Genomic DNA, 112,041 nt, shown 5'->3' on the forward strand with positions numbered 1-112,041 from the left:
TCCCCGAGGTGGAGCTGGTCATGATCAGCGGCGCGCGCTGGATGCGCGCCCAGACCCCGGCCCTGCGCGCGCTGTTTCCGCGCGCACGCATCATCGAGTTCTACGGCGCCTCGGAGGCCAGCTTCATCGCCTGGATGGAGGCCGACGAACAGGCCCCGCCCCAGGCCGTGGGCCGGCCCTTCAGCAATGTGCAGTTGCAGATCCGCCCCGCCACGCAGCAGACCGGCGACCACACCCTGCAGCCGGGCGAGGACGGCCTGATCTACATGCGCAGCCCCATGCTGTTCATGGACTATGTGGGCGAGGCGCGCGATGGCACGGCCGCGCTGCGCGATGGCGAGTGGCTGTCCGTGCGCGACATGGGCCATATCGATGCCGGCGGCCAGCTGTGCCTGGCCGGGCGCCAGAGCCGCATGCTCGTCACCCAGGGCAAGAACCTGTTCCCCGAGGAAGTCGAGACCCTGCTGGCCGCGCACCCGGGCGTCGCCCAGGTCTCCATCCAAGGACTGCCCGACGCCCTGCGCGGCATGCAGGTGCACGCCGTCGTGCAATGGCACGGCGCCGCGCCCGCAGGCTCCGCACAGGCGCTGGCAGCCTGGCTGCGCGAGCGGCTGGAAAGCTACAAGCTGCCGCGCCAATGGTGGAGCTGCACCGACTGGCCGCAGACCGCCAGCGGCAAGACCGACCACGGCCGGCTGGCGCGCGCGCTGGCGGCCACTGCCACCGCCACGGACACGGACACTGGCCAGCCACTGCCCGGCGAACCCGCGCTGCTGCCCCTGCCATGAACCCGCAAGACGCCCCCGTCATCCTGGCCTGGGCGCGCAGCCCCGTCGCCCCCGTGGGCGGTGCGCTGCGCGAGCTTGCGGCGCACGAACTGGGCGCGCCCGTGCTCCAGGCCCTGCTGGCCCAGGCCGGCCTGCCTGCCCGGGCCGTGGATGCCGTGGATGCCGTGGTCTTAGGCAACGCCCTGGGCGCAGGCGGCAACCCGGCCCGCATGCTGGCCCTGGCTGCGGACTTGCCCGAGCGCTGCGCGGCCCACAGCGTGGATACCCAGTGCTGCTCGGGCCTGGACAGCGTGGCCCTGGCTGCAGGCCTGCTGCTGTCGGGCCAGGCCGATATCGTGGTGGCCGGTGGTGCCGAGGCCTGGAGCCGCGCCCCCATCCGCCAGACACGCCCGCGCCATGCAGACGAGTTGCCCGTGCCCTATGAACGCCCCGCGTTCGCCCCCGACCCCGCACGTGACCCGGACCTGCTGCAATCGGCCGCCGACCACGCGCTGGCCCATGGCATCACCCGCGCCGTTCAGGAGGCCCATGCCATCCACAGCCACGCGCTGGCGCTCGCGCACCGCGACCGGCTGGCCCAAGAGATCGTGCCCATGGCGGGGCTGGACCACGACGCCTATCCACGCGCCTTGAACCCGGCCCGCGTTGCGCGCATGCCCGTGGTGGCCGAAGCGGCTGGCGCCGTTTACGCCCATGCACGCCAGCGCCATGCGCTGAGCACGCCCACCATCTCGCCCAAGGCCGATGGCGCAGCCCTGGTGCTGCTGGCCACGCCGCAGGCCTGCGCACGCCTGGGCCTGCAGCCACGCGCCCGCTGGGTGGCCAGTGCCTCGCTGGGCCATGCGCCCGAAACACCGCTGGTCGCCGCCGCACTGGCGGCCCAGCAGGTGCTGGAGCGTGGAGCCGCAGCGCTGCAGCTTCCTCGCCTGACTGCGGCAGAGCTCCAGGCTGTGGAGCTGCACGATGCCTTCGCCGTGCAGGCCCTGGCCTTTGCCGAAACCCTGGGCCTGCCGCTGCACCAGCTCAACACCGGCGGCGGTGGCCTGGCGCGCGGCCATCCCATTGGCGCATCGGGCGCGGTTGCGCTGGTGCGCATGCTCTCAGACCTGCACCGCACGCCAGCAGCCCACAGGCCGGCCCTGGGCCTGGCCGCCATTGCAGGGGCTGGCGGCATAGGCGCGGCCTGCCTGGTGCAGGCGCTTTGAATCCATGGACTCCGCATTTCCCATGTCCGCCAAACCACCGTTCGACACCCTTCCCTTTGGCGATGCGCATGAGGCCCTGGTGCACGCGCGCCGCTCCGTGCGCGCCTACCGGCCCGATCCCGTGCCGGATGCGCTGCTGCACCAGTTGCTGCAATCGGCCCGCCGGGCGCCCAGCGGCGGCAACCTGCAGCCCGGCCAGTTCATCCAGGTGCGCGGCAGCCTGCGCGACGCACTCACACAGGCGCTGCTGGCCGACTGGCAAGGCGGAGCACCTGAGCGCGAGGACTACGGCTACTTCCCCCGCCCCATGCCCATGGCGCTGCGCAAGCGCCAGGTGGCGTCGGCCCAGGCCCTGTACAGCGCCCTGGGCGTGGCCCGCGAGGACCGCGCAGGGCGCGACGCGCAGTTCGGCCGCAACTACCGCTTCTTCGATGCGCCCGTGGCCCTGGTCGTGAGCATCGACGCCCGCTTCGGCGCAGGCGGCTACATGGACCTGGGCATGACCCTGTACGGCCTGCAAATGGCCGCAGCCGCCCAGGGCCTTGGCAGCTGCGCCATCGGCGCCCTGGCCTCCTACCCCGACACCGTGCGCCGCGTGCTCGACCTTGCGCCCGGCGAGCACATCGTCTGCGGCCTGGCCCTGGGCTGGCCCGACGAGGCCGCCCCCGTCAACCGCACCCAGACCACCCGCGCACCGCTGACCGAATACTTCAAAGTGCTGGGGGAATGAAAAAAGCTGCCGAAATCGGCAGCTTTGCGAGCTCGCGCCCACTAGTACGGGTCATGGCGATGGCACCACCAAGGCCCAACCCGGGGACACCGAGGAAGGGCAGCCCCGCACCGAGGGTGTCGTCCCCCTCCCCCGCGAAGCGGGTAGAGAGGGGGAAGGCGCGTCAGCGCCTCAGGGGGTGCGTTCTTCAGAACGCAGGGATCACCGACCCCTTGAACTGCACATCGATGAACTGGCGCACTTCATCGGAGTGGTAGGCCTTGATCAGCTGCGCCACCCAGGGCTTGCCCTTGTCGGCATCGCGCGCGACCAGGATGTTCACATAGGGGTTCTTGGCGTTTTCCTGCGCAATGGCATCGGTCTTGGGGTTCAGGCCTGCCGAGATCGCGAAGTTGGTGTTGATGGCCGAGGCGTCCAGGTCATCCAGCGAGCGTGGCAGCTGGGCTGCGTCCAGCTCCACGAAGCGCAGCTTCTTGGGGTTGGAGACCACGTCCAGCGGCGTGGCCTTCAGGCCCGCGCTTTCCTTGAGCTTGATCAGGCCCTGGGCCTGCAGCAGCAGCAGCACGCGGCCACCGTTGGTGGGGTCGTTGGGGATGCCGAACTTGGCGCCCTGGGGCAGGTCGGCCAGCTGCTTGATCTTCTTGGAATAGATGCCGATGGGGAAATTCACCGTGTCGGCCACCCAGCCGATCTTGTAGCCGCGGTCGCGCACCTGGGCGTCGAGGTAGGGGCGGTGCTGGTAGCTGTTGGCGTCCAGGTCACCGGCCGACAGCGCGGCATTGGGCTGCACGTAGTCGCCGAATTCCACGATCTGGATCTTCAGGCCGTTCTTCTCGGCGACCTTCTTGACCTGCTCCATGATCTGGGCGTGCGGGCCGGCCGTGACGCCGACCTTGATGGGCTTGTCCTGCGCCTGCGCGGGCATGGCCAGCAGGGTCATGGCGGCGGTGCTGGCAATCGCGGCGGCCGTGAGCGTGCGGCGGAGGAAATGGCGCTTGGTGGGCATGGATGCGGTTCCTTGTAACCTGTCAAAAACACAGGCGCACACTGTAGCGCCAACACAGCGCGCGGCGACCGTACCGGCACACTGCGGCTAGACAGTTTTTTCAGTAGCTCACAACCGGCGCCGCAGCGCGGGCGTCAGCGGTCCTGGAACTCGGGCGTTGCCATGACCTGGTGGGCCACGACATCCAGTACGGGATGGGGTTGCTCCTGGCGGTCTATCCAGACCTTGGGCGTGAAGCTGCCACGCAGCGCCACGGCATCGCCTTCGATCAGATTGCGCAGCACCTCGCAGGCCTGGGCGTCGAATGCAACCACATTGACCGGGATGGAAGTGCCATCGGATGCCTCGGAACGCACGCGGGCCACCATGAAGGGGCGCCGATTGCGGTCGCTGCGGTGTTCGGGCGTACCGGTGAGTCTGCCGGTAATCAGTCCATCCATCATGTGCGAGACCAGGAAGAAATCGTCAGTTACAAAAGACGCCATTGTAGGTGCAGGTCTTACGCATCCAGACCTGGCGGCGCATCTTCACGGTGCATGGAGTTTTCTGCGCTGGCGGCCATCGCCATCCGCGAGGGAGCCGCCTGGCGGAACTGCACCCGCCCTTCGCCGCAAGGCACAATCGCGCGCAAAATCGAACGTACAAAGCAAAAAGCTCCTGACGTTTCCGTCAGGAGCTTTGCGTTGTGGTCGGCGTGGCGGGATTCGAACTCGCGACCCCTTGCACCCCATGCAAGTGCGCTACCAGGCTGCGCTACACGCCGAAGCATTGAATTATAGGGACTAAAAACGGGCCTTCAGGGAAAACGCAGAGATTTTTCAAAAATGTCTGCAAATTCCTGAAATGGCGACGATCAGCCCCCCGCATCTTCTCACCCCAGATGCGTGGCGCGCACATGGTCCAGCAAGGCCTCCAGCGGATGGCGCAGCTGCCGTGCGGACAGGCGCTTGACCTGGCTGCGGCAGGAGTAACCGGTGGCCAGCGGCTCGCCCAGCTCCTGCTTGCCTTCGATCTGCCGGGCCCATGACTGGGCATAGATGGTCTTGGAGGTTTCGAGGTTGCGCGCCTCATGCCCGTAGGTGCCCGACATGCCGCAGCAGCCCGTGGCCTCCACGCTCAGGCGCAGGCCCCGTCGCTCGAAGAGCTGTGCCCACTGCTTGCCGCTGTCGGGCGCGTTGGTCTTTTCGGTGCAATGGGGCAGCAGGCGGTACGCAGTGCCTGCACTGCCCTCGTTCGTGCGCGCCTCGGGCAGCGCCTGCTGCAGCCATTCCTGGGGCAGCGCCACCTTGGGCACCTCGCCCATACCCGGCACCTTGAGGTATTCCTGCCGATAGGCCAGCGTCATGGCCGGGTCCAGCCCCACCAGCGTCACACCGGGCTGAGCCAGTTGCGCCAGCTGTGCGGCATTGCGGATGGCCGCCTTGGCAAAGGCGCCCATGAATCCCTGCCCATGCAGCGGCTTGCCATTGGGCAGCAGCGGCGCCAGCCAGACCTGGAACCCCAGGCGCGCCGCCAGCTCGATCAGCACCTGCAGCTGGCCGGTCTCGAAGTAGCGGGTGAAGCTGTCCTGCACGATGACCACGCTGCGCGCGCGCTGCTCGGGCGAAAGCGCGGCCAGCGCCTGCGCATCGGCCGCGCGCACTTTCCATTGCCGCAAGGTGGCTGCCAGGTCCAGCCGGCTCAGCAGCGGACCGTCGACCATGCCGATGCGCCGGCTGAGCACATCGCGCATCCATGGCGAGCCCATCACCCCGTTGTAGAGCGCGGGCATGCGCGCCAGCCACGGCATGGTGAATTCCAGCGAGCCGATCAGGTAGTCGCGCACGGGCCGCAGGTAGCGGCGGTGGTACAGCTCCAGAAAGCGCGAGCGGAACTCGGGCACGTTGACCTTGACGGGGCACTGCCCGGCGCAGGACTTGCAGGCCAGGCAGCCGGCCATGGCGTCATAGACCTCGTGCGAGAAATCGGCCTCGCCGCGGCGCGCCGCGCGGCTGTTGCGCCAGCGCGCGGCCAGGCTGGACAGGAAGGGCTGGGGCCGCCGCGCGACCTCCAGCACGTTCACGCCAGCCTGCCCCTGCAGGCGCAGCCATTCGCGCATCAGCGAGGCCCGGCCCTTGGGCGAATGCACGCGCTGGCGCGTGGCCTTCCAGGACGGGCACATGGCGTCGTCCGGGTCGAAGTTGTAGCAGGCGCCATTGCCGTTGCAGTGCATGGCCGCGCCATAGCTTTGCCATACGCGCTCGTCGATCTGCCGGTCCAGCTCGCCGCGCGTGGTGACGCCGTCCACCTTGAGCAGCAAGGTCTTGCTGGCCGGCGGCGTGGCGATCTTGCCAGGGTTGAGCTGGTTGTGCGGGTCGAAGGCGGCCTTGAGCTGCTGCAGCGAGGGATACAGCTCGCCGAAGAAGGCCGGCACATATTCGGAGCGCAGGCCCTTTCCGTGCTCGCCCCACAGCAGGCCGCCATGGCGCTGCGTGAGTTCGGCCACCGCGTCGGAGATGGGGCGCACCAGGGCGGCGTCCACGGGGTTCTTCATGTCCAGGATGGGGCGCACATGCAGCACGCCGGCATCGACGTGGCCGAACATGCCGTACTGCAGGCCGTGGCTGTCCAGCAGCGCGCGGAACTCGGCAATGAACTCGGGCAGGTTCTCGGGCGGCACGGCCGTGTCTTCGACAAAGGGCTGGGGCCGCGCCTCGCCCGCCACGTTGCCCAGCAGGCCCACGGCGCGCTTGCGCATGGCATAGACGCGGTGGACCGCTGCATTGCCCGCCGCCAGCGTATGGCCCAGCCGCTCCACGGAGGTATCCGCGCCCAGGTGCGCGATGAAGGCCTGCACACGGCCGTCGACCTCCTGCGGATCGTCGCCGCTGAATTCCACCAGGTTGATGCCCAGCGTGGGGCGCTGGCCGTCCTGCGGGAAGTACTCGGCCACGCTGCTCCAGACGAAGTCCTTCATGGCCAGCAACAGCACTTTGGAATCCACCGTCTCGATGGACAGCGGCCGGTGTGCCATCAGCGCGCGCGCATCGCGCAGCGCGTCCATGAAGCCCGCGTAGCGCACGTTGACCAGCACCGAATAGCGGGGAATGGGCAGCACGTTGAGCCGCGCCTCCACCACGAAACCCAGCGAGCCCTCGGCGCCGCACAGCACGCTGTTGAGGTTGAAGCGCCCGTCGCCGTCGCGCAGATGGGCCAGGTCATAGCCGGTGAGGCAACGGTTGAGCTTGGGGAATCTGGCCTCGATCAACTCCGCCTGGTCCTCGCTGATGCGCCGCGCCGTGCGGTGCACCTTGCCGATGCGCCCCGAATCGGCGCACATGCGCTCCAGCGCCTCGGCATCCAGCGGCGCGCTGTGCAGGCGCTCGCCGCCCAGCAGCACGAAGTCCAGCGCCAGCACGTGGTCGCGCGTCTTGCCATAGGTGCAGCTGCCCTGCCCGCTGGCATCGGTGTTGATCATGCCGCCGATGGTGGCGCGGTTGGAGGTGGACAGCTCGGGCGCAAAGAACAGTCCGTATGGCTTGAGCGCGGCGTTGAGCTGGTCCTTGACCACGCCGGCCTGCACGCGCACCCAGCGCTGCTCGGCATTGATTTCGAGGATACCGTTCATGTGCCGCGACAAGTCCATGGTCACGCCATGCGTGAGCGACTGCCCGTTCGTGCCCGTGCCGCCGCCGCGCGGTGTCAGCACCACATCGCGGAACTCAGGCCGCGCCAGCACCTGCGCCGCCCTGGCCACATCCTCGGCGTGACACGGGTAGATGGCCGCCTGCGGCATGCGCTGGTAGATGGAGTTGTCCGTGGCCAGCACGGTGCGGCTGGCATGGTCCGTGTCCACGTCGCCCTCGAAGCCGGCGGCCTTCAACGCTTCAAGAAACTCAAGGTATTGGGCAGGCACGGGGGCGCTGGCGTGGGGCAGTGGGGCAATCGACATGGAAGGCAAGGTGGGGAGATTTGTTGCTGGCGATCAGCCCAGGAAACCCATGCATGCAATACACGATTTCAGGCCGACCATGGCCGCAAGTATCTCTACACTCTTCCTCTGGAACAAACGAAAATTGCGGCCGCGAACACTGCATAAAACTCATGAATTACCGACGCCTGACGCCCTCCATGTCCCTGCTGCTGGTCTTCGAGGCGGCCGCGCGCCACGAAAGCTATGCGCGAGCGGCCGAGGAGCTGTCGCTCAGCCAGAGCGCCATCAGCCGGCAGGTGCAGACACTGGAGGCGCAGCTGGGCATCAGCCTGTTCCGCCGCGAGGGCCGCACGGTGCGCCTGACTGATGTGGGGCGCCGCTACTTCATCGACCTGGGCGCCGCGCTGGGCCGCATACGCAGCGCCACCCTGCAGGCCATGTCACGCCAGTCCGGCGGTGGCACCCTCAATCTGGCCACCCTGCCCACCTTCGGCTCCAAATGGCTGCTGCCGCACCTGCATGGCTTCTACCAGGCGCAGCCCGGGGTGACGATGCACATCCACTCGCGCATCGGCGATATCGATTTCGACAGCGCAGAGATAGACGCCGCCATCACCGTGGGCACGGGAGACTGGCCCGGGCTGACCGCGCATCGCCTGTACCACGAGTTTCTGGTGGCGGTGACCAGCCCGCAGGCGCTGCAGCAGGCCGGGCAGGCAGCAGCCTCGCCGGACTGGGCGGGCCAGCAGGTGCTGCTCACGGTGGCCAGCAACCGGCAGGCCTGGAGCGAGTGGTTCACGCACTATCGGCTCGATCACCGGCAGATGCGGATAGGGCCGAGCTTCGAGCTGACCTCGCACCTGATACAGGCCGTGCTGGCAGGAATGGGCGTGGGCCTGGTGCCACGGGTACTGGTGGAAGAGGAGATAGCGCGCGGTGAGCTGCACGTGGTGGGAGACGCCATCCCCAGCCAGCGCAGCTACTACCTGGTCTATCCCGAGAGGAACGCGACACTGCCGGCGCTGGCAGCCTTCCGGCAATGGCTGCTTGAGACCTGCGCCCAGGGTTGATTCCCGCGCAACGGCCGCTCCCCTTCAGCGGTTGGTAGCAGTTGGCGATGGCACAAAGAAAAACGGACCACAGCCAGAAGCTGTGGTCCGTATTCATTTATGGTCGGCGTGGCGGGATTCGAACTCGCGACCCCTTGCACCCCATGCAAGTGCGCTACCAGGCTGCGCTACACGCCGAAGAATTCAATTATATACAGCTTTTTGCTCTCAAATAGAAAGCAGCGCACGAATCTGCAAAAGCTCCTCGCGCACGGCCTCCGGCTCCAGCGGAACGCTGGCCGCGGCATCGCCACCGAGCAGCGGCGCGGCAGCCGGCGCCGACACCGCGACACCGGCCTGCAGCGCGGGAACCACGGCAGACCCCGAGGCTTCGCGCAGGCGGTTGCGCGCACCGTTGATGGTGAAGCCCTGTTCGTACAGCAGCTCGCGGATGCGCCGGATCATCAGCACTTCGTGGTGCTGGTAGTACCGGCGGTTGCCGCGCCGCTTCATGGGGCGCAGCTGCGTGAACTCCTGCTCCCAGTAGCGCAGCACATGCGGCTTGACGTCGCACAGATCCGCGACCTCACCGATGGTGAAGTAGCGCTTGGCGGGAATCTGGGGCAGAAGTGAAGCCATGGCAAATGTGGATGAAGTCAGGATGTGCAATGCCGCTGGCGCGCGGACGCCGATCCGGGAAGAAGGCCGAGCCTACTGCACAGCTCGCCTGCAGGCCAGCACCCTGTCGTAAAAACAGCCCATCCACCGCGAGGCAGACAGGCTGGCGACAGCTGGCCATGCAGGCCCGGGCAGGCTTTCCTCAGGCCTGGGAGCCCGATGTGCCTTCCTGGATCTGCTCCTTGAGCTTGCTGCTCGCATGGAAGGTCACGACGCGGCGCGCCTCGATCGGAATGGCCTCGCCCGTGCGCGGATTGCGCCCCGGACGCGGCGCCTTGGTGCGGATCTGGAAGTTGCCGAAGCCCGACAGCTTCACATCCTCGCCCGACACCAGGCTTTGCGAGACCAGCTCGAAGAACGCATCCACCATTTCCTTGGATTCGCGCTTGTTCAGGCCGATCTCGTCGAACAGCAGATCCGCCAGCTGCGCCTTGGTCAGCGCAGGCGAATCAAGACTTTCCACCGCCAGTTCCATCACAGGATCTCCTTTCACGGCATGCACCCTCCATCATGCGCGCAGGCGCGCACCCAGACGCTGCTGCAGCTGCTCGAGCACGGCCTGCACGGCCTGCTCGATCTGCACATCCGTCAGCGAGCTGTCGTCATGGCCCAGCGTCAGGCGCACGGCCAGGCTCTTTTCGTCCTGCGCCAGCGCGCCCGGCGCCGCTGTCTCGCCGGCCTTGAGCGCCTTGGGACGGAACACATCGAACAGCACGGCAGAGCGCAGCAAGCCGCCGGTCTGGGCAGCCTCCACCGCCTGCATGAGCTGGGCATGCGTGGTCTTTTCGTTCACGACCACGGCAATGTCGCGCTCCACGGCCTGGTGCTTGGCCACGGGCTTGAACACCGGCACCTCGCGCGCCAGCACGGCATCGAGCTCCAGCTCGAACAGCACGGGCGCCTGGGCCAGATCCCATTGCTGGCGCCACTGGGGATGCAGCTCGCCGATGAAGCCGATGGACTGGCCATCGAGCAGCACGCGTGCGCAGCGGCCCGGGTGCATGGCCGGATGCTCGGCCGGCTCGAACACGGGCTTGCGCGGCGCCAGCAGCGCCTCGACATCGCCCTTGACGTCGTAGAAGTCGACCTTGGTCTCGCCACGAGCCCATTGCAGCTGCTCGGCAGCTCCCCAGGCCAGGCCCGCCACGCGCATGGGCTGGTAGAAGCCCTTGACCGTGGTGTCGCTGTCAACAACGCTGTCATCCTTGAGGAAGACACGGCCCAGCTCGAACACGCGCACGCGCTCGGCCTTGCGGTCGGCATTGAACTTGAGCACCTGCATGAGCGAGCCGATGAGGCTGGAGCGCATCACGCTGAGCTGGCTTGCGATGGGGTTGAGCAGCTGGATGGGATTGGCGTTGCCGGCCAGATCCTTCTCCCACGCGGCTTCCACAAAGCTGAAGTTGATGGTTTCCTGGTAGCCCAGATCGGCCAGCGCGCGGCGAACGGCGAACTGGCTGCGGCGGTTCTCGGCGCGCAGCTTGGGCGCAATGGGCGCCAGCGGCTTGCTCGTGGGCAGGTTCTCGTAACCCACCATGCGCGCCACTTCCTCGATCAGGTCTTCCTCGATGTTGATATCGAAGCGGAAGCTGGGCGGCGTGACGGTGAGCACGCCGTCGCCCTGCTCCACCGGCAGGCCCAGGCCGGCCAGCGCATCGTGGCACTGCTGCTGCGTGAGCGGCATGCCGATGACCTTGGCCGCACGCGCCACGCGCAGCGTGACGGGCTTGGGCTGGGGCATGTTGGACTTCTGGTCGTCGATGGGGCCGCAGACGGTCTCGGGCGTGCCGCAGATCTGCAGCACCAGTTCCGTGATGCGCTCGATGTGCTCGACGGTCAGCTCGGGATCGACGCCGCGCTCGAAGCGGTGGCCCGCATCGGTGGAGAAGTTGTAGCGGCGCGAACGGCCGGCAATCGACTTGGGCCACCAGAAGGCCGCCTCGATGTAGATGTGGCGCGTGTCGTCGGACACGGCCGTGGCGTCGCCGCCCATGATGCCGGCCAGCGATTCGACTTCGCGCTCATCGGCGATCACGCCCACCTGTCCATCGACGGTGACGGTATTGCCGTTGAGCAGCTTGAGCTGCTCGCCTTCCTTGCCCCAGCGCACCTGCAGGCCGCCGTGGATCTTGTCCAGGTCAAAGATGTGGGAGGGGCGGCCCAGCTCGAACATCACATAGTTGGAGATGTCCACCAGCGGCGCCACGCTGCGCTGGCCGCAGCGCGCCAGGCGATCGACCATCCACTGCGGCGTCTTCGCCTGGGTGTTGACGTTGCGCACCACGCGGCCCGAGAAGCGACCGCACAGGTCGGGCGCCTCGATCTTCACGGCCAGCCTGTCCTGCACACCCACCGCAGCAGGCGTGAACGACTGGGGCTTGAGCGGCGCACCGGTCAGCGCAGCCACTTCGCGCGCCACGCCATAGACGCTCAGGCAATGCGCCAGGTTGGGCGTGAGCTTGAGCGTGAACAGGGTGTCATCCAGGTTCAGGTATTCGCGGATGTTCTGGCCCAGGGGCGCGTCCAGCGGCAGCTCCATCAGGCCGCCATGGTCCTCGGACAGCTTGAGTTCGCGCGCCGAGCACAGCATGCCGAAGCTCTCCACGCCGCGCAGCTTGCCGATCTTGATGAGGAAGGGCTTGCCGTCTTCACCGGGTGGCAGCTCGGCCCCAACCGTGGCGCAAGGCACGCGGATGCCCACGCGCGCATTGGGCGCGCCGCAGACGATGGTCAGCAGCTCGGGCCCGCCCACATCGACCTGGCACACGCGCAGGCGATCGGCATTGGGATGCTGCTCGGCAGCCTTGATCTCGCCGACGACAATCTTGGTGAACGGCGGTGCCACGGGCTCCAGCTCCTCCACCTCCAGGCCGGCCATGGTCAGGGTGTCGGCCAGCTCTTGGGTGGTCAGCGGCGGATTGCAGAACTCGCGCAGCCAGGATTCGGGAAATTGCATATCAGACTCTTTGGCGTTGGTTCGGTCCGCGCGCCGCGGCGCTGGCGGACCCCATGAACGTATTGACGACTCTCATTCCAAGCCCCCGAACAGCCTGACCATGCGACTGGCGTGGTTCAGGCCGGAGACGCCGAGCAAGAGCCGCCTCGCGGCGAGGGCGTCATCCCCCTCCCAGGGGGATGGCGCGCAGCGCCTCAGGGGGCGGTCCATTTCTAACGGAATTGCGACAGGAAGCGGATATCGCCGTCAAAAAACAGACGCAGATCGTTGACGCCATAGCGCAGCATGGTCAGGCGGTCAGGACCCATGCCAAAGGCAAAGCCGATGTACTTCTCAGGATCCAGCCCCATGTTGCGCACCACGTTGGGGTGCACCTGGCCGGAGCCAGCCACCTCCAGCCAGCGGCCGGCCAGCGGGCCGCTCTGGAACTGGATATCGATCTCGGCGCTGGGCTCGGTGAAGGGGAAGAAGCTGGGACGGAAGCGCAGCACCAGGTCGTCGCTCTCGAAGAAGGTCTTGCAGAAGTCGGTGAAGACCACCTTCAGATCCTTGAAGCTGACGTTCTCGCCGATCCACAGGCCTTCGCACTGGTGGAACATGGGCGAGTGCGTGGCATCGCTGTCCACGCGGTAGGTGCGGCCCGGCGCGATCACGCGGATCTCGGGCATGCCCTGGCCGGCGTCCAGCCGCTCACGGTATTTCTTGACGTGCTGCACGGCATGGCGCACCTGCATGGGGCTGGTGTGCGTGCGCAGCAGATTGGGGGCCTGTTCCGTGCCGCCTTCCACGTAGAAGGTGTCGTGCATGGAACGGGCGGGATGGTCTTCGGGCGTGTTCAGCGCCGTGAAGTTGAACCAGTCGGACTCGATCTCGGGGCCCTCGGCCACATCGAAGCCCATGGAGCCGAAGATGCCCTCGATGCGCTCCAGCGTCAGCGACACGGGGTGCAGGCCGCCCTGGCCACGGCGACGGCCCGGCAAGGTCACATCCAGCACCTCGGCCTTCAGGTGGGCCTGCAGCTCGGCATCGGCCAGGGCCTTGCGGCGCGCGGTCAGCGCGGCCTCGATGCCTTGCTTGGCCACGTTGATGGCGGCTCCGCGCGACTTCTTCTCTTCGACGGAAAGCTGCGCCATGCCCTTCATGAGCTCGGTCACCTTGCCCGACTTGCCCAGAAACTGCGCCTTGGCGTTTTCCAGATCAGCGGGGGTTTGTGCCTGCGCGAACAATTGCTGCGCGCTTTCGACCAGAGAATCCAACTCGTTCATATCGACTCTTTATCGACTGTGAAAAGAAACAAGGGCTAGCAGCCTTTTCAAGCCCTAGCCCTTGCTGTTTGCGCTGCAAGCCATCACGAGGATGGCCACAGACCGTTATCTCAAGCAGCCAGCTTGGCCTTGACTTGATCAACGATGCTGCTGAAAGCAGCCTTGTCGTGCACCGCGATATCGGCCAGCATCTTGCGGTCGATCTCGATGGCTGCCTTCTTCAGGCCGTTGGCGAACTGGCTGTAGGTCAGGCCCAGTTCACGTGCAGCGGCGTTGATACGGGCGATCCACAGACGGCGGAACACGCGCTTCTTGGCACGGCGGTCACGGTAGGCATATTGCCCAGCCTTCATCACCGCCTGCTTGGCGATGCGGAAGACATTGCCGCGGCGGCCGCGGAAACCCTTGGAAAGGGCCAGAACTTTTTTGTGACGGGCGCGGGCCGTTACACCACGTTTGACGCGAGGCATGTGTTTTCTCCTTGTTCGTCAGTGAATTACAGGCCAGCCATCGGCAGCATTTGTGCGATCGAGCCCATGTTGGTCTCATGCACAGACACTGCACCACGCAGGTGACGCTTGTTCTTGGTGGTCTTCTTGGTCAAGATGTGACGCTTGAAGGCTTGACCGCGCTTGACGGTGCCACCGGGACGAACGCGAAAACGCTTCTTCGCGCTGCTCTTGGTCTTCATTTTGGGCATTTGAATGCTCCTGTTGTTTGTGCTCGTGAGGCGGCTCGCAACACTGCGCGCACTTGCTGGCCCCGAGACACTTCTGTGCCAGCCCGGAGGCCGGCAAGAACAAGGGACATGGAAACCATGTCCCTTGCATCGCACGCCCCGCGCAATCGACTCGCGCAAGGCCTGCAAATTCTGTCGCCCCTCAGCGAAGGGCGAAACCGCGATTATGCCTTATCAGCCACCGCAGGTGCAGCAGAAACCTCTGCTTGCGGTTTGCCACCGGTGGTGGGCTTCTTGCGCGCAGGGGCGATCATCATCACCATCTGGCGGCCTTCCAGCTTGGGGAACTGCTCCACCTGGATGGAATCCGCCAGATCGTCACGCAGACGGTTCAGCAGGTCCAGACCGATCTGCTGGTGCGTGATTTCACGGCCGCGGAAACGCAGCGTGATCTTGCACTTGTCACCATCGGCCAGGAATCGGCGAATGTTGCGCAGCTTGATGTTGTAGTCGCCGTCGTCGGTACCTGGGCGGAATTTCACTTCCTTGATTTCGATGACGGTCTGCTTGGCCTTGGCTTCGGCAGCCTTCTTCTGTTCAAGGTACTTGAACTTGCCATAGTCCATCAACCGGCAGACAGGCGGAGTGGCCGTGGCGGCGATTTCCACCAGGTCCACGTCCAACTCGCCCGCCATGCGCAGCGCTTCCTGCAGAGGCACGATGCCCAGCGGCTCGTTCTCCGGGCCGGACAGACGCACTTCAGGCGCCATGATTTCACGGTTGAGACGATGCTTGCGCTCTTCACGGTGGCGCCGATCACGAAATTCAGTAGCTATGGTTCTCACCCTTGGATTTAAGTTGCTACAACAGCGTAGCCGCTTGTGTGCAGTACACGCCAAACGGCTAACGCCTTTGGAGATGCTCCGTCAGGCCTTCGCCGCGATGTCCTTGGCCACGAGTTCAATGAACGCGTCGACCGACATCACTCCGAGGTCCTTGTTGCCCCGTGCGCGCACTGCCACTGCACCAGCGGCCTTTTCCTTGTCGCCTGCAACAAGGATGTAAGGCAGCTTTTGCAACGAATGCTCCCGTATTTTATACGTAATCTTTTCGTTGCGCAGATCTGTCGCCACCCTAAGGCCTTGATTCGGAAATGCTTTTTGCAGCTTTTGCGCGACTTCCCGCACATAGTCCGCCTGCGCGTCAGTGATATTGAGCACGGCCGCCTGAACAGGAGCCAGCCATGTCGGCATGGCACCGGCATGCTGCTCGATGAGGATGCCGATGAAACGCTCAAGGCTGCCGACGATGGCGCGGTGCAGCATCACGGGGCGATGGCGATCGCCGTCTTCACCCACGTATTCCGCATCCAGGCGCTCGGGCATGGAGAAGTCGACCTGGATGGTGCCGCACTGCCACTGGCGACCGATGGCGTCCTTGAGCGTGTACTCGATCTTGGGACCGTAGAACGCGCCATCGCCGGGCGAGATCACGTACTCGCAGCCCGAAGCCTCCAGGCTGTTGATCAGCGCGGCCTCCGCCTTGTCCCAGCTTTCATCGGAGCCGATGCGCGCCTCGGGGCGCGTGGCGACCTTGTAGATGATGTCGCTGAAACCGAAGTCCGCGTAGACCTTTTGCAGCAGCGTGGTGAAGGCCAGCACCTCGGGCTGGATCTGGTCTTCGGTGCAGAAGACGTGGCCGTCATCCTGCGTGAAGCCGCGCACGCGCATGATGCCGTGCAGGCCGCCCGTGGGCTCGTTGCGGTGGCACTGGCCGAACTCGCCGTAGCGCAGCGGCAGGTCGCGGTAGCTCTTGATGCCCTGCTTGAAGATCAGGATGTGGCCGGGGCAGTTCATCGGCTTGAGCGCGTAGTCGCGCTTTTCCGACTCGGTCGTGAACATGTTCTCGCGGTACTTGTCCCAGTGGCCGGTCTTCTCCCACAGGGTCTTGTCCAGGATCTGCGGACCCTTGACCTCCTGGTAGCCGTTGTCCCGGTACACGCGGCGCATGTACTGCTCGACCTCTTGCCACAAAGCCCAACCCTTCGGATGCCAGAACACGGTGCCTGGCGAATGCTCGTCGATGTGGAACAGATCCAGTTCACGGCCCAGCTTGCGGTGGTCGCGCTTTTCGGCCTCCTCCAGCATGTGCAGGTACTGCTGCAGGTCGTCCTTGGTAGCCCAGGCCGTGCCGTACACGCGCTGCAGCATCTCGTTGCGATGGTCACCGCGCCAGTAGGCGCCAGCCACCTTCATCAGCTTGAAGAACTTGAGCTTGCCGGTGCTCGGCACGTGCGGGCCGCGGCACAGATCCTCGAAACCGCCTTCGCGGTACAGGCTCACATCCTCGTTCGAGGGGATGCTGGCGATGATCTCGGCCTTGTAGTTCTCGCCCATGCCCTTGAAGTAGGCCACGGCCTCGTCGCGCGGCAGCACGCGGCGCACCACGGGCTCGTCCTTGGCAGCCAGCTCGGCCATGCGTTTTTCGATGGCGACCAGATCCTCGGGCGTGAAAGGACGCTTGTACGAGAAGTCGTAGTAGAAGCCGTTCTCGATGACGGGGCCGATGGTGACCTGGGCGTCAGGAAACAGATCCTTGACGGCATAGGCCAGCAAGTGGGCCGTCGAATGACGGATCACGTCCAGGCCATCTGCATCCTTGGCCGTCACGATGGACAGGGGCATGTCCTTGTCGATCACAAAGCTGGTGTCCACCACCTTGGCGTCGTCGCCCGTGCCAACCTTGCCAGCCAGTGCAGCCTTGGCAAGGCCCGTGCCTATCGATGCAGCCACTTCGGCCACGGTGACCGGACCGGGATACTCGCGTTGCGAACCATCGGGAAGCGTAATGTGGATCATGGGATTCCTAAAAATATTTCTCAGGGGGTGCGCCATCCCCCAAAAGCAAAAAAGCGCGGAGCCGGGTCCGCGCTTTGTTGGGGTCGAGTGAATCTCGTGCAGGCGCGAACCGCCAGCCGCTAGCGGCCGGTGTACATCTCCGATGTAGTTCGCGGTGTCATAACCATGATGCCTTTCTCGCCCTTGTCAGTTGAAAACTCCTTGCATTTTAACCTCAGCAAAGAAAAAGCGCCCGAAGCACAAGGCCCCGGACGCTTTCTCACCCCTATCTACCTGAAGTTGCACTCACCGAAGCCGCGCTTCAGTGGAACTGCTCCTCTTCCGTGGAGCCGGTCAGCGCCTTGACGCTGGACGAGCCGCCCTGGATCACCGTGGTCACGTCGTCGAAGTAGCCTGCACCCACTTCCTGCTGGTGCGACACGAAGGTGTAGCCTTGTTCGCGGGCTGCGAATTCGGGCTCCTGCACCATGTTCACGTAGTGCTTCATGCCTTCGCCGTTGGCGTAGGCGTGGGCAAACTTGAAGGTGTTGAACCCGCCAGCAATACTGTAAGTGTCAGATTTACAACGGATTTTTCCATTTTTCGCGCCTGCTTTTCGCACCCACCCAACCATGACCCAAGCTGCCAAAGTGACCCGTTGTCGGTTGATCAACTGTTGCACCCTTGCCCTACCGATGGTGGGGTAGCCCAGCCCCCACGCTCCTCCCAGCCCCATACGATGGGCAGGTGATCGCGTGCGGGGCGCGCCCTTTTTGCCTAAATTTTAGGCAGTTTTTAGGCGCTGGGTCTCCAACTTGTGTCCACCACTTTGGCTGCAGCGTCCACAGCAGACATCAGCGTCTCGTCTGCCAAGTGGCTGTAGCGCGCCGTGGTCTTGATCTGCGAGTGGCCAAGAAGTTTGCTCACCACATAGATGGATTGCCCCGAGTTCACCAGATTGCTCGCGAACGTGTGGCGCAGGTCATGCATCCGCAGGTCTGCGATCCCCGCCTCCTTGCGGACCTTGTCCCAGAGATAGAACAGGTTGCCAAACGGCCGCTTGGTATCCGGGTTGGGAATCACATAAGGGCATCCGCTCCAACGTGGCAGCCCTCGCAACACCTCCAGAGCCCTGTCAGAGATCGGAATGCTTCGGGCTTTCCCGCTCTTGGACAGAGGAATGCGCCAGTTGCGCCGCTCCAGATCAACGTCTTCCCAACGTGCATCCAGCAGCTCACGCTTGCGGCATCCGAGCAGCAGCAAAAGAGCAACGATGCTCTTCAACTGGGGGGAACCACACCGGGACAAGACCTCGTGCAGGCGCTGGGTCTCAGCCGCGCTGAGATACCGCTCCTTCGCGTTGTTCGGGTTGAACAGCACCACACCTTCGGCGGGGTTGGACTCACTTCCCGGGATGCCTTTCTTCCTCGCCAGATTGAACATGATCTTGAACAGGATGGGTATCTTGTTGGCATGAGCCAACGCGTAGCCCTTCGTGCGCAGATCCTGGTGAGCCTCGGCCAGCATGTTGGTCGTGATTTCGTCCAGGTGCTTGGCTCCAAAGCGCGGCAGGACATGGCACTTGATGAAGCTCAGCGTGGACTGAAAATTCCTCCGGTGCAGGTGGATGTGCGGCACATAGGTATCGCGGATGAACTCGGCCAAGGTCGGCACCGCACGCAAGGCTTGGCGCTCCTTCAGAGGGTTGCCGCCCAGCTCCACCTCCGAGCGCAACCGCATGGCCTTCTGCCGGGCCTTGTCGTAGCTGACCGCAGCAGCACCACCGATCTTGCATTGGCGCAGCTTGCCGTGGCTATCGTGATAGCGCAGGTAAAAGGTTTTACCCCCTGAAGGTCGAGCCTCCAGAATGAACCCTTTGAGTGCACTGTCGTAATAGTCCACCTTGGATTTTCCGGGCGGGCAAACCGCTTCACGCACGAACTGCGCACTGAGTTTGACAATGGGCATACAGCCTCTCCTTTCATGAAGTTGATTGATAAAGAACCGCGCCCATGGAGATCGGCGTCAAAGCAATAGACGCACGAACGCCTCTCCACATGGGCGTGGCTATTAACAAGAAAATGGGTTAACAAAGATGCGGAACAGTCGCGCAGAGACCATCACCGCAGGAATCGACGATGATCAAAATCATCGGCTTAGGAAAAATCACTTGAAAACTAGAGGCAACGGCCACCACTGGTTTCACAAGTGAGGCCACCACCTTTCACTGTGGCGGGGCCCCCGATCACTATTTCAGAACTCTGGAATCGGCGGCTTTCCAGTACGCAAAGGCTTCTCTTCCTCCGGGGGCAGCTCACTTGGCAACTCTGGCAGATACCGCGCAAAGGCATCAGCAAAATCACGCACCTCATAGCCCTTGGGCGTGTAGTTCGCATTCATGCGCACAGTCTTGGTTTTTATTCCATAGGCACTCATGAACTTTGCCAGCTGACGCGCTGCGAGAGGTTTACCATGATTGTAGGTATCCCACCCCATATCATCATCTTCATGGAGCTTTTGCAACAGATCCACCGACGGAATGTATTTGTCCGTATAGCCAGACAATACCTCGCGGATGTCCTCCAGAAGTTGGTTGGAAGATGACTTAGGTGGCGCTGTTTCTTCACAGTTTTTCAGGGCTGCCTCGCACGCTTTGCGATACCACTCCTCGCCCAAGCAATGTGCAATCGCAAGCAATGGCTCCCAATTATCTTGCTGGCGATCGCTGAGCTCCTGCGGCATCTCATCCCAGCCTTTCGCCAAGGCGTCCTTGTTATCTATAACAAATTTTAGAATACGAGAACGCAGGCCTCTAAAAACCTCTGGATCGGCAGAACGCAAGCGCTGAACATTGTCGCCCTTGGTCTTGCGCCTCATGGGAATCTGGATACCTCGACTCATTGTGGCGCTCGCCAAGTGCCGCTCAAGCATGATTCCGGCCATGACTTTAGGGCCATAAACTTTGTACACACACTCGGTAAGCTCTTTACCCACAGTCTCTACCCGTACAACAAATCCTCCCTTCTCGTATCCTTTGTTCATCACCCCGGCAAAGTCTGTTTTTCCCTCCATAAATGTGTCTGCCTCGTCAATAAGCAACGTTGGCGCGTATTTAGTGATCAATCTGAATAGAGCTGCCAAAGTAATGTTTGCCGTTTCCATCGGCTTAAAGACCAATTTCTCCACCATCTTCAGAAGCTGAGTTTTGCCACATTCTTTCTCTGGGGCATTAATCAGCAACAGAGGGCAACGCTGAAAATCCCTATAGCACCATGTATTAATAGACCATAACCCCACAATCAAGGCATCATGATCCGATATGATCACGTGATTTTTAATGGCACGCATAATTTCAGTCATCAGCATATCGCAATCGATCGCACCTTCAAACGGCTCGACATTATTTGCGTCCAGGCTCTTTGAAATGATCGAAGAAGTTGAACTCATAGGCTTATTTTTCATGATCCATCCTTTGAAATTTTTCGGTTGCTTTGAAATTACGCGGTTGAGAAGATGGATTGGCCAATCCGTGGTTCGCTGCGTGCAGGCAGCTATCCAGGACTGAATTCTAAATACAAACCTCGCAACCCATGCCACTTAACCCGCCATGATTCCCCTTAAAAACCCAGGTCAATTATCGGGTCACGGCAATCAAATCACTAGGAATGGAGTCACAGCAAACAAGGAAATTAAAATATATAAGCCTTAACGTACTTCTGAATGGGATTGAATTTCTTCTAGGAATAGAGAGCCTTCTAGAAGCGAGCTGTAAAAATCTAAGGAATGGAGGCACACCAAACAAGGAAAACAAAATTCCTTGGCTTGGAAGCACTTCTAGCTGGGGAATTTTTTTTTGCTTAGGAAAGAAGCACTTCTGTGAAGGAGCGCAGAGGGCAAAACGCCTTAAACTGCTCAAAAGCAGAGAAGACACGGGCAACGAAAAAAAAAACAGGAACGTCTCTTTTCCGCCACAAAACTGCTCTGAGGCAGCATTTTTGCGCTCTTCCCACAGCCCCGCCCCAATCCGCAACATCCGCAACGCCGCAACGTTGTTGCAGGGCATGGCCCGGCGGGTGGCGCCGTGGCAGATGTGGCGGAGTTCGGGGAGGGGTAGCGCCCCCCGGGGCCCGGGTGGCCGGGGGGGGGGCTGGGCAGCACCGCGTCGCCCCGGCTGGTGCCCAGATTGCTCCCAGGCGAGCCCGGCAGGGGTCCGGGATCACCCCCCTCATGGGGCGGCCGTCGCACGTCGCCATGGCCCAACCCTCGCCCCCCAGGGCGCAGAGGCTGGAGCGGACTTCCTCCGGGAGCTTGGCTCAGTCTATTTCCGAAAGTAACCCACCCACAGTGCAGATCCCGCGCCAACCAGAATCACGATCAGCAACAGGGGATACATAAAGGTCAGCGCAGCGGCAGCAGCTATGGCCATGGGACGTGTAGCGTTGAACCACATGCCCAGCACCAATACCGTAACCAAGGCGGCCTGTATGCCCGGGGTCAAGCCCCCTCCTTTGCCTTCCGGCGCGACTTCCCTGCCATGCTGGCGGCACTGCCATCGTCCTTTGCCTTGGGCGGGTTACGCATGATCCCCTCCAGAGTGGCCCCAGGCACATGCTCATGGAGCCGCGTGTTCACCTCGCCGGGCCGGATGAGCCCCAAGTCCCGCAGCACAGCCAGCACGAATCCGCCAGTGTTGATGGATTTGCCTGGATGCAGGCAATGGAAGCTCTTGGCGGTCAGCTCCTGCGCCCCCGAAACGATCACCTCGATGGCCGATGCTGGCGCCCAGTCCTTGCACCACACGCCGTTGCCGGTGCTATCGGCGATGCGCAGGTACAGCGCGTTGTCGCCCTGGCTCCGGCCCACCGTGTAGGTGAGCGTGCTTCGGCCCGACACTGACAGGCACTTGCCGTTGTAGATGCTGTCGATCGATACGGGCTGCTGCCCGATTTCTGTCGCTTCGATTTCACTCATAAAGTTCTCCTTGGTAGATGGATGCGATAGGCAGGTGGCCTATCAGATAAGGTGGCAAAACCCCCTCAGACAAAAAAAGCCGCCTCGATGGGCGGCAGGTGGTGGGTGATGAAGGCGGGTCACTTTGATGTGGCCCTCACCTGGCTGGCGCAATAGGCCGTCAGCAGGGGATCAAGATCCGCATGCTTGGGCACGTAGATCACGACACCGAAGCCGTCATCACTGAGCACCAGGGTCAGCTCGAACCATTCCCGATGGCTTTCGGCGACATCGCAATGGCGACCAAGAAGTGAAAAACCCAGTTCCGCATCAACAGTAGTCAATGCGTCGCTGGGCGCCAGAACCAGGATTTTGATGAGACTGGACAGGTCATCCACCTCATATTCGGCCAACTCTTCAATACGCAGGCTGATCAAGTTATCCAGCTCGGTGCACCGGGCTTGGCCGCAGGCTTCATGAATAGATAGGGAATCCGCATAAACGCGCATAAAACTCCTTTCTGTTAAAAAATAAAGCCCGCCGAGGATTTCTCCAGGGCGGGCCAACAAGGAAACAACCAAACAGCTACTCTTATTCAGTCAATAAATACCCTTTAAATGGTTAGCACAAGAAACATGGCCAATAAATTTCACTTTGACTTGAGTGCAGAAAAAGTGACACCTCCGATTGACACCAGCAAAGGCACTCCGAGCATTAGAGAAAACAAAGGCAGCAAACGTCCCGTTCCTATCAGAGATACCCCCTCCGATATCAATCCCAGCGTTAACGCGTTGACACCTGTGCTGAACAAGGCAATCAAGTGCCAGGTCGCCATCCCCACCGCCAGCAACAATGTGCCAATCCAGACCCGCTTGAGCACTTTATAGGTCGCCTGCGGAAGGAACGAGCACCAAGCCATGGCAGCGAGCAGCGCAGCCGCCACGCTCGTCTTGGGCCAGAGATACATGAGCAGCAGCACCCACACACAGGCAGAGGAGAGGATGGCCGTGGCCCAGCGGGCGAAGTACTCACTCGCTGGCAACTGATCAATGGCCTGCAGATAGGGCCCTGACAGCTTCTCCCCGAACAGCTTCAGCAGCAGACCGCCCAGGATCAGGGTCAGGCTCAGGATGATATTGACCAGGCGGTCATGCATCAAGCCGTTGTTCGTGATCCGTCGCCCTCCCATACCATCAACAGCAACATCGCTGCCCAAGGCGAGGATGAGCATGACGATGCCCACAAGCATGATCGCGGTTGAAACCCTCTTCATTCGTTGCTCCCTTCTTCGGATTGAGCCAACTCGGCCCTGATCTCGGCTTCGTGACGATTGCTGACCTTGGTGACGTAGTAGCAAGTCCAAATCAGCATTCCCAGGCCAACCCACCACGCCATAAAGAAACCAAGGACGGTGCCCAGCATGAGGAGGCCAAATGCCCAGTTTTCTCCTTTGGTGAATCGTTTGTTGGCAAGTGCGCTGATATGTGCATCTACCTTCTTCTTTGCCTCCTGGCTTACTCGCTCATCCAGCACGGGAGCTGCATCAGTTGATACCTGCTCCTTGGTGCCGTGCAGCTGAGCCTCGATCTCCTGAATCTTCCGCGCCGCCTCCTTCTCGGCAGACTCTTTGATCGCCCTCTCGCGCGCTTGCTCCCTTTGCCGCTGTTCAAGCGCCTCCTGCCGCTTGAGCGCCTCCTGGGCCGCCTCTTCCTTTTGCAATTGCGCCCTTCTCTCGGCAATTTTTTGGTTCAGATCCAATTTATTCCTCGCTCAGTAGATTGCTCAACACCGCTCCTGCGGCAACCATGCCCGCTGCTCCGACAGCCGCTCCACGCCCCTTGCGCTTGGTGCCGTCTTCAGCACGAATTACATCGTCAATGCACCTCGCGGCTCTTGCGGCGCGCTCGGACTCCGGCACTCTCCTTTCAAAAGTGATCATTACGGTTTCCCTATCTGCAATGACAAGATGCCTTTGCATGACTTTTTCCATAAACACCATGCGCCATCCTTCTGACGCCATGGCATTGATATAAGCCTCAAGAACTTCAGTTTCTATTCGGCCCTCTCCGAGCAAAAGCGAACTGATCGCTCCATCAGCTACGTCAATGACCTTGTATTCGTACTCCATCTAATTCTCCAGGTTGAAATAAGAAACATGAGAAATTTTTTAAAACACCAAAATTTATTGTCATCAAATAAGATTCATAAAATAAAAATATATTCAACCAACTTCAAACATCTTTAACAAGTTCCTCGCTTATAAATTAATAATCAATTACTTATATATGTAACGTTTTTCGTGACGACAGGCTACCACAGTGTAACGAAACTCGCTACATGAAGTCTGTATCCTCGGAGCTATCCAATGTCGTAGGGCGCCGCATGCGTGCTCGGCGTGAAGCCCTGCAGTGGCCTCAAGAAAAAATAGGAGTGCTAATCGGCATTGATGAGTCATCAAGCCGTGCCCGCATCAGCAGGTATGAGCTGGGAACACATGAGCCCCCTGTGAAGACCGCGCGACTGATCGCAGACGTACTAGGTGTTCCACTCGCGTATCTATATTGTGAAGATGACGAGGTAGCCGAGCTTCTCTTGGCACTGAGAATGCTTAGTCCTTCAGTTCGCCATCGAACAATTGCCTATTGGGTTAGCCGCCTGAAAGACGCATCGAATGACTAACTGTCGAATCACGATACCATGATGCACTCACTTGCGAACAGATCTTACCGAGTGGCGCACGACTGACGCAGTCCAACCTATTGCACTCGTTCGCAGGGCCTCGGTCAAAGCCTGCAGTGCCGCGATTGCTGCCGGTCGCTGCGAAACTACTGCAGCCAACCAGGAGCAATTATCGAGCCCCCTAATCCGGCCACCAGTCCGGGTGAGAAGTAAGCGACAGGCGCTGAATCAGCAAACTAGCACATGGTGCGACACGTTGTGGCACAATTCTCCACACTAAATAATGTGATCCCATCTCGAAAAGTAAGATTGCTGCGCGAGTGGATGCGGCGACATCCAGAGATCAGTCTACAAACACCGACCAAAAGGAAGGACTCAGGCTTCATGGCTTCAGTGAGCGCACAAACACGGCAAACCCTGACGGGTATTTCTGGTCTTATTCAGGCGAACCTTGTAAGCCAAGCTTCCGTTGAAATGACGAAGCTCATCGGACATCTAGGGCCGCAAGAACTAGTCCTAGCGTCTCACGACATCCGCAGTTTGATCGAAGGTTTTCAGAAGAAGCGTCGTCGCGACCTACAAAATGCACTGGATCAGCGACTGGAAAAAGTGGCTTCGGCACCAAGTGTGAATGATGGCACCACCGTCCGAAGTCAGGTGTCACCCGTTTCGACCGAACATTTACTCAGCACACGTGTTGAAGCGATGTTGCTACAACTAGCAAACAACCACATTTTCAAATGGTCGCCCCACTACCGAGACGTAGTGCAATTCATCGTCGACAGCGCATTGAGTGAGTTTCCTAGTTCGGGTGCCATCGACGTTGAGGTGAGCTTGATCTCGGAGCGGTTCGCCGCCCACTCGAAGATGATTTTTGACCGCGGCTATGCATTTCAGATTCGGCGTGGACTGATGCCAGCAGTCGCTGAGCTTAAGTCGATCAGTGGCCTTCAGGCGTTTCTTGATGTGGTGGTATCCGTCTACCTCGATAAGCGTCAATCCATACACTCTGCCACAGACGCAAACATATTGTGGGGGCTTACATCAGGAATGCTATCAGGGATCACAGGTGGCTACGGCGCCGCTGACCTTGGCGGTGTGGCTGGCTGGCAGCTTCTCACCAAGAACCCACGAAGCTGGGTTCCACCAATTGGATTTTGCAAGGGAGAAGATCTAACGGCGTTCTTCGAAGAGTTTCCGGCCTGTCATCGGGACGACGAGCTATACCGCGCCCTCTTGGGGACCCTTCTGGCCGTCGACCGTTTGGCGCACAAATTCTATGGCGATGACGTCATTCTGCCTAGGCTGAGCCGCATGTCAGTCCAACTGCCAGCACGGTTGGACATCACATTATCGGCTAAACGAGGCATTCGCCGACAAGACCTTTTAGTGACCTGCTTCTGGCAAGGCAAGCTGCAATCAAATCAACCTATAACGGCTGCCCAAGCACTACACGCAGGGGTGGTGGTGGCATCGCTGGATGAGAGGGTCGCCCGCTGGGCTGAGCATGAAGCAATTCCTGGCGTCGTTAATACTGAGGGACACGCAGCAGAACCTCAGGCGATCCACCACCTGTCGGAGTTGATTTTTGCGAGTCTTGAGGCGCGTGAGATTCGAGATGACGCCTACGGTGCGCCAAGCGTGATAACACATAACTACGCGGGCGATTTCCCACTCGATGACCCTGACTTCCGTCGCCAGTTCCTAGTGCAGCGGCACAGTGTGAAGCGGCTTCTAGAGGAGTTCGACGGCAGTACCGGTGTTCATCTGTGGTGCAGCGTGCGGCGCTCGGGCAAGACTACAGCCGCGCAGGAGCTTGCGGACAGTAGTGGCGGCTCTGTTGTGGTTACTCAGACAATGGACCGAGTACCGAGGGCACCCCTTCAGAATATCTTTGCAACTCGCATCAGAGACGCATTCAAAGCAGCAAGCGACCTAGCGGACGATTTTTTCGCCAAAGTTGTTCGGGAGTGCGCGCTGGCAGCGACCGCAGTTGACGCCGGCAATAAACGCGTCGTCTTCATCATCGATGAGTACGAGTCGCTGTTCGAATTAATAGACGCATACGTACGCACAGACAGAGATCTGAAGGTAATGGTGGCCCTGCCATTGCTAAGCCAAATGGTGGACTTCGCGACTCGCAACCTTTTGATATTTATGGGTCAACGACCAGACGCCTACTTGGTTTTGTCGGCTCAGAACCAACTCAGCCCGCTTGTTCGCCAACTTAGCTTCCCATTGTTCGAGCACATTGAAGGCGGTGTAGACTCTGAGTTTTCACAGTTCTTGCGTTATGTGCTCACGGAGAAGCTCCCGTTTAACGCTTCCTTTGCTGCGGCCGTCTATGAAGAAACAAGTGGCCACCCCTACTTAACCGTCAACTTGATGGTGGACTTCTGCGACTATATAATCAGCAACAGATATCGACTAGATGAAGCGGTGTTGAACAGGCAACAATTTGCCGATTTCACACGAGACCGGCTGGCTCCTGCAGCGTTGAAGCGTAGCCCACATTATGAGTTCTTTAACGGCCAAATGGCGGAGTATCTGAGCGAGCAGGCTAGACTTGATGAGCCTTGGCTTTGTGCAATCGCGACTACCCTTCGGACGCTTGCTGCTAAGCACCCCAAGAGTTTCACCTGCGCGTTCAGTGGCTATGAGCAATGGAGCGCGCCATTCGGTGCAATGGCACGGATGCCCGCAGCCCGCCTGCTCATCACCGGCGCACAAGCTAACTTTCTCAAGGACAACGGCGGACAAGTGTCAGCAGGCGTACGCCTGCTCGCCCGCCTGGCTGGCGCTGCAGCTCCGAAGTTAAACTGACCATGAATTACTCCTCACAGCAGATCTTGCAACTCATCCGCGCTGTTCCTTGGAGACCCAACAGCTGCATCCGCATGTTTTGGGTGCGCTACGCTGAGGGCTCTCGGGATGAAATAGCCGCGCAACTTTGGACTTGGATCGGTAAGGAAGCGGTCGTTCCCATGGTGCTCAGAACTGCCAGCTTCAAGGATGCCAATGCCGTCTTGGCTGACGCGATGGATCTTTTCGAGGCCAATAGAGTGCGCATTGAGCCTATTGCGGCGGATACCCCGGAGCTCATGACGTTCCTGATTTTATCGAAGGAAGAATTTCGGCTTGTGAATGCCAGTTCGCCAATTGAGCTGCCCGACTGGTTCCCCCTGTTGCCAGCTAGCTCCACTTTCTTCTCAGTGAACGACTTGGGACAGTCGGCCGAGATGAAACCCCTTAACTTCCCAGAAGCTCGCATGGACCATGTAGGCGAGCTGCTGTTCCAGCTTGAGTCTGCTATTTGCGACAAGTTTACGGAGATATATGCCAGTGATCCGAGACGAATTGCGTTGTGCGTTGATGCCCTGCAGCCCAACACCCCAAAGTGCGTCGACGCACAAGATTCGCTGCAACTGTTCTCAACACACCTTACCGCAGCGGCAGGCGATCCGCGCGCTTATCGCCCTAATGCTGCCGCCACTTCCAAGTTCCTTGCGGCCCGCATCCTCAAGCTCGTACTCGCACACTCGCCCAAGCAGCTGGCCACCACAGCAGAAGAACTGAGCCGTAACCTTTCTGGTTCAGGAGACAACGTCCTAAAGCCAACCTTCTTCGCCGTCATGTGGCGTCCGGCAAACAAGATGTCGGTCGAGGCTACCAACTGGCACGCCATTCTGGTCGCCTTCTTTCAGGCCTACCAGTTGATGAACGCCCATGCGCATGCTGGCGAGTTCCCAACTTATGCAGTCGCACTGCAGTACGCCAACTCTCTAAACCTCCGTCAATTCCTGCGCGAGGCCAAGGACTTCGTCGAGGCGCTTCAATAGCAGGCTCTTCATGGCATGTCGCTCCCCCTGTAGCAAACGCCCGACTGGGCAGCGACAGATTGCTTCGGTAGTTGAAGGCGACTGCTAAGGTGCGCTTGGAGCCGATCGCCGTCATCATGTGCATTTACCGATGCTCGTCAAGATCCGACACTCGGGGTGGTCATCGGCACCAACCTCAGCGGGCAGCCATCTCCCGGCAAACCGATGCTCGCCGACGCTTGACTAATCGGAAATTGTTGCAACGACCACAGGCTCACATGTATCGCATCAACTCAATTTCTAACCGCATCGTTAAACTCAAAGAGGTCAGATTCTCCGATCTGGGCTTCACCGAGCGGCACCACCTCCAAGAGTGGTTAGCCAATCAACCGGATGCGCTTGGCGAGGAATTGCTGATAATTCAGAAAGAGTTTGACGGATTTGACGACACGCGAGAGCGCCTTGACCTTCTGGCCATAGACAAAAGCGGGAATCTGGTCATCATCGAGAACAAGCTTGACGACTCGGGACGTGATGTCGTCTGGCAAGCGCTGAAGTACGCCTCTTACTGTTCTACCTTATCTAAATCCCAGATAGCGGAGATTTTTCAGAAGCACCTGGACAAGTCGAGGCCCGGGCGCGATGCAAAATCGCTTATCTGCGAGTTCCTGGACCAAGAGGAATTCGCCGAAGTGGTCCTCAATCCTGGCAATGACCAACGGCTCATCATGGTCGCCGCGCAATTTCGCAAAGAGGTAACTTCGACGGTCCTGTGGCTACTCAAGCACCGGGTCTTCGTGAAATGCTTTCGCGCCACGCCTTTCAAGGATGGTGTAGACCTCTTCTTGACAGTCGAGCAAGTCATTCCACTACCTGAGGCCGAAGAGCTCATGATTGGAATCTCTGAGAAAGAGACTGAGGAGCTTTCCTCTGAACGAGGTCAAGCCACTAGGCACAAACTGCGCACAGACTTCTGGCACGCGACACTTGAGGCGTTGACCAAGGCGAATATCCAACTCTACAGCAATGTGGGCCCAAGTCGAGACCATTGGCTAAATGCAGGGTCTGGCATGGGAGGTGTTCACTACACAATGATCTTCAATCGAGATGAGGCTCGCGTTGAATTCGCCCTAGGCACGCGTTCCAAGGAGACGAACAAGGCACTTTTTGACTATCTGTACGCACGCCGCGAGCATGTTGAGGGAGCCTTCGGTTGTGAGCTAACCTGGCGGCGCATGGACGACAAGAAGGTCTCTCTCATCGAGTGTGCGGAGTCCTTTGAGGGCCACAACCGAGAGACCTGGCCGGCGATGATTGACTGGCTGGTTACTCACGTGGGCAAGATGGAGAAGACCTTCGAGAAAGAGGTGCCAGCACTCAGGACTGTGGCACGTTCGCTCTTCTCGAAGGACGTTGCTGTGGAGGACGGCACCTCCACTTGACTCAGCAAGGCTCTTTCCGATACGAGGAGCGCGCGGCCTGTCTTTGTGATCAATCGTTGAAATGCATGTTACAATGCTGACCGGAATCACTGCTGCGCGGTAAAGTTGGAAACTAAACCGGACGTGCTGAACTTAGTAGGCCTTACGGCTAGATATATGGCAGCCGCCAGTCGGTGATTCCTTTTTTCCAAATGGCACCACAAGATGAATCGCTCCGGCTTTCATGGAGGCCAGTTGCTTTAAGGCATTCCGCCATCATAGCTGCCTGAATGGGCTGCTGCCGGTCTCGTTGACACCGACCTAAGCTTCTTGAGCTTGCTCGAACTGTACGGGACTGAGATATCCGAGCGTCGAGTGCCGACGCGTCGGGTTGTAGAAGCACTCGATGTAATCGAACACATCTGAGCGGGCCTGGCCTCGTGTCCTGTACACCTTACGGGCCGTGCGCTCGGTCTTCAGAGAACTGAAGAAGCTCTCCATGGCCGAGTTGTCCCAGACCTCGCCAGCCCGACTCATGCTGCAAGTGATGCCCTGTTCGTCCAGCAGCCTCTGGAAGTGCTCGCTTGTGTATTGGCTACCCTGGTCCGAGTGGTGCAGCAGTGCCACTGGCCTGCCCCGGCGCCACACAGCCATCATCAGCGCGTCCACCATGAGCTGCGAGGTCATGCTCTCCTGCATCGACCAGCCCACGATTCGACGGGAGTACAGGTCCAGTACCGCAGCTACGTAAAGCCAGCCTTCTGCCGTCCAGATGTAGGTGAAGTCGGCCACCCATTTCTGGTTCGGACCATCTGCCTGGAACTGACGGTCCAGCACGTTGTCAGCCACAGCACCACGCGCGCCACGGTCCTTGGGTAGTCCACGCCTTCGCGGTCTCGCACGCAGCGCCTGCTCCCGCATGAGCCGCTCAATACGATGCAGCCCACAGGTCTGGCCTTGCTCCAGCACGTCGTGCCACACACGGCGTGCGCCGTAGGTGCGGTCGCTGCGTACAAAGCTCTGATGCACTTGCGCACCCAGCACCTCGTCGCTGAGGCTACGCCGGCTCCTGGGTCGTGTGAGCCAGGCGTAGAAGCCGCCTCGCGAGACACCGAGCGCCTCGCACATCAGATTGACCGGCCAAGCCCCTCGGTGTTTCGCCACGAAGCCGAACTTCACATCGACTCCTTCGCGAAGTAGGCCGCGGCTTTTTTCAATATGTCGCGCTCCATCTTGAGCTTGGCCACTTCCTTGTGCAGCCGTGCTATCTCAGCATCCTGCGCCTTTTGTTTGCCGTTGCCAGGGAACGCCTCCTAAGGCTCCTGCCTCAGCTCACGCACCCACTTGCGCAGCACGTTCTCGTGAACGTCCAAGTCTTTGGCTGCCTGGGCCACAGACACGCCACGCTCAACCACCAGTTTGACCGCCTCGAGCTTGAACTCGCGACTGAATGTCCTTCTTCTCTCCATTAACCACCTCCGGTTTCATCTGCCACCTTAACAAGGTGTCATCGAAACCGGCAGCAGCCCACACTCATCAAACATTTCAGCAGGTGGTCTGAACCCGCCGAGTGAATTTGATGGAGATTGTGTTTCATTTCGACGGGTGCAAACGTCGACTTACGACAAGACACTATCGTCAAACCGTTGATGTCTTCTACATCCGCCTCCGCGTCTTCCGTAAGGGGAAATATTCTTCCGGAATATCGGGAAACTCTTGAGCAATATACGATAGCTCGCGGGCAATCTGCGCCAAGCGTGCCCGTGAAGAAAGCTCATGCTCTGTTAATTCCACACCCAAATGCTGCTGACCATCGGATCTCTTGTTGCGGTTTTTTAACTGAAATGTGAATGAAGTTGAAACATAAGGAATCAACTCAACCTGCAATTCACTTGAATGCCCGACTTTACCCGCCAATGAGTCAAGACTACCTCGCGCCAGCATCCTAAGTTCGGTGTATGCAATATCAGCAGCCGGAGGGGTAAGCTTATCTTCGACTTGTACCATGTCGCGTGCCAACCTAAATCCAAGACCTCCGTACAAAGAGAGTATTTCCCTAGGGCTTTGAAGTGATGCAAAAATGCTATACCACGCAAGCAAATCAGGGCGCTTATGATTCCTGAGAATTTCAAGGTGCTCCAATGATCCCGGCGCAAGCCGCGTTGCAAGGAAGGCACATGCGGCAGCTAATTCAAATTGCTCCCTGCCGCTTCCCATTGACATCATTTTTAATGCGTCTTGCAGATAGCTCCCTCGCTCCTCTCGCGCTAGCGATTGGAGAGCATCGATTCTGACAAAACGAGACAGCTTGCCCCCTAAGGCTTCCCATGCCCTTTCTTTTGCATCATCATTCCCATTAAGCAATTCGTAGGCCAACGCTCCGGCTACTGTTTCTGGGCAATATCCATGCCCAATCTGTGTCAAAAGACTGAGAATGCCTACAAAAGGATCCACAACATATTGTGCGACGTCATTAGCGGAGCTAGAATTCAAAATAGAGTAAACGTCCAGCCATCGCGAGGGGAGCTCAAGAAAGGCCTCCCCTCCGGTGCGTGAGGCAACGGTTTTCCCCCAAGCGAACGACAAGGTCCGTCGGCAAATCAGCGGCGATAACTGCTTGATTCCGATACGGCCGTCGCCGTGAAGCATTGCTTCGGCAAACGTCAGCGCCGTCAAAGCTGGCAATATGCGGCCATCAAACTCTAGTGTTTCATCGTCAAAATTTCGCGTAGCTTCATCGTGAGTAAGAAAACGACTGAGTGCTGTAACAGGGGAAGGCGATTGCGGAGCGGCGGCAATTGCACTGAGAGTACTTTGAATATCCTCCTCTGCGACTATCACCAAACTGGGAAGCATGGGCTGTAGCGTAGGATTATATTCCCAGACTAAAAGCGTCTCACCACCATACCCAAGACTCAGTTCAGAAGTTTCACGAATACGCCGCTCAATAGATTTTATTGATCCGAGGAATACTTCGAAAACTTCACGACGATTAACAAGTGCTGACCACATGCTCAGCCCTTTCCAAATATCTGTTTTTTGTTAACGGGGCCCTTAGGCGGCTCAACCCCTTGAATAGCTGATCTTAAATATCCTGGGATAGATTTATGCCAGTAAATTGTTAGAGCAGTTTTTGCTCTTGTGATGCCTGTATATATGAGACGTCTTTGTACTCCACCCATCCGATATAGATAGTCCAATCCTGCGATATGCAAAGCGCGAAACTCAAGACCTTTCGCTGCCGTCAAGGTTGATAGCCAAATTGGCTTGCTAGAGTCAAAACTCTTAACGTTTGCCCGAGTGATGAAATCCCCCAGACCCAAGTCAATCAGACCATTATATATGGCAGTAAGCTCTTCATTACGCGGACAAAGGATTCCGATAAGATCATCAGGGTACGCGAATCGCTGATCTTTAATCTGATTCGCCATTGCCGCAATCTGTTCATCAAGCGTCAAACCACCTTTGGGCATGAATGTCGAAGGATACTCAGCCTCCTTGTAATTAGTGCGCGCTTGGAGTGGCTCATAATCAGGAGCACCTTTCATGATGCCATCAGCGACACGGCATATTGCGATGCCGTTGCGGAAGTGAAACGTTAATGGGTATACCTCCTCCGTACAGGCAACGAGAGCCTCAGAAGAGTCCTCTACATCGTAGATCTTTTGACGCGAGTCTCCTGCGGCAATAAGCACTTCCGTCAACCTACTCATCAGTAAAATTTCTTGCGGTGTATAGTCTTGGGCCTCATCAAGCAGTAGGGCCTCAAACTGCACTCCCACCCGTCCTTCGTCAATCAACTTTTGCAGCCTATTCGCCCGCTCGGCTCTGGCGGCGTTGTGCTCTAGCTCCTCATCTTCTACACCTTGGCCCTCAGCACGCAATATGTCGTTAAACAGCTTAGCTTGTGTAACGATGTTCTCACTAGGAAAATCGTATTGATGTCCCCCGATCTGAATAAACTGCTTTAAAAGTGAACCGAATACAACGATATGTAGATTCGGATAATCACCTAGATAGAGTTGATTAGCACGCAATAGCAGTAAATTTGTTTTACCTGATCCAGGCGGGCCCTTTATTAGCAGCCTCCTATCCTCGCTGCAGTCCAGCAGGCGGGCCTGTTCAGGGACCAGATCGTCTTCATCTTTCCACCAACTGTCACTCACTCTGCTACCTCCTTGACTGCCAATTCAATTATTTCGTCAATACCAGGAATATCGTTCGTCTCGACGCGAGCATAGGCATTATCCAGTGCACTCATGAAGATCGCTTCTAAATTTGAACCATCGAGTAACTGCTCGAGCTCACTCGATTGGATAAAATGTCCAATCGGCATTTGGCTAGGCAGAATCTCTTCGCATGTCATTGCAGCTGCAGCCTCGGCACGAAAGATGGGCTTTCCGAAGTTCTCGTCAATCAAGGAAAAGCGGAGTAAAAAAGTTAGCCGAAAGTCTATTCCCTTTTGAAGGTCTTTTTCAAAGTGAATGCAAGTTTCGCAAAATCCCCGCTCCGCGTCCTTCACCGACTTGGTTGTACGAAGGGGAAATGCCTGAAGATCGTTCATCAGGGAGGCGACTCTTGACTCCACACGGTTGCAAACGTCATCGAGAACTCTTCGACTCAGCTTAGAGACACTGGCTGATGGTTTTGACTGTATCGCAGCGACTTGGAAGAATTTTTGTTTCTGCTTAATGCGATCTCTAGCCAGCGACAGAGTGTTAGGTGGATCAACTGGGAGGGACTGAAAGCGCTCCCAGTTGACTAGCTCAAGGCGAGTGGCAGGATTTTTTAATAAACAATGTGTAGCCAGCGCGACACATCGCGCATTGGAGGCATGAATGATTGGGATTTTCTCGAGCACTGCCTTCACCAATCGCGGATAGGGCTCGGACTCTTCTTCAAATAGCACGCGCCTCATTAACAAATCGTGTAATACAGCGCCAAGCTGGTAGAAGGTCACCGCACGCCAGCCTTCTAACGTATCTTCTTCTTTACGCTCCAAAAATTCGGGCGAACTGTACCGCAATGTACCAATAAATGGGCGTTGATCAACGTCGGTTAGGTTGGAATAGCCAACTGGTCGCAAAACACCAAGATCAAGAAGGACTGCTCTGGAAAAGTCCGGTGAAACTACAATATTTTCTGGCTTGATGTCGCGGTGAATAAGACCTCTGTCCTCTAAAAACCTTGCAGCCGAAGCGATTTGCGAGATTAGAGTTGGGACAGTTTCCGGCGGAATCTTTTGCAGTTCAGTGTGCAGATTGGGAAAGAGCAGCTGCTCCATGACGACATACAAATGTCCAGTTTCCTCACATTCGCCGCCGGCTAGGATACGGATCAAATTCGGATGTGAGAAACCAACCAAACTCTTTTCACGCAATATTCGTTCCAGCTGGATAGACTTACCGTAGCGTTGAATGAGCTCTGGATGAAATACTTTAATGGCACCAATTTCTACCCCCCTTACACATCGGAGCACCACGGCCGACTTTCCAGCGCCAAGGAATTCGCTAATGTGCCAGCCACCTACAGTGGTGTTCTGTAGACTATTCACCAAGATCTCGGCCTGAGCTGCATCCATAGAAAATACTCCCTCAAAGTTATGTATCAATCTTATAACAAGAAATGTTACGCACTGCAACCATTAGATTTGGCACTTAGAGCGCAAAGTGAAGACATTGTGTTGAATCAATTGGTTGAATTCACAGCTGAAGCTGGTACATGGAGGTTTGCAGGGGATAGCCACTCCTGGTGGATGCCTGTCCATCTTCCAAGTTGGCGGCTCGAGACTGGCCTCCGCTTGTCAAGCTCTACCGCCGAAAGTAGATTGTTCGGGACACTTCACGTCGCGCGGATCACCATGCCGATACCACAAAAGTCAGCCTGCAAGGCGTACTGGGAATCGCACTCGATAGCTACTTTGTAGACCGTTGCTTCCAATCACGAGGGATAAGGCCCTTGCCCGACGCCTTGGTCCAGCGCTCCTTCGTCGCTGACACATAGCGAGGGTCCGAAGGAAAGTAGGCATGCTCCAGCAGAAGGACTTGCAAGCCGCTCCGCGCCTCCACCTCTTTGAAGAGGAAGTCTATGTGCTGTCGCATGGCCATGTAATCCTCGTCGTTGGAAATCGAGATTTCATCCGATCGGGCTTCATCCACGTCAGGTTCGACCTCGGAGCCATCCTCATCCACGTTGTCCTCAGCTTCATCGGAGCTCCTATCTTGATTGGGGAAGTAGGGGCGGCTGAGCTGGTCGAAGACGATGAAGCCGGGTACGGGCCTGCGCTCTTTCTCGAAGTGCCTTTGCAGCCCAAACGCCAGTGCTACGTGGACTGCCAGCCAGTTTTGATCCGAACCAAGATCCGCCATCGAGAGCACCGCACCTTCAGGCCCAGCCTCAATGACAGAGACGGAAGGCTCCCGGGCCGAGAAAATGAGCTCTGCATCAACACATGGCTCAACCTTTGGCAAATTCGAGAAAGCTTCAGAGGCGTAATGTGAGACGACTGCTTCCGCACGGCGCATGCGGATTCGTCGGTTGTCAGCGTCAACCTGCGCTTCCAGTTCCGCAATTTCATCCCGCTGTTTACTCAGGTCTTTGGCGGGCCTCAGAAGCTGATCCTCGACGGTTTCAAGGAAGTATGTCGCCTTGCCTCGGAAGAAGGACTGAAGCTGAGCAAGGTCGGCAAATTGCTTGGCCTCGGCAATCTGGTTCAGCGCAGATGCGACTGCAGCATCAAGCTCTCTCAGAAGTCCGCTGAGCTCTTCAACCCGCTTGTTCAGCTGCTCTGTTGCTTCGCCAATCTGTGGCCGAAGGCGCCCAACTGCGCTCGTCTCTGCACGAATAGTCTCAAGCGATCGCCTCATGGCAGTGGCAATTTCAGTGCCGGCGGCCGTTTCAGACTCACAGACCGGGCACTTTGTGGGCACCTCTAGCAGGTGAAGATGCTCGGCAATGCGCAGTTTCTGTTGCTGGGTACTGACCGCAGTTTCGTAGTCCAACGACTCCTGTTCCGTCACGGCCAGCGCTCGAAGTTTGCGCTTAGCTTGGCTCAACTCCTTCAGTGCGGCTTGGCGGCGCTCCTGCAAGGTGTCAAGCTGGTCAGCACCTGGGTATTGCAGCGGACGAGCTGCTGGCGACGCTGCCATGCGTAACATGCCGATGAGAAAGGCTTCGTCAGCCCCTTCGGGCGGCCGCTCTGTCAGTCCAAGTTGCTGCGCTTCACCAAGCAGTACCCGCGACCTCTGCTTTAGTACGCTGTCCCTTGTGACTTGAGCCTCTTCACGAGCAGAGTCGATCTCCAGGGCTCTGCGCGCCTGTCGAAGGCGCCGCTCGGCGGCCACCGTCGACCCAGTCACCACGCCCAGAAAGTAGGGCATCGTGGAGATGATGGGGGGGGCTTTGCGATTGTCGTCAAGTCCATGCAGCAGGACCGTCTCGCTGTCGATAACCTCCTTAGTGACAAACACGTACGGCGTAAATTGGCGGATCGACGGTCTGTCCAGCCCGTCTCTCTCGGGTTGCCCGGAGTCTCCTATGGGCATTACCTCGATGCCGAACGCCTCGCCTAACCTTGCCTTACTGACTGGGACGAGCCCTCTTCCTTCAAACTCGTCTACAGAACGAGGAATCTTTAGGTTCCGCCCCGTAGTCACATACATGTAGGAGTTTGGCGCTTTCCCGACAAGTGGGACTTGGCGGCACGAGATCATCTCATCGACACCCCTTACCCACTTGACGCCAACAGCAACGCAGCGGCGTCGTACATAGACAGGAAGCTGGCATTTTGACGACCCCAGGCAATAGTCCAATGCCTTGATGACCGCCGACTTGCCTGTGCCCGATGCGCCGGTAATGATGTTCACACGGCCAGCGTCCAGCTCAATGATGCGGAAAGCACCTTCCTCGCCAATGAAGAAGACGCTTGCGATGTTCCATCGCTTCATACAGAAACTCCCAATGCTTCCAGGACAGACCTGGGCGAGCCCATCCCGGCCATCCAGATCCCTAGCAGACGGGCCCGCTTCAAGGCAGCGCCAGCCACACCGGTCGTCACCGCCGCCGGTAACGTCTTCCGGAAGCTCTCAACGTCGCCGTTGGTTGTGAGCTTGAAGATGCCGGCGATGCAGCCAAAGCGGATGGCTGTCGTCGTAATTTGAAGCGTCGAGTTGACCTTCTTGGCCAAGTCGACTGACACATTCGGGTTGCGGCTCATCCACAGGGTGAACCCAGTCTCCCGATTGCAACCGTCAAAGGTCGTCGCCAAGTCTTCCGAGATCACGAGGGGTACAACCAAATATACCAACGCCGCAGCGGGACAGGCCCCATGCCGTGCTGCTTGGTAGGCTGAACAAAACTGTGCAAGCACCGCACCGCAGAACGCTGGATTGGTCTCTGCAAAGATGTCACGCGCAGCAATCATGGGCAGTCCTTCAGCAGGGTCACGTAATCAGGGTGCCAGCCAACACTCTTCTCAACCGCTAGGACCTGATAGCTGCCGCGCACGTAATAGGAGGCGTTCCAGTTTCTAGCGAAAGGGTCGACTTTCAGGTGGGCCTCACTGAACGACCACTGAAAGACTGCCAAGCCGGCAGCCCGCTTTTCCTCTTCCGGGGCTGACTTATGTTTCTCGGCCATCGGCTCGTGCAGATCGCTCCATTCTTGGACCAGATACTTGTCGTATCGATCGATACGGCTAGCCATGTCAGCGCGAGCGGCCATCCACTTATGGCGTTGGGACCGTGCTTTCCATTCTTCGCGTTGCGCCGACCGAATCTCGGACTTGGTGCAGCTCACAAGCTGCAGCTGCCTCGCAATCATCGACGGCGGGCTGTGGTCGTCGGGGGGAACTTCGAATTGGAAGTCCGCGAGCAACTCGTCGCGCGCCAGTTCGCCCGCCATCTCGAGCAATCGCTGCTGAACCTCGAGTGTGGTGATGTACCTCTCTCTTTTGGAGCAGAACGAGTACACGATCTGCATATCCCACCACTCCATAAGGCGCCGCGAAATTTCTTCACGCTGGTCGGGTGGGAAGTTCGTGAGTGCGTTCGTGATGTCACGTTGAATCTTGTTGATGTCATTCGCACCAGGCCGGATCGTCGCCTTAGACAGGAGCTTCTCGCGGATCGTTGCCGGGAGCGCGAGATAGGCAGAACAGCCGGGTAGTCGCTCGATGTGCGGCAAGGACTTCTTGCCATTCTGCTTGGCTGCAGCATGCTCATTCACTACGCGATGGGCCTCCGCCTCCAGAAGCGTCAGAAGACCCGTGCGCGAAGCTCTTTCATCAAGGAGCGGCGCCAACACGCTGCCGGGCGGCAGGGGCGCAACAGTGACGAGTTGGAAGTGCGTGTCGTCAAGGCTTACCTTTGACAGCACGTCGATCCATGCCTTGAGCGTCTTCCAGAGGGCCACGGAGGCCAAACTCACCCCAGCGGGCTTCTTGCTAAGGGAGTGCTTCAACTGAACGAGCAGCGATCTGCCATTTAGCGCAATCTCCACATCGTCTAGACGCTCCAGACATACCGCAGCGTCGTCTTCAATGGCGTTGACGATAAGCAGCAGCCCGTATAGCGATTGATAGTAGAACCCCAATGCCGCATCGATAGCGGAGTGATCGTCTATTGTGACCGTTGTCGCAGAACTCACGTTGTCGCCCTGAATCTCTACTCGTTTGCCACAGGTGTCGGCCTCTAACCGATCAATCATGCGGCGGTTGGGTTGCTCTCAAACTGTAACAAATTTCAGTGCACAGCTGGCAAATTTGGACGCGACAACTCCGAGGGCTTAGATTCGTCGGTAATTTTGGACTCGCAGAGTGGATGACAGAATCGCCCCGTGATCGATCGGAAGCCAGCGGCATGCCTGAAGATGATGAATGCTAGGTGCAATAAATCAGGCATTGAGCTCCGAATAGCGGCCGACGACAACAGCTGCCCAGGGAGCGCTGACTGAGGCGGTGCGAACGACCTCAAAGGGTCGGCACGAGCCAACCGAACTGCACGAAATCACTCCTTCGAGCCGGTGCGCGGCGAGCCGAGCAATCGCCGGTCGTGACCAACCCGACCAGCAGCAGCCCAATCTGCACAACCCCAGCAAAGAAAAAGCGCCCGAAGCACAAAGCCCCGGACGCTTTCTCACCCCTATCTACCTGAAGTTGCACTCACCGAAGCCGCGCTTCAGTGGAATTGCTCCTCTTCCGTGGAGCCGGTCAGCGCCTTCACGCTGGACGAGCCGCCCTGGATCACCGTGGTCACGTCGTCGAAGTAGCCTGCACCCACTTCCTGCTGGTGCGACACGAAGGTGTAGCCTTGTTCGCGGGCTGCGAATTCGGGCTCCTGCACCATGTTCACGTAGTGCTTCATGCCTTCGCCGTTGGCGTAGGCGTGGGCGAACTTGAAGGTGTTGAACCAGTTGATGTGAATGCCGGCCAGCGTGATGAATTGGAACTTGTAGCCCAACGCAGACAGCTCTTCCTGGAAGGAGGCAATCTGGCTGTCGTTGAGGTTCTTCTTCCAGTTGAACGAGGGCGAGCAGTTGTAGCTCAGCAGCTTGCCTGGGCAGGCACCATGCACGGCCTGGGCGAACTCGCGGGCAAAGCCGATGTCAGGCACGCCGGTTTCGCACCACACCAGGTCTGCATAGGGTGCGTAGGCCACGCCGCGGCTGATGGATTGCTCCATGCCGTTCCTGACCCGGTAGAAGCCTTCCTGCGTGCGCTCGCCGGTCAGGAACGGCTTGTCGTTGGCGTCATGGTCGGAGGTGATCAGGTTGGCGGCTTCAGCATCGGTACGGGCCAGCACGATGGTGGGCACGCCCATCACGTCGGCGGCAAAGCGCGCGGAGATCAGCTTCTCGACGGCTTCCTGGGTAGGCACCAGCACCTTGCCACCCATGTGGCCGCACTTCTTCACGGCGGCCAGCTGGTCCTCGAAGTGCACGCCTGCCGCGCCAGCGGCAATCATGTTCTTCATCAGCTCGAACGCGTTGAGCACGCCGCCGAAGCCGGCTTCGGCATCCGCCACGATGGGCAGGAAGTAGTCGATGAATTCCTTGTCGCCGGGGTTGATGCCACGGCTCCACTGGATTTCGTCGGCGCGCTTGAAGGTGTTGTTGATGCGGCGCACCATGGTGGGCACCGAGTCATAGGCGTACAGCGACTGGTCGGGGTACATGGTTTCGCTGGTGTTGCCGTCGGCAGCCACCTGCCAGCCCGACAGGTACACCGCTTCCAGGCCGGCCTTGGCCTGCTGCATGGCCTGGCCCGCAGAGATGGCGCCAAAGGCATTCACGTAGCCTTTCTTGGCACCGCCGTTGATCCTGTCCCAGAGCAGTTCCGCGCCGCGCTGGGCCAGAGTGTATTCAGGCTGCAGGCTGCCGCGAAGACGCACCACGTCAGCGGCGCTGTAGCCACGCTTGACACCCTTCCAACGGGGGTTCTGCGCCCAGTCTTTCTCAAGGGCGGAAATCTGTTGTTCGCGGCTCAGTTGCTGGGTCAGGGATTGGGGCATGTTGCTCTCCTGGGAGGTTGTTGAAACAAGCGGCTTTCTTGCGTCGGCCTTGGGATCAAATTTAAGTCTTATAGAAGACCCAATCAACATCTTGTGTCTTATACAAGACTAAATTTTTCTTCATAAAAATCAACAGCTTATTTTCATATTTTTCAATGTGAAATTGCATTTCTCGTATTGAGAAAAAATGGCGCAACGCAGCAATTCATCTTTTCACAATGCAAAAAGAAGATTCCATGCAGTGAAAAATTGCCACAGCATGGCAAGCATTCGCGACACAGGCATGTCACGGGTGCCTGCCGTGCCCGCAGGTACCATCGCGCGTTCAGGCAGCGCCACCGCCGCCCCAAACTCCACAAGCCGTGAACACCTCCCATCGCAGATCTGCCTATGCCTGCCTGGCGCTGAGCATGTCCCTGGTCGGCAGCTATGTCGCCCTATCCAAGCCCTTGGCCGCCATTTTTCCGGTGCTGTTGCTGGCCTGGCTGCGCTTTGGCATAGGAGCCATCGCCATGCTGCGATGGCTGCGCAAGCCGGCTGACGAGGCTCCCTTGCCGCGCCGCACACAAGGACTGCTGTTCCTGGAGTCGCTGTTCGGCAACTTCCTCTTCACCATCTGCATGGTTACCGGCGTCAGCCTGACCAGCGCCGTCACGGCAGGCGTGACCATGGCCGCCATTCCGGCCGCCGTGGCCTTGATGAGCTGGCTTTTCCTGCGCGAGCGCGTGGCCGCGCGCACCTGGCTGGCCATTGCACTGGCTGTGACCGGCATAGGCTTGTATGCACTGTCGCGCCCCGACGCGGGCACCGCGGCAGTCTCTTCGACCTCGTCGCAGGCATGGCTGGGGCAGATGCTGCTCGTCGGCGCCGTGCTTTGCGAGGCGTTTTACGCCGTGATCGGCAAGCGCCTGACCACATCCCTGGGGCCCAAACGCATCACATCCATCGTCAACCTCTGGGGATTTGCGCTGTCAACTCCCTTCGGGCTGTATCTGGCCTGGCACTTCGACTTCGGCAGCGTGCAATGGAGCATCTGGGGACTGCTGCTGTTCTACGCCCTGGCTGCCTGCGTGTGGACCGTATGGCTGTGGATGACGGGCCTGCGCAGCGTGCCAGCCTCGCAAGCGGGCACTTTCACGGTTTTGCTGCCGATCAGCGCCGCCTTGGTCGGCATGTGCGTGCTGGGCGAACGGGTCACATCCATGCAGGCGCTGGCCTTCGCGATCGCCCTGCTGGGCATTTTTGTGGCTACCTGGCCCGCCCGAAAACTCTCTTCGGAACCTTCTTCCACAAGCGAAGTCCGCCGCCTCTGAAAGCGCTGGCTCCGACGGCCCTCCAGCCATGGCGGCCCCCGAAAGGGAGCAGGAATGCAAAAACTCTTCAAAAAACAGCGCCACAGCAACAAATCGAGGCAAAAATTTGACGGGTGAGCTTGGAAGACCGTTTTTTTCCCATTAGCATCAGCCTGCCAGTGGATAGCGACGGTTTTTCGCTGGTAAAGAATCCACTCCATACTAGGAACAAGCAACATGGCAACTGCAAAGAAGGCAACGGCTGCTCCGGCAGCTCCCGCAAAGAAGCGCACTCCCAACGCCGCCTTCATGAAACCCCTCACCCCCAGCCCCGCTCTGGCTGCCGTGGTGGGTTCCACCCCCCTGCCCCGCACCGAGATCATCAGCAAGCTGTGGGTCTACATCAAGGCCAACAAGCTGCAAGACGCTGCCAACAAGCGCATGATCAACGCTGATGCCAAGCTCAAGGAAGTGTTCGGCAAGCCCCAAGTCTCGATGTTCGAGATGGCTGGCCTGATCGGCAAGCACGTCAAGTAATCCCCGGGCCTGCCCCACGGATGAAAGCCGGCCCATGGGCCGGCTTTTCTTTTTTCCGGATGTCTGCCACCGGCGATGCGCCATCGCCCCCCTCCAATGCCATGAGCCAAGTGCCCGCACTGCAAGCCGTTCCCGACGGCATCATCAATCTGGCCGACCACGAGATCCAGGCGCGGCAGCGGTTGGACGACAACGCCTGGGCCTACTTCTCGGGCGGCGCGGCCGATGAGCACAGCCTTGCCGCCAACCGCAGCGCCTGGGATGCGCTCACGTTGTGGCCACGCGTACTCAGGCCTCTTGCAGGGGGAAACACACGGCTGCAACTGCTGGGGCGAGAGCTGGCCTGCCCCCTGCTGGTCGCCCCCATGGCCTTCCAGCAAATGGCGCATGCCGACGCAGAGCTTGCAACAGCCTATGCGGCTGCGGCGCTGGGCGCGGGCATGGTGCTCAGCACCCAGGCCAGCCTGCCGCTGGAGACTGTGGCGAAGGCCGCACAGCTCACGCCGACCCGCGGGCCGCTATGGTTCCAGCTGTACCTGCAGCACGACCGGGGCTTTACCAGGCAATTGATCGAACGGGCCGAGGCGGCAGGCTACGAAGCGCTGGTGCTGACGGTGGACGCCCCCGCCAGCGGCGTACGGGACCGTGAACGCCGCGCGCGCTTTAGCCTTCCCGCCGGCATTTCTGCCGTCAATCTGCAGGGCCTGGCTCCATCTCCGGCCGTCCGGCTCACACCGGACCAGAGCGCACTGTTCGACGGCCTGCTGCAGCATGCGCCCACCTGGGATGACGTCGCCTGGCTGCAGCAGCAGACACGCCTGCCAGTGCTGCTCAAGGGGGTGCTGCATCCGGCTGACGCGCTGCAGGCGGCGAGATCGGGCGTGGCAGGCATCATTGTTTCCAACCACGGGGGACGCACGCTGGATACCGTTCCCGCAACGGCCACCGCACTGGCGCGCGTCACCAAGGCCTTGCGCAACTCGGGCCATGCGCTCCCTGTGCTCGCCGACGGCGGCATACGGCGAGGCACCGATGTGCTCAAGGCCATCGCTCTCGGTGCAACGGCTGTGCTGATAGGCCGCCCGATAATCTGGGGTCTGGCCAATGCAGGTGCCGCTGGCGTGGCCCACGTACTGAGGCTGCTGCGCGACGAACTGGAGGTCGCCATGGCCCTGACAGGCTGTGCAACCCTCGCGCAGGCCACTGTGGAGCTACTGGATACCGAGTAAAGCGCAAGGCCATACAGCCCTACAGACAACCAAGAATTGCAAATGCGATGAATTCTCATTTATAATTTTTCATCTCATCAATAGCCAGCCATTACTGCCTGTAGCCATGATCGTCTGTGTATGTCGCCGGGTTTCCGACCGTGAGATCGCACGCCACGCTCACGCTGGCATGAGCTTTGACGAAATCCAATTCGAATTGGGTATCGCCATGCAGTGTGGCCGGTGCGAGAGTTGTGCCCGGGATGTGGTGGCGCAATGCTGCGCAACCCAGCCCGTGGCGGCCATACACAACGAGATCGCGGCCCAGACCGTCCAGCTTGCCAACAATATCCTGGAGAGCAAAGCATGGTCCTCCTCTCAGCACTTGTCGGCAGCCTGATCCTCGTCGTTACATGCACCTGGTGGATCCTGCGCAGCTGATACTCCGTCTTCCGAGCGACAGCACCCGGCACCTATCCGCTGTCAGCTCCTTCTGTCTCTATGTCCCAGTCTGATCGTTTTGGCCCCCCCGGGGGCCTTGGCCGTAACGTGGCCATCGCGGGTTCGGTCGTGGTCTTGCATGCAGCAACCCTCTGGGCGATGCAGCATGGCCTGCTCCAGCGCGCCCCCGAAGAGGTCATCGTGCCAGCCCAGGTGATCGCGGAATTCATTTCGCCACCCGCGCCCGAGCCCGAGGCCCCCAAGCCACCTCCGCCGCCACCGCCCCCCCCCAAGCCACAGCCGGTCGTGAAGAAGGCGCCGCCTCTGCCCAAGGCCATTGCCGATCCCAAGCCGGCACCTGCGGCGCCGCGAGGCACGCTGGAAGACGAGCCCAAGCCCGTGGTGGAGGCGCCGCCGGCCCCCCCGGCACCGCCCGCCCCACCTGCCCCGCCCGCGCCTCCTGCCCCTCCGGCACCGCCCAAGATCGAGCTGCCATCCAACAATGCCGCCTACCTGAACAACCCGGCGCCCAACTACCCTGCCATCAGCCGGCGCATGGGCGAGCAGGGAACCGTGATGCTGCGCATCTTCGTGGATGCGCAAGGCCTGCCTCAGAAGATCGAGGTCAGCAAATCCAGCGGCTACGACCGTCTGGACCAGCAGGCCGTGGACGGCGTCAAGAACTGGAAGTTCGTCCCCGGCAAGAGCAACGGCACGCCAACCCCCATGTGGGTTACGGTCCCGGTCAAATTCACCCTCAATTGATTCTCAGGAGTATCCATGGATTCCCAATTCGGCATTGCCCACGTCTGGACGCAGGGAGACTTCGTCACCCGTGCCGTCGCCGTCATCCTGCTGGCCATGTCGGTGGCCTCTTGGCTGGTGATGATCATCAAGGCCCTGGACATCGTGAAGTTCAAGAAGTACGCCCGCAACGCCCAGGACTTCTGGCACAGCCCCGACCTGGCCAGCGGCCTGGAAAAGCTCGGCAATGACCGGTCCAACCCCTTCCGCTACCTGGTGCTCGAAGGCCGCGAAGCCACTGCCCACCACCGCAAGACCAGCGCCCACCTGCACGACACGCTTGACATCAGCGACTGGGTGACCCGCTGCATGCGCAACGGCATCAGCGAGTTCACGGCCCGCCTGCAATCGGGCCTGGCCATTCTGGCCTCCGTGGGCTCTACAGCTCCCTTCATCGGCCTGTTCGGCACCGTCTGGGGCATCTACCACGCACTGGTCGCCATCGGCCTGTCGGGCCAGTCCTCCATCGACAAGGTGGCAGGCCCCATCGGCGAGGCGCTGATCATGACGGCCCTGGGTCTGGCCGTGGCCATTCCGGCCGTGCTCGGCTACAACGCCGTGGTGCGTGGCAACAAGTCCATCCTCAACGCACTCAACAGCTTTGCCCACGACATGCACGCCTACTTCGTGACCGGCGCCCGTGTGTCCATCGACGGCAAGGAAGCCGGCAATGTGCTGCCGCTGAAGAAAGGCGCGTAAGCCATGGCATTCGGAACAATGGATGATGACGGCGAAGAGGTGATGAACGAGATCAACATGACGCCGCTGGTCGACGTCATGCTGGTGCTTCTGATCATCTTCATCATCACCGTGCCGGTGATGAAGCATTCGGTGAACGTGGACCTGCCCCGCGCCACCAACCAGCCCGAAGACGTCAAGCCCGCCACCGTGCGCCTGGCCGTGTCCGCTGATGGCCAGTACCACTGGAATGGCGTGGCCGTGAGCGATACGCAGTTCGAGGAAAACCTCAAGGCCGAGGCAGCCAAGGAGCCGCAACCCGACCTGCACATCCAGGGCGACAAGGAAGTGCGCTACGAGCGTGTTGCCCAGGCCATGGCCGCCGCCCAGCGTGCCGGCGTGCGCAAGATCGGCTTTGTGACGGACCCCGTCAAGTAGGCCGCGAGAGCGGCATTCGTTGCCTGGCGCTCAGCGACAACGGCCCTTCGGGGCCGTTTTCCATTGCGGCCCGCTCTTGGAACAAGCTCGCGAGGTGATCAGGCGTTCGGTCGTTCGGGGGGCAGAAACCACAATGAGAGTAAGTCTCACTTGATTTTCAATTGAGAATTGTTATCATTCACAAAACTTTCCAATTTTTGAGGAATTCCCTGCATGTCTGCCACTTCCGCCGCCACCTCGCATCTGTCCGGCAACTCCACAGCCCAGGCCTTTGCAGCGCTGCAGGCCGCAGCATCCGCAGCCCTCAGCGGGGCCGCCAGCGGACTCGACAGCACCTTGCTGCTCAATGGGCAAAAGGCTGTGACCATCGTGCACAACGGCACACCCTATCGTCTGCAGGCCACCAAGCTGGGCAAGCTCATCCTGACCAAATAACCAAGATTGCAGCCGTCGGCGGGTCATGTTCGGGTCCGCTGACCGCTTCTTTGTTTCATCGTGGGGCGACCTTGGGGCTTCCAGTCCCAAAGGTCGATTAGCCAGCCAACAGAATCTTCGGATTTTGCGTAGCCAAGCATTTTTTCCCTGCGCTGCAATGTGGATCGCTTCAAAGAAAAAGCCCCTGTACCTCAGTACAGGGGCTTTTTCTTTGCCTCATGAATCGGCCCGAAAGGCAGATTCATGCAGGGTGCATCAGGGGTTTTTTACAGACTCAGAGCCGCAATGCCGGCGCTGGCCACCTGGGCATCCTCGTTGGCCTTGACGCCGCTGACGCCCACGGCACCCAGGCACTGGCCGTCCTTCATGATGGCCACGCCGCCTTCGAGCAGGCCGTCCACCGTGGGGGCGCTCAGGAAGGCCGTACGGCCGTTGTTGATCATGTCTTCATAGCCCTTGGTGTCGCGGCGGCCCAGGGCAGCCGAACGGGCCTTGGACGGAGCGATATGGGCCGAGACTGCGGCGGCGCCATCGAGGCGCTGCAGCCACAGCAGGTGACCGCCGTCATCGACGATGGCAATGGTCACGGCCCACTTGTTCTTCAGCGCCTCGGCCTCTGCGGCGGCGGCAATGGCCTTCACGTCGGCCAGTTCGAGTTCATGCTTGGTCTTCATAAGATTGCAGTTATCCATTCCATCACAAATGTCCTATAAGCATAGCAATCGTATGAGGACTGACAATGCATGCGCAGAACAAAACATTCGAAACCAAACCATGGCAGCGGCTCGGGGTATTGCAAGCGGCGCGCGAGCCGCCACCTAGAATGGGCAAGTCGCAACAACACTCCTTCGGAGGACTGGCCACATGAATGATCAAGTCACCACACTGGGCTCTGCGGGCTACGGTGTCTCGCAGCAAGAGCGCAATCGCGTATTGCGCAACACCTACTGGCTGCTGGCCCTGAGTCTTCTCCCCACCGTGCTGGGCGCTTGGCTGGGCGTGGCCACGGGCATCACGCGCTCGCTGAGCGGCGGTCTGGGGCTCATCGTCTTCCTGGGCGGCGCCTTCGGCTTCATGTTCGCCATCGAGAAGACAAAGCACTCGGCAGCCGGCATTCCCGTGCTTCTGGGCTTTACCTTCTTCATGGGCCTGATGCTGTCGCGCATGATCGGCATGATACTGGGCTTCAAGAACGGCTCCGAGCTGATCATGACCGCCTTTGCAGGCACGGCCGGCGTGTTCCTGGTCATGGCCTCGCTGGCCACGGTGATCAAGCGCGACCTGTCGGGCATGGGCAAGTTCCTGTTCGTGGGCGTGCTGGTGCTGTTCGTGGGCTCCATCATCAACGTCTTCATCGGCTCCACGGCCGGCATGATGGCGATCTCGGTGGCGGCCATCGGCATCTTCAGCGCCTACATGCTCTATGACCTCAAGCAGATCATGGACGGCGGCGAGACCAACTACATCAGCGCCACGCTGGCCCTGTACCTGGACCTGTTCAACGTGTTCCAGAGCCTGCTGGCCCTGCTGGGCATCATGGGCGGCGAACGCGACTGATGCCGCACGCGCCAAGGCTGCGCCTTGCGTGCTGCAACACCAAAGGCCTCCTTCGGGAGGCCTTTTGCATGTCCGGGATCATCATTCGTGCAAGGCGGGCTCAACTTTTTCCGGGTCGTGCCGATAATCTCGTCAAGATGACCATGCCTAATCTTCCCCGCACCTTCGCCATCCTGCTGCTGCCCACGCTGCTTGCCGGCTGCAAGCTGGATGATATTCCGGGCCTGGGGCCGGACCCCCGCGCCGTCGCCAAGGAGGCCGAGGCCAAGGCCATTGGCGGGGCCTGCCGCCATGCCCTGCGCGGGCTGGAGGATTGCTACACGCTCAACCCCAAATCGCCCAAGGCCCTGGTGTTCGCAGGCTGGAAGGATATGGACGAGTACATGCGCGCCAACAAGATCGAGGGCACGCCTTCGGTCCTGGGCCAGAGTGACCGCCGCCGCAGCGACAAGGAAGATGTGCCTGCCGAGCCTTCGGCAGGACGCAATCGCAGCTGATCCGGCAGGCATCCGGATCCGGCCGCAAAAAAGCCGTGGCGCCCTCAGGCGGCCACGGCTTTTTCATGCAGGGCCTGCGGGGCCGCCGTCAGTCCACGCGACGCTCGAACACCGCCATGCTCTCCACATGGGCCGTGTGCGGGAACATGTTGACCACGCCGGCCGAAACACAGTGATAGCCGGCCAGGTGCACCAGCAAACCGGCATCGCGTGCCAGCGTGGCGGGATTGCAGCTGACATAGACGATGCGCTCTGGAAAGCGCCAGTCCTCATGCCCTGCCGGCAGGGGCTCGGCGCCTTCGGCGCCGATGCGCGCCTGGTGGATGTCGGCCAGGGCCTTGGACAGCGCAAACGCTCCTTCGCGCGGCGGATCGACCAGCCACTTGCCGGCGACGCCGTCGGCGAACAGCATCTCGGGCGTCATCTCGAACAGGTTGCGCGCCACAAAGCGCGTGGGCGCGAGCTTGTCGCCTTCCGCCCGCTGCGCGTTGTTGGCCGCGTAGTTTTCATGGGAGCGCTTGACCAGGGTGTCGCTGCCCTCGATGCCCAGCACCTCGCGCGCCTGCGTGGCCAGGGGCAGGGTGAAGTTGCCCAGACCGCAGAACCAGTCGATCACGCGCTCATCCTTCTTGACATCCAGCAAGCGCAGCGCGCGCGTGACCAGCACGCGGTTGATGTGCGGATTGACCTGGGTGAAGTCCGTGGGCTTGAACGGCATGGTGATGCCGAAATCAGGCAGGCCGTAATCGAGCTGGGCGCCTCCCTGCTCCATAAGGTGCACGGTGTCCGGGCCCTTGGGTTGAAGCCACCACTGCACGTTGTGCTCGGCCGCGAAAGCGCGGAGCCGGGCCTGATCGTCCTCGGACAGCGGCTCCAGGTGGCGCAGCACCAGGGCCGTGACGGAGTCGCCGCAGGCGACCTCGATCTGCGGGCAGGTTTCGCGCGCATCCATGGAGGCGATCAGCGCGCGCATGGGCAGCAGCATGGCATCCACATGGGGCGGCAGGACCTTGCAGGTCTCCATGTCGGCGATGTAGCGGCTCTTGCGCTCGTGAAAGCCCACCAGCACCTTGCCCTTCTTGGCCACGTAGCGCACCGACAGGCGCGAGCGGAAGCGGTAGCCCCAGGACGGACCCTCGATGGGGCGCAGCAGCGTCTCGGGCCTGACCTTGGCCAGATGCCAGAGGTTGTCCTCCAGCACGCGCTGCTTGATGGCCACCTGGGCAGCGACGTGCAGATGCTGCATCTTGCAGCCGCCGCAGGCGCCGGCATGCAAGCCGAAGTTGGGGCAGCCGGGGCGCACGCGCTGGGAGGATTCGCGGTGGATGGCCGTCAGGCTGGCGGCTTCCCAGTTGTTTTTCTTGCGATGGGTATTGGCGCTGACCAGCTCGGTCGGCAGTGCGCCGTCGATGAATACCACCTTGCCATCGCTCTTGCGGGCCACGCCCTGGGCGTCCATATCCATGGACAGCACCTGCAGCCAGCCTTCGGGCAGTGCAGGGGCGTCGGCGTCGGCTTCGGGCAGGTTGTCGGGGATCTTGTTGTCGCGGGGTTCACTCATGGGGCCAGATTGTCTCAGGCTCTCCGATTGCCCTGGTGGCGGCCCCCCAAAAAAGCCCCGAACTCGCTTTTGCCCCTCAGGAGCGCGGCGTGCTGCTGCGGCCCAGGTCCCGCTGGCGCTCCTGGCGTGCACGCGCCAGTTGCTCGCGTTCGGCCAGCAGGTTGACTTCAGTGAGGCAGTTGAACTCGTCCAGCGTGAACACCATGGTGGCGCCGCGCTCGATCTTTTCCACGGTCTGGTGCAGCGGCAAGGTCAGGTCCACCGGCGGGCGGTTGGAGCGGTAGATCAGTTCCTGCTCGGGCGTGTAGACGGAATAGCAGGCGGCAGACGCAGCCTGCGCCAGCGCGCAGGCGGCCAGCACGGTGATGGCACGCAGGTTTTGCACAGCAGTCATGGTGTTCCCCTCAAAACGGTGGCCCGCCTGTGTATGTACTGGGTGGCAGGCCAGGCTGCCCAGCATTATGGAGCAGCACATGCCGCGCCCCGCCAGGTGCCGCCTCCGCGCTGCAGCCGGTTTTGATTTTTCAGCTTTCTCAAATTTCTCTCTTGACAGAAATTTCAGGTCTGCAGACACTGAGGCCATGCAACTGAGTCCCATCGCACACCGTTTCATCCACCATTGGGGCGACATGGGCAGCTCCTGGGGAGTGAACCGCACGGTCGCCCAGATCCACGCCCTGCTGTTTTTCCATGGCCGCCCGCTCAATGCGGAAGAGATTGCCGGCACGCTGGGCGCCGCTCGCTCCAACGTGAGCAACAGCCTCAAGGAACTGCAGGACTGGGAGCTGATCCGCACCAGCCGCAGGCCCGGCGATCGCCGCGACTACTTCGAGACCTCGTCCGATGTCTGGGAGCTGCTGCGCACCATCGTGCGGGAGCGCAAGCAGCGCGAGTTCGACCCGACCTCCGAGATGCTGCGCGAACTGATCGCCGAGCCCGGTTTCGATGCCGAATCCCCCGACACCCAGGACCGCGTGCACGAGACGCTGCGCCTCATGGAGTCGCTGGGCATCTGGACCGACGAGATGCTGCGGCTGTCGCCCTCCACGCTGGACAAGCTCCTGCGCCTGGGCGCCAGCGTGCAGCGCTTCGTGCGCTCCGAGGCCGCTGACACCCGTGTCAAGCGCGGACGCTGAGCCTGAAATTTCCGTCACAAGAGAAACTGGAGGTCACCATGCGTATTCTGGTCTGCGGCGGCAACGGCTTCATCGGCCGCCATATCGTCAACCTGCTGGCCCTGGCCGGCCACGACCCCGTGGCGCGCAGCCGCCATTCACTGCCTGCGCTCGACTACGCTAAGGCCACCACGCCCGAGGCCTGGCTGCCGCACCTGGCGGGCGTGGATGCCGTGGTCAATGCCGTGGGCGTGCTGCGCGACAGCGCCTCCCGGCCCATCGATGCCATGCATGCCAAGGCCCCCATCGCCCTGTTCGATGCCTGCGCGGCGGCCGGCGTGCGGCGCGTGGTGCAGATCTCTGCCCTGGGCATAGAAGGCAGTGCCACGCGCTACGCCACCACCAAGCGCGCCGCTGACGAGCATCTGCTGGCACTCACGGCAGCCGGACATCTGCAAGGCTGCGTGGTCCGCCCCAGCGTGGTGTTCGGCGCTGGCGGCGCCAGCAGCGAGATGTTCCTGTCCATGGCGCGCCTGCCGGCGCTGCTGCTGCCGCGCCCCGTGCTGCAGGCCCGCGTGCAGCCCGTGGCCGTGCGCGACTTGGCCGAGGCCGTGGCCGGCCTGGTGACGCGCCCCGAGCCCGTGGGCATGATCGAGATCGGCGGCCCCCTGCCCTTGCCGCTGGCCGCGCTGATTGCCAGCCTGCGCGCGCAGATGGGCCGCGCCCCCGCTCGCGTGGGCACGCTGCCCGGCTGGCTCACCCGCGCCAGCGCACGCGCTGGCGACTGGGTCAGCGCCTCACCCTGGTGCAGCGAGACACTGGCCATGCTGGCCAGCGACAACGTCACTGATCCGGCTGGCCTGCAAGGCCTGCTGGGCCGGCCCGGCGTTGCGCCCTCCCAACTGCTGTCCACCTTGCGCCATGGATGAGCGCCGCTCTCGCACCGTTCCAGCGCCGCTGCGCACCATGCACTTGAGCCTGATCGCCGTCTGGCTGGGCACGGCCCTGGTCAGTGCCATCGAGCACCGGGGCCTGAGCGTGCAGGTGCTGGCCGACGCCGGCATCCACGATGCGCGCTGGCAGACGTTCCTGATCTGGAGCGGCCTGCTCGCCGACCTGGCCGTGGGCCTGGCGCTGTGGCTGCGGCCGGGCCGGGAGAGCTATCTGGCGGCCTTGCTGCTGATGGCTGCCATGACCGTGCTGGCCACGGCGCTGCAGCCCACGCTGTGGCTGCACCCGCTGGGGCCGCTGCTCAAGAACCTGCCGATCGCAGCCATGCTGCTGCACCTGATGCAGGCACCTGTCACGTCCAAGGAGTCCGCATGAATCTCTACCTGTTGCTCAAGACGCTGCATATCGCGTCCAGCGTGCTGCTGGTCGGCACCGGCCTGGGCTCGGCCTTCTACATGTTCTTCGCCAACCGCAGCGGCAGCGTCGCTGCCCAGGCCGTGGTCAGCCGCCTGGTGGTGCGTGCGGACTGGTGGTTTACCACGCCCTGCGTGGTCATACAGCCTGTGAGCGGCATTGCCCTGGCCCATATGGCGGGCTGGCCGTTGACCACGCCGTGGCTGGCACTGTCGCTGGGCCTGTACCTGCTGGCCGGCGTCTGCTGGCTGCCCGTGGTCTGGCTGCAGGTGCGCATGGCCGCCATGGCGCGCGGCGCGCACGCAGCGCAGGCCGCCCTGCCCGCGCTGTATGCCGTCTATGCCCGGCGCTGGGAGGCGCTGGGCTACCCGGCCTTCATCGCCATGGCCGTGACCTATTACCTGATGGTCAACAAGCCGATGCTCTGGGGCGGTTGAGCATCGGCAGTGCCTTCAGTGCCTGGCCTCAGAGCTTGGCCTCAGAGCTTGGCCTCAGAGCTTGGCAATGGACACTTCGGTGGATTTGACCAGGGCCACCACGTCGGAGCCCACGACCAGGCCCAGCTCGTCCACCGAGCGCGTGGTGATCACCGAGGTGACCACGCCCCAGGGCGTCTGCACGTCGACTTCGGAGACGACATCGCCACGGATGATTTCGCGCACTTGGCCCTTGAACTGGTTGCGCACGTTGATGGCTTGAATGGACATGTTTTTCTCCTGGGGATCAAAAGGAATCAAAGGAAGGTTGGGGAAAACGGAAAGTCAGACCGCCCAGCGCAGGCCATGGGCCGGCACGCCGGGCCAGGCCGTGGTGTCGGTCAGCGGATTGGCTTCGGGCTCGGCGGCGGGCTTTTGCAGCACGCGGTCGAGAATGCGTTGCTCGATGGCCGCCAGCGCCACGCTGCCGTGCACGCGCGGCCGTGGCAGGGCGATGCGTTCATCCAGCGCTATGCGGCCGTCCTCGATCAGCACCACGCGGTCGGCCAGGGCCACGGCCTCCTGCACGTCATGCGTGACCAGCAGGGCCGTGAAGCCGTGGCGCTGCCACAGGCCTTCGATCAGGCGGTGCATCTCTATGCGGGTGAGCGCATCGAGCGCGCCCAGCGGCTCGTCCAGCAGCAGCAGTTGCGGGCGGTGCACCAGGGCGCGCGCCAGGGCCACGCGCTGGCGCTGGCCGCCGGACAGGCGCGCCGGCCATTCGCCCGCGCGGTCGGCCAGGCCGACCTGGGCCAGCACTTCGCGGCCACGCTCCTGGGCCGAGGCGGGCAGGCCCAGCGTCACATTGGCCAGCACGCGCCGCCAGGGCAGCAGGCGCGCATCCTGGAACATGATGCGCGTGCCGCCCTGCGCGCCCTGCACGGCGCGGGCGGGCTCGCCGTCCAGCAGCAGGGTGCCGGCCGTGGCCTGTTCCAGGCCTGCGACCAGGCGCAGCAAGGTGCTCTTGCCGCAGCCGCTGCGGCCCACGATGGCGACGAATTCGCCAGGCTCCACCTGCAGCTGCACTTCGTGCAGCACCTCGCGCTGGCCGTAGCGCTTGGTCAGCCCGCCGGCCTGCAGGCGCACGCCACGGCGCGGTGCGGATTGGGGGGATGCGGACTGCGGCGCATCGTCGTTCTGGGCCAGGCGGTCGCTGACGTCCAGGCCATCGGCGTCGAACGAGGCCTCCCAGGCCATCGCCGGCGCGGTGGTGTTCAGCTCCACGGCCTGTGCCAGCGTGGTCTTCATGCGGTTCCATCGGCTCATGTCGTGCTCCTTGTGTCACTTGGGCTGGTAGCCCGGATGCCAGCGCAGCCACCAGTGCTCCAGCGCACGCGCAAACCAGTCGGCCAGCTTGCCCAGCAGGGCGTACAGCAGGATGCCGACCAGCACCACGTCGGTCTGCAGGAACTCGCGGGCGTTCATGGTCAGGTAGCCGATGCCCGACTGCGCCGAGATGGTCTCGGCCACGATCAGGATCACCCACATCAGGCCCAGCGAAAAACGCAGGCCCACCAGGATGGAGGACAGCGCGCCCGGCAGGATGACCTCGCGGTACAGCTGCCAGCGCGTGAGGCCGTAGCTGCGCCCCATCTCGATCAGCGCAGGGTCCACATTGCGTATGCCGTGGAAGGTGTTCAGGTAGATGGGAAAGAACACCGACACGCTGATCAGGAACAGCTTGGCGCTCTCGTCGATGCCGAACCACAGGATGACCAGCGGAATCAGCGCCAGCGCGGGAATGTTGCGCACCATCTGGATGGTGGAGTCCAGCAGCGTCTCCGCCCAGCGCAGCGAGCCCGTGAGCAGGCCCAGCGCCAGCCCCAGCCCGCCGCCGATGGCCAGGCCACCCAGCGCGCGGCCCGCGCTCACCTGCACATGCTTGAGCAGCTCTCCCGACTCGGCCAGCGCCTGCGCGGCGCGCAGCACATCCAGCGGAGCGGGCAGCACCCGCGTGGACAGCCAGCCCCACGCCGAGGCGGCCTGCCAGACGGCGATCAGCGCCAGCGGCACCAGCCAGGGCACCAGGCGGCGGCCCACGCCGGCCGCAAAGCGCAGCAGCGGCGACCAGGCATCGCCGGCCGGGGGGGCCGAGGAGGCCGGCAGCGCAGTAACGGTACGTGCATCGGACATGCGTGACTCCCTCAGCTTTGCGACGCCCGCGGCGAGTACAGGTTGGCAACGGTCTCGCCCAGCGGCCCGCCCACGCCGCCAGCCAGCCTGTCGCGCACGGACAGCGGCAGCAGCGGGAAGACCAGCTCGGCAAAGCGGTAGGCCTCTTCCAGGTGCGGATAGCCGGACAGCACGAAGGTGTCTATGCCCAGGTCCGCGTACTCCTTGATGCGGTCGGCCACGGTCTGCGCATCGCCCACCAGGGCCGTGCCCGCGCCGCCGCGCACCAGGCCCACGCCGGCCCAGAGGTTGGGGCTGATCTCCAGCTCGGCCCGCGTGCGGCGGCTGCCGCCGGCATGCAGGGCGGCCATGCGGCGCTGGCCTTCCGAGTCCATGCGCGCGAAGGCGGCCTGGGCCTGAACCACGGTCTCGTCCTTGAGGCGGCTGATCAGGCGATCGGCATCGGCCCAGGCCTCGTCCTCGGTCTCGCGCACGATGACGTGCAGGCGGATGCCGAACTTCACGCTGCGGCCATGGCGCGCCGCCTTCTCGCGCACATCGGCAATCTTCTTGGCCACCTCGGCCGGGGGCTCGCCCCAGGTCAGGTAGGCATCGACCTGCTCGGCGGCCAGGTCGTGCGCGGCCTCGGACGAACCGCCGAAGTACACGGGCGGATACGGCTTTTGCAGCGGCGGGAACAACAGCTTGGCGCCCTTGACCGAGAGGTGTTCACCTTCGTAGTCGAGCGTGCCGCCCTCATGGCTGCGCTCAAGGATCTCGCGCCAGATGCGGATGAACTCGGCCGATTGCTCGTAGCGCTGCGCATGGTCGAGGAAGACGCCGTCGCCCTCCAGCTCGGCACGGTCGCCGCCCGTGACCAGGTTGATCAGCAGCCGCCCGCCCGACAGGCGGTCGAACGAGGCCGCCATGCGCGCCGCCAGGCTGGGCTGGTGCAGGCCGGGCCGCACGGCGACCAGGAACTTCAGGCGCCTGGTGACCGGAATCAGGCTGGAGGCGACGACCCAGGGGTCCTCGCAGGAGCGGCCCGTGGGAATCAGCACGCCCTCGTAGCCCAGGCTGTCGGCCGCGATGGCGACCTGCTTGACATAGTCGTGGCTGAGCGGGCGGGCGCCCTCGGCCGTGCCGAGGTAGCGGCTGTCGCCGTGGGTGGGAATGAACCAGAAAACCTGCATGCGCTGCTCCAGTCAGGGGACGGAATCGAGGAAGGAAATCAAAGGGCGGAAGAAGGCCGTGCCGCCGCAGGCTCGGCCAGCCGCGCGTACTCGGCCGCCGAGGGCCGCCAGACGATGTCGGCCACCTGCACCTGGCGCGGAATCAGGCCCAGCCGAAAAAATGCATCGGCCACGCGCTGCTGGTCCACCACGGTCTGCGCAGCCAGCAGGCCCACGGGGGAGCTGGGCCGGCGCGCAATGAAGCGGCTGACCACCGCCGTATCCAGGCCGCTGAAGCCGGCCACCAGGGCCACGGCCTCCTGGCGTGCGCTCTGGGCCAGGCGATCGGCGCGCGTGAGCTCATCGAACAGCGCGCGCAGCACCTGCGGATGGCGCTCCACCAGTCCGCGCGCGGCCAGGTAGAACGAGGCGTTGCCCGACAGGCCTTCGCCATTGGCCAGCACGCGCGGGCGAATCGCCAGCTCGGTGGCCGCGTAGAACGGGTCCCAGATGGCCCAGGCGTCCACGCTCTTGCGCTCGAAGGCGGCGCGCGCATCGGCCGGGGCCAGGTAGACGGGCTGGATCTCGTTCCAGGCCAGGCCCGCCTTGTCCAGCGCGCGCACCAGCAGGTAATGGGCGCTGGAGCCTTTTTGCAGCGCCACGCGCCGGCCCTTGAGGTCGGCCAGGGCGCGCAGCGGCGAGTCCGACGGCACGAGGATGGCCGAGCTTTCGGGCTTGGGCGGCTCGGCGCCCACGTACAGCAGGTCACGGCCCGCGGCCTGGGCAAAGACCGGGGGTGAATCGCCGGTCAGGCCGAAATCCAGGCTGCCTGCGGCCAGGGCCTCCAGCAGCTGGGGGCCGGCCGGAAACTCCAGCCAGCTGACCTTGGTGCCCGCAAAGCGCTTTTCCAGCACGCCTTGCTGCTTGAGGATGACCAGGTTGACGGCCGACTTCTGGTAGCCGATGCGCAACTGCTCGGGCCCGGCCACCGCGGCCGGCGTCTCGGCGCGTGCGTACTGGCCGGCCAGGCTCCAGCTGAAGGCGGTAGTGCCCAGCAGTTGCAGGGCCTGGCGGCGCACGCGGTCCAGGCGGGGCTTCTTGGAATTGGCATTCATGGTGCGGACTCCTTGCAGTGGGCTCAGGGACGCGACGCGATCAGGTCCACCGGCGCGGCATGCAGCAGGTTGAGCTTGCGGGGGATGAGCTTGAGCTCGAAGAAGGTGTCGGCGATCTGCTGCTGCTCGGCCAGGATCTCGCGCGTCACGGACGAGGTGCCGAAGCGGGCACGGCTCAGGTACAGCTCGGTGATGGACTTGTCCAGCCCCAGGATGCTGGACAGCTCGGCGGCAGCGGCCGTCTGGTTCTTCGAGGCCCAGCGGTCAATCCCATCGACCTCTTCGATGGCAATGCGCAGCACATCGGCATTGCGCGTGGCGAAATCGCGCGAGGTGAAGTAGTAGGCGCGGTTGTTGACCACGCCCGTGGCATCGGCCAGCAGGCGGGCGTCCAGCGTCTTTTGCGCGGCAGCCAGGAAGGGGTCCCAGATCAGCCAGGCATCGACGGAGCCGCGCTCGAAGGCGGCGCGCGCATCGGCCGGCGCCAGGAAGACGGACTGCACATCGCCGTACTTCAAGCCATGCTTTTCCAGCAGCTTGACCAGGAAGTACTGCACGTTCGAGCCCTTGTTGTAGGCCACGCGCTTGCCCTTGAGGTCCTGCACGCTGCGGATGGGCGAGTCCTTGGGCACGATCACCGCCTCCAGCCCGGGGCGCGGCACGGTGGCGCCCGCATAGACCAAAGGTGCGCCTGCGGCCTGCGCAAAGATGGGCGGGGCCTCGCCCACATCGCCGAAGTCGATGGAGCCCACGTTCAGCGCCTCCAGCTGCACGGGGCCGGCGTTGAACTCGATCCAGCGCACCGACACGCCCAGCGGCGCCAGCCGCTTTTCCAGCGTGCCCCGGCTCTTCAGGATGGACAGCCAGCCCTTTTGGTGGCCCACGCGCAGCACGCGGTCACCCGCCTTGTCCTGGGCCAGGGCCGGGCCGCCCAACGTGGCGGCTGCTGAGGCAAGGCCCGCGCCCAGCAGCTGGCGTCGGCGCCAGTTGGCTGTGTGTCGGGGGAAAGAATCAAACGAGACCATGACGGACATCCTTGGAAGAGTGGTGCGTGGTGCGTGGCGCAGGCAAAGCGCTGCCCATGCATGCGCGCGGCATGCAGCCAGAAAACAAAAAAAGGGAAGGCGGAGCAAGGGGCAGCCGACTGCAGGGCCAGGCCTGCAGGCGCGCCGCACGGAGTCGTCAGGTGCTACATCGCCGGCTGGCGAAGGCCATGGTCTCGAAGCGAGGAAAAGAGCTGGATGCCACCACGCCTGCCTGCGCCGTGCGGCGCGGGGCCTGCAAAGAGTGGCGGGAAGTCAGCAAGATGGACATGGCGGATCGTGGTAGTTGGCAGAGATCTGGGAAAGCGGGTGAATTCAGTGGGTGGGCGCCGGCCAGGCCGGCGCGCCGCACTCACTTCTTGGTGTAGATCTGGTCGAAGCTGCCGCCGTCGGCAAAGTGGTCCTTGTCGGCCTTGGCCCAGCCGCCAAAGGCCTGGTCGATGGTGACCAGCTCCAGCTTGGGGAACTTGTCCGCGAACTCGGCCTTGACCTTGGCATCCGTGGGACGGTAGTAGTTGCGGCCGGCGATGCGCTGGCCTTCCTCGGAGTACAGGTACTTCAGGTACTCCTCGGCCACGGCGCGCGTGCCCTTCTTGTCCACGACCTTGTCGACCACGGCCACCGAAGGCTCGGCCAGGATGGACAGCGAAGGCACGACGATCTGGAATTTGTCGGGACCGAACTCCTTGAGTGCCAGGAAGGCCTCGTTCTCCCAGGCCAGCAGCACATCGCCCACGCCGCGCTGCACGAAGGTGATGGTGGCGCCGCGCGCGCCCGTGTCCAGCACGGGCACGTTCTTGAACAGCTTGCCGATGAAGTCCTTGGCCTGTGCGTCGCCGCCGTACTTGCGCTTGGCGAATTCCCAGGCGGCCAGGTAGTTCCAGCGCGCACCGCCGCTGGTCTTGGGGTTGGGCGTGATCACCTGCACGCCAGGCTTGACCAGGTCGTCCCAGTCCTTGAGGTTCTTGGGATTGCCCTTCTTCACCAGGAAGACGATGGTGGAGCTGTAGGGCGCCGAGTTGTGAGGCAGGCGCTTTTGCCAGTCGGCCTTGAGCAGGTTGCCGTTCTTGACCAGGGCGTCGATGTCGCCGGCCAGCGCCAGCGTGGCCACGTCGGCGTCGATGCCGTCGATGATCGAACGCGCCTGCTTGCCCGAGCCGCCGTGCGACTGCTTGACGCTCACGTCCTGGCCGCTCTTGGCCTTCCAGTGCTTGGCGAAGGCCTGGTTGTACTCCACGTACAGCTCGCGCGTCGGATCGTAGGAGACATTGAGCAGTTGCACCGACTGGGCCAACGCCGGCAGAGCCGACAGGGTCAAGCCCGCGATCAGGCCGGCGGCGACAGGAAACTTGATAAAGTGGCGGCGAATTTTCATTGGAGTGTCGGTAGAGAGTGGAGACGACGGTCTGGTGCCGTGGAAAGCATTCTCAAAGCCAACTCTTAAAACTCAAACCAATAAGATTTCAGTTTGTTATTCCCAAAACATCTGAATCTCTGCAAGACAAGGACTCAATTCCCCATGGCACGTACCGTTCACTGCATCAAGCTTGGCGTTGACGCTGAAGGCCTGGATTTCCCGCCCTACCCCGGCGAGCTGGGCAAGCGCATTTTTGAAGGCGTGAGCAAGCAGGCCTGGGCCGACTGGCTCAAGCACCAGACGATGCTGGTCAACGAAAACCGCCTGAACCTGGCCGACGCACGCGCCCGCCAGTACCTGGCCCGCCAGATGGAAAACCACTTCTTCGGCGGCGGCGCCGATGCGGCGGCCGGCTACGTGCCTCCTACGGCCTGAGCCGCTTCGTGCCCTTTCACCGCCCCCGTCGCACCGCGCCGGGGGCGGTTTCATTTGCGGTGCCGCAAACGGCCGCCGCCCAGAGACCGCCTACAATGCCCGCCTTCTTGCGCTGGACGGCGCAGTGGCCGCACACCCTGCGGCGCGGGCCGGTCTTCATCCGAGGTTTTCCGTGCTTCCATCCGTCTCCCTGCTGGAATCGTTCCAGGCATCGCAGTTCACCGTCATGCTGGTGATCTACCTCGTGGCCATCACGGCCGAAGCCATGTCGGGCGCGCTGGCGGCGGGCCGGCGCAACATGGACATCTTCGGCGTGGCCGTGATCGCCTTCGTCACCGCGCTGGGCGGCGGCACCATCCGCGACATGGTGCTGGGCCACTACCCCATCGGCTGGACGCAGCACCCTGAATATGTCTACCTGGTCATCTCGGCCGGGCTGCTGACCATCGTCGTGGCGCGCCACATGCACCATCTCAAGCAGGTCTTTCTGCTGCTAGACGCCATGGGGCTGATCGCCTTCTCGCTGATCGGCTGCAACGTGGCGCTGGAGCTGGGCTACCCGCCCGTGGTGGTGGTGATGTCGGGCATGCTGACCGGCATCAGCGGCGGCATTCTGCGCGACGTGCTGTGCAACCAGGTGCCGGTCGTCTTCCGGCGCGAGCTGTACGCCAGCGTGTCCCTGGCCGTGTGCCTGCTGTTCCTGGGGCTGCGCACGCTGGACGTGGGCTCCAACCTCAGCACCGTCGTCTGCTTTGCCGGCGGACTCACGCTGCGCCTGGCCGCCATCCGCTTCAAGTGGCGCCTGCCCGTGTTCTCCTACCAGCAGCGCTGGGAGGAGTAGTTCTGCCCCTTGCCCATGTCCGAACCCATTGACTGGCTGCCCGATGGCACGCCCTACAGCCCGCGCTTCGGCGACCGCTACCACAGCGAACTCGGCGGCCTGGACCAGGCCCGCCACGTCTTTCTGGGCGGCTGCGGCCTGCCGGCGGCCTGGGCCGATGCGCCGCAATGGCGCATCCTGGAGACCGGTTTCGGGTTCGGGCTGAATTTCCTCGTGGCCTGGGAAGCCTGGAAGGCCGATCCCCGGCGCCCGAGGCTGCTGCATTTCGTCTCGGCCGAAGCCTTTCCCGTCAGCGCCGACGCCATGCGCCAGGCCATGCCGCGCGAGCCAGGATTGCGCCTGCTGGCCGAGGAGCTGGCCACCCGGTTCCAGGGCCTGCTGCCCGGCGTGCACCGCCTCGCCTTCGAGCAGGGGCGCGTGCTGCTGACGCTGTACATCGGCGATGCCCAGGCCATGCTGCGGCGCCAGCAGCTCACGGCCGACAGCATCTACCTGGACGGCTTCACGCCGGAACTCAACCCCGACCTCTGGAGCGCCGACACCCTGCGCGCGCTGGCGCGCCATTGCCGGCGCGGCACGCAGCTGTCCACCTGGTGCGTGGCGCGCACGGTGCGCGATGGCCTGGCACAGCACGGCTTTCAGGTGCGCAAGGTCGATGGCGTCCCACCCAAGCGCCACAACCTGCATGCCGTCTTCGACCCGGCCTGGCAACCGCGCGGGCCACGTGGGCCGCGCGGGCCGGGTGCACAGCCGCAGGAACCCATCACCCCACGGCGCTGCATGGTGCTGGGTGCAGGCATCGCCGGTGCAGCCGCCGCCGCCAGCCTGTCGCGCCGTGGCTGGCAGGTCACCGTGCTGGATGCTGCCGACGCGCCTGCAGCGGGCGCCTCGGCCCTGCCCGCGGGCCTGTTCTGCCCCCATGTCTCGCCCGATGACAGCCTGCTGTCCCGCCTGAGCCGCGACGGCGCACGCCTGACCCTGGCGCAGCTGCAAATGCTCTCCGGCCAGGGCCTGCTGCAACAGGGCACGGACTGGTGCGATACCGGCGTGCTGGAGCACGGCGTGGAGGCCGCCCCGCGGCTGCCGCGCGACTGGCAATCCCCCGGCCCGGGCGACCACTGGAGCCGGCCCGCCAGCGCCGATCAACTCTCGGCGGCCGGCCTGCCCGCCGACGCCCCTGCCTGCTGGCATGCGCAAGCTGGCTGGGTACGCCCGGCACGGCTGGTGCAGGCGCAACTGGCGCTGCCGGGCGTGCGCTGGCAGGGCCGCGCCTGCGTGGCGCGTCTTGCACGCACCGACACAGCCGGTGGCGCGCCCGTCTGGCAGGCCCTGGATGCACAGGGCAATCTGCTGGCCGAGGCTGAACTGGTCGTTCTCGCACTGGGCCCCGCAACCAATGCGCTGCTGGAGCACAGCCTGGGTGCGCAGGCCGCCTGGCCGCTGCAGCCCATTCGCGGCCAGGTCAGCTGGGATGTGCACACCCCGGCCAGCGCACAGGCCATGCCGCCCTTTCCCGTCAACGGCCATGGCAACCTGGTGCCTGCCATGCCGCTGCCCGGCGATGCAGCCGGGCCAGGCTGGGTCATGGGATCGACCTTCGAGCGCGACCAGACCGCGCTGCCGCCCAGCCCCGGAGACCAGGCCGCTGCCCATGCAGCCAATGGCGCCAAGCTGGCGCAGCTGCTGCCAGGTGCCTACCAGGGCCTGCAAGGCTTCTTCGACGCGCCACCGCGCGCCACCTGGGGCGCCGTGCGCGTGGCCTCGCCAGACCGGCTGCCCGTGGTCGGACCGGTGTCCGATCAGGCTCCCGGCTTGTGGGCGCTGACGGCCATGGGCTCGCGCGGGCTCACGCTGTCGCTGCTGTGCGGCGAGCTGCTGGCAGCACGCCTGCACGACGAACCGCTGCCCCTGGATGCCAGGCTGGCGGCTGCCCTGGCCAGCGAGCGCCTGGGCCGCAGGCGCTGAGCCGTTGAACCGCCCGGCCGCTGGACGGCCGGGCATTCACACAACGGCCTGAAAGAAAACCCGAGTCTTCCCGCAGACGGTTTTTTGTCACTCGTTATGTTTGTTAGTGCATATCGCTAGAATCCGGAACCTGTTTTCAAAAGGAAACAACCAGCCGCTCCGCGTCCACCCACACAACAACCGAAAATCGTGCCTCTCCAGCCCCGCTACAGCGCCCCAGCCTCCTCCCCTGCCTTCCGCCTGCAATCCACGCTGGCCCACGCCCTGCTGCTTGCGGGACTGGCCGCCAGCACCCAGGCACAAGCCCAATCGGGCACGTCCGCAGCACAGTCTTCGCAGACCTTCCAGCTGGGCACGGTCGATGTGCACGGTGCGCGTGATGAAGCAGAGGCAATATCCGGCGATGAACAGCGACTGGACGCCGCCGAGATGCGCCAGCGCAATGCCGACACCGTGGCCGACGCCGTGCGCCTGCTGCCGGGCGCCACGCTGTCGCGCAACAATCGCAACGAGGAAATGATCTACCTGCGCGGCTTCGATCCGCGCCAGGTGCCGGTCTTCGTGGACGGCGTGCCGCTGTACGTGCCCTATGACGGCTATGTGGACTTCGGCCGCTTCACCACGTTCGACCTGTCCGAGATCCGCGTGGCCAAGGCTGGCGCCTCGCTGATGTATGGCCCCAATACGCTGGGCGGCGCCATCAACCTGGTCACGCGCAAGCCGGTCAAATCCGTCGAGGGCGATGCGCGCATCGGCGCAGGCGCAGGCGGCGAACGCAAGGCCGCCGTGAACCTGGGCGGCAATCTGGGCTCCTGGTACTACCAGCTTGGCGCCTCCTACCTGGACGCGGACAGTTTTCCGCTGCCCAAGGGCTTCAAGGACTTCAAGAAGCAGCCCACCGACACGGGCAACTACCGCGACAACGCCTACCGCACGGACAGGCGGCTGTCGTTCAAGCTGGGCCTGACGCCCAATGCCACGGACGAATACGCGCTGGGCTATGTGCGCCAGGAAGGCGAGAAGGGCAACCCCGTGTACACCGGCAGCGCCACGGGCAAGAACGTCATCCGCTACTGGCGCTGGCCCTATTGGGACAAGGACAGCGTGTACTTTCTGAGCACCACGCGCATCAATGCCGACAACCTGCTCAAGACACGCATCTACCACGACACCTACCAAAACGGCCTGGACATGTACACGGACGCGAGCTACACGCGCCATGACCCCACCAGCAGCTACAAGGACGTGAGCCAGGGCGCCAGCATCGAGTGGGCCAACTACAGCTTCAAGGGCCATGCGCTGCGCCTGGGCGCGCACTACAAGATCGACGAGCACACCGATGCTGCCTCGGCCAAGGACCCCAGCAAGCACTACCGCGACGTGACGCATTCCCTGGTGGTCGAGGACACGATCTCCCTGGCCGAGCGCTGGAGCCTGAACCTGGCGCTCAGCCACGACCAGCGCGATGCGCGCGAGGTCTACCAGTGGCCCACGGGCTCGGCCAGCGCCACCATTGGCGTGGCCAAGCTCGGCTATGCGCTGGGCGGCGGCAGCGAGGCGTATTTCATCGCCTCGCACAAGACGCGCTTTCCCACCATCAAGGACCGCTACTCGGCACGCATGGGCACGGCCCTGGCCAACCCCGACCTGCAGCCCGAGACGGCCAACCACCTGGAGCTGGGCGTCAGCGGCTCGCCCTGGCAGGGCGGCCAGGGCCAGGCCGCGCTGTTCTACAGCCGCGTGCGCAACCAGATCCAGACCGTGGTCGTGGCCTCTGCCGAATGCGGCGGCACCACCTGCAACCAGGCGCAGAACGTGGGGCGCACGCGCAACATCGGCATGGAGCTGTCCCTGGCCCAGCAACTGTCGGCGCAATGGGGCGTGAACGCCGGCTACACCTACCTGAACCGCCGCAACACCAGCGACTCCAGCATCACGCTGACCCACACGCCGCGCCACCGCCTGCTGGCCGGTGTCCAGTGGCGTCCGCTGGCGCAGTGGGAATTCAATGCTGAGGTCGAGACCGAGAAGGGCCGCTACGTGCCGCTGTCGGGCAGCGGCCAGCTGCAGACGCTCAAGCTGCCCGGCTACGGCATTGCCAACCTGCGTGCACGCTACAAGCCGCGCAGCGACATCACCGTGGACTTTGGCGTGGCCAATATCGGCGACAAGTGGTACCAGCTCGATGACGGCCTGCCCATGCCGGGCCGCAGCTGGTATGTCAACCTGGGCTATCGCTTCTGAGGAGCGGACCTGGCGCGAAGCGCCCGCCCACGTCTGCCTGCGCTCCGGGTCCAGCCAAGCTGCCCATGGTCAACGACACCGGGGTCGGGCAGGAGTACAACAGCCCCATTGATACGCATCAACCTGCATGCCATGAACCCGCCCTTCACCACCCTGCCCCTGGCCGCCCTGGTCCATCCCGACGACGAGCATGCAATGGAGCTGCTGCTCGAACGCGTGGCACGCCGCCTGCAAGGCGCGGGCTGGCGCGTGGGCGGGCTGGTGCATCGCCAGGACCGCTATGCCAACGGCAACAAGCGCATGCAGCTGTTCGACCTGCGCAGTGACCGCCAATTCGAGCTGTCCCAGGACCTGGGCTGCGCCTCGCGCGCCTGCAGCCTCAACCCCCAGGCCCTGGCCCAGGCCAGCGCCGTGCTGCGCCAGGCGCTGGACGATGGCGTGGATCTGGTGGTGATCAACCGCTTCGGCATCGTCGAGGCCTCGGGCCAGGGCTTTGCCGCCGAATTCGCGGCCTTTGTCGAAGCCGGCACGCCCGTGCTCACGGCCGTCGCGGCCCGCCATCTTGAAGACTGGCGCAGGTACACCGGCAGCCTGCATGCCGAGCTGGCAGCCGATGAGGTGCAGATCGAGCAATGGTGCCAGGCACAGCTTGAGCGCCGTGGCTGCGCCAGCCCCATCCCCTGACTTTCATGACCGATCTTCTGTTCACCCGCCGCCGCTGGCTGGGCCAGGCCATGGCGGCACTGGCCTCATCGGCTCTTGTTCCCGGCCATGCCCAGACCACGACCATTGCCGCGCGCATAGGCCAGATACCGGACGCGACCAAACTGCGCCGGGTGTTTGCTGCAGGCCCGCCCGCAGGCGTGCTGGTGGCCACGCTGGCACCGCACAAGCTGCTGGGCTGGCCCCAGCAGCTGGACGATGTCTCGCGCGCCTATCTGGGGCCCACACTGCAGGCGCTGCCGCATCTGGGCCGCCTGTCCGGGCGCGGCAGCACCATGCCGCTGGAGTCGCTGCTGAAGCTGCAGCCCGACCTGATGCTGGACGCCGGCACGGCCGATGCCACCTATATCTCTGCCACCGAGCGGCTGGCGCGCCAGACCGGCCTGCCCTGCGTGCTGATCCAGGGCTCGCTGGCCGACCACCCACGCCAGTTGCGCGAGGTTGGCGCCCTGCTGGGCGAGGCCGCACGCGGCGAGACGCTGGCCCGCCATGCCGATGCCGTGGCGGCGCTGGCGCAGCGTTCCACCCAGGGCATGGCACCGGCCGAGCGCCCGCGCGTGTATTTCGCGCGCAGCGCCAACGGCTTGGAGACAGGGCTGGCGGGCTCCATCAATGTGGAAGCCGTCGAGTACGCGGGCGGGCTCAATGTGGCGACGGATGCAGGGCGCGGTGGACTGACACGCGTGTCCATGGAGCAGATCCTGGCCTGGGACCCGCAGGTCATCGTCACGCAGGAACCCGGCCTTGCCGAGCGCATGCGCCAGGACCCGCTGTGGCGCGGCGTAGCCGCCGTGCGCTCGGGCCGCGTGCACTGCGCGCCGGTCTGGCCCTTCGGCTGGCTGGATGGTCCGCCCGGCGTCAACCGGCTGATCGGTGTGCGCTGGCTGCTGGAAAAGCTCCACCCGCAGGCGCCGGCCCTGCAGGGACTGCCGCCGTTGGAACGCGAGGTGCGCGACTTCTACCGCCTGTTCTACGGTGCCGACCTGTCGCCCACAGCGCTGGGCAGGCTGATGGAGACTGCGCGTTGATGCCTGCCACAGGCCGCCGCATGGGGTGGGTGCTCGCACTAGCCTTGCTGGCCGCCGTGCTGCTGGGGGCGCTGGCGGCGGGTCAGTTCTCCATCGCGCCGCAGCAGCTTTGGCAGTCGCTGCTGGCGCGCGCAATGGGCACGGCGTCCCCCTTGTCCGCCAGCGCCGAGACCGTGCTCTGGAACATCCGCCTGCCGCGCATCGCCGCAGGCCTGGCCGTGGGCGCCACGCTGGCGGCGGCAGGCGCGGCCTACCAGGGCATGTTCCGCAACCCGCTGGTCTCGCCCGACATCCTGGGCGTCTCGGCCGGTGCCGGCCTGGGCGCGGTGCTGGGCATCTTCCTGGGCTGGTCCATGGCGGCCGTGCAGGCCCTGGCCTTTGGTGGCGGGCTGGCCGCCGTGGCCGTGGTGGTGGCCATCAGCACCAGCGTGCGCCGCCATGACCCGGTGCTGGTCCTGGTGCTGGCCGGCATTGCGCTGGGCGCGCTGCTGGGCGCGGGCATCGCCCTGGTCAAGACGCTGGCCGACCCCAATACGCAGCTGCCATCCATCACCTTCTGGCTCATGGGCGGCCTGAGCGCCGTGACCCTGCCCGAGCTGGGTGCCACGGCACCCGTGATGCTGTGCGCCCTGCTGCCCCTGATGCTGCTGCGCTGGCGCATCAACCTGCTGGGCCTGCCTGACGAGGAGGCGCTGGCCCTGGGCGTGCCCGTGGCACGCCTGCGCCTGCTGCTGGTGGCCTGTGCCACGCTGGGCACGGCGGCCGCCGTATCGCTGGCCGGCATCGTCGGCTGGGTGGGGCTGGTGGTGCCGCATGTGGCGCGCCTGCTGGTCGGCCCCAATTTTGTGCGCCTGCTGCCGGCCTCGGCGCTGCTGGGCGCTGGCTTCGTGGTTGCGGCCGACACGCTGGCGCGCAGTGCGGCACGCATCGAGCTGCCGCTGGGCATTCTCACGGCCCTGGTCGGCGCGCCCGTCTTTCTTTACCTGCTGTCGCGCACGGGGCGCAATGACTGAAGTGCAGGCCCCACCCGTGCTGCAGACGCTGGCCCTGGCCACGGGCCATGGGCGCCGGCGCGTCAGCCAGGGGCTGGACCTGGCCATTGCCGCAGGCGAGGTGCTGTGCCTGCTGGGCCCCAACGGCTGCGGCAAGACCACGCTGTTCCGCACCGTGCTGGGCCTGCTGGCGCCGCTGGCCGGAGAGGTGCGCGTGCAGGGCCAGCCCGTGCACAGCTGGCCGCGTGCCGAGTTTGCGCGGCGCGTGGGCTATGTGCCCCAGGCGCAGGCCGGCGTCTTCGGCTTCGAAGCGCTGGACATGGTGCTCATGGGCCGTGCCGCGCGCCTGCCTGCGCTGGCCCGGCCTTCAAGTGCCGACCGTGCCCTGGCGCTGGGCTGCCTGGAGCAGTTGGGCATCGCCCATCTGGCGCTGCGCCCCTATACCGAGCTGAGCGGCGGCGAGCGCCAGCTGGTGCTGATCGCACGCGCCCTGGCCCAGGAGCCCGCGCTGCTGGTCATGGACGAGCCCACGGCCAGCCTGGACTTCGGCAACCAGATCCGCGTGCTGGACCAGATTGCCGCGCTGCGTGCACGCGGCATGGCCGTGCTGCTGTCCACCCACCAGCCCGAGCATGCGCTGCAGGTGGCCGACCGCATCGCCCTGCTGGGCCGCGGCGGCCTGCAGGCCTGCGGTGCGGCGGCGCAAGTGGCGACACCGGCCGCGCTGGCTGCGCTCTATGGGGTGAGCGAGGCGGCGGTGGCGGCGCGGCTGCCGGCAATCCCTAAGGTCTGGGCGGGCGCCACTTCCAGCACGGCGGAGGCGTCAAGGGCTGGCCTGCATCCTTGAGCAAGCGCTGCAGCAATTGCTGCTCGCTGTGGATGGAAGGATCGGCCAGCAGCCGGGCAAACCGGGTTCCTCCGTCCTGCATGCCGAGCGGGGCGGACGCTTGCATCAGCCACTCCAACTGGCGGCGCTGGGCCCGGGCCGCGGCGCGCTCGGTCGGGGTTTTGGCCAGCCGGCGTTGAATCGCCAGCCCAAAGCCCTCGTCCAGCACGGTCGATGAGCGCTCTGTCAGCAGGTGGGCTACATGCAGGCAGTCGGCCTCGCGCGCCGGGGTTTTGCCCATCGCTTCGGGTTTGCAGGCATCCAGCAGCGCCTTGTAGCCCGTCAAGGGAAAGGCTGTCCAGATACCTATTGCAGTGATCACCGCGCCTTCCTCGAGCCGGTAGTTCGGACTGCCACCCAGCGCCTGCAGCTCCCGTGCCGTGGGCGGATGGCGCAGCAAAGCGGACTGCATCCAGCGCACGCCGTCATACATGTGCAGGTCCGCGTAGCGGCTTTCGCGCGCTGCAACCAGCAGTTCCTGCGGTCCCAGCGCCTGCTGCATCAGCGCAGAGAAATTGCTGGGCTCCAGCGCCAGCCAGCGGCGAGCAGCCTCGGAGCGCACTTCGCCTTCGTCCTCAGGGGCCTTGGAGGCCAGCAGTTGATAGGCCAGCGCATCCTGCCCTGCCCGCTCCAGCGCATCCTGGCGCCAGCCCTCGGCCTGGCTGACAGCGCTTTTGTCGCGGGGCGACAGATTGATCAGGATGGCCGCAAAGGCCAGATCGCGCCCGCTGCCGGAATCGGCCAACTGCGCCGCCACGCGGTGCAGATACGCATCCCAGGCTGATTCGCGTGCGGATTCGTCGGGTTCAGGCGCGTCAGCTGTGTGCGTTGCTGACAACGGAGACGGCGGCTGTGCCGGCTGCTGGGCCTGCGACTGAGCAGCAGTTGCCAATGCCAAGAACAGCCCGATGGCAACCAAGCGGTTTCGCATTCTGAAATCCTCCCTCTGGCCGGCAAGCATATCGGCCGCCCATGCGTTTGGCATGCCCAGCCCCGCAAAGTCTGCTGCCATTCACTTATATCCATATCCACATACTTGCAGGACAAAACAATCGTTTGCTTCTATAAGGCCATTGCTTACATTCCCCTCCATGCAGGGTTCTGTGCGCGTGTCCCGCAAGTGCCTCGGTGCCACGCGATGAGCCCCTGCACCGCCGCCACTGGCGGCAGTCGAAGACCCCACATCCGAAGCGCCATGTACCAATACACCGAATTCGACAAACAGTTCATCCGCCTGCGCGCCGAGCAGTTCCGTGACCAGCTCGAACGCTGGCAGGCCGGCAAGCTCTCGGAGGATGAGTTCAAGCCCCTGCGCCTGCAAAACGGCTGGTATGTGCAGCGCTACGCGCCCATGCTGCGCGTGGCCGTGCCCTACGGCGAGCTGTCCAGCGCCCAGCTGCGCGTGCTGGCCCGCGTGGCCCGCGAGTACGACCAGCCCGACGCCGCCCTGCTGGCCGAGGCCCGCGACACCCAGGCCAAGCTGGGCGACATTCCCCTGCACGACGGCCGCCGCATCGGCTCCGACCTGAAGTTCGGCTACGGCCACTTCACCACGCGCACCAACGTGCAGTACAACTGGATTCCGCTGTCCAAGGCCGCCGACGTGATGGACCTGCTGGCCAGCGTGAACCTGCACGGCATCCAGACCAGCGGCAACTGCATCCGCAACATCAACAGCGACGCGCTGGCCGGCATTGCCATCGACGAGATCGCCGACCCCCGCCCCTTCACCGAAATCCTGCGCCAGTGGAGCACGCTGCACCCCGAGTTCAGCTTCCTGCCGCGCAAGTTCAAGGTCTCCATCAGCGGCGCCGAGGAAGACCGCGCCGCGCTGGGCTGGTACGACGTGGGCCTGCAGCTGCTCAAGAACGAGGCTGGTGAGCTGGGCTTCAAGGTGCGCGTGGGCGGCGGCATGGGCCGCACGCCCACCATCAGCCCGGTGCTGCGCGAGTTCCTGCCCTGGAACCAGCTGATGAACTACCTGGAAGCCGTGATCCGCGTCTACAACCGCTACGGCCGCCGCGACAACGCCTGGAAGGCGCGCATCAAGATCCTCGTGAAGTCCGAGGGCCAGAACTACATCGACCAGGTCGATGAGGAGTTCCGCCAGATCGTCGAGGTCGAGGGTGGTCCCCACACCATCACGCAAGCCGAGTACGACCGCGTGGCCGCCAATTTCCGCGAGCCCGAGCTGGACCTGTCGCCCGCCAATGCCGAGGCCGAGACCCTGGCCCTGCTGCGCACCGCCGCCGAGGAAGACAAGGACTTCGGCCGCTGGCTGACCAGCAATGTGCGCCCGCACCGCCACCCGCAGTTGCGCGCCGTGCTGCTGTCGTTCAAGCGCCTGGGCTACGCGCCCGGCGACGCCACGGCCGACCAGATGGATGCCGCCGCCGAGCTGGCCGACCAGTTCTCGGCCGGCGAGATGCGCGTCACCCACGAGCAGAACCTGCTGCTGCCCTGGGTGCGCCGCGACCAGCTGCCCCAGCTGTACAAGGCGGCCAAGGCCCTGGGCCTGGCCAAGCCCAACATCGGCCTGCTGACCGACATGATCGCCTGCCCCGGCGGCGACTTCTGCTCGCTGGCCAATGCACGCTCCCTGCCCATTGCCGAGGCCATCACCGAGCGCTACCAGGACCTGGACGAGCTGTGGGACCTGGGCGAGATCGACCTGCACATCAGCGGCTGCATCAACAGCTGCGGCCACCACCACAGCGGCCACATCGGCATCCTGGGCGTGGACAAGGACGGCAAGGAGTGGTACCAGATCACGCTGGGCGGCGCCGACGGCTCCCACCTGTCCGGCCCGGCCACGCCCGGCAAGATCATCGGCCCCTCGTTCAGCGCCGCCGAAGTGCCCGGCGTGATCGAGGCCCTGCTGGCCACCTACCGCGAACAGCGCCAAAGCGAAGGCGGCCGTTTCGAGACCTTCATCGCCACCGTGCGCCGCGTGGGCATCGAACCGTTCAAGGCCGCCGGCAATGCAGCCCGCCACCCCGCCAAGCACACCGAGGAAGCGGCCGCCTGACCCCAGGTGAGAGCCGCAGGAGATCCCCATGAAAATCATCGCCGCCCACGAGCACCAAAGCCCGGCCGAAGGCCAGCAGACTGTCATCGCCCCGGCCAATGACGCCGACCCCTTCACGCTGGACCTGACCGGCGTGCAGCGCATCGACCTCAACTTTCCCAAGTTCACCGACGGCCGCGCCTTCAGCCAGGCCCGCCTGCTGCGCAAGCGCCTGGGCTTCCAGGGAGAAATCCGCGCCACGGGCGACGTGCTGATCGACCAGTTGGTGCAGATGCAGCGCTGCGGCTTCGACGTGGCCGTGCTGCGCGAAGGCGTGGACATCTCCGATGCCCAGCGCCAGCTGGAACGCTTCCACGGCTTCTACCAGGGTGATGCCGTCCATCCCGAGCCCCACTTCGTCAAGGCAGCCTGACATGGGTGCGCAAAGCTTTCTGTCGCGACAGGCATCGGCCAAGGCCACCGAGGTCAACGGCCGTGCCAGCAGCGGCTTTGCCGACAAGCTGGCCGCCACCGAGGCCTTGCTGCGCGAGGCAGCGGCGCTGGGCGCCGAGGCCGTGACGCAGGCCTCCAGCCTGGGCGCCGAGGATGTGGTGATCACCGACATCATCCACCGCCTGGGCCTGGACATCCCCGTCTTCGTGCTGGACACCGGCGCGCTGCACACCGAGACCCTGGCCCTGCTGGAGCGCACCCAGTCGCTGCCCGGCCTGAGCGTCAAGGTCTACCGGCCGCAGCTCGAATCGGTGATCCACTTCATCCGCGACAACGGCCAGGACGCCATGTACCGCAGCATCGAGCTGCGCAAGGCCTGCTGCGGCGTGCGCAAGATGGAGCCGCTGGCGCGTGCGCTGGCCGGCAAGAGCGCCTGGATCACGGGCCTGCGCCGCGAGCAGTCCAATGCCCGCGCCGACGTGCCCGCCGTGGACCGCAGCGAGGTCGAGACCAAGGGCCTGACCAAGTTCAACCCGCTGACCGACTGGACCCAGGGCGATGTCTGGCACTACATCGCCAGCCATGGCGTGGACTACAACCCGCTGCACGACCAGTTCTATCCCAGCATCGGCTGCGCACCCTGCACGCGCGCCGTCAGCCTTGGCGAAGACTTCCGCGCCGGCCGCTGGTGGTGGGAGGATGAAGCGGCCAAGGAATGCGGGCTGCACGCCAAGAAGTGAAACAACAGCGTTTGACACCGATTTGATTGGAAACCAAGAAATGAACGCCCGTGTGGACACCTCCGTGCTGAGCCATCTCAGCAACCGCCACCTCGACGCCCTTGAAGAGGAAACCATCTTCGTGCTGCGCGAAGTGGCCGCCGCCTTCGAGCGCCCCGCCCTGCTGTTTTCGGGCGGCAAGGACTCGCTGGTCATGCTGCGCTGCGCCGAAAAGGCCTTCGGCAAGGGCCGCATCCCCTACCCGTTGCTGATGATCGACACCGGCCACAACTTCCCGGAAGTGACCGATTTCCGCGACCTGCGCGCCAAGGAGCTCGGCGCCGAACTCATCGTGCGCAGCGTCGAGGACTCCATGGCACGCGGCACCGTGCGCCTGGCCCATCCGGGCGAAAGCCGCAACGTCCACCAGTCGGTGACGCTGCTGGAGGCCATCGATGAATTCCGCTTCGACGCCCTGATCGGCGGCGCGCGCCGCGACGAGGAAAAGGCCCGCGCCAAGGAACGCATCTTCAGCCACCGCGACAGCTTCGGCCAATGGCAGCCCAAGGCACAGCGCCCCGAACTGTGGACGCTGTTCAACACGCGTCTGGCCCCCGGCGAGCACTTCCGCGTGTTCCCCATCAGCAACTGGACCGAACTCGACGTGTGGCAATACATCGAGCGCGAGCAGATCGCCCTGCCCAGCATCTACTACACGCACAAGCGCGAAGTGGTGGAACGCCGCGGCCTGCTGGTGCCCGTGACCGAACTCACACCGCCGCGTGACGGCGAGGAAGTCGTGGTGCGCGACGTGCGCTTTCGCACCGTGGGCGACATCACCTGCACCTGCCCCGTGGAAAGCGATGCCGCCACGGCGGCCGACATCGTGCTAGAAACCCTGGCCGCCGATGTCAGCGAGCGCGGCGCCACACGCATGGACGACAAGACCAGCGAAGCCTCCATGGAAAAGCGCAAGAAGGACGGATATTTCTGATGACCACCGCAAGCATTGCCGCCGGCGCAGCCGTTGCGGATTCCCCCGCCACCGAGGCCTCCAACGCCTCGGCCCTGCGCTTCATCACCTGCGGCTCCGTCGACGACGGCAAGAGCACGCTGATCGGCCGCCTGCTGGTGGACACGCGTGCCGTGCTCCAGGACCAGCTCGCCGGCGTCACCAAGAGCGGCGAGACCGACCTGGCGCTGCTGACCGACGGCCTGTCGGCCGAGCGCGAGCAGGGCATCACCATCGACGTGGCCTACCGCTACTTCGCCACCGAAAGCCGCAAGTTCATCATCGGCGACGCGCCGGGCCATGAGCAGTACACGCGCAACATGGTCACCGCCGCCAGCAGCGCCGACGCCGCCGTGGTGCTGGTCGATGCCACCAAGCTCGACTGGAAGAACCCGCAGCTCACCCTGCTGCCGCAGACGCGCCGCCACAGCCTGCTGGCCCACCTGCTGCGCGTGCACTCGCTGGTGTTTGCCGTCAACAAGCTCGACGCCGTCGAAGACCCGCAACTGGCCTTCGTCCACATCCGTGGCGCGCTGCAGCGCTTCACGGCCGAGGCCGGCATCGCCTCCGCGGCCACCGTGCCCGTCTCGGCCCTCAAGGGCTTCAACGTGGTCAACGCCGAGCCCGGCTGGGCCGGCTACGACGGTCCCAGCCTGCTGCAACTGCTGGAGCAGTTGCCCAACACGCCGACCGACACCGGCCTGGCGCTGGCCTTCCCCGTGCAGTGGGTGGAGAAATTCTCGTCCTCGGCCGATACCAGCCAGGGCCGCCGCGTGTTCTGGGGCCGCGTGGCCGCAGGCCGCGCACGCGTGGGCGACGCCGTGCAGATCCTGCCCAGCGGCCAGCAGGCCGTGATTGCCCAGGTGCTGGACCATGCCCGCGTTCCCGGCTCCATCGACGCGGGCCTGTCGGCCGGCATCACGCTGGACCGCGAGGTCGATGTCTCGCGCGGCGACTGGATCGTCGCCGCCCCGGTGGCTGCGGCAGCAGTGGCGGACGACGACTTCGATGCCCCCGGGACACAGCCGGCATGGCCCAGCCAGCGCGAGATGACCGCCACCGTGGCCTGGATGGACGAGCAGCCGCTGGTCCCCGGCCGCACCTACCTGGCGCTGCACGGCCACCGCTGGATCAAGGCCAAGGCCCGCCGCGTGGTGCACCGCCTGAACATCCACACGCTGGCCCAGGAAGAGGCCACCCAGCTGGAGCCCAACGCCATCGGCCGCGTGGAGCTGCTGCTGCAGGAAAGCATTCCCGCGGCGCCCTTCGCCCAGGCCCGCCAGCTGGGTGCGCTGATCCTCGTGGACACGGCCAGCCACGCTACCGCAGGCGCTGCACTGCTGGATTGAGCAACTGGACAGTCCCGCTTCGCGAGCCGGCACATGCCGGCTCGTGGGCTTTCAGAAAACCGCAGCAGTCCGCGCCAGAATCTCTTGCATGTGCAGGACCGTGTTCCGAAAAATTCTAGAATCCCGGGTTGATACCGACATTCACACCGCAAATAAAAGACTCCCATGACTCACGTCGTCACCGAAAACTGCATCAAGTGCAAATACACAGATTGTGTGGATGTCTGCCCCGTGGACTGCTTCCGCGAAGGCCCCAACTTCCTCGTGATCGATCCTGACGAGTGCATCGATTGCGCCGTGTGCATTCCCGAATGCCCGGCCAATGCCATCTTTGCCGAGGAAGACGTCCCCGCCGACCAGCTCGCCTTCATCAAGCTCAATGCCGAGCTGTCGCTGGAAAAGGGCTGGAAGAGCATCACCAAGCGCAAGGCCTCGCTGCCCGACGCCGACGACTGGAACGGCAAGCCCGGCAAGCTGGACCAGCTCGAACGCTGAAGCCGCGCAGCAGCCCATGCAAGACACCTCCGGCGCGCAACCGATCCAGACCGATGCCCTCGTCATAGGCGCAGGCCCGGCGGGCCTGTTCCAGGTGTTCCAGCTGGGGCTGCAAGGCATCCGCTGCCATGTCGTCGATGCCCTGCCCCATGTGGGCGGGCAGTGCGCGCAGCTGTACGGCGACAAGCCCATCTACGACATTCCCGGCATTCCGGTGTGCACGGGCCATGAACTGGTCCAGTTGCTGCAGCGGCAGGTCGCGCCCATGGACGCGCAACTGCACCTTTCCCAGCAGGTCGCCCAGCTGCAGCGCATGGACGATGGCCGCTGGCTGGCGCAGACCTCGCAAGGCCTTGAACTGCATGCGCGCAGCGTCTTCATCGCGGCTGGCGTGGGCGCCTTTGTGCCCAAGGCGCTGAAGGTGCCCGGCGTGGAGCGGCTGGCTGCAGGCCAGCTCCACTACCATCCCGCCGATCTGGACATGGTGCGCGGCCGGACCGCCATCGTCCACGGTGGCGACGAAGAGGCCGTGGCCGCGGCCATTGCCTGCGCCGACAGGGCCCAGACCACCTGCCTGCTCTACCGCCGCGACGCCTTCCAGGCTTCGGCGCCGTTGCTGGAGCGCCTGCAGGAGCTGCGCGACAGCGGTGCCATCCGCGTGGTGATCGGCCAGATCACGCAACTGCATGCCGACTCAGGCCTGCTGCGTGCCGTGCAGTGGATGGATGGCGAAGGGCAGGAGCATGAACTGGCGGCGCAGCAACTGGTCGTCTGCCTGGGCATCTCCCCCCGCCTGGGCCCGGTCGCCGAATGGGGCCTGGCCATGGAGCGCAAGCAGCTGCTGGTGAACCCTGCAACCCAGGCCACCGATGCGCCAGGCATCTATGCGATCGGCGACATCGTCAGCTACCCGGGCAAGCACAAGCTGATCCTGTGCGGCTTCCATGAAGCCACCATGGCGGCCTTTGCCGCCGCCGAGTACCTGCAGGGCGAGAAACCGCTGCTGCAGTACACGACGACCAGCGCACGGCTGCACGCCATCCTCGGCGTTTCCCATCCGGACGCCTGAGCTTGGTGTTCGCCGCCCGGCGACCCTACAGTTCGGCGCGGCAGTGCCGATAAGGTGGGCAGCGTCCACTCATGCACATCAAGCCTATGGTTGCCACTCTAGAAGCCCCTCCCAGCACTGCCGTCGCGCCACCGGCCGATCCGCGCAGCTTCACCTTCCAGATGCCGCTGTTCCGCCCGGGCACGCAGGTCACACAGAACGGGAAGGCCGAGAAGGTCAGCCACGTCATACTGCGCCGCCGTGAACTGATGGTCTATCTGGTCGGCCATGAAGACCCCGTCAGGCCAGAGCGGCTGAGCATCGCACCCTCGATGTTCACCACACAGCGGCGCCCTGAAGCCTTGAGCTGGATTCTTTGACAGGAAACCGGGCCTGGGCCCGGTTTTTCATCGACGATCCTTCGAGACTCAGGCCTCGCCGCGCCCGGCCATCTTCTGGCCCAGGCGCACGGGCGCGGCATGTGTCCACTGCGCGTTGAAGCGCAGCCCTGCCGATGCGGGAAACAGCATGACCACGGTGGAGCCCAGCTGGAAGCGCCCCATTTCCTCGCCCTGGCCCAGGACGATGGACTGGTCGTCGTAGCGCCAGTCCTGGATGCGACCGGGCCGCGGCGGATTGACGATGCCGTGCCACACCGTTCCCATGCTGCCCACGATGGTGGCCCCCACCAGCACCAGCACCATGGGACCGTGGTCCGTATCGAAGACGCAGACCACGCGCTCGTTGCGTGCAAACAGGCCCGGCACGCCGCGCGCCGTGACCGGATTGACCGAGAACAGTTCGCCGGGCACATAAATCATCCGACGCAACCGGCCGGCACAGGGCATGTGGATGCGGTGGTAGTCGCGCGGGCTCAGGTAAATGGTGGCGAAATGCCCGTTGTCGAACTGCCGCGCCAGCTGTGCATCGCCGCCGACCAGCGCCGTGGCGCTGTAGCTGTGCCCCTTGGCCTGGAAGATCTGCTCGCCCTCGATGGCGCCGATCTGGCTGATGGCGCCATCCACAGGACAGACCCAGTCAGCCGAAGCCAGCGGCCGCACACCGGGCTTGAGCGCCCGCGTGAAGAACTCGTTGAAGCTGGCATAGGCCGCAGGATCGGAATCGGCCGCCTCCGACATGTCCACGCCATAGCGTGCAATGAAGCGACGGATGACTGCCGTGGTCAGGTCACCCGCACGCGCCTGGGCCAGGCGCCCCATGACGGCAGTCAGCGCCTGCTTGGGCAAAAGATACTGGGAGAGAACGGCAAGTCGATCAGACATCGAGGTTTTGCTATAAAAGTAATAGAAGCTGTGGGCGGATTCTAGCCAACCCGCGACCATCGCCCCCTCCTCGGCTACCGCGGCCTTCAACCCTGGCCGGACCGCCGCAAAGCCTCGCGCACGTTTTTCGAGGCCATCTCATCACACGCGGATGACAAAAGCCTCGCCGTCCCAGCACGAATCCGACCTGTGTTTTGCGTACGATGGCCGCTTTGAACACCGCCCGCACGGCGACGAATACAACACTGTAGAATCAGGAAGTTTAGGTGTTGCCGGGCTTCGTCTTTGCGACACCGTTGTGACCTGGTCCTCTGTCCGGTCTGCGCCTTTTGCGCAGAACATCCACAGCCTTTTCAGCCTGACCACGTACCCCATGTTCTGTGGGCCAGGCAAGGTTTTCGTGGTTCCGACAAATGAGTGCCGCAACCGACCCAGACCTAAGAGATTGAACACATGGCCAAAGAAGAACTGATTGAAATGCAAGGCTCCGTCACGGAAGTCCTGCCTGACTCTCGCTTTCGTGTGACGCTGGAAAACGGACACCAGCTGATCGCCTACACCGGCGGCAAGATGCGCAAGCACCATATCCGCATCCTGGCTGGCGACAAGGTATCGCTGGAGATGTCGCCCTACGACCTCACCAAGGGCCGCATCACCTTCCGCCACCTGGCCAACCGTGGCCCCGGCCCTGGATCGCGTTGAACAGAAAATTCGCACATTGCGAAAATACCCATTTTTTTGACGCTACAATAGCGTTTTAGTCGGAGCGTAGCGCAGCCTGGTAGCGCATCTGCTTTGGGAGCAGAGGGTCGCGAGTTCGAATCCCGCCGCTCCGACCAAATGATTCAAGCCCCTGGTTCGAAAGAGCCAGGGGCTTTTGTCTAACAGAATCCAAAGCGTCCAACGCAGCGCCGCCAGCACGAGCCCTCGCTTCAGGCCAGCAAACCGACCACCGCGACGGTATGGCAGGCGCTGCCGGCAACCACGAACAGGTGCCAGATGCCATGCGAATGGCGCATGCTCGAAAGGCTTCGGTAGAACACCGTTCCTGCCGAATAGAGCAGTCCGCCCGCGAGCAGCCAGGCCAGGGTCTGCGCACCGTGGCGCAAGGCCATCGGCACCGCGCCCCCCAAGCTGAGCCAGCCAAGGCTGATGTACAGGGACAGGCGCGGCGGCGAATCGAAACCAAGTGCACGTATCGCGCCCTGCAATGCGAGCGCCCATACACCGGCAAGCAAGGACCAAGCCCACAAGCCAGAGGGCGCCATCAAGGCAAAAGGCGTGTGGCTGCCGGCAATCAGCAGGTAAATGCAGGCGTGGTCGACGCGCTGCCAAAAACGCTTGCGTGCCCCGGTGCAGCCATGAAAGAGGGCCGAGGCACCGAACAGCGCCGCCAGAGAGAGGCCAAACACCACAGAGCCCGCAATCTTGCGCGCATCGCCGCCGGCCACCGTTTCGCAGATGAGGCCCACACTGGCCACCACGCCCACGAGCAGGGCTGCCAGATGACTCCAGGTATTGAACCGCTCGCCGGGCTGGCACCAAACGCTCGTGCCGCTCGGCAAGCCTGCCTGCAAGTCTGGCATGAAGCCTCCTGTCGCATGACCAAGGAACGCCGGACGCCGTGCCCGGCTCCGCCACCTTACGGCTCAGACGTTACAGGGCAATGATTGCAACTCACACGCTGCAGCGCCGTCCGCCGGATACCCCACGACGTGCCGCGTCAAATTGCAACACCAGGCCTTGAAACCATCCTCAAACCATCCATATGGATGGCACAAGGATGTTCCATGGCCGCAAACACAACCACCTCCAACCCTCGCGTGAGCGAATCCGAGAAGCTCACCATCAATCTGGGCTATGTCGACCTGGGCCAGATCGACCTGCTGGTCGCCGAAGGCTTCTACGCCAACCGCAGCGATTTCATCCGCACAGCGATACGCAATCACCTGCGCAGCCATGCGGACGCGGTGCAACAGGTCGTCGCCCGCAAGATGCTGGTCCTGGGGATGCAGCATTTCTCCCAGGCCGATCTCATGCGGGTGCAGGCTGCCGGGGAAAAGCTGCAGATCCGCGTGTTGGGCCTGGCCAGCATCGCGCAGGACGTGTCTGCGCAGCTTGCCGCCGAAACCATCGAATCCATCACGGTGCTGGGAGCGCTCCAGGCCAGCCCCGCCGTTCGTGCCGCTCTGGCCGGCCGCATTACCTGAGAACCATTCCATGAAACAGCTTTTTCAAGACATGCTGGGCGAGGCGACACGCCTGACGCGCACCGGCAATCTGCTGGAAGCCACCGAGCTGATTCAGCGCACGCTGCGAGGCCAAAGTGCGCCCACACCCCACGACAAGCCAGCCGCAACCAGTCATCGGGATGCAGGCTGGATCGTCGATGCCGAAGCCCGCTTCATCGACGATGCTCCCGAACTCGCCGTGCCTGCGGGCTCATCGCAGGCAGGCACCTCCAGCGACGAGCAATGGCTGCTCGGCAGCTACTCTCACGGAGGCCGGCAGCTGGCCTATCGGCTGTACGTGCCGCCAGGCAGTGCCCTCGAAGCGGGACCTCGCCCGCTCATCCTCATGCTGCACGGCTGCACCCAAGGGCCGCAAGACTTCGCCGCCGGCACGCGCATGAATGACCAGGCGCGCAGCGCTGGCGTACTGGTGCTCTATCCCGAACAAACACAGCATGCAAACTCGCAAAAGTGCTGGAACTGGTTCAAGGCCCAGCACCAGCAACGGGGCCGGGGCGAGCCCGCACTGCTGGCAGGCCTCACGCGCCAGGTGATGGCCGACCATGGCGCGGACGCATCGCGGGTCTATGTCGCCGGACTTTCGGCCGGAGGTGCAATGGCGGACATATTGGGACGCACCTATCCCGAGCTGTTCGCCGCCGTGGGCGTGCATTCGGGCCTGGCCGCCGGTGCCGCGTCCAATCTGCCCTCAGCCCTCGAGGCGATGCGAAGAGGCGCAGCATCTGGCTCGGCCAGCGGCCCCAGCGTGTGTGCAGTGATCGTGTTTCATGGTGACGCGGACACCACGGTACATCACGACAACGGCGCAGCCGTCGTGCATGCTGCACGCAGCGCGCAAAGCCCCACAGGCGCACCTCGCGTCAGCCAGGGCCATGCGCCGAACCGCCAACGGTTCACCCGCTCTGCCTATATCGCAGCCGATGGCAGTACCGCCATCGAGCACTGGCAACTGCATGGCGCAGGCCACGCCTGGTCCGGCGGCAGCGCAGCGGGCAGCTACACCGCGCCGGGAGGAATCGACGCCAGCGCCGAGATGCTGCGCTTTTTCCTTTCGCACCAGCGTGCGCGCAACTGCTGATTCGGCGCCGCTGCTCGCATTCGCCAACCACATGATTTCAAAGGCTCACAAGGGTTAGGAATGGTTGAGCATGGGCCTATTACTCCGGAAGAGCAGGCTCAGCAATAAATGGGCTGGCCAGGACAGCAAAAGGGCCCCCAGGGCCCTTTTTTGCCTGCATGGAGTCAAGCTGCCTCGAAAGGCATGGGAAATCACCGCGAGGCACAAGAGACAAGGCACCAATATGAAATTCAATGATGGGTCGAAAGCTCTGCCAGATGAGATAAGCACAGCCCTGACCATTTCGGAAGCTGGAATGCAAGAGCCTTGTCCATCCTTGTCCATGCTGGAGACCTTGATAAGTCCGGCTACGACTGCGAAGGATATGCAGTGAAAGCCAGGATTTCCTTGGAGGCCTGGCCTGCAGGCCCGCATGGCAGCAGATGCTGCGCAGTAATACGCGGTGGACGCACTGCCAGCGCCAGCGGCATGGTCCGCGAGAGATACCTTTACCGCGCTCTTCCACATGTCCAGCTCGGTCTGGGAGACCTTCGGGCAAGACAGCGCTCAGTCGCACTTTCCCGGACAGCTGCCGGCCGATCGAACCCACACGGGGACCCACAAAAGAAAAGGCCCGCGACTGCGGGCCCTTGATCAGATTCAGATCTCGAAAGCGGTTCGGTCCGCTGCGTCCTTGATCCAGCCGGGAGGCTTGCCCCGGCCGGTCCATGTTGCGCCAGTGGACGGATCACGGTACTTGGCCACACCTGTACCAGCAGGAGACTTGCGCTTACCGGTAGCAAACACGTCTTCCTGGGTCAACTGGAACTGCTGGACCAGTTCACGGACCTTGGCGATGGCACCGCCTTTTTCGGCTTTGAGGACCTCTGCAATGCGAGCCTCGATCTCGGCCTTTTGCTGAAGGAGAGTCTTGTAATCAGATGTCATGGCTTTTTCTTTGGATGCATGCTAGCAAAAACGCATTCTATTCAAAAAATGCTCCGCACCCCAAAGCACAAGCTTTCCACCGCCGTGTGCTGGGACAGAGAAGCCCTTCCGCTTGGCACCCCACAGCCGTGGAGCGAGGCTCCGTGGCCGACGCGGCGGCTGCCCAGATCAATCGCTGCCGCACCTCTGCACACTTGCGCACACCTCTTCGCGCCAAGGAGTCAGCCCCTTGGGCAGCAATGACTTGCCCTCGGCTGCCGCGATGTGGAATGTGGAGATAGTTGCCCCGGCACGTCAAAAGAAACGGTGCTCTCCCCTGCGGCGAGCGATGGCAAAAGCAAGAACGATTCACCGCCCAAACAGGAGTGGCGGATTGATGAGAAGCAACGCAAATAGATCGGGACACTTGACCCATCGCTCTTGGCATGGCGCAGGCCTCGAACGATGCAGCCCCCTCCGAAACCCTGTGGACTGTCTGGCAGCGTCCTTCATGCGCCGGCGCGACCTGAGCTTTCACACGCCCGTCGCCCTGGCTGGCAACCCGACCGCAGATCGGCGTATGCGACTTTGGGAAATGGCAGCAGCCTCTGTGGAACCCGTTCCTACAGCCCTCCAGAATGCGCCAAGCCAGACTGGGACCTTTCCAATCAAGAAGGAATTCCCATGAATCCCAACATCCTCCAGCGCCGCACCTCTCTCGCCATCGTGATGGCCGCCGCACTTTTGGGCGCATGTGCCCAGTCCCAGCCCTCGCCCAACGCGCCGGTCACCGCCGTCATGGGCACGGTCGATCTGAGAGAGCCCATGCCGCTCCCGTCCGATGCCGTGCTGGTTGTGGAGCTGCAGGACACCTCTCGCGCCGATGCCGCCGCCCCCGTGATATCTCAGCAATCCGTGCGGCTTGAAGGCCTCAAGCCCCCGTTCAGCTACAAGCTGCCCGTGGAGCCCAATCGTCTCAATCCTGCGGCGCAATATACGGTGACCTCACGCATCACCCAGGGCAACCAGCTCATCTTCACCAATGACACCGTCCACCCGGTCCTGACCCGTGGAGCAGGCCCGAAGGCCGATATGGTGCTGGTGCGGGTTGCCCCCTGACCTTCCCTAAAAGACAAAGCCCGCAGGACATTCCGGCGGGCTTTATAGCGCAGAGGGCACCAGGCGGCCATCAAGGCATGCCGTTGGCACCATGCGTGCGAAAGCCTGGGCGCTCGCAAAGCCGCTCATAGTACGCCCGGACTGCGGGCAAGTCAGGGCGCTCCATCGGGGCAGACAGCCAGCGGTGGGCAGACAGGCCAAGCACGATGTCGGCAAGGGTGAGTTGCGCGCCTGCAGCAAAGGCGCCTGTGCGCGACAGTTGCTCCTCCAGCATGCGCATGTGGCGATGCCAGTTCGCCATGCTGCTGGCCAGCAGCGCAGGATCCTGATGCTCGGGACTGTTTCTCACCAATCCCATGAAGGCATAGCGCCATGAGTTGTTCAGTTCGGTCGCCTGCCAGTCCATCCATTGCTCGACGCGTGCGCGCTCTGCGGGTGCTGCAGGCAGCAGGTCATGCCGAGCCTGGCGCGCGGCAAGATAGCGGCAAATGGTGTTGGACTCCCACAGCACCAGCGCCCCATCAAGCAGCACGGGAACCATGGCATTCGGGTTGAGTGCAAGAAATCCCGGCTCCTGCGTTGACCGATGGCCCGAACCCCACTCTTCCTGTTCGAACGAGACTCCCAGCTCCACGCAAAGCCACAGCACCTTGCGCACATTGATGGACGATGACTTTCCCAGAATCCTGATCATTCGCAGCCTTATTCGGTTTCGGTGATTTGCAATCCTGCATTGTCCCGTCCAATCCGATGAGGAATGCGGTCAGATTCCCACTGCTGCCGCATGATGCAGACATGCCTCTGGAACAGCTTTCATCCCGCCGAAACCACTCTGGCCCTTCTCCGACCGACACTGACCTGTGGACTGCATACATCGATGCAAGCGCACTGCCCAACCCGGGTCGCATGGCCTTGGGAGCCGTCATCACGGCGCCCGACGGAACACGGCAGCTTCTGTCCCAGGTCTGCCCCGAGCAAGGCTGCAACAACGAAGCCGAGCTGCGGGCCTTGATGGCTGTGCTGCAGACCCTGCTAGGCCTGCAGGCTCGCCGGCTGGCCATCTTCACGGACAGCAGCGTCCTGGTAGAGCAGTTGGCGCCATCGCCCCGCCCCACCAGGCCCATCGTGCGGCTGGCCGACCTTTTCGATCAGGCCCGCGCCATGCTGGCCGAGTTCGAGCATGTGCAACTGCGCTGGATTCCTCGTCACCGCAACACCGAGGCCGACGCGCTGGCCAGAGCGGCCCTTTTGCAGCCGTGACCCTGCGCTTAGCCGCACTCAGGCGGACTGCTGCCTGTCCAGCCGCTTGAGGAACACACCAATCTCCTTGACGACCTGGGCATCTCCCTTTTCCTCAGCACAGGCCAACCCCGTGCTCCACGCTTGCCGAGCCCCCGAAGCATCGTCCAGCGCCAGCAATGCCCGGCCCAGAAGCTTCCATGCCACCGAATAGCCGGGATCGAGTTCAGTGGCGCGCTGCAGGTGCGAGTGCGCCACAGCAGGCGCATCGCCATCAAGATACGCCTTGCCCAACGTGCAGCGCATCAAAGCCGAGTCCTTGCCGGACGCCAGGAGGCCCTCGAGCCTTTGCGTCATTTCGTTCATGGTTTCATCCTTTGGTGGCAATGCATGTTCTCGATCCAGCTGAAATTGCGGTCATGCTACAATCTCGCGGTTGTCTGCGCAGACAATGCTGTATCTCACGCCGGCGCGTCGTGCACTACGACGAAAAAAACAACGGTGACAGCCGCAGAGACGTTCTGCCGTAAAACGATGGTCGCGTAAGAGCCATCGTCCACATCACCCGCAAAAAGCCCGCTTTCAAGCGGGCTTTTTGCATTCCCACTGCATGGCTGGTCTCACGATGGCGTGTGAAAAACAGGATTTACGACTCAGTTGCATGCAACTTCACCCGAGTTAGCTCCGTCAAGCACCTTGTTTCAATTTACACTTGACAACCAGGAAGGACCGGAGGCGCCAGACGCCAGCGCTCTCATTTCAAACTCTTAGCATGTGTCCTTCCTGGATTGATCGCATGGAACGCTCCATTCAGCGCCCCGGCCGCCTCCGCAGCCGGGGCGTTTTTTCTTGACGACGATCGCTCAGGCGCCCTGGCAACAACCGAAACGGGCACAAAGGCAAGTTTTTTCTCAATTCCAGAGAAAAGCACAGGTTTATTTGAGAATGATTCTTGTTTGCGCGTATGATTCAACCCATGCCGCAGCATTCATGGTGTTGCAGCAGTTCAGTTTCATCGTGGGGCGACTCGTCAGGCCAGTTCAGCCTGCAGTCGTTTTTGCCAGCCAGCGGTATGCCGGTTAGCCAGGCTCTTTTTTTAAAGCACGATCATTTCTGGATATTCGATGCATCAGTTGCACTGAGGCAGCGTCCACAGCAGGCGCTTTTTCTTCGCCCCAACACTGCCATCGCGCATCCATCGCGCACCGGCCTGCGACTGCACGCCAAATTTCTCTGAACTCCATCGCATCCAGGCAATGCCCTGGCTGCAGATTTCCTTCGCGCAATGCAACAGGCCCGGCCCGCGCCAAGCGCAAGCCGGGCCTTTCCCGTTGCCGGATCAGGAACCGCGACGGCGCAAACGGATGGCCAGCCCGCCCATCATCAGACTCAGCAGAGCCACAGCCCATTCGCTCAGTGAAGGAATCGCCGCTGGCGTGCCGCCGCCGACCGCCGCAGCAGGCACAACCAGTGCAGAGGGATCTTCCACCCGGCCGTTGGCCACCAGATCGTCATCACCCAGGCCACCATCGCGCAGCACGAAGGAGACGACGCGCCCCTGCAGCGTTGCCGGTATCCGATACCAGTGCTGCGTGGCGTTGTCGCTTGTGCGCCCCCACTTCCAGTACTCGGCACCGCTGGGCAGATCACTGGGATAGGTCAGCTTGACAGTCACGAGCGCACCCGCATCACAGCCATCGGTATTCAGCTTCAGCAGTCCGTGGGGCACCACAGCCCCCGGACGCGGTGTGCCAGGCGCCGCCATGACCTGAGGCGGCTCGGCCAGGCGGCAGTTGATACCGCCGCCGGCGACTTCGCCCGATACCGCCATCTGGCCCGACCCGGTGATGTTGAAGCGGTTGGCCTGGTCCACAGGACCTGCAGCAGCCGCCAGCAACGGATAGCTGGCAGTCACAGCCGCATGGACCCCATCGCTCACGCTCAGCTGCAAGCTGGCCGAACCGGCCACCGATGCCAGATAGACGGCGGAGCGAAATTGCTCCGACACCTGAGCGGGGCTGCCGCGCAACTGTATGCCCGGCTGCGCGGCATCGGCGTCCTCCAGTCCAAGCACCTGCCCGTTGCTGGCAACAATGGACAGCGTCACGACAGGGCTGTCGGCATCTGCCACCTGCACATCGGCCAGATCGGCCGCCTGGCCAACCACCACGGATTGCGCATTGGCGGGCAAGCCACTGAGCGATGGTGCCTGCCCACCGAAATTCAGACCCAGCAAAATCGGATTGTGGTCGCTGGAACGATAGGCCGTCGGCGCATAGAAGCCGGCCTGCTGGTCCAGCGACTTGAACTCGAGGTTGTAGTCCAGGACTTCAGGCTCCTCGGCATTGATGGCCCACTTGACCGCGCGCCCCACGCTCGGCTGCAGGCTGGCACTTACCAGCACATGGTCCAGCGAGCCCCACATTCCATCGAACGCATAGGACAGGCCCTGAGACACCTTGGCGTAGCCGCCATCCTCCAGCGCCTTGATGGGGTCCTCCTTCGAGTACGCATTGAAATCCCCGACCAGCACCACATGCGGGCTGGTCGTGCCTGTGGGCCGGGTTGCCAGCCAACTGCTCAGTTGCTCGGACGTCTTCACACGCGCGGCGTTGTTGGCGCCCTGGCCGTCAAGCGCGTCTGCATTGCCCGGGCTACTGAGCACACTGCCCTTGGATTTGAAGTGATTCACCACCAGCGTGAACTGCTCCGTGCTGCCGCCTACCGCAAAAGTCTGTGCAATCGGTACGCGTGCTCCGCCTACGCCTGGGTTGAAGGCGTCGTAGGTGGTGACGCTGGGTGCCGCTGCGCTGCCCACCGGCGTGACACGATCGCTGCGATAGAGGATGGCCACGGTGATCGCATCCGTGCCAGCACCCGCCACCGTACCTGAAGCCTCGCTGAAAGGCGCCTTGACCACTGCATATACGGCGCCGGCAGGCTTGTCCGCACTCGCGTTCAAGGCGTCGGCCAGATCCTGGATGGCGCTGCCCGGGCCAAAGCCGTTGTTCTGCACCTCCATCAGGCCATACACATCGGCGCCCAGCCCCAGCAGATTGGCCACGATCTTGGCGCGCTGCCTGTCCAGCTCGGCAATGCTGTTGGCACCACGAATGCCCTGCTGATTGCCCAGGGGCGTGCTGAACATCACCTGGGAAGAGCCGCTGGTGGCGCCCGTCAGGTTGAAGAAATTGAGCACGTTGGCCGAGGCAATCTTGAGCGATGCCGCCCCCACAGCCTGCTGCAACTGAGCAGCCGAGGGACGCGCCGCCCCCGAGAACTGCGGCGTCTGCGTGGGCTGTACGCGGTAGCTGGTCAGATACGGCTCGCTGGCAGCTGCATCCGAGAACTGATCGAGCACGCCGATGACACGGTCCACGCCATCGCCGGCACGCAGCGTGTTGGAGGCCGACAGAGACTGTCCGCCGCGGCCCGGCACAGAGGCGGGATTCTGTGCGCCCGAGCGATCATCCAGAATGATCTGGCTGCGCTGCAATGTCTGCACATAGGCGGCATAGCCCGTCACGCTGGGCGCATTGAGTTCGGTGTACTGCGCCAGCGGCGCGTCGGCAGACAGCGTGACATTGCCGTAGCGGCCCAGCGTGCGGTTGTCGCTCACCACCAGCTTGCCGCCCGCAGTGGCGGACGCGACCTCCACACGCATCCCCTCCAGACGCTCCCACTGCCCCATGTCGCTGACAGGCAGCGTGACGCGCACGGGCTCCGGCAAGGCGGCCGCGCCACGGACCACGAAGTCCGTGACGGCGCTGAGCTGGGTCTGGTTGCGAAACTCGCTCACCGAGGCGGAGACCTGCACCAGCTTGCCTACAGTGCCCTCATCCACCCCGGGATTCGCATTGCCGTAATAGACGAAGACGCCCTCCGAGGTGGCAGCATCGCCATCGGAATCCGCCTCCTCCTCCTGCACGAAGAAGCCACTCAACCCTGGCATATAGGCCGTTACCACGGCGCTCACTGTCACCTTCTGCCCCACCAGGGGAGACTGGTCGCCGGAACCCTGGAGTGCAGAAATTCTGGTGATGGGCGGCTCATCCCCCGTCGTGAAGCCCAGCGCCGTGCCGGTCCACACATTGCCCGAGGTATCCAACACCGGCTCGCCCACGGGAACCAGGCTGTAGGACGTATTGACCGCCAGCCGCACACCGGCGTTGAGCGTGATGGTCGAGCCACTGAATTTCACCTTCGCCGCATCGCCAGCCTGCAGCATTGCCACCACGGTGCTGCCCTGGCGCAGTTCGAAGCTGCCGCTACCGGGTTTCACCGCCTCATCAAAGCTCAGCTTGATTTCGGGATTCAGCGCCACCCCGGTTGCCGCCGCAGCAGGAATGGTGGCCTGCACAGTGGGTGGCGTGGTATCGGGCAGTGCCAGGGCGATGGAGACATCGTCAACGGCCAGGCCGTGATCGTTGCCCACATCATTGAGTTCGACCCAACGCAGCCACAACGTGGCCCCTGGCGCCCAGCCCAGACCGCGCAGATCGCCGCCCACATCATTCACCCGTCCGGCCACATTGCCATCCACCGGGGCGGCAGTACCGGTAGCGATCGGCGATTTCCAATTGAAATTCGCACCGGCAGGCAGCCATTCAGGCACATCGGCAAAGGTCGCGCCCATGCCGTACTCCAGCTCCATGGGCTGCTCGGAGGTGTTGCCGCCATTGCGCCATTGCTCGCCACTGAATCGCAGGCTGATCCCATCCACCGCGCCGCCCGTGTCATTGCGCATCGCCAGCGCAATCCAGCCGGCCACGGCACCCTGGGAGGGGCTGCCAAAGTAAGCTCCACCCGATGCCACGCCACCCAATGCACGGTCCGCATCCAGCCCCAGGCTGTAGAAGCTGCCGGCATTGGACGCGCCATTGCCTGCCGCATATGCAGTGATGGCCGCCAGGCTCCTGTTAAAGAGAAACCAGCCCGGCAGGGTGCTGTCATTGGCCCAGGCCAGCCCCGTCCCGGACGCGGCCAGGGTGTCGAAATTCTGCGCATAGGTGCCAGTGAAAGGAACCTGCGCCCATACGCCGGCGGAGGCCGAAAGAAGCAGGCCTGCACCATACAGACGCCAACGATGGCGCTGCAGCGGCGGACTCATCGGATTGGCCGGGTTGAACACAAACGGAATCAGCGTGCGGGCAATGGACATGGATGTGCAATAAAAAAATAATGCGCATCCCCCCGTGGTTGCGCAACTTTCGGTTTATCGCGCATGGACATGACCAGCCTGTGACTCGGCGGATGCTCCCGCGTCCTACGCGCAGACTGGCCGCTCACCCATCTGCCACTCCCCACACGGCATGCATCATTGCACCCAGTTTCTGAATCGTTTCATTGCCGGCCCTGGGGCATTTCCTCCTCCCTCCCTCTCATTCCCCCAGGAAGCCTTCAAAAAGGCACCGGCTCTTTCTTTCTAGGCCAGCGCAAGCCGCTGGCCTTTTTCTTGGGCGCGCCTCGTCGCCACAACCATCCTCGTCACCCGTCTTGAACGCGCCACGTCGCTGGTGGCTTTTCGTGCGTCCGCACACTCCCACACTCTTTTTCTTACTCATAACTTACAAAAAATTCATTCCCGTGATATACACGCGCATCTCCCACTGAAAATCATCATCGCCATGACATCCGACTACAGGGCCCTGCTGCAACAAAAAGCCGATCTTGAGAAAAAGATCGACGCTCTGATCAAGCACGCAAGAACGGATGCGATCACTGAAGCAAAGGCCATGGTGCAGCAATATGGCCTGACGAAAGAGGATGTCTTCCCCTCCGCCAGGATCAAACCTCGCACGACCGGTCAGCGCAGCGTGGGCGAACCCAAATTCCGCAACCCCGAAACCGGCGCAACCTGGACAGGCCGCGGAAAGCCGCCCAAGTGGATAGAAGGCAAGGACCGCGCAAGCCTCGCCATCTGATCGCCAGCCATATTCAGGCGCGATGCCATACCATGTGCTTCCATCACCAGGAGGAAGCACACATGAGCAAACAGAACTCGGACACACTGTTGGCTGCAGAACTGGCCGACCACTTCATAGAAGTCATTTTGTCGACCAAGCCCGAATTGCTGGTGTCGGGCATCGGCGGAGTGGCAGACCTGCACCACATACAGCACGGAGCCAAGGCCCTGGCACATTTCCGCCTGACGCTGATCCAGGAACTGTCCCAGCAGCCCATGCCCGACATGAACAGCCACTGAGGCGGGCGCGAGGCAACGAACAGGCAAGAAAAAACCGCCACACACTGAGGTCTTCAGTGTGTGGCGGTGTCTTGGATGGTGGAGCTGGCGGGAATTGAACCCGCGTCCGCAAGCCTTCGCCGGGCAGATCTACATGTTTAGCGTTCTGTTTTGAGTCTCGCCTCCCGAGTCGCGCAGGCGCACGCTACCCGGGATGCCAGCTTCCTTGGATCTTGCCACGTACTAAGAAGCCCAGCACGCAGCCAGCTGATGTGAATTCCCTTGCAGCCGGGAGGTATTGCTACCCCCTTGCCCAGCCCATCAGCGTGCTGTTGCAAGGCTCACCGGATTTAAGCGGCGAGTGCGAAACGTTCGTCGTTTGCAGTTAGTTTTTTGAATGGAGATTTACGAGCGTCAATCAAGCTCGACATGCACCACACCGGTCCCGAACCCACGTCGAAACCAGGACAGCCCCAAGGCTCCTATCTTAGCCTCTTTCCAGCAGTTTCAAGAGCTCCAGCGGAGAATTGATTTGCGCATCCGCCTGCCAGTGCAGCGTATCGCCGGCTGCGCCAAGGTAGCCGTAGCAAGCCGCCACGGTCTTCATGCCTGCGGCCTTGCCTGCAACGATGTCGCGCTCGTCGTCACCGACATAGACAAAACTCTCGGGAGGAAGGCCGATACGCGCGGCAGCCTCCAGCAAGGGTGCAGGATGGGGCTTTGCATGGGGCGTGGTGTCGCCGCTGACGACGGCTGACGCAGTTGCGAACAGCGGCATCTGTTGCGTCAGCGGATCGGTAAAGCGCATGGACTTGTTCGTGACCACGCCCCAGGGCATGGACACAGCCTGGAGTCGTGCAATCAGTTCCTCGACACCCTCGAACGCATAGGTGCGCTCTGTCATGCATTGCTCGTAGTTGCGGAAGAACTCCTCGCGCATCTGCGCAAACTCGGGCGAGTCGGGCGTGAGCCCGAACCCCACCCCCAGCATGCCCCGCGCCCCCGCGCCCGCCATGGGTCGATATCGCTCATAGGGAATTGAAGGCATACCCCGATCCGTACGCATCCTGTCTGCGGCTGCACCCAGGTCTGGTGCACTGTCGATCAAGGTGCCGTCCAGATCGAACAGCACGGCTCGGACTTCTTTCCACATGCGGCTTACCCTTCGGCCCGGCGCGTGGCCAGCATGTAGTTCACAGATGTGTCTGCACTGAGCCAGTAGCGCCCTGTGATGGGGTTGTGCTGCAGGCCCTTGCTGGCCTGCAGATCAAGGCCAGCCTGACGGGCGAACATGGCGAGTTCGCTGGGCTGGATCAGTTTCGCGTACTCATGCGTTCCCTTGGGAATCATCTTGAGCAGGTATTCTGCCGCGACGATGGCCAGACCGAAGGCCTTTGCACTGCGGTTGATCGTGGAGAAGAACACCCAGCCGCCAGGCTTGACCAGCTCAGCACAGGCCGATACCACGGAGGCGGGATCGGGCACATGCTCCAGCATCTCCATGCAGGTCACCACATCAAAGGAACCAGGCTGCTCCTGGGCCAGACGCTCCACACTCACTTCGTGGTAGTGAATGTTGGGCGTACCCGTCTCCAGTGCATGCAGCTGGGCCACGCGCAATGCCTTGGTGGCCAGATCGATGCCAACCACTTCGCGCGCACCCTTGCGCGCCATGGAGTCGGCAAGGATGCCGCCGCCACACCCGACATCCAGAATTCTGCGCCCCTTCAAGGGAACTTGCGCATCGATCCAGTCCAGCCGCAGCGGATTGATCTGATGCAGGGGTTTGAACTCACTTTCCGGGTCCCACCAGCGATGGGCCAGGCTGGAGAATTTCTCCAACTCCGCCGGGTCGGCGTTGAGGTTGATTGCGTTGCTCATGGCGTCGATTGTCGGCGATTGCGGCGACCGTTCAGCCATAAAAAAAGCCCCGTTGCCGGGGCTTTTGCGAGAAGCAATCGAAAGATTACTGGGCGGCGCGGGTGCCGACCACTTCGATTTCCACGCGACGGTTCTTCGCGCGGCCTTCCTTGGTCTTGTTGTCGGCGATAGGCTGCTTTTCGCCCTTGCCTTCGGTGTAGACGCGGTTCTTTTCGATGCCCTTGGACACCAGGTAAGCCTTCACAGCTTCAGCGCGGCGAACCGACAGCTTCTGGTTGTAGGCGTCAGAGCCAACGGAGTCGGTGTGACCCACGGCGATGACCACTTCCAGGTTGATGCCCTTGACCTTGGAGGCCAGGTCGTCCAGCTTGGCCTTGCCTTCGGGCTTCAGAACCGACTTGTCGAAGTCGAAGAAAGCGTCGGCAGAGAAGGTCACCTTGGAGGCCACGGCCGGAGCGGGTGCCGGTGCGGGTGCGGGAGTTGCCGGAGCGGGCGTTGCGGCGGGAGCCACAGCGGCGGCCACAGGCTTCAGAGCGCCGTCGCAGTCAGCAGCTGCAGTGGCGGGCGTCCAGTTGGCATCGCGCCAGCACAGTTCGTTCGTGCCGTTCTTCCACACCAGTTCGCTGGTGCCGTTTTGCCAGTTGTCGATGGTCTTGCCACCGTCAGCAGCCTTCACTTGTGCGCCAGCGGCCGTTGCGAGGGCGGCAGAGGCAAACAACATCGCCACTTTGTTCAGTTTCTTCATGGTTCTCCTCTTGGGGAAAAAGCCGCAGCAGGGCTGCGAATCTGTGGACGTCATCAGTGACCATCACCAAAAACGTTGAATTGATTGTGCCATACGTCACATGCAGACGGACCGCCAAGCGGGGGCCAACAAGTAGGACAGCGGCGGAATTCCAGGGTTATGTTGCTCGGCTGCTACACGTCATTCGACCTAAAATGGGCCTTTTCCCGCCGTCAGAGTATCGCCACACATGACCCAGTTTGCTAAAGAAACCCTGCCCATCAGCCTCGAAGAGGAGATGCGTCGCAGCTATCTCGATTACGCAATGAGCGTGATCGTGGGCCGGGCGCTGCCCGATGCGCGAGATGGTCTCAAGCCTGTGCATCGGCGCGTGCTTTTTGCCATGCACGAGCTCAACAACGACTGGAACCGGCCGTACAAGAAGTCGGCGCGTATCGTCGGCGATGTGATAGGTAAATACCACCCGCACGGCGACAGTGCGGTGTACGACACCATCGTGCGCATGGCGCAGGATTTCTCGCTGCGCCACATGCTGGTGGACGGTCAGGGCAACTTCGGTTCGGTGGACGGGGACAGCGCGGCGGCGATGCGTTACACCGAAATCCGCCTGTCCAAGATTGCCCATGAAATGCTGGGCGATATCGACAAGGAAACGGTCGATTACGGCCCGAACTACGACGGCAGCGAGCGCGAGCCGCTGGTGCTGCCTGCGCGGCTGCCCAATCTGCTGGTCAACGGTTCCTCGGGCATTGCCGTGGGCATGGCCACCAATATTCCACCGCACAACCTCAACGAGGTGGTGGACGCCTGCCTGCACCTGCTGCAGACACCCCAGGCCACCATCGACGAGCTGATGGAGATCATCCCCGCGCCCGACTTCCCGACGGCCGGCATCATCTATGGCATCAACGGTGTCAAGGAGGGCTATCGCACGGGTCGCGGACGCGTGGTGATGCGTGCCAAGTGCCACTTCGAGGACATCGACCGCGGCCAGCGCCAGGCCATCATCGTCGATGAGCTGCCCTACCAGGTCAACAAGAAGACGCTGCAGGAGCGCATGGCCGAGCTGGTGCACGAAAAGAAGATCGAGGGCATCAGCCACATCCAGGACGAGTCCGACAAGTCGGGCATGCGCCTGGTGATCGAGCTCAAGCGCGGCGAAGTGCCCGAGGTCGTGCTCAACAACCTGTACAAGCTGACCCAGCTGCAAGACACCTTCGGCATGAACATGGTGGCGCTGGTCGATGGCCAGCCCAAGCTGTGCAATCTGAAGGATCTGGTCGAGGTCTTCCTGCAGCACCGCCGCGAAGTGGTCACGCGCCGCACGGTCTATGAACTGCGCAAGGCGCGCGAGCGCGGCCATGTGCTGGAAGGCCTGGCGGTCGCGCTGGCCAACATCGACGACTTCATCGCCATCATCCGCAACGCGCCCACGCCACCTGTGGCCAAGGCCGAGCTGATGACGCGCAACTGGGACAGCAAGCTGGTGCGCGAGATGCTGACGCGCACCCGTACCGATGGCGGCGTGGTCAATGCCGACGACTACCGCCCCGATGGCCTGGAGCGCGAATTCGGCATGCAGGCCGATGGCCTGTACCGCCTGTCCGAGACCCAGGCCCAGGAAATCCTGCAGATGCGCCTGCAGCGCCTGACCGGCCTGGAGCAGGACAAGATCGTCGCCGAGTACAAGGACGTGATGTCCGTCATCGAGGACCTGCTGGACATCCTGTCCAAGCCCGAGCGCGTGTCGGCCATCATTGGCGACGAGCTCAAGCAGATCAAGGCCGAGTTCGGACAGAGCAAGGTCGGCGCCCGCCGCAGCACGGTCGAGTACAGCGCGCAGGACCTGTCCACCGAGGACCTGATAACGCCCACCGACATGGTGGTCACGCTCAGCCACACGGGCTACATCAAGAGCCAGCCGCTGTCCGAGTACCGCTCGCAAAAGCGCGGCGGGCGCGGCAAGCAGGCCACGGCCACCAAGGAAGACGACTGGATCGACCAGCTGTTCATCGCCAACACGCACGACTACCTGCTGTGCTTCTCCAACCGCGGCCGCCTGTACTGGCTCAAGGTCTGGGAAGTGCCGGCGGGCTCGCGCGGTTCGCGTGGCCGCCCCATCGTCAACATGTTCCCTCTGCAGGATGGCGAGAAGATCAACGTGGTGCTGCCGCTGACGGGCGAGTACCGCAGCTTCCCGGCCGACCACTATGTGTTCATGTCCACCAGCATGGGCACCGTGAAGAAGACGGCGCTGGACGAGTTCTCCAACCCGCGCAAGGCCGGCATCATCGCCGTGGGCCTGGACGAGGGCGATTTCCTGATCGGCGCAGCCCTCACCGACGGCAAGCATGACGTGATGCTGTTCAGCGACGGCGGCAAGGCCGTTCGATTCGACGAAAACGACGTGCGCCCCATGGGCCGCAATGCGCGTGGCGTCAAGGGCATGACCCTGGAAGAGGGCCAGAGCGTGATCGCGATGCTGGTGGCCGAGGACGAATCGCAAAGCGTGCTCACGGCCACGGAAAACGGCTACGGCAAGCGCACCTCCATCGTCGAGTACACGCGCCATGGCCGAGGCACCAAGGGCATGATTGCCATCCAGCAGTCCGAGCGCAACGGCAAGGTGGTCGCCGCCACCCTGGTCCACGCCGATGACGAAATCATGCTGATCACCGACACTGGCGTGCTGGTGCGTACCCGGGTGTCGGAAATCCGCGAACTGGGCCGAGCCACCCAGGGCGTGACGCTGATCTCGCTGGACGAAGGCGCCAAGCTGGGCGGCCTGCAGCGCATCGTCGAAAACGATGCCAACGAAGTCGAGGGCGAGGCCACGGGCGAGGAAGCCCCGGGCGGCGACGAAGCCGCTGCCGAAGGCACGGGCGAGCCCGCCTGATGACCCGGCCGCCGCTGGGGCTGCCTCCCACACCGGGAGTGCAGCCGTAGCGGCGGCCCAGATTTTTGACAGTTGCAGGCCCCGCCCGAACTGGCGCCTGCGCGTGACTTGACAGTGAACTCCATGAACCGCCCTTACAACTTCTCCGCCGGCCCTGCCGCCATTCCCGCCGAAGTGCTGCAGCAGGCAGCCGCCGAAATGCTCGACTGGCACGGGTCCGGCATGAGCGTGATGGAGATGAGCCACCGCGGCAAGGAGTTCATCTCCATCTACGAACAGGCCGAGGCCGATCTGCGCGAGCTGCTGGCCGTGCCGCCCGAATTCAAGATTCTGTTCATGCAGGGTGGCGGCCTGGCCGAGAACGCCATTGTTCCGCTGAACCTGTCGCGCGCCGGCACGGTGGACTTCGTGCTCAGCGGCAGCTGGAGCCAGAAGTCGGCCAAGGAAGCACGCAAGTACGTAGCCGATGCACACATCGCAGCCAGCGGCGAGGACAGCCAATTCACCACCCTGCCCGCCCCTGAAAGCTGGCAACTGAGCCGTGGCGCCAGCTACGTGCACATCTGCAGCAACGAAACCATCCATGGCGTGGAGTTCCAGGAACTGCCCGACCTGAAGGCGCTGGGCTGCGATGCTCCGCTGGTGGTGGATTTCTCCTCGCACGTGGCCTCGCGCCCCGTCGATTGGAGCCGCGTGGGCCTGGCGTTCGGCGGTGCGCAAAAGAACCTGGGCCCGGCCGGCCTGACCCTGGTCATCGTGCGTGAGGACCTGCTGGGCCACGCCCTGCCCGCCTGCCCTTCGGCCTTCGACTACAAGACCGTGGCCGACAACCAGTCGATGTACAACACGCCGCCCACCTGGGGCATCTACATCGCGGGCCTGACCTTCCAGTGGATCAAGCGCCAGACCGAAGGCGGCCTGACCGGCGTGGCGGCCCTGCAGGCGCGCAATATCGCCAAGGCCGACCTGTTCTACCAGTACGTGGACCAGTCCTCGTTCTACGTGAACAAGGTCGCTGCCAATTGCCGCTCGCGCATGAACATCCCTTTCTTCCTGCGCGACGAGTCGCGCAATGACGCCTTCATGGCCGGAGCCCGGGAACGCGGCCTGCTGCAGCTCAAGGGCCACAAGTCCGTCGGCGGCATGCGTGCCAGCATCTACAACGCCATGCCCATCGCTGGCGTGCAGGCGCTGGTGGAGTACATGCGCGATTTCGAACAGCGCAACGCCTGACCGACCACACCCCTTCCATGAGCACCCCACCCCAAGCCTCTCCCGATCTGGCGCATCTGCGCGTGCAGATCGACGATATCGACCAGCAACTGCTGGATCTGCTGAACCGACGCGCCCGCGTGGCCGAGCAGGTCGGCGAGGTCAAGAAGCGGGAAGGCACGCCCTTCTTCCGCCCTGACCGCGTGGCCCAGGTCATCCAGAAGATCGAGTCCGCCAACCCCGGCCCGCTCAAGAACGCCCATGTCTCGGCGATCTGGCGCGAGATCATGTCGGCCTGCCTGGCTCTGGAGTCACCCCAGCGCGTGGCCGTGCTGGGCCCGGCGGGCACGTTCTGCGAGGAAGCGGCCATCCAGTATTTCGGCGGCGCGGCCGACCTGATGTACTGCAACAGCTTCGACGAGGTGTTCCACGCCACGGCCGCGGGCAGCGCGCAGTACGGAGTGGTGGGCGTGGAGAACTCCAACGAAGGCGTGGTCACGCGCTCGCTGGACATGTTCCTGCATACGCCCTGCCACGTGGTGGGAGAGGTCAGCCTGCTGGTGCGCCACAACCTGCTGCGCAGCACCAACACGACCGAAGGCATCAAGGTGGTTGCGGCTCACCCCCAGGCCCTGGCCCAATGTCAGGGCTGGCTGTCCAAGCATCTGCCGCATGCCGAACGCCGCCCGGTGTCCAGCAACGCCGAAGGCGCCCGCCTGGCGGCGCTGCACCCCGACATCGCCGGCCTGGCCAGCGAACGCGCGGCCCAGCAATTCGGCCTGCACGTGGTGGCGCATGCCATTCAGGACGATGCCTACAACCGCACGCGCTTCGCCGTCATCTGCCTGCCGCACACGCTGGCGACGCCCGCACCCAGCGGGCAGGATTGCACCAGCATCATCATCTCCGTGCCCAACCGTCCCGGCGCCGTGCATGACCTGCTGGTACCGCTCAAGCGGCACGGCGTTTCCATGACGCGCTTCGAATCGCGCCCCGCACGCACGGGCCAGTGGGAGTACTACTTCTACATCGACCTCGAAGGTCACCCGGCCCAGCCCAACGTGGCCAGCGCGCTGCAGGAGCTGCGCGAGCTGTGCGCCTTCTACAAGGTGCTGGGCACCTATCCGGTCTCCAAGTGATGCAGCCGTTCGAACAACTGGGGTTGATCGGCTGCGGCCTCATGGGCGGCTCGTTCGCGCTGGCGCTCAAGCAGGCCGGGCTGGTCAAGCGTGTCGTGGGCTACAGCAAATCCCCGTCCACCACCGAGCGCGCACGCCAGATGGGCGTCATCGATGTGGAGGCACCCTCGGCCCTGCTGGCCGCCGCCGGCGCAGACCTGGTGCTGCTGGCGGTGCCCGTGGCGGCTACCGAGGCCACGCTCAAGTCCATCAAGCACCTGGTCACGCCCGGGATGATGATCATGGACGTGGGCTCCACCAAGGTCGATGTGGTGCATGCCGCCCGCTCGGCATTGCGCGACCAGCTCGGCTCCTTCGTGCCGGCCCATCCCATTGCGGGCAAGGAAGTCTCGGGCGTCGAGCATTCCGACCCCCAGCTGTACAAGGGCGCACAGGTCATCCTGACGCCCACGGAACGCACACTGACCGAGCACCTGCAAAAGGCCCAGTCCCTGTGGGAGCTGCTGGGCTGCCGCGTGCGCGCCATGTCGCCAGAAGCCCACGACAGCGCCTTTGCCACGGTCAGCCACCTGCCGCATCTGCTGGCCTTCGCCATGATGCAAAGTGTGATCACCCAGCCCGATTCCGATGAGGTGCTGTCCCTGGCCGGCCCCGGCTTCCGTGACTTCACGCGCATTGCAGCAGGCGACCCCAAGATGTGGCGCGATGTGCTGCTGGCCAACAGCGAACAGGTGCTGGCGCAGTCGCGCCAGTTCCAGCAGGCGCTGCAGCAACTCGAATGCCTGATCCAGGCCGGCGACGGCCAAGGCCTGGAAGACCACCTGACCCTGGCCAGCGCGGCGCGTGCCCACTGGCGCATGGGCGTACCGCGCCGCTGACGCGCAACGCCGGCCGCGCTCCAAGCGCCCCCGAGCGCATCTGTGGATTGCGGCCAGCGCGGCCGCAATGCCTTCCGACAGCCTGTTTGCCTCCGAATTGCCATGTTCAGTACCGCCTTCCTCGATATCCCCCCTCTTTCCCGCGCTCAGGGCACGGTGAGCCTGCCAGGCTCCAAGAGCATCTCGAACCGCGTGCTGCTGCTGGCAGCGCTGAGCCAGGGAACGACCGTGGTCCACGACCTGCTTGACTCGGACGACACGCGCGTCATGCTCCGGGCCCTGCAGCAACTGGGCTGCACGGTGGAGCCCACCGCCATCACCCTCGGCCAGCCTGTGCGCATCACCGGCCTGGGCGGCGTCCTGCCCTCCGGCGCCAGCGCCGAGCTGTTCATGGGCAACGCCGGCACGGCCATGCGGCCGCTGACGGCTGCCCTGTCCGTGCTGGGCGGCGACTTCCAACTCAGCGGCGTGCCGCGCATGCATGAGCGCCCCATCGGCGATCTGGTCGATGCGCTGCGCCAGCTCGGCTGCCGCATCGACTATCTGGGCAACGAGGGCTTTCCTCCGCTGCACATCCGCCAGCCCGATCTCTCGCAGCTGCCGCACAGCCCCATCCAGGTGCGTGGCGATGTCTCCAGCCAGTTCCTGACCTCGCTGCTGATGGCGCTGCCGCTGCTGGCCACCACGCGCGACATCACCATCGAAGTCGTGGGCGAGCTGATCTCCAAGCCCTACATCCATATCACGCTGGAGTTGCTGGCCCGCTTCGGCATCGCCGTGCACAACGAGAACTGGCAGCGCTTCACCATCCCGGCCGGCAGTCGCTACCGCTCGCCGGGCGAGATCCATGTCGAGGCAGACGCCTCGTCGGCGAGCTACTTCATCGCACTGGGCGCCATCGCCTCGGACAGCGCCGAAGGCATCCGCATCCTCGGCGTGGGACTGGATTCCATCCAGGGCGATATCCGCTTTGTCGAAGCCGCGCGCGCAATGGGCGCCGAGGTGGAGGGAGGCCCGAACTGGCTGCGCATACGCCGTGGCGCCTGGCCGCTCAAGGCCATCGACCTGGACTGCAACCACATCCCCGATGCCGCCATGACGCTGGCCGTCATGGCCCTGTATGCCGATGGCACGACCACGCTGCGCAACATCGCAAGCTGGCGCGTCAAGGAGACCGACCGCATCGCGGCCATGACCAAGGAGCTGCGCAAGCTGGGCGCCGAAGTCGAGGAAGGCGCGGACTTCATCCGCGTCACACCACCCGCATCCACCGCCGCATGGCGCGCGGCCAGCATCCACACCTACGACGATCACCGCGTGGCCATGTGCTTCTCGCTGGCGGCCTTCAACCCGGCCGCCCTGCCGGTGCGCATCGAAGACCCCAAGTGCGTCGCCAAAACCTTCCCCGACTACTTCGAGGCCCTGTTCTCGGTCTGCGAGACGGCCCGTGCGTGCATCCCCGTGATCTGCATCGATGGCCCCACCGCCTCCGGCAAAGGAACCATCGCCGCCGAGGTGGCCGAGGCCCTGGGATACCACCTGCTGGACTCGGGCGCGCTGTACCGCCTCACAGGACTGGCCGCGTCGCGGGCCGGCATGGTGCTGGACGAATCCCACGCCCCGCAGATTGCCGCGCTGGCGCGCGCGCTGCCCGTGCGCTTTGATGCCGAGCAGCGCATCTGGCTGGGCGACGAGGATGTCACCCTGATCCTGCGCAGCGAGGAGTCGGGCATGAACGCCTCGCGCGTCTCGGCCCTGCCGGCCGTGCGCGATGCACTGGTGGACCTGCAGCTGTCCTTCCAGCAGCTGCCGGGGCTGGTCGCCGACGGCCGCGACATGGGCACGGTGATCTTTCCCCATGCTCCCCTCAAGGTCTATTTGTCGGCCTCCGCCGCCTGTCGCGCCGAGCGCCGGCATAAGCAGTTGATTTCCAAAGGAATTGCCGCTAACATAAGCGCCCTTCGGGCAGACCTTGAAGCACGCGATGCGCGGGACATGAACCGCAGCGTTGCACCCCTCAAGCCCGCCCAGGATTCCATGCTGCTTGACAGCTCCGAGCTTTCCATCGAAGAGGTGGCAGAGCAGGTGCTTTCATGGTGGCAGGAACGCCAGCCGTTCGGCCGCGACTGATTGCCAGTTGCGCCGCACGGTCGGCAACCCGCCCTTAGGGCCCAGACATGGCGGCACCGCCCCGTGTACGGCCCGAGGTTCATAGACTCCAACCCCGTGGTTGAACCCACAACACCTCCGCAAACAGTCCTAGAAACGCTTGGCAATGGTGCCAACGGAAACCTGTTTGCGGGCAAGGAAATACATGTCTGAATCTTTTGCCTCCCTGTTTGAAGAATCGCTGCAACGCACGGAAATGCGTCCTGGCGAGGTCATCACCGCTGAAGTCGTGCGCGTCGAGCACAACTTCGTCGTCGTGAACGCTGGCCTGAAGTCGGAAGCCTATGTGCCGATCGACGAATTCAAGAACGACCAGGGAGAAATCGAAGTCCAGGTGGGCGACTTTGTGTCGGTCGCCATCGGCTCGATCGAAAACGGCTACGGCGACACCATCCTGTCGCGCGACACCGCCAAGCGCCTGGCCTCGTGGCTGGCTCTGGAAAAGGCCCTGGAATCGGGCGAATTCGTGACCGGCACGACCTCCGGCAAGGTCAAGGGCGGCCTGACGGTGCTGGTCAACGGCATCCGCGCCTTCCTGCCCGGTTCGCTGATCGACACCCGTCCGATCAAGGACCTGACTCCGTACGAAAACAAGACGATGGAGTTCAAGGTCATCAAGCTGGACCGCAAGCGCAACAACGTGGTGCTGAGCCGCCGCGCCGTTGTCGAAGCCTCGATGGGCGAAGAGCGCGCCAAGCTGATGGAGACGCTGAAGGAAGGCGCCATCGTTCAAGGCGTGGTCAAGAACATCACCGAATACGGTGCGTTCGTGGACCTGGGCGGCATCGACGGCCTGCTGCACATCACCGACATGGCATGGCGCCGCGTGCGTCATCCCTCGGAAGTCGTGCAGGCTGGCCAGGAAATCACTGCCAAGATCCTCAAGTTCGACACCGAGAAGAACCGTGTCTCGCTGGGTCTGAAGCAAATGGGCGACGACCCGTGGATGGGCGTTTCGCGCCGCTATCCCTCGAGCACCCGCCTGTTCGGCAAGGTCACGAACATTGCCGACTACGGCGCGTTCGTCGAGCTGGAACCCGGCATCGAAGGCCTGGTGCACGTCTCCGAAATGGACTGGACCAACAAGAACATTGCTCCGACCAAGCTCGTGACCCTGGGTGACGAAGTCGAAGTCATGGTGCTGGAGATCGACGAAGACAAGCGTCGCATCTCGCTGGGCATGAAGCAGTGCAAGGCCAACCCCTGGCAAGAGTTCGCGCAGAACACCAAGCGCGGCGACCGCGTCAAGGGCCCGATCAAGTCGATCACCGACTTCGGCGTGTTCGTGGGTCTGGCTGCCGGCATCGACGGCCTGGTGCACCTGTCCGACCTGTCCTGGAACGAGCCCGGCGAAGCTGCCGTGCGCAACTACAAGAAGGGCCAGGAAGTCGAAGCCATCGTGCTGGCCGTGGACGTCGAGCGCGAGCGCATCTCCCTGGGCATCAAGCAGCTGGACAGCGATCCCTTCACGACCTTCGTGACCGTGAACGACAAGGGCCAGATCGTGTCGGGCAAGGTCAAGACGGTGGACGCACGTGGTGCTGAAATCGACCTGGGCGAAGACATCGTCGGCTACCTGCGCGCTTCGGAAATCGCCGTTGACCGCGTGGAAGATGCCCGCTCGGTGCTGAAGGAAGGCGACGAGATCACCGCCGTGGTGGTCAATGTGGATCGCAAGACCCGCAACATCCAGCTGTCGATCAAGGCCAAGGACCAGGTTGACCAGCAAGAAGCCATGGCTTCCCTGTCCGCCCAGTCGGCCAAGGAAAACGCCGGCACGACCAGCCTGGGCGCCCTGCTGCGCGCCAAGCTGGACAACTCCGACAAGTAATCAGCAGCCAGTCTGCTGACCGCTGAAGGTCGGATGCGACGGGTGCCTCCGGGCGCCCGTCGCCATTTCAACCCCTGATTCCTATCCTTGATGACCCGATCCGATCTCGTCGAAGAACTCGCAGCACGCTTTGGCCAACTGAGCCAGCGCGACGCCGAGCAGGCCGTCAAGACGATTCTTGACGCCGTCAGCGATGCCCTGGTGCGCGGCCATCGCATCGAAATCCGCGGCTTTGGAAGTTTCTCGGTCAACCACCGCCCGCCCCGCATGGGCCGCAATCCCCGCAGCGGCGAGGCCGTCCACATTCCGTCCAAGCGCGTGCCGCACTTCAAGCCCGGCAAGGCCCTGCGCGAAGCCGTGGACCTGCGCCCTGGCGCGGCGCCCGACACGGTTGCCGCCAGCTCCGCAGGCACCGGCCCTGCCGCCTGAAAGCCGGCTTGCCGGCTGCGCGCACTGCAGCCGTCGTCACCGCCAGGCTCTAGAATCGTTCCCGTCACACAAGGGAACACATGAAGTACTTCCTGTGGCTGCTCAAGGCGGCCATTTTTTTTACGCTGTTCGCCTTCGCACTGAACAACCAGCAGGACGCGACGGTGCACTTCTTCTTCGGCACCTCCTGGACTGCGCCGCTGGTACTGGTGGTGCTGGCGGCCTTCGCCCTGGGCCTGATCGTGGGCGTGCTGGGCATGGTGCCGCGCTGGCTCAAGCACCGCAATGCCGCGCGCTCGACCCAGGCCCCCGCGCCTGCAGCCGAAGGAGCGGCGCCAACCACGGCGCCCAAGGCGCCCCCCTCCCCCATCCTGCCGGGCGACGTGCATGGAATTTGATCTGAGCTGGATACTGCTGGGCCTGCCCGTGGCCTTCGTGCTGGGCTGGCTGGCCTCGCGCTGGGACCTGCGGCAGATCCGCGCCGAAAACCGCCAGGCACCCAAGGCCTACTTCAAGGGATTGAACTTCCTGCTCAACGAGCAGCAGGACAAGGCCATCGACGCCTTCATCGAAGCCGTGCAGAACGACCCCGACACCTCGGAGCTGCACTTCGCCCTGGGCAATCTCTTTCGCCGCCGCGGCGAATACAACCGCGCCGTGCGCGTGCATGAGCACCTGCTGTCGCGCGGCGACCTCAGCCGCGTGGACCGCGACCGCGCCCAGCACGCGCTGGCCCAGGACTTTCTGAAGGCAGGCCTGCTCGATCGCGCCGAGGACGCGCTGCGCCGCCTGGAAGGCACGGCCTTCGAGGCCGAGGCCCGCCTGGCCCTGCTGGCCATCTACGAGCGCTCGCGCGACTGGACACAGGCCGCCGCCATTGCTCGCCGCATGCAGGATGCCAACCAGGGGGACTTCAGTGGCCGGCTGGCGCACTACCTGTGCGAAGACGCCCAGTCCTTGCTCACGCAGGGCCAGCAGGCCGAGGCGCTGCAGCGGCTGCAGCAAGCCATCACCACAGCACCCCAGGCTGCGCGACCGCGCCTGGAGCATGCCCAGTTGCAGCATCGCATGGGGCAATCGGCCCAGGCCTTGCAAACGCTGGAAAGCCTGGCCGAGCAGTCCCCCGCCGCGCTGCCGCTGGCAGCCCAGTTGCTGGTGGACATCGCCGCCGCCACAGGCCAACGCCAGCATGTCCACCAGCTGCTCAGCCAGCAATACGCCCAGGCACCTTCGCTGGACCTGCTGCAGGCGTTGGTTGCGCTGGACGCTCAAATTGAAGAACAGCGCACCGATGGTGAAACCAAGGCACCGGGACGCGCCCGCCTGGTCCAGCATCTGGACCGGGAACCTTCCCTGGTGGCTGCTGCGCAGTGGCTGGCTGGCGAGAAACTGTCCGAGGAGCAATACCACCCAGCCGTGCAACGCGCGCTGGACCACGCCGCCAAACCGCTGACCCGCTATCGCTGCGCGGCCTGCGGCTTCGAGGCTCGCCAGCATTTCTGGCACTGCCCCGGCTGCCAGAGCTGGGACAGCTACCCGGCCCGGCGCGTCGAGGAGCTGTGATGGGTTGGGGTGGCGAAAGGCGGCCTTATCCCCGGCACCGCGTCACCCCCATTGGCAAACACGGCATGGCCAGTGTATTTTCAGAGTATTCCTAGAAACCGCCCTGGAGGGCGCGTGGCCATTGGCTTTGGGCGCGTTCGGCCGTGCCTGCGCCGGCCTCCTGGAGCCCGCGACTGCCTGGCGGCACGCCAGAGGCCTGCATAAGATGCTTCTGGGTCGCAATGTTGCGGCCCTCAACATTGAGGGATCAGGAGGTTTGTATGTTCAGAAAATTGATGGCTGGCTTCATTGCGCTGCTGTGGTCCGTGATGGCTTTGGCCGCTGTGGAAGCCAACAAGGCGAATGAAGCCGAACTGACATCCATCAAGGGCATAGGCCCGGCCATGTCGGCACGCATTCTCGAGGAACGCAAATCCGCCCCCTTCAAGGACTGGCCCGACTTCATCGCACGGGTCAAGGGTGTGGCCGAACCGACAGCCACCAAGTTTTCGGGCGAAGGCCTGACTGTCAACGGCAGCAGCTACAAAGGCCACAGCGCCAAGCCTGATGCCAAGGACACTGCGGCCAAGGGGGGCAAGGACACGGCGGCCCAGGGCACCAAGCCGACCAAGGAGCCGGCGGCAAAGCCGGCCACTCCAGCCAAGGCCGGCTCGGCCTCCTGAAGACGCGAACTGTCTCTATCCAACCCGCTTCGGCGGGTTTTTCATGCGTACGACCCTCGGGGTATGCGCGGCCATAGCCTGAAACATGCTCAGGTTTTCATAGCGAAGCAAAAAACCTTGCCCGTAAAATGGACCGCCCATGCCCCTGATCACCCTCATACTCCTACCCTTCATCGGCAGCCTGATTGCCGCAATGCTGCCCGCCAATGCGCGCAATACGGAGTCGACTCTGGCCGGCGTGATTGCATTGGGCTGTGCCATACAGACCGCATTGCTGTTTCCACAGATCGCCGATGGGGAAGTGCTGCGCCAGGAGATCGAGTGGCTGCCGGCACTGGGGCTGAACCTGGTGATCCGCATGGACGGCTTTGCCTGGATGTTCTGCATGCTGGTGCTGGGCATAGGCTCGCTGGTCGTGCTGTATGCGCGCTACTACATGTCGCCGGCCGATCCAGTGCCGCGCTTTTTCTCGTTCTTTCTGGCCTTCATGGGCGCGATGGCTGGCGTGGTGCTGTCGGGCAACATCATCCAGATTGCCTTCTTCTGGGAGCTGACCAGCCTCTTCTCCTTTCTTCTGATCGGATACTGGCACCATCGCAAGGATGCACGCCGCGGCGCGCGCATGGCGCTGACGGTGACGGGCACAGGCGGCCTGGCCATGCTGGCCGGCATGCTGGTGCTGGGCCACATCGTGGGCAGCTATGACCTGGACAACGTGCTCATCGCCGGCCAGCAGGTGCGTGACCACCAGCTGTACCTGATCGCCCTGGTGCTGATCCTGCTGGGCGCGCTGACCAAGAGTGCGCAGTTCCCCTTCCACTTCTGGCTGCCGCACGCCATGGCCGCGCCCACGCCGGTGTCGGCCTATCTGCACTCCGCCACCATGGTCAAGGCCGGCGTGTTCCTGCTGGCGCGCATGTGGCCCGTGCTGGGTGACACCGATGCCTGGTTCTGGCTGGTGGGCGGAGCCGGCGCGGCAACCCTGCTCATCGGCGGCTATCTGGCCATGTTCCAGCACGATCTCAAGGGATTGCTGGCCTATTCGACGATTTCCCACCTGGGCCTGATCACGCTGCTGCTGGGCCTGAACAGCAAGCTGGCCGCCGTGGCTGCGGTGTTCCACATCATGAACCACGCGACCTTCAAGGCCTCGCTGTTCATGGCCGCGGGCATCGTCGACCATGAAAGCGGCACGCGTGACATCCGCCGGCTTTCGGGCCTGCGGCACATGATGCCCATCACGGCCACGCTGGCCTGCGTGGCCAGCGCGGCCATGGCGGGCGTACCGCTGCTCAACGGCTTCCTGTCCAAGGAGATGTTCTTCGCCGAGACCGTCTACCTGGATGCCGCTCCCTGGGTGCGCACGGCCTTGCCGGTGGCCGCCACGGTGGCGGGCATGTTCAGCGTGGCCTATTCGCTGCGCTTCACCATCGACGTCTTCTTCGGCCCCAAGGCCACCGACCTGCCGCATGACCCGCACGAGCCTCCGCACTGGATGCGCGTGCCCGTCGAGCTGCTGGTGCTGGCCTGCCTGGTGGTGGGCATGCTGCCGGCGTGGGCGGTGGGCAGCTTTCTCGCAGCGGCCGCCACGCCCGTGGTCGGCGGCGACCTGCCCGAGTACAGCCTGGCCATATGGCACGGCTGGAACATGCCCTTGATCATGAGCCTTGTGGCGTTGATTGGCGGCATCCTGCTGTACATGCTGCTGCGCTGGCAGCGCCAGGCCGGCCATATGGATACCGCGCCGCTGGTGGGCACGCTCAGCGGCCAGCGTGTTTTCGAGAACCTGCTGGCCCGCCTGTCCCTGCTGGGCCGCTGGTCGCGCCGGCGCCTGTCCACCATGCGCCTGCAGTGGCAGATGCTGTGGCTGGTCTGCACTGCCGTGCTGGCTGGCGTTCTGCCCCTGTGGCTGCAAGGCATCAAGCTGGGCGACCGGAGCATGCTGCCGCTGTCGCCCGCCTTCGTGATGCTGTGGGCCGTGGGCATTCTCTGCGCCCTGGGTACGGCCTGGAAGGCCAAGTACCACCGGCTGACGGCGCTGATCATGCTGGGCGGCGCCGGCCTGTGCACCTGCCTGACCTTCCTGTGGTTCTCGGCGCCTGACCTGGCGCTGACGCAGCTGGTCGTCGAGGTCGCCACCACGGTACTGATGCTGCTGGGCCTGCGCTGGATGCCCAAGCGCGACAAAAGCCTGCACATTCCCGTGCTGTCCGCCGAGCTGCGCGCCCGCTCGCGCCGCATGCGTGACCTGCTGCTGTCGCTGGTTGCAGGTGGCGGCATGGCCTGGCTGGCCTTCGCCATGATGAGCCGCCCCTTCTATGACGGGGCCTCCACCTTCTTCCTGGAACATGCGCTCAGCGATGGCGGCGGCACCAATGTGGTCAACGTCATGCTGGTGGACTTCCGGGGGTTCGACACCTTCGGCGAGATCGTGGTGCTGGGCATCGTGGCCCTGGTCGTCTATGCGCTGCTCAGGCGCTTTCGCCCGGCCCGCGAGACGCTGGACCTGCCCGAGCAGCAACGCTACATGCCTGGCGACCTGCAGACCGATCTGTTCAATCCGCGCAACGCAGGCGATACGGCCGTGGGCTACCTGATGGTGCCCGCCGTGCTGGTGCGGCTGCTGCTGCCGTTTGCCGCCCTGGTTTCCGTCTACATCTTCATGCGTGGTCACAACGAGCCCGGCGGCGGCTTCGTGGCCGGCCTGGTGTTCTCGGTCGCCTTGCTGATGCAGTACATCATCTCCGGCACGCAGTGGGTCGAGGCCCACCTGCCGATCTTCCCGCGCCGATGGATCGGTGTCGGCCTGCTGTTCGCACTGGGTACCGGCATGGGCTCCATCGTGGCCGGCTATCCCTTTCTCACCAGCCACACCTTCCATATGACCCTGCCAGTCGTCGGCGACGTGCATCTCGCCAGCGCCCTGTTCTTCGACATCGGTGTGTTCTCGCTGGTGGTCGGCGCGACCATGCTCATTCTGACGGCCATCGCCCACCAATCGGTGCGCAGCCACCGCTACCACGCCCGCCTGCTGGAGGAGCAGCAGCAACAGGCCGAAGAGGCCGAAGCCGCCGTGCAGCAGGCCACCGCTGCAGCGCTTGCACGAGGAGGTTTCTGATGGAAGTCGTGCTTGCCATTGCCATCGGCGTACTGACGGGCTCGGGCGTGTGGCTGCTGCTGCGCCCACGCACCTACCAGGTCATCATGGGCCTGGCCCTGCTGTCTTACGCAGTCAACCTGTTCATCTTCAGCATGGGCCGCCAGGGCCTGGCCATCGACAAGGAGCCCGTGCTGCGCGCCGGCGTGCCGCAGGATCTTGCGCACTATGCGGATCCCATGCCGCAGGCGCTGGTGCTCACGGCCATCGTGATCGGCTTTGCCATGACGGCACTGTTCCTGGTGGTGCTGCTGGCCTCGCGCGGCACCACGGGCACCGACCATGTGGACGGAGCCCATTCCCGCACCGAGCAGGAGATGCCATGAACGAGCTGACCGCCCGTCTCATGCCGCACCTGATGCTGGCGCCCATCGTGCTGCCCATGCTTTCGGCAGCGCTGATGCTGTTGCTGCGCGAAGAGCGCCAGCGCCTCAAATTCGCTCTTGGACTGGTATCCACCCTGATGGGGCTGGGCGTGGCCGTGATGCTGATGCTGTGGACCGACCAGGCCGGCGCGCCCGTCAACCTGGGCGTCTACATGCCGGGCAACTGGCCCATGCCCTTCGGCATCTCGCTGGCACTGGACCGCCTGACCGGCATGATGCTGGTGCTGACCTATACGGTGGCCCTGGCCTCGCTGGTCTTCTCCAGCGCCCGCTGGCACCGCGCGGGGATGCACTTTCACTCGCTGTTCCAGTTTCAGCTGATGGGCCTGAGCGGCGCCTTCCTCACGGCGGACCTGTTCAACCTGTTCGTGTTCTTCGAGATCATGCTCGCGGCCTCCTATGGACTGGTCCTGCATGGTTCCGGGCGGACGCGCATCCAGGCGGGCCTGCACTACATCGCCATCAATCTTGCAGCCTCGTCGCTGTTCCTGATCGGCGTGTCCATGCTCTACGGCCTGACCGGCACGCTGAACATGGCCGACCTGGCACGTGCCATCCCCCAGGTCAGCAGCGACGACCGCGGGCTGCTGCATTCGGCCGCTGCCATCCTGGGCATTGCCTTCCTGACCAAGGCAGCCATGTGGCCGCTGAACTTCTGGCTGGTGCCGGCCTACAGCGCAGCCACCGCTCCCGTGGGCGCCGTGTTCGCGCTCATGACCAAGGTGGGCGTCTACGTGGTGCTGCGGCTGTGGACGCTGCTGTTCAGCTCCGAGGCCGGCGCCTCCGCCCTGTTCGGCAGCACCTGGCTGATCGTCGGCGGCATGCTGACCATGGCCTTCGGCGGCCTGGGCATGCTGGGCTCGCAGCGCCTGACGCATATCGCGGGCTTTGCGGCCGTTCTCTCTTCGGGCACCTTGCTGGCCGCCACGGGCTTTGGCCAGAATGCCTTGACGGCCGGGCTGCTGTACTACCTGCCCAGCTCCACCCTGGCCGTGAGCGCCCTGTTTCTGATCGCCGACGTGGTGGACCGCTGGCGCGTGGATGACGATGCGGGCGAGCCCTATGAGGATGACGAGGCTCCCTTCCTCAACGCCGAACTGCTGCCCACGGAGGGCTTCAACCTCGACGAATCCGAAGAGGTGCTGATCGGC

The 112,041-nt window shown here is 63.1% G+C and carries 104 protein-coding genes, 3 tRNA genes, 1 other RNA gene and 2 pseudogenes (2 of these 110 cut by a window edge); 60 read left to right on the forward strand and 50 right to left on the reverse strand.

Going from position 1 to position 112,041, the window contains the following annotated elements; translation table 11 throughout:
* The 3 genes in view from ACF8NF_RS09145 to ACF8NF_RS09155 are tightly spaced (at most 4 nt apart) and all read left to right on the forward strand, a layout consistent with a single transcriptional unit that may run on beyond the window.
* Nucleotides 1–788, forward strand: partial view of an AMP-binding protein gene (locus ACF8NF_RS09145; protein ID WP_392450477.1) — the 3' portion only. 727 nt of this gene lie to the left of the window's left edge; 788 of the gene's 1,515 nt are visible here — the last part of the coding sequence; its start codon lies off the left edge, out of view; its stop codon occupies nt 786–788.
* Nucleotides 785–1,993, forward strand: a complete 1,209-nt coding sequence (locus tag ACF8NF_RS09150) for a thiolase family protein (RefSeq protein WP_392450478.1) — start codon at nt 785–787, stop codon at nt 1,991–1,993. The genes ACF8NF_RS09145 and ACF8NF_RS09150 overlap by 4 nt, the downstream gene beginning before the upstream one ends.
* 4 nt (nt 1,994–1,997) lie before the next feature.
* Entirely contained in the window at nt 1,998–2,723 is a 726-nt protein-coding gene (locus ACF8NF_RS09155) for a nitroreductase (protein ID WP_392450479.1), read from the forward strand.
* A gap of 187 nt (nt 2,724–2,910) precedes the next feature.
* On the opposite strand, the gene ACF8NF_RS09160 is transcribed toward ACF8NF_RS09155, so the two are convergent.
* From ACF8NF_RS09160 to ACF8NF_RS09175, 4 genes are all read right to left on the reverse strand, one after another.
* Entirely contained in the window at nt 2,911–3,729 is an 819-nt protein-coding gene (locus ACF8NF_RS09160) for a MetQ/NlpA family ABC transporter substrate-binding protein (protein ID WP_012206404.1), read from the reverse strand.
* 134 nt (nt 3,730–3,863) lie between these two features.
* Entirely contained in the window at nt 3,864–4,214 is a 351-nt protein-coding gene (locus ACF8NF_RS09165) for a single-stranded DNA-binding protein (protein ID WP_012206405.1), read from the reverse strand.
* Nucleotides 4,215–4,415: 201 nt separating this feature from the next.
* A tRNA-Pro gene (locus tag ACF8NF_RS09170) sits at nt 4,416–4,492 on the reverse strand.
* 108 nt (nt 4,493–4,600) lie between these two features.
* The gene (locus ACF8NF_RS09175) at nt 4,601–7,660 is read right to left on the reverse strand and encodes an FAD-binding and (Fe-S)-binding domain-containing protein (protein WP_392450480.1); all 3,060 of its coding nucleotides are present in this window, start codon (nt 7,658–7,660) and stop codon (nt 4,601–4,603) included.
* A 53-nt stretch (nt 7,661–7,713) separates the two neighbouring features.
* Here ACF8NF_RS09175 and ACF8NF_RS09180 point away from each other — a divergent pair, with 53 nt between their 5' ends.
* Entirely contained in the window at nt 7,714–8,712 is a 999-nt protein-coding gene (locus ACF8NF_RS09180) for a LysR substrate-binding domain-containing protein (protein ID WP_392450481.1), read from the forward strand.
* A 100-nt stretch (nt 8,713–8,812) separates the two neighbouring features.
* Here ACF8NF_RS09180 and ACF8NF_RS09185 read toward each other — a convergent pair.
* From ACF8NF_RS09185 to ACF8NF_RS09265, 17 genes and pseudogenes are all read right to left on the reverse strand, one after another.
* Nucleotides 8,813–8,889, reverse strand: a tRNA-Pro gene (locus ACF8NF_RS09185).
* A 30-nt stretch (nt 8,890–8,919) separates the two neighbouring features.
* Nucleotides 8,920–9,330 (reverse strand): MerR family transcriptional regulator, encoded by a 411-nt coding sequence (locus ACF8NF_RS09190; RefSeq protein ID WP_016453295.1) that lies wholly within the window; start codon nt 9,328–9,330, stop codon nt 8,920–8,922.
* Between the two features lie 181 nt (nt 9,331–9,511).
* A complete protein-coding gene (locus tag ACF8NF_RS09195) occupies nt 9,512–9,844 on the reverse strand; it encodes an integration host factor subunit alpha (RefSeq protein ID WP_016448314.1) in 333 nt (110 codons plus the stop codon).
* Between the two features lie 33 nt (nt 9,845–9,877).
* The gene (gene pheT / locus ACF8NF_RS09200; RefSeq protein WP_017406031.1) at nt 9,878–12,325 is read right to left on the reverse strand and encodes a phenylalanine--tRNA ligase subunit beta; all 2,448 of its coding nucleotides are present in this window, start codon (nt 12,323–12,325) and stop codon (nt 9,878–9,880) included.
* Nucleotides 12,326–12,537: 212 nt separating this feature from the next.
* Entirely contained in the window at nt 12,538–13,590 is a 1,053-nt protein-coding gene (gene pheS / locus ACF8NF_RS09205) for a phenylalanine--tRNA ligase subunit alpha (protein WP_012206411.1), read from the reverse strand.
* 110 nt (nt 13,591–13,700) lie between these two features.
* Nucleotides 13,701–14,060 (reverse strand): 50S ribosomal protein L20, encoded by a 360-nt coding sequence (rplT, locus tag ACF8NF_RS09210; RefSeq protein ID WP_012206412.1) that lies wholly within the window; start codon nt 14,058–14,060, stop codon nt 13,701–13,703.
* A 26-nt stretch (nt 14,061–14,086) separates the two neighbouring features.
* Nucleotides 14,087–14,290 carry a 50S ribosomal protein L35 gene (gene rpmI, locus ACF8NF_RS09215; RefSeq protein ID WP_012206413.1) on the reverse strand — a complete coding sequence of 68 codons (204 nt, stop codon included), beginning with the start codon at nt 14,288–14,290 and terminating at the stop codon, nt 14,087–14,089.
* A 203-nt stretch (nt 14,291–14,493) separates the two neighbouring features.
* The gene (infC, locus tag ACF8NF_RS09220; protein ID WP_074923479.1) at nt 14,494–15,114 is read right to left on the reverse strand and encodes a translation initiation factor IF-3; all 621 of its coding nucleotides are present in this window, start codon (nt 15,112–15,114) and stop codon (nt 14,494–14,496) included.
* An 81-nt stretch (nt 15,115–15,195) separates the two neighbouring features.
* Nucleotides 15,196–17,127 (reverse strand): threonine--tRNA ligase, encoded by a 1,932-nt coding sequence (thrS, locus tag ACF8NF_RS09225; RefSeq protein WP_016448317.1) that lies wholly within the window; start codon nt 17,125–17,127, stop codon nt 15,196–15,198.
* 301 nt (nt 17,128–17,428) lie between these two features.
* A pseudogene (locus ACF8NF_RS09230) lies at nt 17,429–17,659 on the reverse strand (isocitrate lyase); the annotation flags it as partial.
* A 242-nt stretch (nt 17,660–17,901) separates the two neighbouring features.
* Nucleotides 17,902–19,074 carry a tyrosine-type recombinase/integrase gene (locus ACF8NF_RS09235; RefSeq protein ID WP_392450482.1) on the reverse strand — a complete coding sequence of 391 codons (1,173 nt, stop codon included), beginning with the start codon at nt 19,072–19,074 and terminating at the stop codon, nt 17,902–17,904.
* Between the two features lie 285 nt (nt 19,075–19,359).
* Nucleotides 19,360–20,568 (reverse strand): DUF3631 domain-containing protein, encoded by a 1,209-nt coding sequence (locus tag ACF8NF_RS09240; protein ID WP_392450483.1) that lies wholly within the window; start codon nt 20,566–20,568, stop codon nt 19,360–19,362.
* A 1,032-nt stretch (nt 20,569–21,600) separates the two neighbouring features.
* The gene (locus tag ACF8NF_RS09245) at nt 21,601–22,077 is read right to left on the reverse strand and encodes a hypothetical protein (protein ID WP_392450484.1); all 477 of its coding nucleotides are present in this window, start codon (nt 22,075–22,077) and stop codon (nt 21,601–21,603) included.
* 119 nt (nt 22,078–22,196) lie between these two features.
* Nucleotides 22,197–22,637, reverse strand: a complete 441-nt coding sequence (locus tag ACF8NF_RS09250; protein ID WP_392450485.1) for a hypothetical protein — start codon at nt 22,635–22,637, stop codon at nt 22,197–22,199.
* Between the two features lie 68 nt (nt 22,638–22,705).
* The gene (locus tag ACF8NF_RS09255) at nt 22,706–23,329 is read right to left on the reverse strand and encodes a hypothetical protein (protein ID WP_392450486.1); all 624 of its coding nucleotides are present in this window, start codon (nt 23,327–23,329) and stop codon (nt 22,706–22,708) included.
* Nucleotides 23,326–23,814 carry a hypothetical protein gene (locus tag ACF8NF_RS09260; RefSeq protein ID WP_392450487.1) on the reverse strand — a complete coding sequence of 163 codons (489 nt, stop codon included), beginning with the start codon at nt 23,812–23,814 and terminating at the stop codon, nt 23,326–23,328. The genes ACF8NF_RS09255 and ACF8NF_RS09260 overlap by 4 nt, the downstream gene beginning before the upstream one ends.
* A gap of 1 nt (nt 23,815) precedes the next feature.
* Nucleotides 23,816–24,184, reverse strand: a complete 369-nt coding sequence (locus tag ACF8NF_RS09265) for a DUF4177 domain-containing protein (protein ID WP_392450488.1) — start codon at nt 24,182–24,184, stop codon at nt 23,816–23,818.
* Nucleotides 24,185–24,438: 254 nt separating this feature from the next.
* Between ACF8NF_RS09265 and ACF8NF_RS09270 the strand changes: the two genes are divergently transcribed.
* From ACF8NF_RS09270 to ACF8NF_RS09285, 4 genes are all read left to right on the forward strand, one after another.
* Complete coding sequence (locus ACF8NF_RS09270; protein ID WP_392450522.1) at nt 24,439–24,735, forward strand: helix-turn-helix domain-containing protein; 297 nt, start codon at nt 24,439–24,441, stop codon at nt 24,733–24,735.
* A 384-nt stretch (nt 24,736–25,119) separates the two neighbouring features.
* Entirely contained in the window at nt 25,120–27,558 is a 2,439-nt protein-coding gene (locus ACF8NF_RS09275; protein WP_392450489.1) for a hypothetical protein, read from the forward strand.
* Between the two features lie 2 nt (nt 27,559–27,560).
* Nucleotides 27,561–28,574, forward strand: a complete 1,014-nt coding sequence (locus ACF8NF_RS09280; RefSeq protein WP_392450490.1) for a hypothetical protein — start codon at nt 27,561–27,563, stop codon at nt 28,572–28,574.
* Between the two features lie 257 nt (nt 28,575–28,831).
* Nucleotides 28,832–29,995, forward strand: coding sequence for a DUF4268 domain-containing protein (locus ACF8NF_RS09285; protein WP_392450491.1), 1,164 nt, complete (start codon nt 28,832–28,834; stop codon nt 29,993–29,995).
* 300 nt (nt 29,996–30,295) lie between these two features.
* Here the strand turns inward: ACF8NF_RS09285 and ACF8NF_RS09290 are convergent.
* From ACF8NF_RS09290 to aceA, 8 genes and pseudogenes are all read right to left on the reverse strand, one after another.
* Nucleotides 30,296–31,443: pseudogene (locus ACF8NF_RS09290) on the reverse strand (IS3 family transposase).
* 187 nt (nt 31,444–31,630) lie between these two features.
* On the reverse strand, nt 31,631–32,986 hold the full coding sequence (locus ACF8NF_RS09295) for a hypothetical protein (RefSeq protein WP_392450492.1): 1,356 nt from the start codon (nt 32,984–32,986) through the stop codon (nt 31,631–31,633).
* A gap of 2 nt (nt 32,987–32,988) precedes the next feature.
* Nucleotides 32,989–34,140, reverse strand: coding sequence for an ATP-binding domain-containing protein (locus tag ACF8NF_RS09300; RefSeq protein WP_392450493.1), 1,152 nt, complete (start codon nt 34,138–34,140; stop codon nt 32,989–32,991).
* Nucleotides 34,137–35,555: a protein kinase gene (locus tag ACF8NF_RS09305; RefSeq protein WP_392450494.1), complete on the reverse strand. Its 1,419-nt coding sequence runs from the start codon at nt 35,553–35,555 to the stop codon at nt 34,137–34,139. Before ACF8NF_RS09305 ends, ACF8NF_RS09300 begins: the two co-directional genes overlap by 4 nt.
* Nucleotides 35,556–35,889: 334 nt before the next feature.
* The gene (locus ACF8NF_RS09310) at nt 35,890–37,920 is read right to left on the reverse strand and encodes a DUF3732 domain-containing protein (RefSeq protein WP_392450495.1); all 2,031 of its coding nucleotides are present in this window, start codon (nt 37,918–37,920) and stop codon (nt 35,890–35,892) included.
* Entirely contained in the window at nt 37,917–38,396 is a 480-nt protein-coding gene (locus tag ACF8NF_RS09315; RefSeq protein ID WP_392450496.1) for a three component ABC system middle component, read from the reverse strand. Before ACF8NF_RS09315 ends, ACF8NF_RS09310 begins: the two co-directional genes overlap by 4 nt.
* Nucleotides 38,393–39,679, reverse strand: a complete 1,287-nt coding sequence (locus tag ACF8NF_RS09320; RefSeq protein WP_392450497.1) for an ABC-three component system protein — start codon at nt 39,677–39,679, stop codon at nt 38,393–38,395. The genes ACF8NF_RS09315 and ACF8NF_RS09320 overlap by 4 nt, the downstream gene beginning before the upstream one ends.
* A 470-nt stretch (nt 39,680–40,149) precedes the next feature.
* Nucleotides 40,150–41,481: an isocitrate lyase gene (gene aceA / locus ACF8NF_RS09325; RefSeq protein ID WP_016448318.1), complete on the reverse strand. Its 1,332-nt coding sequence runs from the start codon at nt 41,479–41,481 to the stop codon at nt 40,150–40,152.
* A 362-nt stretch (nt 41,482–41,843) separates the two neighbouring features.
* Between aceA and ACF8NF_RS09330 the strand changes: the two genes are divergently transcribed.
* The 8 genes from ACF8NF_RS09330 to ACF8NF_RS09365 all read left to right on the forward strand — a co-directional run bounded on the left by ACF8NF_RS09330 (nt 41,844) and on the right by ACF8NF_RS09365 (nt 47,314).
* Nucleotides 41,844–42,794 (forward strand): DMT family transporter, encoded by a 951-nt coding sequence (locus ACF8NF_RS09330; RefSeq protein ID WP_046988750.1) that lies wholly within the window; start codon nt 41,844–41,846, stop codon nt 42,792–42,794.
* Between the two features lie 216 nt (nt 42,795–43,010).
* Entirely contained in the window at nt 43,011–43,310 is a 300-nt protein-coding gene (locus ACF8NF_RS09335) for an SWIB/MDM2 domain-containing protein (RefSeq protein WP_012206418.1), read from the forward strand.
* A 101-nt stretch (nt 43,311–43,411) separates the two neighbouring features.
* A complete protein-coding gene (locus ACF8NF_RS09340; protein WP_193726212.1) occupies nt 43,412–44,539 on the forward strand; it encodes an alpha-hydroxy acid oxidase in 1,128 nt (375 codons plus the stop codon).
* 106 nt (nt 44,540–44,645) lie between these two features.
* Nucleotides 44,646–44,918 carry a bacterioferritin-associated ferredoxin gene (locus tag ACF8NF_RS09345; RefSeq protein ID WP_016448321.1) on the forward strand — a complete coding sequence of 91 codons (273 nt, stop codon included), beginning with the start codon at nt 44,646–44,648 and terminating at the stop codon, nt 44,916–44,918.
* A gap of 101 nt (nt 44,919–45,019) precedes the next feature.
* On the forward strand, nt 45,020–45,724 hold the full coding sequence (locus ACF8NF_RS09350; protein ID WP_016448322.1) for an energy transducer TonB: 705 nt from the start codon (nt 45,020–45,022) through the stop codon (nt 45,722–45,724).
* 15 nt (nt 45,725–45,739) lie between these two features.
* Entirely contained in the window at nt 45,740–46,462 is a 723-nt protein-coding gene (locus ACF8NF_RS09355) for a MotA/TolQ/ExbB proton channel family protein (RefSeq protein WP_016448323.1), read from the forward strand.
* 3 nt (nt 46,463–46,465) lie between these two features.
* Complete coding sequence (locus tag ACF8NF_RS09360; protein ID WP_016448324.1) at nt 46,466–46,879, forward strand: biopolymer transporter ExbD; 414 nt, start codon at nt 46,466–46,468, stop codon at nt 46,877–46,879.
* 213 nt (nt 46,880–47,092) lie between these two features.
* Nucleotides 47,093–47,314 carry a hemin uptake protein HemP gene (locus ACF8NF_RS09365; protein ID WP_016448325.1) on the forward strand — a complete coding sequence of 74 codons (222 nt, stop codon included), beginning with the start codon at nt 47,093–47,095 and terminating at the stop codon, nt 47,312–47,314.
* Nucleotides 47,315–47,580: 266 nt separating this feature from the next.
* On the opposite strand, the gene ACF8NF_RS09370 is transcribed toward ACF8NF_RS09365, so the two are convergent.
* Complete coding sequence (locus tag ACF8NF_RS09370) at nt 47,581–47,988, reverse strand: heme-binding protein (protein WP_133072960.1); 408 nt, start codon at nt 47,986–47,988, stop codon at nt 47,581–47,583.
* A 190-nt stretch (nt 47,989–48,178) separates the two neighbouring features.
* Between ACF8NF_RS09370 and ACF8NF_RS09375 the strand changes: the two genes are divergently transcribed.
* Together ACF8NF_RS09375 and ACF8NF_RS09380 are read left to right on the forward strand one after the other, a co-directional pair.
* A complete protein-coding gene (locus tag ACF8NF_RS09375) occupies nt 48,179–48,871 on the forward strand; it encodes a Bax inhibitor-1/YccA family protein (RefSeq protein ID WP_012206426.1) in 693 nt (230 codons plus the stop codon).
* 68 nt (nt 48,872–48,939) lie between these two features.
* Entirely contained in the window at nt 48,940–49,368 is a 429-nt protein-coding gene (locus ACF8NF_RS09380; protein WP_016448327.1) for a hypothetical protein, read from the forward strand.
* Between the two features lie 88 nt (nt 49,369–49,456).
* Here the strand turns inward: ACF8NF_RS09380 and rlmD are convergent, their stop codons facing one another.
* Together rlmD and ACF8NF_RS09390 are read right to left on the reverse strand one after the other, a co-directional pair.
* Nucleotides 49,457–50,929 carry a 23S rRNA (uracil(1939)-C(5))-methyltransferase RlmD gene (gene rlmD / locus ACF8NF_RS09385; RefSeq protein WP_277848675.1) on the reverse strand — a complete coding sequence of 491 codons (1,473 nt, stop codon included), beginning with the start codon at nt 50,927–50,929 and terminating at the stop codon, nt 49,457–49,459.
* A gap of 76 nt (nt 50,930–51,005) precedes the next feature.
* A complete protein-coding gene (locus tag ACF8NF_RS09390) occupies nt 51,006–51,323 on the reverse strand; it encodes a hypothetical protein (protein WP_043791529.1) in 318 nt (105 codons plus the stop codon).
* Nucleotides 51,324–51,510: 187 nt separating this feature from the next.
* Between ACF8NF_RS09390 and ACF8NF_RS09395 the strand changes: the two genes are divergently transcribed.
* From ACF8NF_RS09395 to ACF8NF_RS09410, 4 genes are read left to right on the forward strand one after another with little or no spacing between them, the layout of a single operon-like run.
* Nucleotides 51,511–52,065 carry a GbsR/MarR family transcriptional regulator gene (locus ACF8NF_RS09395; RefSeq protein ID WP_034364559.1) on the forward strand — a complete coding sequence of 185 codons (555 nt, stop codon included), beginning with the start codon at nt 51,511–51,513 and terminating at the stop codon, nt 52,063–52,065.
* A 38-nt stretch (nt 52,066–52,103) separates the two neighbouring features.
* A complete protein-coding gene (locus ACF8NF_RS09400; RefSeq protein WP_392450498.1) occupies nt 52,104–52,973 on the forward strand; it encodes an NAD-dependent epimerase/dehydratase family protein in 870 nt (289 codons plus the stop codon).
* A complete protein-coding gene (locus ACF8NF_RS09405) occupies nt 52,966–53,370 on the forward strand; it encodes a DoxX-like family protein (RefSeq protein ID WP_392413955.1) in 405 nt (134 codons plus the stop codon). Before ACF8NF_RS09400 ends, ACF8NF_RS09405 begins: the two co-directional genes overlap by 8 nt.
* Nucleotides 53,367–53,846, forward strand: coding sequence for a DUF2269 domain-containing protein (locus ACF8NF_RS09410; protein ID WP_043791520.1), 480 nt, complete (start codon nt 53,367–53,369; stop codon nt 53,844–53,846). The genes ACF8NF_RS09405 and ACF8NF_RS09410 overlap by 4 nt, the downstream gene beginning before the upstream one ends.
* Nucleotides 53,847–53,900: 54 nt before the next feature.
* Here ACF8NF_RS09410 and ACF8NF_RS09415 read toward each other — a convergent pair whose 3' ends face one another.
* From ACF8NF_RS09415 to ACF8NF_RS09445, 7 genes are all read right to left on the reverse strand, one after another.
* A complete protein-coding gene (locus tag ACF8NF_RS09415; protein WP_012206434.1) occupies nt 53,901–54,116 on the reverse strand; it encodes a molybdopterin-binding protein in 216 nt (71 codons plus the stop codon).
* A 54-nt stretch (nt 54,117–54,170) separates the two neighbouring features.
* Nucleotides 54,171–55,151, reverse strand: a complete 981-nt coding sequence (locus ACF8NF_RS09420; RefSeq protein WP_392450499.1) for an ATP-binding cassette domain-containing protein — start codon at nt 55,149–55,151, stop codon at nt 54,171–54,173.
* A 15-nt stretch (nt 55,152–55,166) separates the two neighbouring features.
* Entirely contained in the window at nt 55,167–56,018 is an 852-nt protein-coding gene (gene ssuC / locus ACF8NF_RS09425; RefSeq protein ID WP_012206436.1) for an aliphatic sulfonate ABC transporter permease SsuC, read from the reverse strand.
* Between the two features lie 11 nt (nt 56,019–56,029).
* Nucleotides 56,030–57,190, reverse strand: a complete 1,161-nt coding sequence (ssuD, locus tag ACF8NF_RS09430; protein ID WP_012206437.1) for an FMNH2-dependent alkanesulfonate monooxygenase — start codon at nt 57,188–57,190, stop codon at nt 56,030–56,032.
* Nucleotides 57,191–57,228: 38 nt separating this feature from the next.
* Entirely contained in the window at nt 57,229–58,284 is a 1,056-nt protein-coding gene (locus ACF8NF_RS09435; RefSeq protein WP_133072953.1) for an aliphatic sulfonate ABC transporter substrate-binding protein, read from the reverse strand.
* A gap of 23 nt (nt 58,285–58,307) precedes the next feature.
* Complete coding sequence (locus ACF8NF_RS09440; protein ID WP_313281115.1) at nt 58,308–59,309, reverse strand: sulfonate ABC transporter substrate-binding protein; 1,002 nt, start codon at nt 59,307–59,309, stop codon at nt 58,308–58,310.
* 370 nt (nt 59,310–59,679) lie between these two features.
* Complete coding sequence (locus tag ACF8NF_RS09445; protein WP_012206440.1) at nt 59,680–60,702, reverse strand: sulfate ABC transporter substrate-binding protein; 1,023 nt, start codon at nt 60,700–60,702, stop codon at nt 59,680–59,682.
* A gap of 144 nt (nt 60,703–60,846) precedes the next feature.
* Here ACF8NF_RS09445 and ACF8NF_RS09450 point away from each other — a divergent pair, with 144 nt between their 5' ends.
* The 8 genes from ACF8NF_RS09450 to ACF8NF_RS09485 all read left to right on the forward strand — a co-directional run bounded on the left by ACF8NF_RS09450 (nt 60,847) and on the right by ACF8NF_RS09485 (nt 69,759).
* Entirely contained in the window at nt 60,847–61,119 is a 273-nt protein-coding gene (locus tag ACF8NF_RS09450; protein WP_012206441.1) for an oxidative damage protection protein, read from the forward strand.
* A 172-nt stretch (nt 61,120–61,291) separates the two neighbouring features.
* Nucleotides 61,292–61,960 carry a trimeric intracellular cation channel family protein gene (locus ACF8NF_RS09455; protein WP_016453307.1) on the forward strand — a complete coding sequence of 223 codons (669 nt, stop codon included), beginning with the start codon at nt 61,292–61,294 and terminating at the stop codon, nt 61,958–61,960.
* A 15-nt stretch (nt 61,961–61,975) separates the two neighbouring features.
* On the forward strand, nt 61,976–63,925 hold the full coding sequence (gene mnmC, locus ACF8NF_RS09460) for an FAD-dependent 5-carboxymethylaminomethyl-2-thiouridine(34) oxidoreductase MnmC (RefSeq protein WP_392450500.1): 1,950 nt from the start codon (nt 61,976–61,978) through the stop codon (nt 63,923–63,925).
* Nucleotides 63,926–64,114: 189 nt separating this feature from the next.
* Nucleotides 64,115–66,169 carry a TonB-dependent receptor plug domain-containing protein gene (locus ACF8NF_RS09465; protein WP_392450501.1) on the forward strand — a complete coding sequence of 685 codons (2,055 nt, stop codon included), beginning with the start codon at nt 64,115–64,117 and terminating at the stop codon, nt 66,167–66,169.
* Nucleotides 66,170–66,301: 132 nt separating this feature from the next.
* Complete coding sequence (locus ACF8NF_RS09470; RefSeq protein ID WP_016448340.1) at nt 66,302–66,853, forward strand: DUF2478 domain-containing protein; 552 nt, start codon at nt 66,302–66,304, stop codon at nt 66,851–66,853.
* A gap of 5 nt (nt 66,854–66,858) precedes the next feature.
* Nucleotides 66,859–67,920 carry an iron ABC transporter substrate-binding protein gene (locus tag ACF8NF_RS09475; RefSeq protein ID WP_392450502.1) on the forward strand — a complete coding sequence of 354 codons (1,062 nt, stop codon included), beginning with the start codon at nt 66,859–66,861 and terminating at the stop codon, nt 67,918–67,920.
* On the forward strand, nt 67,920–68,933 hold the full coding sequence (locus ACF8NF_RS09480) for a FecCD family ABC transporter permease (RefSeq protein ID WP_392450503.1): 1,014 nt from the start codon (nt 67,920–67,922) through the stop codon (nt 68,931–68,933). The genes ACF8NF_RS09475 and ACF8NF_RS09480 overlap by 1 nt, the downstream gene beginning before the upstream one ends.
* On the forward strand, nt 68,926–69,759 hold the full coding sequence (locus ACF8NF_RS09485; RefSeq protein WP_392450504.1) for an ABC transporter ATP-binding protein: 834 nt from the start codon (nt 68,926–68,928) through the stop codon (nt 69,757–69,759). Before ACF8NF_RS09480 ends, ACF8NF_RS09485 begins: the two co-directional genes overlap by 8 nt.
* Here ACF8NF_RS09485 and ACF8NF_RS09490 read toward each other — a convergent pair.
* Nucleotides 69,695–70,729 carry a hypothetical protein gene (locus tag ACF8NF_RS09490; RefSeq protein WP_392450505.1) on the reverse strand — a complete coding sequence of 345 codons (1,035 nt, stop codon included), beginning with the start codon at nt 70,727–70,729 and terminating at the stop codon, nt 69,695–69,697. The two genes, ACF8NF_RS09485 and ACF8NF_RS09490, sit on opposite strands and share 65 nt — an antisense overlap.
* A gap of 264 nt (nt 70,730–70,993) precedes the next feature.
* Here ACF8NF_RS09490 and ACF8NF_RS09495 point away from each other — a divergent pair, with 264 nt between their 5' ends.
* The 8 genes from ACF8NF_RS09495 to ACF8NF_RS09530 all read left to right on the forward strand — a co-directional run bounded on the left by ACF8NF_RS09495 (nt 70,994) and on the right by ACF8NF_RS09530 (nt 78,261).
* The gene (locus tag ACF8NF_RS09495; RefSeq protein WP_017407097.1) at nt 70,994–72,826 is read left to right on the forward strand and encodes a nitrite/sulfite reductase; all 1,833 of its coding nucleotides are present in this window, start codon (nt 70,994–70,996) and stop codon (nt 72,824–72,826) included.
* A gap of 28 nt (nt 72,827–72,854) precedes the next feature.
* Entirely contained in the window at nt 72,855–73,238 is a 384-nt protein-coding gene (locus tag ACF8NF_RS09500; protein WP_017407096.1) for a DUF934 domain-containing protein, read from the forward strand.
* A gap of 1 nt (nt 73,239) precedes the next feature.
* Nucleotides 73,240–73,998 carry a phosphoadenylyl-sulfate reductase gene (locus ACF8NF_RS09505; RefSeq protein ID WP_013801647.1) on the forward strand — a complete coding sequence of 253 codons (759 nt, stop codon included), beginning with the start codon at nt 73,240–73,242 and terminating at the stop codon, nt 73,996–73,998.
* Nucleotides 73,999–74,038: 40 nt separating this feature from the next.
* Nucleotides 74,039–74,971, forward strand: a complete 933-nt coding sequence (cysD, locus tag ACF8NF_RS09510; RefSeq protein ID WP_016448348.1) for a sulfate adenylyltransferase subunit CysD — start codon at nt 74,039–74,041, stop codon at nt 74,969–74,971.
* Complete coding sequence (locus ACF8NF_RS09515) at nt 74,971–76,338, forward strand: sulfate adenylyltransferase subunit 1 (protein ID WP_392450506.1); 1,368 nt, start codon at nt 74,971–74,973, stop codon at nt 76,336–76,338. The genes cysD and ACF8NF_RS09515 overlap by 1 nt, the downstream gene beginning before the upstream one ends.
* Before the next feature lie 165 nt (nt 76,339–76,503).
* Entirely contained in the window at nt 76,504–76,833 is a 330-nt protein-coding gene (gene fdxA, locus ACF8NF_RS09520) for a ferredoxin FdxA (RefSeq protein ID WP_012206456.1), read from the forward strand.
* A gap of 16 nt (nt 76,834–76,849) precedes the next feature.
* Nucleotides 76,850–77,902 carry an NAD(P)/FAD-dependent oxidoreductase gene (locus ACF8NF_RS09525; RefSeq protein ID WP_017406952.1) on the forward strand — a complete coding sequence of 351 codons (1,053 nt, stop codon included), beginning with the start codon at nt 76,850–76,852 and terminating at the stop codon, nt 77,900–77,902.
* Between the two features lie 71 nt (nt 77,903–77,973).
* Nucleotides 77,974–78,261 carry a hypothetical protein gene (locus ACF8NF_RS09530; RefSeq protein WP_016448351.1) on the forward strand — a complete coding sequence of 96 codons (288 nt, stop codon included), beginning with the start codon at nt 77,974–77,976 and terminating at the stop codon, nt 78,259–78,261.
* Nucleotides 78,262–78,309: 48 nt separating this feature from the next.
* On the opposite strand, the gene asd is transcribed toward ACF8NF_RS09530, so the two are convergent.
* Nucleotides 78,310–79,164 (reverse strand): archaetidylserine decarboxylase, encoded by an 855-nt coding sequence (gene asd, locus ACF8NF_RS09535; RefSeq protein WP_026062786.1) that lies wholly within the window; start codon nt 79,162–79,164, stop codon nt 78,310–78,312.
* A 453-nt stretch (nt 79,165–79,617) separates the two neighbouring features.
* Between asd and infA the strand changes: the two genes are divergently transcribed.
* On the forward strand, nt 79,618–79,866 hold the full coding sequence (gene infA / locus ACF8NF_RS09540) for a translation initiation factor IF-1 (RefSeq protein WP_012206460.1): 249 nt from the start codon (nt 79,618–79,620) through the stop codon (nt 79,864–79,866).
* Between the two features lie 60 nt (nt 79,867–79,926).
* Nucleotides 79,927–80,003, forward strand: a tRNA-Pro gene (locus ACF8NF_RS09545).
* Nucleotides 80,004–80,096: 93 nt separating this feature from the next.
* Here ACF8NF_RS09545 and ACF8NF_RS09550 read toward each other — a convergent pair.
* Nucleotides 80,097–80,750, reverse strand: a complete 654-nt coding sequence (locus ACF8NF_RS09550) for a hemolysin III family protein (RefSeq protein WP_052151651.1) — start codon at nt 80,748–80,750, stop codon at nt 80,097–80,099.
* Between the two features lie 204 nt (nt 80,751–80,954).
* On the opposite strand from ACF8NF_RS09550, the gene ACF8NF_RS09555 reads away from it, so the two are divergent.
* Together ACF8NF_RS09555 and ACF8NF_RS09560 are read left to right on the forward strand one after the other, a co-directional pair.
* Nucleotides 80,955–81,374 carry a CopG family transcriptional regulator gene (locus tag ACF8NF_RS09555; RefSeq protein ID WP_126312026.1) on the forward strand — a complete coding sequence of 140 codons (420 nt, stop codon included), beginning with the start codon at nt 80,955–80,957 and terminating at the stop codon, nt 81,372–81,374.
* A 10-nt stretch (nt 81,375–81,384) separates the two neighbouring features.
* On the forward strand, nt 81,385–82,494 hold the full coding sequence (locus ACF8NF_RS09560; RefSeq protein ID WP_392450507.1) for an alpha/beta hydrolase family esterase: 1,110 nt from the start codon (nt 81,385–81,387) through the stop codon (nt 82,492–82,494).
* Nucleotides 82,495–83,133: 639 nt separating this feature from the next.
* Here ACF8NF_RS09560 and ACF8NF_RS09565 read toward each other — a convergent pair.
* Nucleotides 83,134–83,421, reverse strand: a complete 288-nt coding sequence (locus tag ACF8NF_RS09565; RefSeq protein WP_016449500.1) for an H-NS histone family protein — start codon at nt 83,419–83,421, stop codon at nt 83,134–83,136.
* A gap of 663 nt (nt 83,422–84,084) precedes the next feature.
* Here ACF8NF_RS09565 and ACF8NF_RS09570 point away from each other — a divergent pair.
* On the forward strand, nt 84,085–84,519 hold the full coding sequence (locus tag ACF8NF_RS09570) for a YbaY family lipoprotein (RefSeq protein WP_016449501.1): 435 nt from the start codon (nt 84,085–84,087) through the stop codon (nt 84,517–84,519).
* A 70-nt stretch (nt 84,520–84,589) separates the two neighbouring features.
* Here ACF8NF_RS09570 and ACF8NF_RS09575 read toward each other — a convergent pair whose 3' ends face one another.
* Nucleotides 84,590–85,213 carry a glutathione S-transferase family protein gene (locus ACF8NF_RS09575; protein ID WP_016453322.1) on the reverse strand — a complete coding sequence of 208 codons (624 nt, stop codon included), beginning with the start codon at nt 85,211–85,213 and terminating at the stop codon, nt 84,590–84,592.
* Nucleotides 85,214–85,314: 101 nt separating this feature from the next.
* On the opposite strand from ACF8NF_RS09575, the gene ACF8NF_RS09580 reads away from it, so the two are divergent.
* Nucleotides 85,315–85,779: a ribonuclease HI family protein gene (locus ACF8NF_RS09580; RefSeq protein ID WP_080649851.1), complete on the forward strand. Its 465-nt coding sequence runs from the start codon at nt 85,315–85,317 to the stop codon at nt 85,777–85,779.
* An 18-nt stretch (nt 85,780–85,797) separates the two neighbouring features.
* Here the strand turns inward: ACF8NF_RS09580 and ACF8NF_RS09585 are convergent, their stop codons facing one another.
* On the reverse strand, nt 85,798–86,124 hold the full coding sequence (locus ACF8NF_RS09585; RefSeq protein ID WP_017406945.1) for a tetratricopeptide repeat protein: 327 nt from the start codon (nt 86,122–86,124) through the stop codon (nt 85,798–85,800).
* A gap of 610 nt (nt 86,125–86,734) precedes the next feature.
* On the opposite strand from ACF8NF_RS09585, the gene ACF8NF_RS09590 reads away from it, so the two are divergent.
* The gene (locus tag ACF8NF_RS09590) at nt 86,735–86,995 is read left to right on the forward strand and encodes a hypothetical protein (protein WP_392450508.1); all 261 of its coding nucleotides are present in this window, start codon (nt 86,735–86,737) and stop codon (nt 86,993–86,995) included.
* A 102-nt stretch (nt 86,996–87,097) separates the two neighbouring features.
* Here ACF8NF_RS09590 and ACF8NF_RS09595 read toward each other — a convergent pair whose 3' ends face one another.
* Complete coding sequence (locus ACF8NF_RS09595; RefSeq protein ID WP_392450509.1) at nt 87,098–90,919, reverse strand: ExeM/NucH family extracellular endonuclease; 3,822 nt, start codon at nt 90,917–90,919, stop codon at nt 87,098–87,100.
* A gap of 466 nt (nt 90,920–91,385) precedes the next feature.
* Between ACF8NF_RS09595 and ACF8NF_RS09600 the strand changes: the two genes are divergently transcribed.
* Nucleotides 91,386–91,682, forward strand: coding sequence for an H-NS histone family protein (locus ACF8NF_RS09600; RefSeq protein WP_212645496.1), 297 nt, complete (start codon nt 91,386–91,388; stop codon nt 91,680–91,682).
* Between the two features lie 62 nt (nt 91,683–91,744).
* Nucleotides 91,745–91,963 carry a hypothetical protein gene (locus ACF8NF_RS09605; RefSeq protein ID WP_047326836.1) on the forward strand — a complete coding sequence of 73 codons (219 nt, stop codon included), beginning with the start codon at nt 91,745–91,747 and terminating at the stop codon, nt 91,961–91,963.
* 76 nt (nt 91,964–92,039) lie between these two features.
* On the opposite strand, the gene ssrA is transcribed toward ACF8NF_RS09605, so the two are convergent.
* The 4 genes from ssrA to ompA form a co-directional block, all read right to left on the reverse strand.
* Nucleotides 92,040–92,417: a transfer-messenger RNA gene (gene ssrA / locus ACF8NF_RS09610) on the reverse strand.
* 12 nt (nt 92,418–92,429) lie between these two features.
* Entirely contained in the window at nt 92,430–93,095 is a 666-nt protein-coding gene (locus ACF8NF_RS09615; protein WP_016449508.1) for an HAD-IA family hydrolase, read from the reverse strand.
* A gap of 5 nt (nt 93,096–93,100) precedes the next feature.
* Nucleotides 93,101–93,823: a bifunctional 2-polyprenyl-6-hydroxyphenol methylase/3-demethylubiquinol 3-O-methyltransferase UbiG gene (gene ubiG, locus ACF8NF_RS09620; protein ID WP_017406940.1), complete on the reverse strand. Its 723-nt coding sequence runs from the start codon at nt 93,821–93,823 to the stop codon at nt 93,101–93,103.
* Between the two features lie 85 nt (nt 93,824–93,908).
* Nucleotides 93,909–94,568: an outer membrane protein OmpA gene (gene ompA / locus ACF8NF_RS09625; protein WP_016449510.1), complete on the reverse strand. Its 660-nt coding sequence runs from the start codon at nt 94,566–94,568 to the stop codon at nt 93,909–93,911.
* A gap of 229 nt (nt 94,569–94,797) precedes the next feature.
* On the opposite strand from ompA, the gene gyrA reads away from it, so the two are divergent.
* From gyrA to ACF8NF_RS09690, 13 genes are all read left to right on the forward strand, one after another.
* The gene (gyrA, locus tag ACF8NF_RS09630) at nt 94,798–97,464 is read left to right on the forward strand and encodes a DNA gyrase subunit A (RefSeq protein WP_046238042.1); all 2,667 of its coding nucleotides are present in this window, start codon (nt 94,798–94,800) and stop codon (nt 97,462–97,464) included.
* Between the two features lie 123 nt (nt 97,465–97,587).
* The gene (gene serC, locus ACF8NF_RS09635; protein WP_277848737.1) at nt 97,588–98,697 is read left to right on the forward strand and encodes a 3-phosphoserine/phosphohydroxythreonine transaminase; all 1,110 of its coding nucleotides are present in this window, start codon (nt 97,588–97,590) and stop codon (nt 98,695–98,697) included.
* A 17-nt stretch (nt 98,698–98,714) separates the two neighbouring features.
* On the forward strand, nt 98,715–99,815 hold the full coding sequence (pheA, locus tag ACF8NF_RS09640) for a prephenate dehydratase (protein ID WP_016454364.1): 1,101 nt from the start codon (nt 98,715–98,717) through the stop codon (nt 99,813–99,815).
* Complete coding sequence (locus tag ACF8NF_RS09645) at nt 99,815–100,693, forward strand: prephenate dehydrogenase/arogenate dehydrogenase family protein (protein ID WP_016449514.1); 879 nt, start codon at nt 99,815–99,817, stop codon at nt 100,691–100,693. The genes pheA and ACF8NF_RS09645 overlap by 1 nt, the downstream gene beginning before the upstream one ends.
* 102 nt (nt 100,694–100,795) lie before the next feature.
* Nucleotides 100,796–102,823: a bifunctional 3-phosphoshikimate 1-carboxyvinyltransferase/cytidylate kinase gene (locus tag ACF8NF_RS09650; protein ID WP_392450510.1), complete on the forward strand. Its 2,028-nt coding sequence runs from the start codon at nt 100,796–100,798 to the stop codon at nt 102,821–102,823.
* Between the two features lie 145 nt (nt 102,824–102,968).
* Entirely contained in the window at nt 102,969–104,693 is a 1,725-nt protein-coding gene (gene rpsA, locus ACF8NF_RS09655) for a 30S ribosomal protein S1 (RefSeq protein WP_255247313.1), read from the forward strand.
* A gap of 90 nt (nt 104,694–104,783) precedes the next feature.
* On the forward strand, nt 104,784–105,122 hold the full coding sequence (locus ACF8NF_RS09660) for an integration host factor subunit beta (protein ID WP_017404723.1): 339 nt from the start codon (nt 104,784–104,786) through the stop codon (nt 105,120–105,122).
* A gap of 80 nt (nt 105,123–105,202) precedes the next feature.
* On the forward strand, nt 105,203–105,520 hold the full coding sequence (locus ACF8NF_RS09665) for a lipopolysaccharide assembly LapA domain-containing protein (RefSeq protein WP_160852240.1): 318 nt from the start codon (nt 105,203–105,205) through the stop codon (nt 105,518–105,520).
* Nucleotides 105,510–106,685 (forward strand): lipopolysaccharide assembly protein LapB, encoded by a 1,176-nt coding sequence (gene lapB / locus ACF8NF_RS09670; protein WP_392450511.1) that lies wholly within the window; start codon nt 105,510–105,512, stop codon nt 106,683–106,685. Before ACF8NF_RS09665 ends, lapB begins: the two co-directional genes overlap by 11 nt.
* A 260-nt stretch (nt 106,686–106,945) precedes the next feature.
* Nucleotides 106,946–107,347 (forward strand): ComEA family DNA-binding protein, encoded by a 402-nt coding sequence (locus ACF8NF_RS09675; protein WP_392450512.1) that lies wholly within the window; start codon nt 106,946–106,948, stop codon nt 107,345–107,347.
* A gap of 139 nt (nt 107,348–107,486) precedes the next feature.
* Nucleotides 107,487–110,465 carry a monovalent cation/H+ antiporter subunit A gene (locus ACF8NF_RS09680; protein WP_016450500.1) on the forward strand — a complete coding sequence of 993 codons (2,979 nt, stop codon included), beginning with the start codon at nt 107,487–107,489 and terminating at the stop codon, nt 110,463–110,465.
* On the forward strand, nt 110,465–110,830 hold the full coding sequence (locus ACF8NF_RS09685; protein WP_016450499.1) for a Na+/H+ antiporter subunit C: 366 nt from the start codon (nt 110,465–110,467) through the stop codon (nt 110,828–110,830). The genes ACF8NF_RS09680 and ACF8NF_RS09685 overlap by 1 nt, the downstream gene beginning before the upstream one ends.
* A protein-coding gene (locus ACF8NF_RS09690; protein ID WP_017404727.1) for a monovalent cation/H+ antiporter subunit D crosses the window boundary here: on the forward strand, nt 110,827–112,041 show its 5' portion. The gene runs 582 nt beyond the window's last position; 1,215 of the gene's 1,797 nt are visible here — the first part of the coding sequence; the start codon lies at nt 110,827–110,829; its stop codon lies beyond the right edge, outside the window. The genes ACF8NF_RS09685 and ACF8NF_RS09690 overlap by 4 nt, the downstream gene beginning before the upstream one ends.

Source organism: Delftia sp. WSY_22 (genome assembly GCF_043104185.1).
GTDB lineage: Bacteria > Pseudomonadota > Gammaproteobacteria > Burkholderiales > Burkholderiaceae_C > Comamonas > Comamonas tsuruhatensis.

Coding starts and splice junctions, on each gene's coding strand:
- ACF8NF_RS09150 (WP_392450478.1), top strand. CDS start 785: ATGAACCCGCAAGACGCCCCCGTCATCCTGGCCTGGGCGCGCAGCCCC.
- ACF8NF_RS09155 (WP_392450479.1), top strand. CDS start 1,998: ATGGACTCCGCATTTCCCATGTCCGCCAAACCACCGTTCGACACCCTT.
- ACF8NF_RS09160 (WP_012206404.1), bottom strand. CDS start 3,729: ATGCCCACCAAGCGCCATTTCCTCCGCCGCACGCTCACGGCCGCCGCG.
- ACF8NF_RS09165 (WP_012206405.1), bottom strand. CDS start 4,214: ATGGCGTCTTTTGTAACTGACGATTTCTTCCTGGTCTCGCACATGATG.
- ACF8NF_RS09175 (WP_392450480.1), bottom strand. CDS start 7,660: ATGTCGATTGCCCCACTGCCCCACGCCAGCGCCCCCGTGCCTGCCCAA.
- ACF8NF_RS09180 (WP_392450481.1), top strand. CDS start 7,714: ATGCAATACACGATTTCAGGCCGACCATGGCCGCAAGTATCTCTACAC.
- ACF8NF_RS09190 (WP_016453295.1), bottom strand. CDS start 9,330: ATGGCTTCACTTCTGCCCCAGATTCCCGCCAAGCGCTACTTCACCATC.
- ACF8NF_RS09195 (WP_016448314.1), bottom strand. CDS start 9,844: ATGGAACTGGCGGTGGAAAGTCTTGATTCGCCTGCGCTGACCAAGGCG.
- pheT (WP_017406031.1), bottom strand. CDS start 12,325: ATGCAATTTCCCGAATCCTGGCTGCGCGAGTTCTGCAATCCGCCGCTG.
- pheS (WP_012206411.1), bottom strand. CDS start 13,590: ATGAACGAGTTGGATTCTCTGGTCGAAAGCGCGCAGCAATTGTTCGCG.
- rplT (WP_012206412.1), bottom strand. CDS start 14,060: ATGCCTCGCGTCAAACGTGGTGTAACGGCCCGCGCCCGTCACAAAAAA.
- rpmI (WP_012206413.1), bottom strand. CDS start 14,290: ATGCCCAAAATGAAGACCAAGAGCAGCGCGAAGAAGCGTTTTCGCGTT.
- thrS (WP_016448317.1), bottom strand. CDS start 17,127: ATGATCCACATTACGCTTCCCGATGGTTCGCAACGCGAGTATCCCGGT.
- ACF8NF_RS09235 (WP_392450482.1), bottom strand. CDS start 19,074: ATGCCCATTGTCAAACTCAGTGCGCAGTTCGTGCGTGAAGCGGTTTGC.
- ACF8NF_RS09240 (WP_392450483.1), bottom strand. CDS start 20,568: ATGAAAAATAAGCCTATGAGTTCAACTTCTTCGATCATTTCAAAGAGC.
- ACF8NF_RS09245 (WP_392450484.1), bottom strand. CDS start 22,077: ATGAGTGAAATCGAAGCGACAGAAATCGGGCAGCAGCCCGTATCGATC.
- ACF8NF_RS09255 (WP_392450486.1), bottom strand. CDS start 23,329: ATGAAGAGGGTTTCAACCGCGATCATGCTTGTGGGCATCGTCATGCTC.
- ACF8NF_RS09265 (WP_392450488.1), bottom strand. CDS start 24,184: ATGGAGTACGAATACAAGGTCATTGACGTAGCTGATGGAGCGATCAGT.
- ACF8NF_RS09270 (WP_392450522.1), top strand. CDS start 24,439: ATGCGTGCTCGGCGTGAAGCCCTGCAGTGGCCTCAAGAAAAAATAGGA.
- ACF8NF_RS09275 (WP_392450489.1), top strand. CDS start 25,120: ATGGCTTCAGTGAGCGCACAAACACGGCAAACCCTGACGGGTATTTCT.
- ACF8NF_RS09280 (WP_392450490.1), top strand. CDS start 27,561: ATGAATTACTCCTCACAGCAGATCTTGCAACTCATCCGCGCTGTTCCT.
- ACF8NF_RS09285 (WP_392450491.1), top strand. CDS start 28,832: ATGTATCGCATCAACTCAATTTCTAACCGCATCGTTAAACTCAAAGAG.
- ACF8NF_RS09295 (WP_392450492.1), bottom strand. CDS start 32,986: ATGTGGTCAGCACTTGTTAATCGTCGTGAAGTTTTCGAAGTATTCCTC.
- ACF8NF_RS09305 (WP_392450494.1), bottom strand. CDS start 35,555: ATGGATGCAGCTCAGGCCGAGATCTTGGTGAATAGTCTACAGAACACC.
- ACF8NF_RS09310 (WP_392450495.1), bottom strand. CDS start 37,920: ATGAAGCGATGGAACATCGCAAGCGTCTTCTTCATTGGCGAGGAAGGT.
- ACF8NF_RS09315 (WP_392450496.1), bottom strand. CDS start 38,396: ATGATTGCTGCGCGTGACATCTTTGCAGAGACCAATCCAGCGTTCTGC.
- ACF8NF_RS09320 (WP_392450497.1), bottom strand. CDS start 39,679: ATGATTGATCGGTTAGAGGCCGACACCTGTGGCAAACGAGTAGAGATT.
- aceA (WP_016448318.1), bottom strand. CDS start 41,481: ATGCCCCAATCCCTGACCCAGCAACTGAGCCGCGAACAACAGATTTCC.
- ACF8NF_RS09335 (WP_012206418.1), top strand. CDS start 43,011: ATGGCAACTGCAAAGAAGGCAACGGCTGCTCCGGCAGCTCCCGCAAAG.
- ACF8NF_RS09340 (WP_193726212.1), top strand. CDS start 43,412: ATGAGCCAAGTGCCCGCACTGCAAGCCGTTCCCGACGGCATCATCAAT.
- ACF8NF_RS09345 (WP_016448321.1), top strand. CDS start 44,646: ATGATCGTCTGTGTATGTCGCCGGGTTTCCGACCGTGAGATCGCACGC.
- ACF8NF_RS09350 (WP_016448322.1), top strand. CDS start 45,020: ATGTCCCAGTCTGATCGTTTTGGCCCCCCCGGGGGCCTTGGCCGTAAC.
- ACF8NF_RS09355 (WP_016448323.1), top strand. CDS start 45,740: ATGGATTCCCAATTCGGCATTGCCCACGTCTGGACGCAGGGAGACTTC.
- ACF8NF_RS09360 (WP_016448324.1), top strand. CDS start 46,466: ATGGCATTCGGAACAATGGATGATGACGGCGAAGAGGTGATGAACGAG.
- ACF8NF_RS09365 (WP_016448325.1), top strand. CDS start 47,093: ATGTCTGCCACTTCCGCCGCCACCTCGCATCTGTCCGGCAACTCCACA.
- ACF8NF_RS09370 (WP_133072960.1), bottom strand. CDS start 47,988: ATGAAGACCAAGCATGAACTCGAACTGGCCGACGTGAAGGCCATTGCC.
- ACF8NF_RS09375 (WP_012206426.1), top strand. CDS start 48,179: ATGAATGATCAAGTCACCACACTGGGCTCTGCGGGCTACGGTGTCTCG.
- ACF8NF_RS09380 (WP_016448327.1), top strand. CDS start 48,940: ATGTCCGGGATCATCATTCGTGCAAGGCGGGCTCAACTTTTTCCGGGT.
- rlmD (WP_277848675.1), bottom strand. CDS start 50,929: ATGAGTGAACCCCGCGACAACAAGATCCCCGACAACCTGCCCGAAGCC.
- ACF8NF_RS09390 (WP_043791529.1), bottom strand. CDS start 51,323: ATGACTGCTGTGCAAAACCTGCGTGCCATCACCGTGCTGGCCGCCTGC.
- ACF8NF_RS09395 (WP_034364559.1), top strand. CDS start 51,511: ATGCAACTGAGTCCCATCGCACACCGTTTCATCCACCATTGGGGCGAC.
- ACF8NF_RS09400 (WP_392450498.1), top strand. CDS start 52,104: ATGCGTATTCTGGTCTGCGGCGGCAACGGCTTCATCGGCCGCCATATC.
- ACF8NF_RS09405 (WP_392413955.1), top strand. CDS start 52,966: ATGGATGAGCGCCGCTCTCGCACCGTTCCAGCGCCGCTGCGCACCATG.
- ACF8NF_RS09410 (WP_043791520.1), top strand. CDS start 53,367: ATGAATCTCTACCTGTTGCTCAAGACGCTGCATATCGCGTCCAGCGTG.
- ACF8NF_RS09415 (WP_012206434.1), bottom strand. CDS start 54,116: ATGTCCATTCAAGCCATCAACGTGCGCAACCAGTTCAAGGGCCAAGTG.
- ACF8NF_RS09420 (WP_392450499.1), bottom strand. CDS start 55,151: ATGAGCCGATGGAACCGCATGAAGACCACGCTGGCACAGGCCGTGGAG.
- ssuC (WP_012206436.1), bottom strand. CDS start 56,018: ATGTCCGATGCACGTACCGTTACTGCGCTGCCGGCCTCCTCGGCCCCC.
- ssuD (WP_012206437.1), bottom strand. CDS start 57,190: ATGCAGGTTTTCTGGTTCATTCCCACCCACGGCGACAGCCGCTACCTC.
- ACF8NF_RS09435 (WP_133072953.1), bottom strand. CDS start 58,284: ATGAATGCCAATTCCAAGAAGCCCCGCCTGGACCGCGTGCGCCGCCAG.
- ACF8NF_RS09440 (WP_313281115.1), bottom strand. CDS start 59,309: ATGGTCTCGTTTGATTCTTTCCCCCGACACACAGCCAACTGGCGCCGA.
- ACF8NF_RS09445 (WP_012206440.1), bottom strand. CDS start 60,702: ATGAAAATTCGCCGCCACTTTATCAAGTTTCCTGTCGCCGCCGGCCTG.
- ACF8NF_RS09450 (WP_012206441.1), top strand. CDS start 60,847: ATGGCACGTACCGTTCACTGCATCAAGCTTGGCGTTGACGCTGAAGGC.
- mnmC (WP_392450500.1), top strand. CDS start 61,976: ATGTCCGAACCCATTGACTGGCTGCCCGATGGCACGCCCTACAGCCCG.
- ACF8NF_RS09470 (WP_016448340.1), top strand. CDS start 66,302: ATGAACCCGCCCTTCACCACCCTGCCCCTGGCCGCCCTGGTCCATCCC.
- ACF8NF_RS09475 (WP_392450502.1), top strand. CDS start 66,859: ATGACCGATCTTCTGTTCACCCGCCGCCGCTGGCTGGGCCAGGCCATG.
- ACF8NF_RS09480 (WP_392450503.1), top strand. CDS start 67,920: ATGCCTGCCACAGGCCGCCGCATGGGGTGGGTGCTCGCACTAGCCTTG.
- ACF8NF_RS09485 (WP_392450504.1), top strand. CDS start 68,926: ATGACTGAAGTGCAGGCCCCACCCGTGCTGCAGACGCTGGCCCTGGCC.
- ACF8NF_RS09490 (WP_392450505.1), bottom strand. CDS start 70,729: ATGCGAAACCGCTTGGTTGCCATCGGGCTGTTCTTGGCATTGGCAACT.
- ACF8NF_RS09495 (WP_017407097.1), top strand. CDS start 70,994: ATGTACCAATACACCGAATTCGACAAACAGTTCATCCGCCTGCGCGCC.
- ACF8NF_RS09500 (WP_017407096.1), top strand. CDS start 72,855: ATGAAAATCATCGCCGCCCACGAGCACCAAAGCCCGGCCGAAGGCCAG.
- ACF8NF_RS09505 (WP_013801647.1), top strand. CDS start 73,240: ATGGGTGCGCAAAGCTTTCTGTCGCGACAGGCATCGGCCAAGGCCACC.
- cysD (WP_016448348.1), top strand. CDS start 74,039: ATGAACGCCCGTGTGGACACCTCCGTGCTGAGCCATCTCAGCAACCGC.
- ACF8NF_RS09515 (WP_392450506.1), top strand. CDS start 74,971: ATGACCACCGCAAGCATTGCCGCCGGCGCAGCCGTTGCGGATTCCCCC.
- fdxA (WP_012206456.1), top strand. CDS start 76,504: ATGACTCACGTCGTCACCGAAAACTGCATCAAGTGCAAATACACAGAT.
- ACF8NF_RS09525 (WP_017406952.1), top strand. CDS start 76,850: ATGCAAGACACCTCCGGCGCGCAACCGATCCAGACCGATGCCCTCGTC.
- ACF8NF_RS09530 (WP_016448351.1), top strand. CDS start 77,974: ATGCACATCAAGCCTATGGTTGCCACTCTAGAAGCCCCTCCCAGCACT.
- asd (WP_026062786.1), bottom strand. CDS start 79,164: ATGTCTGATCGACTTGCCGTTCTCTCCCAGTATCTTTTGCCCAAGCAG.
- infA (WP_012206460.1), top strand. CDS start 79,618: ATGGCCAAAGAAGAACTGATTGAAATGCAAGGCTCCGTCACGGAAGTC.
- ACF8NF_RS09550 (WP_052151651.1), bottom strand. CDS start 80,750: ATGCCAGACTTGCAGGCAGGCTTGCCGAGCGGCACGAGCGTTTGGTGC.
- ACF8NF_RS09555 (WP_126312026.1), top strand. CDS start 80,955: ATGGCCGCAAACACAACCACCTCCAACCCTCGCGTGAGCGAATCCGAG.
- ACF8NF_RS09560 (WP_392450507.1), top strand. CDS start 81,385: ATGAAACAGCTTTTTCAAGACATGCTGGGCGAGGCGACACGCCTGACG.
- ACF8NF_RS09565 (WP_016449500.1), bottom strand. CDS start 83,421: ATGACATCTGATTACAAGACTCTCCTTCAGCAAAAGGCCGAGATCGAG.
- ACF8NF_RS09570 (WP_016449501.1), top strand. CDS start 84,085: ATGAATCCCAACATCCTCCAGCGCCGCACCTCTCTCGCCATCGTGATG.
- ACF8NF_RS09575 (WP_016453322.1), bottom strand. CDS start 85,213: ATGATCAGGATTCTGGGAAAGTCATCGTCCATCAATGTGCGCAAGGTG.
- ACF8NF_RS09580 (WP_080649851.1), top strand. CDS start 85,315: ATGCCTCTGGAACAGCTTTCATCCCGCCGAAACCACTCTGGCCCTTCT.
- ACF8NF_RS09585 (WP_017406945.1), bottom strand. CDS start 86,124: ATGAACGAAATGACGCAAAGGCTCGAGGGCCTCCTGGCGTCCGGCAAG.
- ACF8NF_RS09590 (WP_392450508.1), top strand. CDS start 86,735: ATGCCGCAGCATTCATGGTGTTGCAGCAGTTCAGTTTCATCGTGGGGC.
- ACF8NF_RS09595 (WP_392450509.1), bottom strand. CDS start 90,919: ATGTCCATTGCCCGCACGCTGATTCCGTTTGTGTTCAACCCGGCCAAT.
- ACF8NF_RS09600 (WP_212645496.1), top strand. CDS start 91,386: ATGACATCCGACTACAGGGCCCTGCTGCAACAAAAAGCCGATCTTGAG.
- ACF8NF_RS09605 (WP_047326836.1), top strand. CDS start 91,745: ATGAGCAAACAGAACTCGGACACACTGTTGGCTGCAGAACTGGCCGAC.
- ACF8NF_RS09615 (WP_016449508.1), bottom strand. CDS start 93,095: ATGTGGAAAGAAGTCCGAGCCGTGCTGTTCGATCTGGACGGCACCTTG.
- ubiG (WP_017406940.1), bottom strand. CDS start 93,823: ATGAGCAACGCAATCAACCTCAACGCCGACCCGGCGGAGTTGGAGAAA.
- ompA (WP_016449510.1), bottom strand. CDS start 94,568: ATGAAGAAACTGAACAAAGTGGCGATGTTGTTTGCCTCTGCCGCCCTC.
- gyrA (WP_046238042.1), top strand. CDS start 94,798: ATGACCCAGTTTGCTAAAGAAACCCTGCCCATCAGCCTCGAAGAGGAG.
- serC (WP_277848737.1), top strand. CDS start 97,588: ATGAACCGCCCTTACAACTTCTCCGCCGGCCCTGCCGCCATTCCCGCC.
- pheA (WP_016454364.1), top strand. CDS start 98,715: ATGAGCACCCCACCCCAAGCCTCTCCCGATCTGGCGCATCTGCGCGTG.
- ACF8NF_RS09645 (WP_016449514.1), top strand. CDS start 99,815: ATGCAGCCGTTCGAACAACTGGGGTTGATCGGCTGCGGCCTCATGGGC.
- ACF8NF_RS09650 (WP_392450510.1), top strand. CDS start 100,796: ATGTTCAGTACCGCCTTCCTCGATATCCCCCCTCTTTCCCGCGCTCAG.
- rpsA (WP_255247313.1), top strand. CDS start 102,969: ATGGTGCCAACGGAAACCTGTTTGCGGGCAAGGAAATACATGTCTGAA.
- ACF8NF_RS09660 (WP_017404723.1), top strand. CDS start 104,784: ATGACCCGATCCGATCTCGTCGAAGAACTCGCAGCACGCTTTGGCCAA.
- ACF8NF_RS09665 (WP_160852240.1), top strand. CDS start 105,203: ATGAAGTACTTCCTGTGGCTGCTCAAGGCGGCCATTTTTTTTACGCTG.
- lapB (WP_392450511.1), top strand. CDS start 105,510: ATGGAATTTGATCTGAGCTGGATACTGCTGGGCCTGCCCGTGGCCTTC.
- ACF8NF_RS09675 (WP_392450512.1), top strand. CDS start 106,946: ATGTTCAGAAAATTGATGGCTGGCTTCATTGCGCTGCTGTGGTCCGTG.
- ACF8NF_RS09680 (WP_016450500.1), top strand. CDS start 107,487: ATGCCCCTGATCACCCTCATACTCCTACCCTTCATCGGCAGCCTGATT.
- ACF8NF_RS09685 (WP_016450499.1), top strand. CDS start 110,465: ATGGAAGTCGTGCTTGCCATTGCCATCGGCGTACTGACGGGCTCGGGC.